This is a genomic window from Cellvibrio sp. BR, from assembly GCF_000263355.1.
Classification (GTDB): Bacteria; Pseudomonadota; Gammaproteobacteria; order Pseudomonadales; family Cellvibrionaceae; genus Cellvibrio.
Window position 1 is genome coordinate 587,166 of the sequence record NZ_JH668201.1, and the last position, 115,343, is coordinate 702,508.

The window sequence follows — 115,343 nt, forward strand, 5'->3', positions numbered from 1 at the left end:
GTGACTCATTGGATAATTCGTTTACCAATTTGCATATAAGCGACAGTGTGCAGCATGGAATTTTTCTGGCACAAGTAAACCATGACCCGACGACAGGGGCGACTGGCAATACATTTACCGGTGTAGTGATTAGTCGCTCCGGAGGGGCTGGCATGATCGCGAACGATGCATCCTGTGTAAATAATATGATGGTTGGTGCGCAGTTTATTAATAATCGCCACGGCTGTATCAGTGAGGCATCGTCGGGATTGGTGGAAAACGTTGGAACTATTTGTCGTTAATAAAAAAACTAGCGGTAGATCAAAAATTATTTTTGCAAGCTATGGCTTAGCCATCAACGCAATCGCCCTGTGTGTGTAAATGGATGTACGTTGAGTCAGCGCGCGACCCTATTGGTCGCGCGTTTTTTTGCAGAAATTGAGCAAATGAAATTATTTTTGGGGGATTATTTGAATCAACGGGGGCTTAGTTTTCTACGCTAGGGAGAAAACGATAGCCAACACCGGGTTCTGTTTCGATATAGCGGGGGTTGGATGGGTCATCACCGAGTTTGGTGCGCAAGCGAGCGATAAAAATACGCAGGTAATGGGTGTCTTCCACATGAGTGCCGCCCCATATTTCGCGCAGCAATTGTTGTTGGGTTACCAAACGTCCAGCGTTATTAATCAAGCGCTTTAATAATTCAAATTCTTTGCGCGATAGCTTGGTAGCCTCTCCATCTACCGTTAATTTACGCTCTTGTAAATCGATCACTACCCGCTCATCCTGAAATGTATGCACACTTTCTACGCTTGGGCCAAAGGCTTTAATCAACCCGCGAATACGGGCCAGCAATTCCTGAATGCCAAAGGGTTTCACTACGTAATCATTGGCGCCAGTATCAAGCGCCTGCACAATTTCAGATTCGCGGTTACGCACAGAGAGCACAATAATTGGCTGGTGGAAAAAGTCGCGCAATTTTTTCAGCACTACCTGACCATCCAGATCGGGCAACCCCATATCCAGAATAATCAAATCCGGGCCAATTTCAGCCGCCAATGCCAAGCCTTGGCGCCCCGTATCGGCCTCAAGAATAGTATAGCCTTGGGCGGTGAGGCCGATTTGTAAAAAGCGACGAATTTGCGGTTCATCGTCGATAATCAATATTTTACTCATGATGGCTCCATTGCAGTGAGGCAAAGTATAAACAGCACTGCGCTGAATCAGTGTTATATCGCTGTTAAATTTAGCGGTTTAATGCTCTTGTTGATCTTTTTTGTCTTCGCTTTCAGTGATGGGCAGTTCGATTCTAACGCAGCAGCCTGGATTTTTTTTATCGGCCAATCGGCGTGGGTTAGCATGAATACTTACTTTGCCACCGTGAGCCATGATCATACCCTGGCATATCGTTAAGCCCAAGCCGCTGCCAGATCTACGTCTGTCACCTTTTTCGGCCGTATGGAAACGCTCAAATACCTTTTCACGTTCATCCTCGGGAATGCCTGTTCCCTGATCGCAAATCGTAATAATTATTTTGTCTTGTTCTTTAAAGCAATCTACATCAATGCTGGCACCCTTGGGTGAGAATTTGATTGCATTATCGATAACATTAAAGATTGCCTGTTCAAGGAAGGCAGTGTGCACATACAGCGGTGGCAGGTTAGGGCTGATGTCGTACTTTAAATCATTGTGTATTAGCAAAGGTTTCAAGCGTTTTTTAACAACACTGATGATCTCTTCAACACTAACCCAGTCACATTCCAATTGGAGATGACCAAAACCAAGCTTGGTCATATCCAATAAATTTTGTGTGTATCGATTGAGCCGCTGCGCTTCTTCCAAAACTGTTTTTAACAGCTCTGTTGTCTCCTCTTTATTTAAATGGTCACCAAACTCAATTACCGTAGAGGTGGCGCCAATCATGGTTGTTAGTGGAGTACGAAAGTCGTGTGATACCGAGGATAATAATGCAGAGCGCAGAAGTTCATTTTCTTTGGCAATTTTTTCCTTTTCCAAATCGGCGGCGAGTCTTGTTCGCTCCAAGGATATATTTACTTGATGTAGAAGTAGCAGAAAAATATCTTTGGGTAAATATTGAATATTCTCGATAGAAATTTTTAACAGCCCGATAACTTGTCGGGTGTTATAGAGAAAGTACACATCATGCTCTTGTTCCAGCTCAGGGATTTTTTTAATCATCTCTGGCGTTAAGCGTAGCTCTAACAATTCCTCAAGATAAGTTTTGCGCAGGTTGGTCATACGCCGGATCATTGGGTGGGTAGCCCAATTATCACCATGAATAATCAGTACACAATTTTCTTTCCACGGTTGCAATGCCTCGCGCATGGCATTGACAACATCGTCGGTATTCAGGGCTTTTGGCAGTTTTTCGAGCAATTCCAATTCAATGTCTGTCATAAATTCGCGCATACGAATTTTTTGCACATTTTTTTTGTGTTTGGTAGCCATGTAACCAACAAGCACTGAAGTAAGCAAAAATAACAGAATCGTTAATAGATCCTCATCCTGATGGATCATTATTGATCTATGAGGAGGCGCAAAGAAAAAACTAAACGCAAAGAAACTTGATAGGGCATTAATAATTGCCAATTCCACCGTTACATTGATGGCAATAAAGACCACCATCACAATGTACAGCAAGGGCACATTAGTTTTTGGCAGGTAATCGGTAATAAGAAATGCGAGCGGTGTTAATAACCAGGGAAATAAAATCCCAATGGGGTATGCAAAGCGTCGTAGGGTTTTTTCAATGATCATTATGCCCGCCAAAATGCAGGGGTGAACAATACAATTATCGTCAAGAACTCAAGGCGCCCGAGCAGCATTCCGGCAGACAAGGCCCACTTTGCGGTATCGCTCAGGCTGGAGAAGTTGCCCGCAGGCCCAATTATGTCGCCCATGCCGGGGCCAACGTTCATGACTGCCGTAGCAGCGCCTGAAATACTTGTCACCATATCCAATCCGGTAAATGCGAGAATCACAGCAATAACGACCAGGCAGGCCGCCATTAAGCACATATATGAAATGGAGGACGCGATAATTTCCGAGCTAATTAATCGGCCGTTATAACGTCGGCTGATAATTGCTCGGGGGTGAATGGCGGTAATGATTTGCTCTTTTACCAGCCCGGCAAAAATCTGCAAGCGGAAAACCTTAATACCACCGCTGGTTGACCCGGAACAGCCGCCAACAAACATTGCAAAATAAAATACTACGAATGCAATTGGCCCCCAGAGTTGATAATCACCTGAAGCAAAACCTGTTGTGGTGACAATAGATACCAAGTTGAAACCTGCCATAGTCAGTGCCTGAAATGGCGACATCTGCTCAGTAATAATCAATTGGATGGTAAGCAGCAGTGTCATGATGACCACAATCAATAACAGGCCGCGCACTTGAGTATCTTCCAGCACGATAAAGCGGTGATTAATTAACATGCGTACAAAAAGCACAAAAGGAAATGCACCGGCGAGCATAAAAATAATGGCGATCCAGTGCAGTATCAAGCTATCAAATTGGGCAAAGGACGAATCCGATGTGGAGAATCCGCCAGTTGATACAGTTGCCATTGAATGGTTGATAGCGTTAAAAAAATCCATTCCAGCTAACCAATAAGCGAGGCAGCAGAGAATAGAGAGGCCAATATAACAATAGATGATCATCGCCATTAAGCTGCGTGCACGGGGCATGGCTTTGTCAGACCAGTCTGAGGATTCGGTTTTAAACAAGCGCATCCCGCCCACTCGCAGAAAAGGTAAGACGGCAATCGCCATACCGATAATACCTACGCCACCAATCCAGTTGAGTAGGGAACGCCAGAGCAATATGTCTTTGGGTAATTGATCCAGTCCCACCATTACCGAGGAGCCGGTAGAGGTAACACCGGATACTGCTTCAAAAACAGCATCAGCCAGTGACAGTGGGTGATCGATCATAATAAAGGGCAGTGCGCTAAATAGTGAGACACCAGTCCACGCGGCGCTAGTAATTAAAAACACCTGGCGTGGCTGCATAAAATCCAGGCGCGATTTTTTACCAATCAGAAGAAAAACAATACCGACAAGGCTGGTAATGGTCGCTGAAGAGAAAAAAGCCAGTTGGTTGTCGCTATTGTAGGCAATGGAGAGCGCCAGAGGCACCAGCATGAACAGCGCAAGAATATTAAGGATTGCACCCAGAATAAGTAGTGTTGGCCCCAGTAATTTCATAGTTCTCAACTTTAGCAAAGTGAAGTGCCACAAGACGGCGCATTCTAAACGCTATGTTGTCGGGAGCCTATGGCCGGTTACTATATATTTCGTAAAAACCGCGTCTTAGAAACTACAAAGTAAATACCGGCACAGGGCTTCTGGATATAGATTAGTAGGGTTGGGTAATCTCCGCAAAAATCAGCGTGACATAAAGGTTAACAATGTGGGGGGATTGCTCAAGGAAGATCATCAGGTCGCTGTCCACACCACGGTTATGCACAGGTGCCCTTCGGTCACGTATATAGCGCTCAGCAGCTAGCTCTAATACTTCAAGGAACACCACCGGTTCACGAAAGCGCACCTGTGGGTTGGTAATACAGAATTGGGTATAGGCATAGAGCGCCTCTATTACTGCACATTTATAGAAAGCAGGGTAGAGCTGGTGGGTGAGTTGATCGATATGGTGGGCAAAACTTTCTTCGCCGGGCGTCATAGAACGGCGAATGGTTTTACAGTCCAAATAAAAACAACTGCCATCCGGGTTACAAAATACCAGCTGTTCGGCAAACATAAGGCTGTGCCATATGTCTTTCAGGAAGTTATCGTCAAAATGGGTGATCAAGCCACGTGCGGTACGCCACTCTTGCCAATCATTGTCTACCGCATCAGAAAGTATTGAGTTTTCATCATTGGGATCTGCCAAATGATGGATAGGGTAAGGTGTAATATGGTTAATTTCTTGCGAGAATACTTTTTTACGCGATGTCAGAATCGCACGGATTTTTTTATAGAGCCGCGCCGGGGACTGAAGCCCTAACCACTCCACCATGCTCACATCTTCAGCATCACCTTTATCCATACCGCAGAGCAGCATAAAGTTCCGTAATTGCACAGAGTGCAAACCATCAAATAATTTTGGCTCGGCGCGAATTAACGAGCCAATACCGGAAATTAATTCTTGCACCAAGGTGCGCTCTAATAAATCTGGAAAAAGTTCACGTACACTTTCAAAATAAGTTGCATTTGAAAATGATTGGTCAACTTTAATTTCTGTATGATCATTGTCACCCACAGAGATAATCAGGTTGCGCGCTGCCAGCAATGTAAGGCTATCGGCAAGGTCAATCAGCGTATAACTTAACTGTGAAAAACAAAAACGCGATAACAGCCAATAGTTCATTTTTTGAGAGCGATAGAAAAAGTCACGTATCAACTCTTTTAGTGTAATTACAGTGCCACTTGCGCCCACGTTGTCGGTTAATTTTTTGGTGCTCACATAGGCCGAAAACTTTCTAAAAGTAATAATGTCGCTTTCGGTATAGAAATGTTCGAGCAATGCGGCGGCAACCGGCTCAAGCTGTGACGGCTGCAGCGCATCATCTGTTGAGTAGCTGGCCAAAACCTGTTGGCTCATGGATGGAATATGAAAGTGCGGGATAGTTAGTGTATTTACGCGCGATGCACGATAAGCCAAATTGGCAGATGCATATCCAACATATTCTTGTTCATTCCGCAATTGATAATTGCGCAAGGTTTGAAATAATAATTCACTGTTCGGCACCTTATTCAGGCGGTGATCTACCAACAAAGTAAATACAGCAACTTCCGAGCTCAACCAATTCTTGTGAATAAATGCAATTTCTTGTGTGAGTGTTTCAATAATCCACTCGGCATCGTACCGACGATAATCTTCACGTTCACTTTGCAGCCATGACAGGCTCAAATAAACCTTGTTATTAATTTCATAGGTCTGCGATGAGGCCAAGCTTTGCACACGTCTACGTGGCCTGCCGGTCAAGCCCAAAGCTTTGTTTTCACCGACATGTGCATAAGCCTCCATCAAGCTCGATGCAGATACCACTCCCATAGGTTTAATATCCTGCAGGCTTTCAGCAATAACACCGTGCTTGGATAAGTTTTGTTTAATTGCCTCATTTTCTGTGAGCACAACCAACGCAATATTGGATTTAATAAAGCGGGTAGAGCGACGACGCATTTTTAACGGATCAAGATCATCCGGGCTCACTAAACCTTCATCAAGCATTAACCCGGTCAAAAATAAACTTTGAGCCCAGACCAAAGGGATATTTTCGTTAGGGACCCGTGTTTGTGAGCGTGGATTACGTTTTTCCGCCTCAACATTTTCCAATGGTAAATAATAAAGTTCAGGCAATAGACCTATACCATTTACATCCACCATGAGCGATTCAAGTTTTTTACGATAATATTTTGCTGTCGCTTCACTGCCATCAAACAACGCGGTGATATACAGATAAGTAAAAAACAACGGCCATTCGGATTCTACATGGGCAAAATTTCCCAGCTCGTCGTGTTCGTAATAAATACGTGAGCTTTCTTCCAGCACAGTTTGGTGGCCGTCCCATAAAAAACGCTTGCAACCGTAGTTTCCGCCGAGCTTGGTTAAAATCGAATCGCGGGTTTGGGTCGCCAGGGTTTCTTTACCAACGGCAAATGCTGGAAACCCGATAATGCTGAGCAGTGCACTGTCAGTTTCCTTGGATAAGGACTCGCGAGGCAAAAGGGAGGTGAGGGTGGTTCTGGCAAGTGAAATTGCATCTGCAATTACATGAATAGTTGCACGCGGATCGCCATGCTTGCCAAACAGATTAAATTTATCCAGCGCCTGTAGCGCCGCTTTGGCCATTCCCACAGAACTGGCATTGATTTCAGTTTTACCATTATTAACTTTGTTGCCGCGCTCCCAAATCCCATAGTCGGGTGTTCGATAAGCACTGGCGATGTAATAAACAAGATTTTGGACAAAATCCACTTCATCGTAGGTGCAGACAATCCGTAAACCGGACGCACTCATTTGTGCCAACATCAATAGAAAAACAGAGGTTGCATCTATCTGCAAATGTCCCCATGCGTCATCTGCTACAACGGGTAAACCCGTGGCGGTATCATATTTCGCGTGTAATGCATCACCGTTATCTAACGAGTGCTTGAAGGCCTCAACTTTATTGGCCTGGCGCATCATGGACTGCAATAGTCCACGCATCAGTTTTATGGTGGATTGCTCGAGCAGATCGCTTTTATAGGTTTCGCCTTGGTGTTTGAAGGCCATCGCTAGCGACCAGACGCTGATAATGGAGTACACGTTATCGCGCACCCAGGCGTCGGTGTAATCGCCGTGGCTGGTAATTGCCGTACTGGCAGGTAAGAGTCCGGTAACCGGGTGCTGCTTACTCAAGATGACTGTTTCGACCTCAGCGTACAAACGCTCTAACAGTTGTTTATGCTTCATAGAAACGCAGTGCCATCGCAAAAAGTATAACCATGAGAAATGGCCACATTTCCCGCGTGTAAACCTCACAGGAGTGCACGCGGTTGTTGATACCCCATCCATTTTTACGATTTAACATAATATACATTATGCGCAATTGCATGGGCAATTTCTAATGGAACTTCGATACAACCTACGGTGATATCGGCGCCACGTTCAACGTGGGCGGCAATCATGGTGCCATAGTCCATTTTGTAAACGTGATCGCCGGCAAGAATGAGTACATATTCGGGGTTATGGCGACGAATAATATCGATGTTCTGTACCACAGCATCAGCAGTACCCACGTACCAGGATTCACTCAAACGCTGCTGTGCAGGTAAGAGTTCTACGAATTCACCAAGCTCACCACCAAGAAAGCCCCAGCCGCGCTGCACATGTCGATCCAGAGAGTGCGACTTATATTGAGTGAGAACGCTAATACGACGAATACCCGAGTTGACACAGTTAGACAGAGGGAAGTCGATAATGCGAAATTTTCCGCCAAAATGAACCGCTGGTTTTGCTCGCCAGTCGGTAAGTTGATGTAATCGGGAGCCACGCCCGCCTGCAAGAATTATTGCCAGTGTTTCACGAGTAAGCCGACTTACAAAACGACCCGATGATTGTGTACTCATTAAATCTTCTTCCTTATGGCTATTGTGTTTGCAGATTATGAATTTTTTGTGACTGCGATGACTATAGCGAGAGCAATATCAGTGCCAATACATTGATCTGGCTCAAGGATTCAATTGTCACAAAAAACTTATGGTGCAATTAACAGTAAGCGAGTGCTTATTCTAAGTGCAGAGATAAGTGTAGCCTCAAGTTTGGCATTGAACCTGCAAATGCCAATTTTGGATGAAATTTTTTTTAAAAATTCGTGCAACAAAATAAGCAGATACTGGCTAAGCTAGCAGAGTAGACTCGGTTGATATTTTTTATGGCTATTTAGGCCGTCTCGGGTTTCGCTCTGAAATGCTAAAGCCGCAACAATTAGACAGGAATTGATTGAATGATACATGCACAACAGGATAATAACTTGAGCCACGAGATGTTACGCATAGTGACTGCAACCCATCACGATCCATTTGAGGTACTTGGGCGACACCCGCTGGGTGATAAAGCGACCGCCGATATGGATACACTGGTTCGTATTTATATTCCTGGTGCGCGTTCTGCGGCCTTGTTAATTGGTAATCAAGCAATTTCTATGGTGCGTGTTGAAGGCACGGATTTTTTCGTGTGGCGAGGCATGTCAAAGGATTTACCAATTCATTATCAAATTCATTGGTTTGATCGTCACAACCTGCCCCATACTGAATTCGACCCTTACTGTTTTGCCCCACAATTGGGCGATATTGATATGCACCTCTTTGCTGAGGGGCAACATTGGAACATCCACGAACATCTTGGTGCACACCCGCGCACGGTCGAGGGAGTTGACGGTGTGGTGTTTGCAACATGGGCTCCAAATGCTGAGCGCATTAGTGTGGTAGGTGATTTTAATGACTGGGATGGCCGCGCTCACCCCATGCGTGTGCGCGGTGGCAGTGGTTTGTGGGAATTGTTTATTCCCGGTGTTAAAGCTGGTGCTATTTATAAATTTGAGATTCGCAATCGCGCGTCAGGGGCAGTGTTTTTAAAGTCTGACCCTTATGGTCAGGCGTTTGAGTTGCGCCCCCAAACAGGCACTATTGTCAAATCCTCATCGGAATATAAATGGCAAGATACTCAGTGGATCAATAAGCGGGAACACTGGAATTGGCAGGCATCGCCTATGTCTGTTTATGAAATGCACTTGGGGTCATGGCGCCGCGGCTGGGTGGGCGAGTTTTTAAACTATCGGGAAATCGCTCATCAGTTGGTGGACTATATAAAGCCGCTAGGTTTTACCCATGTTGAAGTGCTGCCGGTTAGTGAGCATCCGTTTGACGACTCCTGGGGCTATCAAACAACGGGTTATTTTGCGCCAACCAGCCGCTTCGGTTCACCGGATGATTTCCGCTACTTTGTCGATTACCTGCACCAGCACGATATCGGCGTAATTCTCGATTGGGTACCAGCCCACTTCCCCAAAGATGCCCATGCCCTCGCCCGCTTTGATGGCTCCGCACTTTATGAGCATGAAGACCCGCGCTTGGGTGAGCATCGCGATTGGGGTACCCTCATTTATAACTATGGCCGCAATGAAGTGCGCAATTTCTTGCTTGCCAGCGCGCTGTTTTGGCTGAAGGAATATCATCTGGATGGTTTGCGTGTGGATGCTGTGGCGTCGATGCTCTATCTCGATTACTCGCGCGAACACGATCAATGGCTACCCAATAAATACGGTGGCAATGAAAACCTGGAAGCTATGGATTTTCTTAAGCAGTTAAATGAGGTGTGCCACGGCCAAGTGCCTGGCGCATTAGTCATTGCGGAGGAGTCAACCTCCTGGCCGCAAGTGACACGCCCTACGTGGGTGGGTGGATTGGGTTTTTCCATGAAATGGAATATGGGTTGGATGCACGATACGTTGGATTATTTCAGTAAAGATCCAATCCATCGCCAGTACCATCACAATCAATTAACTTTTGGGATGATTTACGCGTTTACTGAAAATTTCCAATTGCCTTTCTCGCACGATGAAGTAGTGCATGGCAAAGGCAGTATGCTCAATAAAATGCCGGGCGATGACTGGCAAAAGTTCGCTAACTTACGTTTGCTCTACACCTATATGTACACCTACCCCGGCACTAAATTATTGTTTATGGGGTGTGAATTTGGCCAGTGGAGTGAATGGGCCGCTGGGCGCAGTCTGGAGTGGCATTTAATGGACTTCGCGCCGCATCAGGGTTTGCATGGCTTGGTCAAAGACTTAAATCACTGCTACAGAAATATGCCGTCACTTTATGAGCGCAGTTTCCGGCATGATGGCTTTGAGTGGATTGATTGCCACGACAGCACGCAATCCATTATTAGTTACATTCGTAAAAGCGATGAGGGCTTTTGTATTGTTGTGTTGAATTTCACGCCTATCGCACGTGCAAACTACAGAATTGGCGTACCCGTTGCAGGCACCTATCACGAAGTGCTGAACTCCGACTCCAGTTTTTACGGCGGCAGCAATTACGGCAATAGTAGCCCTTTGGCTACACAAGAGGTCCCGTGGATGAACCATCAACAATCACTGGATATAAATTTGCCGCCGCTCGGTGCATTAATTCTCAAGCTTTCTTAAATAGTTAAACAAGGACCACTCATGCAGAAAATTCTCTTTGCAACCAGTGAGGTTTATCCACTTATTAAAACTGGCGGCTTGGCTGATGTGGCGGCCAGCTTGCCGCGTGCATTGTTAAAACTGGGCCAAGACGTAAAAATTTTACTGCCGGCTTACGCCAGTGTGATGCAAAAATTAACGAGCGGAGTGAAAGAAGTTGCGCAGCTTCAAATTGAAGGGCGCATAGTTTCGATAAAACAAACACGCCTGCCCGGTTCACGGGTCACTGTGCTATTGGTTGATATTCCAGAGTTTTCCGCGCGCGACGGTAATCCATACTGTGGTCCCGATGGATATGATTGGTTTGATAACCACAGTCGCTTTTATCTCTTTGCCAAAGCAGCGGAATTAATTGCGCTGGATGAGGCGCAATTGGATTGGCGACCGACCATAGTGCATTGCAACGATTGGCAAACCGGTTTGATTTCTGCCCTGCTCTCTTTGCACCCCGAACGCCCTGCCACCGTTTTTACTATCCATAATCTTGCCTATCGCGGTCTATTTTCTTATCAAGCGTTTGCAGAGTTAAACCTGCCACCCGTTTTTTGGCACCACGAGCGCTTGGAGTTTTACGGGCAATTGTCATTTATGAAAGGTGGTTTGGCATTTGCGGATTACATCACTACTGTCAGCCCAAGTTATGCGGCAGAAATCCAGCGCCCGGAATTTGGTTGTGGCCTGGATGGGCTTATGCGCTATCGCAATGAAACTCTGGCTGGAATATTAAATGGCATTGACATGGATGAGTGGAATCCGGGTAACGATGCTCATATCACCGTCAATTTCAATCGCCGCACCTTGGGCAACAAGGTAAAAAACAAGGTGGCGCTGCAGGCTGATCTTGGCCTGACTGTGGACGAAAAAATCCCCTTATTGGGGTTTGTGGGCCGCTTGGTGGATCAAAAAGGTATAGACCTTATTCTGGCTCAAATGCCACAGCTGCTGGCCACTCCTTGTCAATTGGTCATATTGGGGAGTGGCTTTCCTCATTACGAAGCGGCATTACAAAAGATCGCTGCTGAAAACCCTGCACGGGTTTCCGTCACCCTGGGTTACAACGAAAGTTTTGCGCATCGCATTGAGGCCAGTAGCGACATGTTCCTGATGCCATCAATTTTTGAACCTTGCGGCTTAAATCAGCTTTACAGCTTGCGCTATGGCACCCTACCCATAGTGCATGCGGTAGGTGGGTTGCGCGATACTGTTTTTGAACAGCAAGGCGATGAACCTAGTGATCAAGCCAATGGATTTGTTTTTGAGCACCCCACTCCGGCGTTTTTATTTGCGGCCATCGAGCGTGCAATTGCTGCCTATAAAAATCCTTTGCTATGGAAACAGTTGCAGCTAAACGCCATGAGCAAAGACTTTTCGTGGGATGTTAGTGCGCAGAAGTATCTCGCTATTTACGACAAGCTGTTGCAATAGCTTGATGTCTGGCGCCAGGAGTTAACAAACTGCTACCGCCCGTTATTTGAAAGTATTACAGGCATTGACACTTCCTTGTTCGAAGCCTCGTTTGAACCACTCTACCCGTTGTTTTGAGCTGCCATGTGTAAAGCTCTCGGGGCGTACAACTCCCCCCGCTTGTTGCTGTAGTTTGTCATCACCAATGGCAGCCGCAGCAATAAGCGCTTCTTCAATGTCGCCATCTTCCAGCATTTGCCGCTCCGTATTTGCATAATGACCCCAAATACCCGCATAACAATCTGCTTGAAGCTCTTGTTTGACGGATAACTGATTGGCTTGCTCTTTTGAAGCTCGGCTTTGCGCCTGGCTAACTTTTGCAGAAATCCCGAGCAATGTTTGTACGTGATGGCCTACTTCGTGAGCGATCACGTAAGCTTGTGCAAAATCTCCGGGAGCGCCGAGCTTGGTTTTCATATCTTCATAAAAGGCTAAATCGATATAGAGCTTGTGGTCTCCGGGACAATAAAATGGCCCCATCGCCGACTGCGCATAACCGCAGGCTGAACTCACCGCATTGCGGAACAGCACCAACGTTGGCTCTTGATAGGTTAACCCCAGTCTTTTAAATTCCTGATGCCAGGTGGATTCGGTATCAGCGAGAATTACCGAAACAAAATCTGCCAGCTCTTGATCTTTTGCTGAAAGCTGTTGGTTGTTGGACTGGCCCATGGTATTGGGCGGCGTGGCGAGGTGCAGCAAATCATACCCCATAAACTTGGCACCAAAATAAACTACAACAGCTACCACCAATAACGTTCGTCCTGTTTTAGTGCCTAATAAAATCGGTAAAATTCTGCCCACTGCCGATAGACCACCCATCGCACCCATGGAAGATGAACTGGCGCTGCGTCTATCCTCTACATTGTTACTGCGACGACCTTGTTTCCAACGCATAAATATTTCTCAAGTAGTTAACTTCATGAGCTTTAATTGGCTGTAAGTTCATAGTTAAATGAATTCAAAGCGCGATACTATAGACACTGCAACCAATCAGCGTCAGATCACCTGCTACCGTTGATTACCGTCTAGTGTGGGCAGGTAATACCATAATGACAACAGTTTATTTCAAGCAGTAAATTCGTATAACTCAGGAGTTTTTATGTCTACAAGCCCCTTGGCTGGCCAACTCTTACCGGCAGACCTGTTGGTAGATCTTCCCAAATTAATTGATGCCTATTACACCAATACGCCTGATGTAGGTATCCCTGAACAGCGTGTCAGTTTTGGTACCTCCGGTCATCGTGGCTCCGCATTCAATACTAGTTTCAATGAAAACCATGTGCTCGCGATTAGCCAGGCAATTTGCGATTACCGCAAACACGCCGGTATTACCGGCCCTCTCTATGTCGGAATCGATACCCACGCACTTTCTGAACCTGCACAAATCAGTGCAGTTGAAGTGCTGGCCGCCAATGGGGTTGAGATCATGCTCGCTCATGGTGGCGAATACACACCAACGCCGGCGATTTCACATGCTATTTTGACTTACAACCGTGGCCGTACTAGTGGGTTGGCCGATGGTATTGTTATTACCCCGTCACACAATCCACCGGACAACGGTGGCTTTAAATACAACCCGCCCAATGGTGGCCCTGCGGATAGCGATATCACTAATTGGATGCAGGCGCGCGCAAATGAGTTGCTGGAAAATAATTTGCGTGATGTTAAACGTATGGATTATCACCAGGCACTCAAAGCAGCCACTACGCACCACCACGATTATGTTCATCACTACGTGAAAGATTTGATTAACGTTATCGACATGGAAGCCATTCGCAGTGCAAATGTGTACATGGGGGCAGATCCACTCGGTGGCGCAGGTGTTAATTATTGGAGTGCGATTGCCGACCACTACCAGCTGAATTTAAAAGTACTCAATACCAGTGTTGATAAAACCTTTTCATTTATGACTGCTGACTGGGATGGAAAAATCCGTATGGACCCATCCTCTGCCTACACCATGCAAGGTATGGTTGATCGCCGTAATTTATTTGATGTCGCATTCGCTTGTGATGCGGATCATGATCGCCACGGTATTGTTGCGCCCAGTTGCGGCCTGTTGCCACCCAACCACTATTTGGCGGTAGCGATTGAATATCTTTTTCAAAATCGCCCGCAATGGGGTGCAGATACTGCGATTGGCAAAACCGTCGTAAGTAGTGCAATGATTGACAAAGTGGCGAAAAAAATTGGTCGTCGTTTATACGAAGTACCTGTCGGCTTTAAATGGTTTGCACCGGGTTTATTTGATGGCTCACTTGGTTTTGGCGGTGAAGAAAGTGCTGGTGCATCTTTCCTTCGCATTGATGGTAGTGTGTGGACAACCGATAAGGACGGGATTATTCCATCGCTATTGTCGGCAGAAATTAAAGCCAAAACCGGGCGCGACCCTGGTGAATGCTACAAATTATTAGCCGATGAATTTGGCCATGCAGCAGAAGCCCGTGTAGAAGCTCCAGCGAATAGCGCACAGAAAAAAGCGTTGTCAAAATTATCCCCTGAGCAAATAACTTCAACTGAGTTGGCCGGTGATGCTATTGAAAGTATTTTGACACACGCCCCTGGCAACAACGCTGCATTTGGCGGCATTAAAGTGATGAGCAAAAATGGCTGGTTTGCCGCACGCCCATCGGGCACTGAGGAAATTTATAAAATTTACGCAGAAAGCTTTAAAGGCAAAGAACACTTGCAACAGCTGATTGCCGAAGCACAAGTAATTGTCGATAAGGCAATTACCTAAATAAACAGCAGTTGCTCGAATAAAAACGCCCGAGTAATCGGGCGTTTTTATTTATTTCTTATGGCTTGGGCAGTGGGATAAAATCACTCTCCCCTTCCACCATCGCAAAACCTTTGTTTTCCCAACGTTCAGCGGCAGCGCGTATTTTTTCGCGTGATGACGCAACAAAGTTCCATAAAATAAATCGCTCACCAGACAATGGCTCGCCGCCGAGCAAGAAGACACGCGCATCGTGAGTGGTTTCGATGACTGCATTTTCCTCCAATACCGCCAAGTGAAATTCAGGCACCTCTTCACCATTCACAGTAACATTGCCCCAAGCGACATAAATAGCCAATTCTTGCTGGGGGAAATCTGGCACGTAGCGTGTACCCGCTCCCAAGGCTAAATCCAGATAAGTTGTTACACTCGCCGTTTTTACCGGTGATTCAACTCCAAACGCATTTCCAATAAGCACTTGAGCACTCATCGTGGGTAAGTTGACTGATGGAATAATATCTGCCGGATAATGCGCAAAAGAAGGGGCGCAATCTTCAGTGTTGGTGGGCAGCGCCAACCAAATTTGAATTCCCTCAACCGGAATACTGCCCGCGCGTATATCTTCAGGCAAACGCTCGGAGTGAACAATTCCACTCCCCGCCGTCATTAAATTAATAGCGCCCGGTTCAATGCGCTGATGAAAACCCAGGCTGTCTTTATGCATCATGGCGCCGGAAAATAAATAGGTCACTGTCGCTAGGCCAATGTGTGGATGCTGGCGCACATCATCAGCGGTGGTGCCCACACTAAACTGGGCAGGTCCCATATGATCAACAAAAATAAACGGGCCAACACGTTGTTGCAAACGTGACGGCAATAAACGTTTGACAGTAAAACCAATATCCTGAACGCGCGGTGGAATGATGAGTGTCATAACCTGCTCCTAAACGACCTGAGTGTTTATGCTAATGGTGGCGTGGGATAACAATTTGTGAATCGGACATTTTTCAACAATAGCTACAAGTTGTTGGCGCTGCTCTTCAGTTAAGTTGCCAATAAATTCCAGTTGGAGTGATAAATTATATTCGCCGGTTTTTTCTTTACTGCTATCGCGCACCACCTCCGCATTAATCGACTCCAGCGGCATGCCGCGACGTTTGGCAAACATTGTCAAAGTGATTGCTGTGCAAGCGGCGAGAGATGAATCGAGTAAATCATGCGGGTCTGGTGCTGAGTCTTCGCCACCTACGTCTGTGCCAACGTCGGCAAAAAACTGATGGCTATTTACGCTGATACGTTGACGGTAAATTCCGGTTAAGTCTTTTTGTAATGTAATCATTTAAATTTACTCGATTTATTCAAATCTTAAGGGTCAAATTCGACAATTGATTGGTAGATCTTTTAATTCCACATCGGTGCGATTCTCTCCCACTGCGTGCATACCTGGAGGCACTGCGCCTTTACCACATAGCCAGGATATAGGGCTTTGTGGTGAGTCTTTTACGATAATGGGTTGCACACTAAGAATTTTATCTTTAATGGAAGGGTGCGCTTTGTTACCAAAATGGATGTGGAATGCGCCGTCTTTTAATTCAATCCAATCCACATAGTTGCCTAACAATTTTTCCGGTTCCGGAATACCTGCCTCTTTATTGTTCTTTAAAAATACCAGGGTGCTTTTGTGATAATAGACAACGAGTTTTTTGTAGTCCTCAATTAGTTCCATTGACTCCAAAACCTGACGGCGTGCAATGGTCGGGTCGGCTTTTGGGATAGCCATTAATGCCAATATTGCAATAATCGCCACAACTACCATCATTTCAATTAGAGTAAAGCCACGCGTTTTTTTCACACCGATTCCTTCTTTTACACAAGGGATATTAACGAATAAATTTTGCTACATACCAACAGCTGGCATGCAGTTCATAGCCTTGGGACTTTGCCCATGTGAGCCCTGCGCGCACCAATTTCTCTGCAAGCCCCTTGCCACGGAATTCAGGTGGTACATAAGTGCTGGTGAAATCGATAGCCGCTGTAGTGCCATTGGTGAATAACCTATAGGCCAATATGGCTTCACCGCCTTCATAATGAATTACAAATCGCTGTTGGTCTGTCAGGTGCTGCACATTTGTCATTAGCTGCTACTCCAAGGTAAGTGCCTAGTGTAGAACACACAGCATAAAAAAATCCCCCAGTGTGCGTACAGCTGGGGGATTTTCCGGCGACAGATTATGGGTTATTTAAACCTTGGTGCCCCACAAATCGTACTCATCCGAGTGCTCGATCAATACATTGATCAAATCACCGGCTTTTACATTCTCTTCGCCGTTCAAATAAACACAGCCGTCGATTTCCGGTGCATCCGCAAAGCTGCGGCCAATGGCGCCCTCTTCATCAACTTCATCAATCAATACCTGCAATACCTGCCCTACTTTCTGTTTTAAACGCTCAGTAGAGATTTTTTGCTGCAATTGCATAAAGCGATCATAGCGCTCTTGTTTGATCTCATCCGGCACGTGATTTGGCAAGTCGTTGGCTTTGGCGCCTTCAACGGGCGAATACTGGAAACAACCAACACGATCCAATTGCGCTTCTTGCAGGAAGTCGAGCAATTGTTGGAAGTCGTCTTCTGTTTCACCGGGGAAGCCAACAATAAAGGTCGAGCGAATGGTCAAATTGGGTACTTGTTCACGCCAATTCTTGATGCGCTCCAGGGTTTGTTCAACCTGGCCTGGGCGGCGCATTTTACGTAACAAGGTTGGGCTTGCGTGCTGGAACGGAATATCCAAATAAGGCAGTACCTTGCCCTGCGCCATCAGTGGGATCACGTTATCTACATGCAAATAGGGGTAAACATAATGCAGGCGAACCCACACGCCCAATTCGCCCAGTGCAGCGGCTAATTGGTACATATCGGTTTTGAGTGGTCGGCCATCCCAGAAATCCGTGCGGTGTTTGATATCTACGCCGTAGGCAGAGGTGTCTTGCGAAATCACCAATAATTCTTTAACGCCGGCTTTGACCAAGCGTTCCGCCTCACCCATTACTTGGCCAATCGGACGGCTCACAAGTTTGCCGCGCATGTCGGGGATAATGCAAAAACTGCAGGAGTGATTACAGCCCTCGGAGATTTTTAAATAAGCATAGTGACGTGGAGTGAGCTTGATGCCCTGCGGCGGCACCAGATCAGTAAACGGGTTGTGGCTTGGGTTGGGTGGCAAGTGTTCATGCACTTGCGACAGCACCTCTTCATAGGCGTGTGCGCCGGTAATACCCAGAACATTAGGGTGAACTTGAATGATTTCGTCCTTTTTAGCGCCCAAACAACCGGTCACCAGCACCTTGCCATTTTCCGCCAATGCCTCACCAATTGCTCCCAGCGATTCCTGTACCGCGCTATCGATAAAACCGCAGGTGTTGACAATCACCATATCGGCATCGTTATAGGTAGGTACTATGTTGTAACCCTCGGTGCGTAATTGGGTAAGAATACGCTCTGAATCCACCAGGTTCTTAGGGCAGCCGAGTGACACAAAACCAATAGTATTGCCTTTGCTGCTACCAGTTTGTGCTTGGCTTGCCAACGTTTTGGCTGGAGTATCCAAGGTGGTGGTTTGTGAAGGGTCGAAGGTATTTACAGTCATAGTATCTCAAGGGATAGGTCGGTCAAAAAAGGCGGCTATTGTAGGGGGTTGCAGGCTAATTTGCATGCAGCAGGGTGATTCTTCTGCAAAATTTACATTGGCTGTAATGTGTTTGATGGATCTAGTTGATCTGGGGCTGAATTTCTACAAAACGGCTATATAGGCCATTGGTGTCATATGCGGCAATTTCGAAGGTCAATTTACCTTCAAGATGATTGAAATAATAAGTATTCACATAACCGCCCTCGACAACAACCGAGGTGTAATCAGCCTCATTATCTACCTTGTAACGCAGTTCATAACCCCCAATTTCATCCGTTGCCAGTTGCTCGCCATTTTCACGCGCGGATGGCACTGCCCATTTCAATAACACAGGCCCGTTTATGAGGTTGCCCAGTCCAACAGATGACGACGACTGTTGCGATGAAAACGAAATAGCTGACGATGCGCTGGAGGATTCAACCGGTGCAGATGTTATTTCACTGCTAAGACTAGAGCTGGATGTTGGAGTCAGCGAAATCGCAGAAGAAGATTGCTCCACCATCACTGAGGACACTGCAGTATTGTTAGTTGTTTTGTTGCCATTCGTTGTATTCGTTGCACCGCCACCGCCGCCGCATGCCGTCGTCAATATAGGTGCAACAAACGACATAACCAGAGTGGCTTTACGCAAGCGGCTTTGCCACCCTAAAGTCTGCTTCAATTGCCGCCGGTTGATATACCCCAGCTCTACCAGTATTTCCCCAAGTGGCCCTGGCGTGCAGGCTTTTCCAGTTTCACTCAATACTTGACGAGCTTGCTGAATCTCGATGGCTTCGCGGAGTTGTTGCCGTGTAATCACGCCGCGCTCAATCAACATGTCGCCTAATCGCGTCAGTTTGTTCTGATTGGACATATTGATAACCCTACCCTATTAAATGCAAAATTTGTCATGAATGATTCAGCAAATTAAGACCATTTTAATACCAATTAATTTAGGCAAACTAAAAAATATTTCATCAACAGAAGCCTCCATTTCCATATCAAGTTCTGTTGTATACAGAGCCAGCTAGCTCTGATGAATTATATTCTCCCTAATACTAACTAGCGCTTCCATAATAACCGATCTGCGGCAACCAATATTCATTCGCATAAAGCCGCTTCCACCTTCTCCAAACACTGAACCAGGGTTCATGCCCAGCTTGCAACCCTTAACAAAAAAATCGCGCAGCGCACTGTCATTTAAACCCAAGGCGCGGCAATCTAACCATAGCAGATAAGTCGCTTCTGGTTTTATTAACTTAATTTGTGGTAACTCGCGTGCGATAAAGTCAGCAGCAATATCGCGAGTTTGCTCCAAATAAATCATCAGCGCATCGAGCCATTCATCACCATCGCGATAGGCGGCCTCAAAAGCAACCATACTGAGCGGGTTGTAATTACCAACGTGCAAACGCTCAAAAACCTGTTTCATCGCATTTCGTTCTGCAAGGTTGGGAATAATCAAGGCTGACAAGCCCAAACCGGGAATATTGAAACTTTTATTGGGTGCAACTGTAGTGACAATTTTATCGCCCGGTTGTGACAGTCGGCCTAACATAGTGTGAGTTACGCCCGAGTAAACTAAATCGCAGTGAATGTCATCAGAGAGAATAGTTAAATTGTAGCGACGGCTAATATCCAAGAGGCGTAGTAATTCGTCTTCTCGCCATACACGGCCAACTGGATTATGAGGTGTGCAGAGCAGCAACAAGCTCGCGCCCTGTTTTGCGCAATCCTCCAAATGCTCAAAATCAATTTCATAACGGCCATTCACTTCGCGTAGCGGGTTGTTGAATAATGTTCGATGATTGGTTGTTACTGCAGAAAAGAAGGGAAAATAGACCGGTGATTGCACTATCACACCCTCACCTTCTTTAGTAAACGCCTGCACAGCAGCAAACAGCGAGGGTACAACCCCAGGGGCAAATACGATCCACTCGCGTTCAATTTTCCACTTGTGCCTGCGCACAAACCAATCGACAACAGCCTGATAAAGGCTTTCGGGGTAAAGCGTATAACCAAATACGGGGTGATTGATTCGTGTTTGCAATGCGTGTGTCACACATTCAGGGACTGCAAAATCCATATCGGCAACCCACAGCGGCAGCACATCACTGGTGCCAAAGTATTGCTGGCGACCATCAAACTTCACGCAACTGGTCTGCTCTCTATTAATGTACTGGTCAAAGTCAACCGTCATAAAATTATCCTGATACACTTAAAAAATATTGAATAGACTACCCGACATTCACCACAGAACACGCTACAGAATGATACGAATTTTCCTGGCATTAGTCTTTGTTGTTGCGGCTATACCTTTGCACGCACAGAGCAGCCTGAATGATACCCTCGTCGTTCGCATTCCCTACATGGAGCGCGAAGCGGCTCACCGTGTCTACGCGGATGAATTATTGCGTTTAGCGCTTGAGTTATCAAAGGACAAATACGGGCCTTATCAAATTGTGCAACAGCGACAGGAAACCGTTATTCGCCGTCAGCTACTGGAAGTTGAAGCGGGCAAAAACCTCTCTCTCGCAGTATCCATGCCTACACCTGAGTGGCTGGAGAAAACCCAAATCGTTCAAGTGCCGATCATGAAAGGTCTTGCCAGTTATCGATTATTTCTTGCCAGCGACAAAAATCAGGCGATGCTTAAAAACATCAATACCTTAAAAGAACTAAAAGCATTAACTATCGGGCAAGGACAAGGTTGGTCTACAGCAAAAATTCTGGAGGACAACGGTTTCAACGTTATGCAGGGTGGCCCCTACGCAACGCTTATTCCCATGTTAAAAGCAAATCGTTTTGAATTATTAATGCGCAGTATTTATGAAGTGGGGCCTGAACTGAATGCCTACAAACGTAAAATGCCGGACTTAACCATTGTCAATAATTTTGGTTTGTACACTTATCTGCCTATGTATTTTTTTGTTTCAAAAAACCAACCACTGTTGGCCGAGCGATTAACATATGGCCTGCATAGGGCTCATAAAAATGGGCAGTTGAATAAACTGTTTGAATCACATTTTACTGAAGCCCTCAAACGCCTGCGCAATAAACAACGAAAAACGTTCTTTTTAACTAACACCAATATTGATAAAAGTTTCTTTGAGCAAGATAAACCCTACTTGCTCAAAGAAATTGTCGAGCTGGAAAAACAAAGCAGGAAAACTAAAAGCAATTAGCGATCAATTTCAATCTTGCATCGATCTATTGAATTGTTGAGTCTATTCTACAGATGCTGTTCGATGAACATCGTAGCGTAATTCCAACATCCCCTCGCCCATTTGCTGTACGGACTTTAATTTTAATGTAGGGCTCAGCACGCGACGCGGAAATACAGGGCGCCCCTTCCCCAAGGTAACCGAACCGAGTTGGATAATAATTTCGTCCAACAACCCAGCCTCATAAAACTGCGTTGCAAGCTCACCGCCGCCAACTATCCAAATATTTTTGCCAGCGGCAGCAGCACGAATTTGTGCATATTGGGCTCGCACATTCCCCTTCACAAAATGAATATTTGCACCATTAACAGCGGGTAAATTGCGATGACTAAACACCCATGCTGGTTGCGTGTAAGGCCAGGGTGAACCCACTTCGGCGATCACTGCATCGGCATTGCGTAGCATCCATTCATATGTTCCAGAGCCCATCACAATAGCCCCGACTTGCTCGATAAATTGGGGATAGCTGGATTGATTGATATCGGCCAGCGGGAATAACCATTCAAGGGAATGGTCCTCAGTGGCAATAAAACCATCGAGACTTGAAGATGTGTAGTATTGAATTTTCATTGTTTCTCCTGGCCTGATTTGCATCAGGCCAATGATAACAATATTTTATAAGAATATATTTAGCTAATCCGCTCCCAAAATGTAACCTCAGAAAGCGTATGCTGGAATTTACGTTTGGTTTCGCGAATTACAAACGGAACTTCTTGCGGGCCTTTGATTAAACGGAAGTGTTTGCCCAGATGAGCTTGCAGCCCATCCAGTGTGGTGAAACTTTCGCCGTCCTTTTTGAAGCCTCCAATCCACTCTTCACGCGGTGTATGTTCGGTCAACCAGGTATAGGGCGAAGTTAGCATCAAAACGCCGCCCAAGTTTACACGCTCGTAAATACTGGTGAGAAACTTCGCCGGGCTGTAAAGACGATCAATTAAATTGGCGGCGAGGATTAAATCATAGCCGGTGAATTGCGGTTTTAAATTACAAGCATCGCCCTGGAAAAATTCAACTTTGTGTTTGTATTCATTCAGCCCCAAATCGTTTAATGAACGGGATTTGTAGGAAACCAGTTCACCTTCATCAGTTAAGGTGTAGCGCAAGGTTTCGCTGTTGGCGAGTTGGACACCTTGACCGATGAAACGGGCGGAAAAATCGATGCCGGTAACAAAATCAAATGCACGTGCTAATTCAAAAGTCGCGCGTCCAGAGGCACAACCCAAATCCAGTGCTTTATGTTTGGGTTTATCGCCAAGTGTTTTTATCGCGAGTTCAGCCAAGGCTTTAGAAAAATTGGGTACACCAAAATATTCATCCCCGTAATGGAATTCGGCATATTCAGATAAAAGTTTATCGGTTTCGTAATGGGAACTAGGCAAGGGTTTTACATCTCCGGAAACAACATAGCGAAAGCCCGCATGTTGGAAAAAGTGACGGCGGAATGCGTAGCGCGATGAGCGCAGGGTTTCATTACCGCAGGAAATCCATGAGCCACCCTTAATTAGATTGTGACGCTCATCGAATGTGGGTGTGGTGAAGTCATCGTAAATACTATGCACTTCAAAACCTTCAAAAGGATAAATCGGTGTTTCAGTCCACTGCCAAACGTTGCCGACAACATCGTAAAAATCCCCCTGTGCAAATTTATTCACCGGACAAGATGATGCAAAATGATCTAAATGAAGGTTGGCATTCGCAGCGGATTCACCAATATTGTGTAGGCCACTTACATCATACAATCGATACCATTCGTCCTCGGTGGGCAGGCGAACGTTCATACCAGTTTCAGATTTTTTCCAGTTACAAAATGCTTTTGCTTCGTGATAGTTCACTTCAGCGGGCCAGTCCCAACACATAGGCACTTCTTCGGTCATTAACCGCAAATACCAGCCATTGGTTTTTTTAACCCAAAAGGTAGGGTGCTGTGCTTTAGTAAAAGCCAGCCAGCCTTTCCCCTCCTCCTCCCAGTTGTGTAAATTTAAATAGCCACCCGCTTCAACAAACGCTAAAAATTCTTGATTGCTCACCAAAAATTTAGCGGCTTTAAATCCGCTAATGTCAGATTCATGCAAGCCGTATTCATTGTCCCAACCGTAGTAAGGGTCTTGTTTGTCTTTGGCAAGACGAACTGTTCCCGCAGCAACTGAAATTAATTCATTTGTTGGTGCAGTCGCCGATTCCTGCGCTGCTTGCCAATTGGATGAGCTTTTTACATATTGCAGTTTGTGTTGGCGAATCAGTACGGATGATGTTTCCAAATGAATCCGCTCATGTTCAACCCCCATAATGATTGCCCACCAAGGGTTATTCCAATCAACCGGCATTTGCAGGGGGGCGGTTTCAATCAGGTTAACCACCAGCGTGCGCACTTTATCGCGATAGGCTTTTACTTCGGCGGGTGTAGGCCATTGGTAATGTGCTTCATTCAAATCATCCCAACTCATTTCGTCCACGCCTACGGCAAACATGGATTCAAAGCGTTGGTTAATGCGTTCGCTGATCATGCGTGTCAGCAACAATTTATTTACAAAAAAAGTAGCAGTGTGACCAAAATAAAAAATCAGCGGATGACGTAAAGTGATGGGCTTAATGTAATAAGCCTGATCATTAGCCAGGCATTCAAAGAGCGATTCATAGCAATCAAACGTAGTGAGAAAATAGTCACGTAAAATTCGTCTAAAACTCGCTTCATTCCCCTCACGCAGGTTAGGTGTGCGAGTGAGTAAAGGATTGGCCGCAAAGCTTGAAAGTACTCGCGCTTGAGCGGAGTCCATCGATGAGGCGGCTTGGCGCAGCGTGTTATGTCCTGAGTGCATTGGTATGCTCCTGATTCTTTCCTGTAAGTAAGGCGGCGATCCACACCTGTAGGTGTTGCCATAGATCGTTGATCATGGATGCAGAAAACACCAATTTGTTACGCTAATCGCCACCCTTAACAGGCACTATTACTGGCGACCAACATAATCCTTGGCGAACTGCCATGCCACGCGACCACTGCGTGCACCGCGGGTTCTATGCCACAAGAGCGCAGCCTGCTCAGCTGCTTCCGTCCACTGACCGCCCAAATGAGCAATCCAGTACTGGGCGGCAGCGAGGTAATCGTCCTGACTGAATGGGTAAAAGCTCAGCCAGAGCCCAAATCGCTCCGACAGAGATACCTTTTCTTCAATGGCGTCACTTGGGCGCACTTCACCGCTTTCATCGCTAACATCCAGATTCTCGCGCATTTTTTGCGGGATAAGGTGACGGCGGTTACTGGTGGCATAGAACAGCATATTCGCAGTGGGTGCAGAAATAGATCCATCCAATACCGATTTCAATGCTTTATAGCTGATCTCGCCTTCTTCAAACGATAAATCATCGCAAAAGATAATGAACTTTTCAGGTCGTTCGCCCAGTAAATCAACGATTTCGCTTAGATGCAGGAGGTCTGTTTTATCTACTTCGATAATCTTTAACCCCTTGGGGGCAAACTCAGCCCAGACGGCTTTGATCAGCGTGGATTTACCCGTACCACGTGCACCAGTCAGCAGTACGTTATTGGCGTCGCGCCCGGCCACAAACTGGGCCGTATTACGCAGAATAGACTGTTTTTGGTGCTCAATATTCTTCAACGACTCCAACGCGACCTTGTGCGGGTGTTTAACTGCCTGCAAATAGCCCTCACCGTTCACACGTGTACGCCAACGAAATGCGCTGGCATTCCAATCGGGTTCGGGGCGCTGAGCAGGCAATATTGCCTCTACTCGCTCAATTAGCTGCTCCAAACGGGATATGAATAAATCAAGATTTGACACGCTGGATTACCCTCTAAAATTGGATTAAGTTACTAGCCATGTGATAGCTCTGGGCTATATTGTAAAAGGTTTAATGGTAATTTCACGCAAAAGGTTTTCTATGTTTACCAAACAGGAATTGCAGGTTATTGGAAAAACATTGGCGCAAAAGCGCGATTGGATAACTAAAAACCTGAACAACACAGAAATCGAGAAAGCCAAGGCGCAGCTGATGCAAGACCTGCCCCTGATTGAATCCGCCTTACAAAAATTGAGCGATAAACTACACACTTTTGATGCCCCTGTTAACGAGCGTATCAATCACTACATATCGCCCAAGGCTGTATCCCCCATCCGCCAAGCGGCATTTGGTCGTCGTCAAGAGTTGTTGTCAGGGCAAATTCGAGTGTTGGTTGTAGATGATGACCAATTGATATGCGAGCTGATTAACGCATTTTTACGCGCATCAGGTATTTATCAGGTTGATTTTGCCAACGATGGGTTGAAGGCGATTAGCGCTATGTATGACGCAAATCCCATTTACGATCTGGTACTTTGCGATTGGAATATGCCTACCAAATCCGGCATTGATGTACACAATGCGATGCGCGCCGCAGAGCGTTATTTAGGTACGGTTTTTATGTTGGTTACCGCCGTAACAGAAGCCAAACAGATTCGCGCTGCCATTGAGGACGGTGTTGATGACTATGTGGTTAAACCTCTGGAGCAAGATAAGCTAATTAAAAAAATTGCGCGTTTCTTTCCGCAAGTTAAATTAGAAGATGAGAGCTAATGCTCTCATCTTTTTACCCTTCAACCTCCAACATAAAATCCAACGCGGCCTGCTGACGTATCGCTCGACGGTGATTGGCCATTAACTTTTTAATCTTTTCCTGATCACACACTTGGCGATCAAGCATTACCCGCGTCTTTAATTCACCAACCGGTTCGCTTGTTGGGCATTTACTGAATACAAACTGATTGGAGATTAAATCCATAAATGGGCCTGACTTACTGCTTGGCATAATAAAATTCAGCTGCAAGCCCAAGCTTTCTGTTAAGTAATTAATCACTTCACGGGAGCGATGCTCATCCATTTTAGAAAACGCCTCATCTACCAACACCATGCGCAAATGGCTGTTGCCTTCATTAAAGCGAAATGCGGAGGTAATGGCGGCGCTGCGAATAATGTAAGCCGGTGTTTCCAGCTGCCCACCAGAGCCCGTGCCATATTGGCTGAGTGCAATGGGGGCTTTACCTTCTGGTTCTTTGTAAATTTCATAGCAGCGATAATTACGATAATCGGCAATGCGCGTTAATTCACGCAAGGCTTTTTGTTCGTCCTCATCCAGCAACATCGCCATTAGTCGTTCGCGCACACGCTGGTGTTTTTCATCCAGCTTCATATTGAACAGTGTTTCGCCTTCCCCCAGGCTGGGGCTATCGATTACGGCTTTGAAGAATTGCCAATACTCTTTGAATTCAGGTACCCATTCCCAATCAAAACGGAAGCGCTCGCGGTCCGCGCCAAAGCGGTGATGCTCCAACTCTTTATTCAAATCCTCCAGTGTTTTTTTACCATCATTAATAGCTTGATAAATGGAGTGGCACAGATTGGTGACAAAGGCATTGTTAAAACTTTCACGCAGCGATTCAATTTCCTGATGTCGCTGAGCGAGAATATGATTTTTATCGCGATTATAGAGCGCATCAAATTGCCGACGCATATCGCAAATTGCACGGAAATTCGCGCTTCCCAAATCGTCGTTGTAGTCAATATCAAACAAAATGGCATCGCTGGTTGCACAGAACTGGTTGTGCACCATCGCCGCTTGTTGCAAGCGATGTAAAATAGTTTTTAACTCGGCATTTACCCCAGCTAACTGGGTTTCAAAGTACTGCACGCTGTGTTGGCCTATCTCTTCATCGGCAAGTTGCAAACGTGCGTCCGCGTCAAAGTCTGGCCAGAATGCAGCAATGGCTTGCAGGTTGGTTTCGCAACTATCAACCTGCGCGAGGGTTTTATCTTGCTCTGCATCCAGTTTGTGGCAGAGATTATCCGCCAACTTTAATTCTGCGCGGCAATCCACTTGTGCATTGTTTAAGCGAGCATAATGTTGGTTCTGCTCCTGCAAACGCAATTGCAGTTCATTTAACTCTGCCTCTAATGCCGTGGTATCACTTAAATCCAATTGCTGCAATTTACTATCAATCGCTTGAATTTTTGTTTGTGCCGCCAGCATCGCCTGTAATGTTTCGGCATAACTCAAGGGCTTAAGTTTATCCAGCGCAAGCAAGAGTTCTTGGGCCTCTTCCGCATAAGCCGTTGCGGCTTGCCATTCACTTACCAGCGTATGGAATTCATTGCGTTTGGCATCCAGTGCGCGCTCGCGAGCGCCTTGGCCAAATACCAATTCTGAATCTGCCATATCACAGCGAAACATCGCGTAATTGCCCGAGCCCATAGCATCTTTGGTGATGCCGCGCCGCGTGTTTTTTAACTCTTTGGCATTTTCTACGCGTTGTACATTGCCATAACTCGCTTTAATGTAGGCCTCTGCGGTGGCGTGGGAAAAATTCATTACTTGAATAATGGAGTTACTAGTCGGTTCGCCAGATTTATCAATATCCTTACGCGCTTTATCGCCCTGAATAATGCGGGCGCGATTCCCCTGCCCTGCCATATTGCGCACAATAGCAATCGCCTCGGCTTCGTATTCCGGTTCAACAATAATGCCAAAACGTGCTGCGCCAATATAACCTTCGATCGCCGCTTGCCATTCGCGATCGGTGATATCCACGTAATCGCATAAAACCCTGGCATCGGCTTTCGGGCACTGGGTAGCAATCGCGTCAAGCGCGACGCGCACAAAACCGGGGTAACTCACTTGACGTGATTCCAAGGTCTGGATTTCGCGGCGTTTTACCTCAGTATTTTTTTGCAAACGCTCAGCCTGGGTTTTGCGTTTATCGCGCTCCTGAGCGATTTGATCGCGTAAATTAATCCGCGCAACACCGGCATTGGAATCTTGCGTAAATAAGCTGGCGAAAAATGCATTGTGATGTTTTTGCAGCTCCACCACTTTTTCCAGCTGAGGTTCCAGCGGGCTAAGCTCAATTAAGTCACGATTGAGAAGCTGGTGGATATCCAGTGCCTCGGAATCGCTACACAGGTTTTTAACCAATGCCGTCAGGTTGCTATCTTTTAACGCAGGTAAATCCACTGCGATGGAGGTTTGGCGCAAAGCCAGTGAGAATTGTTGGGCAGCTTCAAGGTTAACCAAAAGTTGCTGATGTTGCTTACGCAGTTCCGGCACTTGGGTTTGAATCAGCTTTTCTTGAGCAACTTTTTCCTGTTCCAGTTGATCTTTATCACGCAGTGCCGGAACGCCTAAGCGGCGGGCTGTTGCGGCAAGAATCAATTGGTTAATTTCATCGCGCTGGGCTTCACAGGCAGATAACGATTGCTGATGTCCCGCCGAGCTTTCACGTAGCAATTGCTGTTTATGTTTTGCATCCAAATACAAACTTTGTGAGTCGGTATAGCGGCGTTTTGCTACAGAGTATTGCAGCACCTGTTGTTCAAGCCAGTTGGCGATAAAGTTGTCCGACCACTGACGCCCCTGTGCCATACGCTCAATGCCTTGGCGCAGCGTGCGGGCGTCTGACTCCATGGTATGAATACGTTTAAGCATGGTGGATACGGTGCGAATGGCTTCGCCTAAATCGCGGTACTCCAGAATCTCGTTGGCAACAAATTCATCGATACCCTTAATAGGTTTGTATGCCATAAAGCGCGAAAATGCGCGGGCGGCATTCATGGCTTCACGCTCGGAGATTGCATCCTTTTTGCCGCGCAAAACACCATAAAGCCGGCAGAGATAAGATTTTTTCTTGTCGTATTTCTCTACTTGTGACTGACCATATTTGCGGCGCAAACCAGCGTAGAGTTTGTCGAGTGGAACTACATACTTGTGTGTTTTTTCTTCTTTTAATAAATCGTTTAACCCCAGTTCTACATCACTCAGAATATAAAACTGGGTATCATCCAAACGGGCAACTTTTTGTAGGCCTGCTCCTTGCCCTGCTGTTTCTAAAAACGCACGCATGCCGATTAATGCGGTAAATGGCTCGCTATTTTCACCTTGTGTGGGGTGAAATATTGCCGCTAAATATCCATCGCAACCTTGCGGGCGGGAATACGCACCATCGTCACAGCCCAGCACATAGGATGCGAGTGTGCGCACCAGTTTTCCACCGCGGCCACGCTGACTCGATTCATCCTGCCCAGGGTTGAAATGAAACAAATTATCATGGGCTGCCGTCATGATGGTTTGAATCGCATCCGCCGCCGTAGTTTTGCCCGAGCCATTGCCGCCGGAAAATAAATTAATCGGCCCAAATTCAAACTCGGTATTGGGTACATTGCCCCAGTTAACGTAAATAAACTTTTTCAGATACATAACTATTCTTCAGCGGCAAAAAGCGAGCGATTAAAATGCGGGGTGGGCTTGACGGGGGATGGACGAGCGTCGCTTGCTGTGCTGGGCTCTTCTGCATCCTCATCAACTAGTAGTAAGTTTTCGGCAAGGTGATTACGGATCTGCTCAAGCCATTCGTTATTAACGAGATTAATGATTAACGGACGAATTTTTATCCAACTTTCACTGGAGTCAATATCTGATTCGGCGAAAAAATTAATCAACCGCAGCTGGCGTAAACGTTTAAACGCCTGGCGACGCTCACCGATATTTTCCGGCAAGCTGCGACGCAGCAAACTTTTCATCGCCATGGCGATGGCTTCGAGCGATAAAGTGGCGCAACCCTGCTCGTCGATGCTACCTTCACGTAACGCTTTGTCGTATTCGGCGCGCAGCACTAATACCAAAGCAACTTCGTGTTGATTTAAGCGGCTGCGCAACCCTGCGTTGAATGGCTCGTCAGTTTCATCATCCATACCGGGTAAACGTGCACCCGGTGGCAGAATGCGCACAAAACGAAAATGGCTGTCATGCTGAAAGCGAATTCCCATCAAACTCAAGTAATCATTCAGTAGTTCATGAATACGCAAAAAGCGGTCATAGAGTTCGGCTTCAACCTGACTGTCATCGCGACATAAGACACCGTAATCCAGTAGCCGCTGTACCAGCTCACGCCAGTTTTCCAAACTTAAATTGTGTTTATCCAACTGCTCCTGCAGGAGCGAGCTTAATGCGTTACTCATTGGGCTTACCTTCATCGGTCAAGCTAATTACAAATTCATCGCGCTGCTTAAAGTAAGCGCTATTTGCTACCAAAGGCTGTTGGTGCAACCATTCGCTATTTTGTTGAACACAAAAACGATAACGGGACGAAAGATTGTCTGCAGCGCCAACTTCAATGGCATGGGAGAGATTTAATAATTCCTGCATGGAATTCGCCTGCAACTCGCTGCTGCGAATCTCACCTTTTTCCAGCAGTGCACGATGGACATAATCACGCACACTACTGGATTGCAAAATAAAGGCTTTATCCAACGCTTGTTGAATGAACAACGATTTTTGAGCTTCTGCATCCAATGCTTTATCCTCGTCAAGCATTGAGCGTACAACTTGAATATTGCGCGGGGCACGCAATTGGATTTGCGCAGGGTCGATATAACCCATTTGGATACTGGCAATCGCTTCGCCTTGCACGACTAATACCTCATCCTGCTGCTCGGGCGATAAATTGCCAAGCGAGCGGTAAATGTCCATCAGGTCATCCTGCCCGCGGCTATTAATGTAGCTGAGCTGGCGAATAATAATGTCAGCCCGCTGGGTAAAGGTGTTCAATGCGCGACGCAGCGCGGGCAACATAATGTCACAGGCATTTTTCAAGCGTGAGTCAATGGTTTGCAGCAAGGTCTCCAGCAGCGATACACCGGTAACTACTTTTTGCGGTAATGCTTTGCGCAAGCGAATTTCCATTACTGCGCGCCAATCTTTTGCAGCGGTTTCTTCATCGCCCAAACCGTATTTCCGTTTGCGGCGAATTTTGGTGATTATGTCGGAAATTTGGTCGCGGTATTTTTCTACACTATCAGCAGACAAACGTACTTCCAGGTCAGGTTTGAATACCGTCTCCATAAAATCAAAAAACTCATCGCTCGCTTGCTGAATTAATTGGCGTGATTCCACTTCACGCACCAATTGACGCTTGCGCTCTTCAAGCTCGGCGATGACATCGGTGAAATCACTGATGATTCGCTCTGAGTATTCATAAGCATCGAGCAAATCGTTAATTTCACCTTGATCGTAAAAGGCTTGCAAACTATTGCGGGTGTTACGGGTGTTGCGATTGCGGGTACGAAATTGATTCGCATCGTTATCGGCAAAGGGCTGGGTAAATAAACGGCCCATGCGACTAAAACCATAGCTACTTTGCAAACTGGTTTCGTCGACTTGCTTTTCCAGCCAACCATTTTCAATTAAACGGTTAATAATAAAACTCGCCAGATCGCGCTGGGTTTTAAAGCGCCCCTCACTTGTATCCTCACCTTCGGTATCGACATCAAGATCAATATCCAAAATGGGCGCGCGAGCAATCGCCTCTTTAAAAATATCGACTAGCTGTTCACGATTAATCGCATGTCCATAGTCACGCAGATCTGTGTATAAACGCTGATATAAAAGACGCAGGCACTCAGCAGCGAGCGCCCGGTATTTACCCGTGAGCGGATTAAAAAAATGAAGCCGGGAATCGCTAAAAAACATCAGAAGGGTTCACAAAGTTGCGGCGAATAAATTACAGACAATGTTTGGCAAAAAGCGATTGCTCATCTTCAGTCCAATCTTTAGCGTCTTTCACCATCATCACTTCACACCAATCATCGCTACCCACTTCAGGTATACGACCATTTAGTGCAGCGACACGATCAAGCGATTCCTGCGGTTTTATATCACCTACAGTCTGTACCATTTGTTGGTTTGATTGTTGTGCTTTTAATTCCTGCTGAGCAATTTCAGCCACTAAATTCATGGCTGCAACGGTTTTTTCCTGCTCATTCACTAGCTGTTTTGTTTGTTGCTCAGATTTTTTGTTAGTTGATTGAATCATAAATAACCCTAAACCCAGCACCAACACACTGAGAATTAACAATATGACAAGGAATTTTTGCTCGCGAAACAATGACATCATTACTTATAAATCCTGATTCTAATTTCAACCCAATAAGCAAAACTTAAAGCCATTCAGCCATTTTTTCGGCATAGTAAGTGATAATTAAATCAGCTCCTGCACGCTTAAATGCCGTCATGGTTTCAAGAACGATAGATCTCTCATCGATAACACCGGCAGCCGCGCCGGCTTTAATCATCGCGTATTCGCCGCTCACATGGTAAACCGCCAAGGGGCGCGTTGAATTGGCGCGAATACTGGCAAGAATATCCAAATACGCAATGCCCGGTTTTACCATGAGAATATCGGCACCTTCCATTTCATCCTGCATGGATTCGGCAAGCGCTTCACGTGAATTGGATGGATCCATTTGATAGGTGTTGCGCGTGCCCTTAAAGCTGCTATCAACCGCGTCTCTAAACGGGCCATAAAATGCAGAAGCAAATTTGGTGGAGTAAGACATGATTGGAATATGCGTAAACCCGGCACTGTCCAACGCTTGGCGAATTGCACTGATCATGCCGTCCATCATGCCCGACGGGGCAATCATATCCACACCGGCTTGCGCTGCCAGTACAACTTGTTTTTGTAAATTTGCGAGAGTTTTGTCGTTATCCACATCATCATGGGTAACTACACCGCAGTGACCATGGTCGGTGTATTCGCAGAAACAGTTATCGCTAATAACTAACATTTCTGGCTGTGCTGCTTTTGCGGCACGAATCATTCGCGCGAGCAAACCATGCTCACACCAGGTATCGGAACCCTCGTGATCTTTATGTGTGGACACACCAAACAAAATAATTGCACGCACACCCTTGTCCCAAGCGCGTACTACAATATCTGCGAGTTGCGCTTCCGGGTAGCGAAATACACCCGGCATGGATTTAATTGGAACCGGCTCACTAATGCCCTCTTCCACAAAAATGGGCAAAATAAAATCGCTCATATGCAAATGAGTTTCACGCACTAATTCACGCAGGGCTGTAGTTCTGCGCAGGCGACGAAAACGAAAGTCAGGTTTGGTCAGTGGAATCTGCATAACTAAACTCAATAAATATTTAAATGCTCAAAGAGCCTTCGTGGCTCCATTCACAGCGTACCCGCATATTGCCAGAGCCGGGCTTATGAAAACTGCCGTTCGCTTCCCAAGTAAATGTATGTGTACCTGACAATTCCGTCTCCAAGTGAACGGTAGCAGAAACCCAATACATTTTGCTCAGCAGCGACTCAAACTGGGCAATCCATTGATCCCATTCATATTCCACTGCCTTGTAAGACGCGCCGAAGTGCATGACTTCTGTTTGATAATTAAAAAATGGCGAATTAACACCAGGAATAGAAAACATTTCCTGACTCAGAAACGGCCACTCGTCTGCATGAGGTAAAGACAGCATCGCCTCGCGGTTAACACGAATACGTTCAGACTCCAGCGCTGACGGTGATACATCCTTAATACAACCGTAGACAATTGATTCTTGATCCATAATCACTCCGACATTAGTAACGACAACTAACGACTTTTAAAACGGCCACCACCAACTGCCTTTAAACCGATCCTCACAGGCCCGCAACTGATAGTCATATTGCTGTGCACGGGATTCAACTTTACGGGCAGTATTGATTAACCAATTCTTTCGCTTATAAGTCCCACGATTAAAGCCTCCATGGCCTTCGTGATACGCGAGATACAAATTATAACTGTCCCCGGGGTTGATTCGGCTGCGGGTTTGGCTTTGTCTGTTATACCAACCAATAAAATCAATCGCATCACCAAAATTATCGCGGCGCGACCAACCATTTCCACTGTTTTTTTGGTATTCATTCCAGGTGGCATTTTTTGCCTGGGGGTAACCATAAGCATCACTAGGACGCGGCCCTGGAATCACCCACAGGATTTTTGTGCGTGCTGGCCGTGCATTATGTTTGAATTGAGACTCCTGAAACATGATTGACATCATGGTCGGTACTGATGAGCCCCAACGTTTTTCGGCTTTTTTTGATTCTTTGTACCAAGAAGGTTTTTCATCAAAAATTGCACAGAGATCTTGAGGTTTTGTTGGGGGCAAGCTGGAGCACCCGATTAAACCTATTAAGCCAACCAAGCACAGCAACCGCGCAAAAACTATTAATGCGTTTTTATATTGCATTGCTAAATGCTCCTTCCATGCTGCTGTAGTAACTCAAGTAATCCCGCTTCGTCCATAACCTTCAGGCCCAGCTCTTCTGCTTTAGCGAGTTTTGATCCAGCGCCCGGCCCAGCGACAACATAATCTGTTTTAGCGGATACGCTACCGGCTACTTTTGCGCCAAGCGCTAGCAAGTGTGCTTTGGCATCATCACGAGAGAGCGATTCCAATGTGCCCGTTAATACATAAGTAAGCCCAGCCAGTGGCAACTCCTCAGGGCTCACGACATCAATGTTGTCCCAATGAATACCATGATTACGCAATGCAGATACGGCAATAATATTGCACTCTTGTGCAAAAAATTCCGCTACAAAGTGTGCGACCACAGGGCCAACATCAGGCACTTTTTGTAAGGTCTCCTGATCGGCAGCCGCCAGCGCCTCAAAACTGCCAAAGTAATTGGCAAAATTGCGCGCGGTTGCCTCTCCCACTTCACGAATACCCAAGGCATAAATAAATTTTGCCAAGGTAGTTTTTTTGGAGGTCTCCAACGCGCTTAGAATATTGTCCGCAGACTTTTCCCCCATGCGCTCCATGGCCGATAATTGTTCGCGACTCAGGGAATAAATATCCGCAAGATTATTGACCAAGCCCAAATCGACAAGCTGTTCTACGAGTTTATCTCCCAAGCCCTCTACATTCATTGCCTTGCGTGAAGCAAAATGTTTAATCGCTTCTTTGCGCTGCGCTGCGCACACGAGCCCGCCTGAGCAACGAGCGACAGCTTCATCGGCAACTGTCTCTACGGGCGAACCACAAACCGGACATGAGACAGGGAAAATAATATCGCGGGCATCAGGTGTTCGCTTACTTTCTACCACTTGCACAATCTGCGGAATAACATCACCCGCGCGACGAACAATAACCGTATCGCCAATTTTTATGCCTAGGCGATTAATTTCATCGCGATTGTGAAGCGTTGCATTAGAAACGGTAACGCCACCCACAAATACGGGCTGCAAACGAGCCACTGGCGTGACGGCACCAGTGCGGCCGACTTGAAACTCCACATCCAACAATAGTGTGGATTCTTCTTGCGCAGGAAATTTATAAGCAATAGCCCAGCGTGGTGCACGAGAAATAAAACCGAGCTTTTCTTGTAACTCGCGAGAGTTAACCTTGAAAACTATACCGTCAATATCGTAAGCAAGTCCGTCGCGTCTCAGTCCAATTCGACGATAGAAATCCATTGCTTCCTGAATATTTTTTGCAACTTGCGTTTCGCGATTGGTTAAAAAGCCCCAGTTTTTTAAAGCAGTTAAGGTGCCGCTATGGGTTTCCGGCAACTGACCACCATCAACCAATCCAACACTGTATGCACACATTTCGAGCGGGCGACTTGCCGTAATGCGAGGATCCAATTGGCGCAAAGAACCTGCGGCCGCATTACGTGGATTTACAAACAATTTTTCACTCGCCCCCCGAGCCTTTTCATTGAGCGCTTCAAAACCGGCCTTGGGCATATAGATTTCGCCGCGAACTTCTAAAACTACGGGATAACCTTCCCCGTGCAGACGCAAGGGAATTGATTTAATGGTACGTACATTTTGAGTGATATCTTCACCATTGGTGCCATCACCCCGTGTTGCACCACGCACAAGTACGCCGTCGCGATATAACAAACTGACAGCTATACCATCCAGTTTTAATTCGCATGCGTACTCAATATCCCCCGTACTTTTAAGGCGATCTTGTACACGTTGATTAAACGCCAATAAGTCTTCATCGCTAAATGCATTATCCAAGGACAGCATTGGCATTTCGTGAATCACTGTCTGGAATGCAGACAGCGGCGCAGCACCGACCCGTTGGGTTGGCGAGTCGGGTGTGACAGAATCTGGAAACTGAAGTTCTAGTTCACGTAAACGCTGCATTAACCGATCGTAGTCGGCATCGGTTATTTGGGGATCATCCAATGCGTAGTAACGATAACTGTGGAAATTAATCTCCTGACGCAGCTGTTGAATTTCTGGGGGGGAATTATCAAAGAGAGACAAAGTAGACATGAATGAATGTACCTGAAGAAGCGAATCCTGCGGTTAGCAACACGCTGCGATTCATGCCTTGATAGACAGCAGATGCATCCCTGCATCTTAAGAATTGATCTTAGTGGCGCGGTGGACGGCGAAATAGACGAGTTCGTTCAAAATCACGAATACGCTGGCGACAATGTTCGAGTGTTTGACGAGTCATCACACTGCGTTGCTCATCTTTCAATTCGCCATTTAATGTTTCTGCAATCGCACGTGCAGTATCCGCCATCAAATCAAACGATTGCATTGAATCTGCATTAATCGGTAAAGTCATGAACAAACTTACGCCTGGAGTTTCAAATTCATCCATAGCATCAAGATCAAAAGTTCCTGGCTTCACCATATTCGCCATACTAAATAGCAGTGCACCCTCGCCTTTTGCATCACTGTAGCGATGGAAAATATCCATGCTTCCGTAGCGCATACCGCATTTCAGGATGATGTCTAATAAGTCACTGCCCTTAAACATCTCACCTTTATGAGCCATTACGTTAATAATTAAAACCTCTTCCGGTTCTGGCGCGGGCTGTTGGTTTAATTCATTTTTGTTTTGCGCTGCTGGCTGCTGATGATCTTCATATTCATCATCTTCTTCGTAATCTTCATCATCATAGTCAGCATCACCTTGCTCATGATCGTCCTGCGGAAGCTCATCCTCGTATTCGTAATCTTCCTCTTCATTGGAATCTATATCATCTCTTTCATCATCAAGTTCACGCACATAGGGGTGATCATCTTCCTCGTAGTCCTCTCCTTCGTAATCTTGTCCGTCATTGACATGGTCGAGATCCGAGTCGGGTGTTACAGCGGAGAAGCTGGGCTCTATACGCTCATCCAGCGGCAGTGAACGATTTTTATCTTCCACTGATTCCATCAAAATAGGTACCGACTGTCCAAGATTGAGACTGGTCTGCTGGGGTTCGCGTTGAGCTCGTGTAATAGGCGCTTCTGTAAGCGCATTACGCTGCTGTTTTTCTGTGTAGGATTTGGCGTGCGCCTTTTTTTCAATACTTGGAATTGGCGCTTGTGGGTCGCGCTTTGCTACTACACGAGCGCCACCATTAGGCAGTTCACTGGTATAACTAGGTGCTGCAGCAAGCTGATCTTCTTCGTCTTCCAGTGCTGGCTGCTTAAGGCTTTTTTTAAGTGAGCGCGACACTTTAATTTTGCCAGTGCGCTCATTATGTTTGCGTCTGATTCCATCGACCAGAATCAAAACAATAAACAGGAATCCGATAATGATGACCCAATCTTTCATAAGGTTATCCGTAATATGTATTTAGTGTTAAACCGCAGCGAGTTCTGCGGCCTCGTCAACATCTACTGTCACCAGGCGTGAAACACCGGGCTCGTGCATGGTGACGCCCAACAATTGGTGCGCCATCTCCATCGCATTTTTATTGTGTGTGATGTAAATAAATTGCACTTGGGCTGACATTTCTTCAACCATACGTGCATAGCGCCCTACGTTTGCGTCATCGAGCGGTGCATCTACCTCATCCAGCATACAGAAAGGCGCCGGGTTCAAACGGAAAATAGAAAATACCAATGCAATTGCTGTTAGCGCTTTTTCGCCGCCCGACAGCAAATGAATAGTACTGTTACGCTTACCTGGCGGGCGAGCCATAATGGTAATGCCTGTATCCAACAGTTCGTCACCGGTCAGTTCAAGATAAGCATGACCACCGCCAAAAACTTTCGGGAACAGCTCCTGCAAACTCTTGTTAACCTGATCAAATGTTTCTTTGAAGCGCGTACGCGTTTCACGATCAATGCGCTTGATAGCATTCTCAAGCGTTTCAAGTGCTTCCATCAAATCCGCATTTTGCGCATCAAGATAATTTTTGCGCTCGGATTCGGTTTTATATTCATCAATGGCAGCAAGGTTAATTGGGCCCAAACGGCTAATGCGACCGGCAATGGACTCCAATTCCTCTTCCAACGGTTTTACTTCTGTACCTTCAGGCATTTCAGCCAGAATAATATCCAGATTTAATTCTTCTTCCTCAAGCTGTTCAACAATGCCAGCACGCTGCACTTCGAACATTTGCGCTGCTAAACGCTCCTGCTCCAAATGTGCACGCACTGCTTGCACTTCTTGCTCGGCGCGATTGCGCGCTTGCTCAGAGTTGCGTAATTCGTGCTCCACAGTTTCCAGCGCCCGACGAGCTTCAGTTAATGACGCTTCTACAGAGAGACGCTTGGACAATGAGGCCTCAAGCTCTAATTTATATTCCTCTACCGGATCGCGATTATCGGCAATGCTAGCAATTAATTGTTCACGCCGTTCATGCAAGCGAGCAACTTGTTCGCGCAAGCGTCCAATCCCCAAGCGAATCGATTCCAGCTGGGTTTTTACAGACTGATAGCGCATTGCAATTTCGTGCGCTTTGTCTTTGTCGTGGCGGGCGCGTTGTCGTGCGCTATCCAAACCGGAACGAATATCATCGCGCTGTTGTAATAATGACTCTCTCAGGTCAGTATCCTGCTCCATCATTTCGATGGCTTCGCTCAGAATTACTCGTGCTTCCGACAAATGCTCTGCTTCTTGCTCCATTTGCTCGCGCGCTTCGCGGATTTCATTTTCAGCACGCTCACGACGCATATTCATTTGTTCGATACGAGCTTGTTTGGCACTCAACTGTGAGCGCAACTCGCTGTGTTTGCGGTTCTGCTCATCCACTTCGCGCCGCAGGGCTTCACGCTCCTGTTCAAGGCGCTTGATGGCGTCACGCCCCTTATCAAGCTGCGAGCTTAATAACTCAACTTGTTCTTCAGCGCTGGCAATTGCTGCAGTGAGCTCTTCTAATTCCTGACGACGGGCAATAACACCAGAGCTTGCATCCGTATCGCGTGTGACACGCACCCAGTGTGCGCTCAGCCATATTCCATCGCGAGTAATCACGGATTCATTGGCTGTGAGCTGTTTGCGCAATGCAAGCGCTGCAGATAAATCATCAGCAATATAAATTCCGGCGAGCACGCCTTGCGCATCCCATTCAGCGCTAACTTTCGTGCTTAACAATTCTGCTTTTGTAAAAGGCGCCGCCGCTGTTTTTGCCTGCGGGTCAAATAACACCAATTCACCTTGAGTGAGATTTGTCAGCAGGCCGGCTACGGCATCAAGTTGATCGACACAAACCGCTTGTAACGAATTGCCTAGCACTGTCTCTAATGCTTTGTCCCAGCCATCGACAACCGCGATTGATTCGGCCAGTCGCGACTGTCCAGATAAATTATTCTTGGCGAGCCATTCGGTTACGGCTTTATTTTTTTCGCCCATGGCTGCTTGTTGCAATGCTTCCAGTGAAGCATGGCGGCCCCGCATTTTCTGCAATTGACTGCGCGCCTGATCAAGCTCATTGACGAGGCGATTATTTTCATTACGGGTTGTATCAAGTGTTTCTACAAAACCATCGAGACGCGCTCGTTTTTCATCGGCAATCAAATCCAACTCTGCAAGCTGCTCAGTGAGCTCATTAATCGACTCGTCGTCAGAGCCATCCTGCAAGTTCGTTTTTTCTTCGCGTAATTTTTCGATGCGTTGCAGTAAGCGCTGCTGAACTTGTTCCAAATGCTGGATACGGGACTGTTGGACTTCTGCACGCTGACGCGGCTCCGCTGCGCGCTGATTAAAACTATCCCAATCATTTTGCCAGCGTTGCATTGCCTCTTCGGCATCAATCAAGGACTCACTGGAAGTTTCTTCCGCAGCCTTCACCAACTCCAATTCTGGTTCCAGCTCCAGTAGCTCCTCTTCCCACGCCTCAACTTTTTGGGTATCTATGGCAAGATTTTCTTCTGCTTCTTTGCTGTCGCGACTGGTTTGATCCAGATCTGTTTGAAGCTGACGCGCACGTTCATTAGCATGCTGGATGCTTTGTTCAAGGCGCGCAATTTCAGCACCAATAGCGTAATAACGTCCTTGAACTTCGTTAAACTTATCGCCCAGTTCAGTGTACTGGGTGCGATATTTTTCAATTTGGGTATCTTTATTGACTTGATCAGTCACAAAAGATTCCATGCGCAATTCCAAGTCACGGATGGCTAGCTGTTTGGCCTTAGCTTGCTGATCAAGCTGCTGGTATTTGAGCGCCTGCAACTGCGCTTTTAACAAGCGTTCTTCTTTTTTATATTCGGCATACTTTTCGGCAGCTTGTGCCTGGCGCTGCAAACGTGATAGTTGCCGCTCGAGCTCATCCCGAATATCGGTTAAACGCTCCAGGTTTTCCTGGGTGCGGCGCATACGGCTTTCTGTGTCGCGACGACGCTCTTTATATTTGGAAATACCGGCGGCTTCTTCAATGTAAACCCGTAATTCTTCGGGCTTGGCTTCGATTAACTTCGAAATCATGCCCTGTTCAATAATGGCGTAACTGCGAGGGCCCAAGCCGGTACCGAGGAAAATATCGGTAATGTCACGGCGGCGACACTTGGTGCCATTCAAGTAATAGCTGTTATCACCATCGCGAGAAACTTTACGTTTAATACTGATTTCACTGAAACCCGCGTACTCGCCAGTCAGTGTTGCATCTGAATTGTCGAACACCAGTTCAATGGAGGCCTGACCAACTGGTTTACGGCCACTGGAGCCATTGAAAATAACGTCAGTCATGTTTTCGCCGCGCAGGTTTTTGGCTGATGATTCACCCATTACCCAACGTACCGCGTCGATAATATTTGACTTGCCGCAGCCGTTTGGCCCGACAACAGCGCATAAATTGCTGGGGAAGTTGACCGTTGTCGGATCAACAAACGATTTGAAGCCAGCCAGTTTGATGCACTTTAACCGCATAGATCCGTATCACTCATGATTCAGCAGGTTTTTGCGATTGAAACGCCCATCTTCAATCCACCTGTTCAAGAAATAGTCCGCTGGCGATTCGAGTCGCCTAGCTGTTTGATTTTGTTAGTCTTTTTGACTGCTATAAAATTTTAAGAAAACGCCAAATTAACCACTAAGGGCGGGATTCTACACATTTGTGTAGAGCTTTACACCCGCCCAAAACGGCAAACATGGGATTGCTTATCAAGTGCGGCAGTGGTCGCCTGCTTTTTGAGCGATTCATCTATTCCTAAATAAATTACAACCCTAGGGAGCGACTTGCTCACTGATGGTTATTTGCAAATCTGCCTGCGCAGCAGCCGCATCCACGGGGCCGATACTGCCTTGCCAATCACCCGCTTTCGCGGTTGCTGTACCATCCTGGGATACCCTCGCCACTAATTCAACACTATCAACTGTGGCGAGTGTCATAGCATCGGTCATTGCCATTGCTTCAGTTAGCAATACGCGCTTGGGTAACTCAGATACTTTGAAACGGGCAATCGCCAAAGGCATTTTGGCCCCCTGCCACGCTCGTGCATAAACAAAAACCAACTGATCGGGTTGAACCTTCACATCGTTCGCCAGTGAAACATTAACCGCGATTTGCCGCCCGTTGCGCGCTGCATCCAATTGTTCCTGAGTGCCGCCATTGGCAAAAAACAGCCCGGCAGCTCGCTCTATGCCCGCGGTAAGCGCCTGACCACCAGCGGAGTCCGGGCCGCTTAGATTAACCACGCGCCCCCAATATTTAATGGCACCTAGATAGTCTTGCTTTCCGAAAGCGTCTATACCTGCCAAGCCCAACGCCATAGTGTTATCAGGATCTAGCTTTAAGGCTTTTTGTACCAAATCAACAGTTGCCGGGTTGACTTTGCTCCCATCGCGCAGAAACATTGCCTGAGCTGCCTCAGCCATCACCATTGATGACTCTTTATCTCGCTCTAACGCTTGCAAATAGGCATTGGTTGCATTGGTAAAATCGCTTATGTCCATGTACATCCGGGCGAGAAAAAACCAGTATTGAAGCTGATCCGGGTTATCGGCCAGACGAGCCTCAATTAAGCGGATCATCTCACGGGTACGCACCGGGTCAGGATTTCGCCCCGCTTGATAGTCCAGCATATCAAGATGCTGTTTTTCGGCTTGCGCCATTCGTATCTCGACATCGGCACTACTGCCCAGCTCGCGATATAAACCATAAGCGGCAAGCAATGCCGCAAGTGCTACCACCGCAAAGGTAATACCACCAACGTTAAGTTGGCGCGTTTGCTGTGCTGCACGAATATTAGCTTCATCATCCAGCAGTGCTCGTTCTTGTTCGAGCTTCAGTTGGGCAAACTGTGCGGAATCAATTCGACCGGAAGCAAGTTGCGACTCCAGTTCGGCCACATGCTCGTGAAATAAACGCACATTTTCAGCAAGTCGCTCTTCCACATTAACTGCTGCAGTTATGGAGTTTTGCGACCTATAGCGCCAAACCGGCCAAAAAATAAATAACGTAGCGATAATACACAGCGCAACAGCGCCTCCCCACAGAGCGGTCATTGCTTGTTCTCCTGCTTGGCAACTGAATCTTTATTTCGCCTGCTGCCCAATAGCCCAGCAAGGCGCTCTCGCTCCTCGGGAGACAAACTTGACCCACTGGCCGTCAAGTCAATCGAACGGCGTTTGCGCACAATGAGTAGCAATAAGATGATGCCTGCAATCAGCAAAAATATTGGTGCCCCCCACAGCAATAGGGTGGACGACGTAACTCGTGGTCGATAAAGGATAAATTCGCCATAACGCTCCACCATGAAATCCACGATCTCTTTGTCTGACTTTCCGTCCTCTATCATTAGATAAAGCTCCCGACGCAAATCCATGGCTATTGGTGAATCCGAACCGGAAAGATTTTGGTTCTGGCATTTAGGGCAGCGCATTTCATCAATAAAACTTTGATAGCGTTTGCGATCAACCTCATTGTCGAATTCATGCACATCAATTGCCGCCATACTCCACGACGAAAACACTAAAAATCCGACATACAGACCTAGCCTTAATAATTGTGATCGCATAACAAGCCATCCGCCGCAAATGAAAATTTGTGCGCGAGTATAACAACTCATAAGCATGAGAGGTACGCCTGAATAAAGGGTAAAAACTGATCGCAAGCGATTGTTTTGCAACCACTTTTTAGGTTTTTTACATTTTTTTGGAAAAACCGTAAGAAAAAGGTTGACCGAAATTTTTACATCATTAGAATACGCGCCACCAACAAGGTGATCGCTGAAAAGCGAATATCTTGGGCGGTTAGCTCAGTTGGTAGAGCAATGCCCTTACAAGGCATGGGTCACAAGTTCGAGTCTTGTACCGCCCACCACTTCTACTCAAAAGGTAATAGTGGTTCTTAGTGACGCTGCGGACCGGTAGTTCAGTCGGTTAGAATGCCGGCCTGTCACGCCGGAGGTCGCGGGTTCGAGCCCCGTCCGGTCCGCCATATATGAAATGAAAAAAGCCCCACATCTGGGGCTTTTTTTATGTCCGCAATATAATGACTAACGAGAAAATAATCGTACTAAAACACAAAAAGCCCACAAGGGGCTCTTTGGTTTCTATCTGAGTATTTAGGTTTTCTCTGCGCTCACTTAAATAGCTTTCTTATTTAGTTCTCTATCTGCTTTTGCAGAGTCTTCTTTAATGTGTTTGTACGCATAGATACCGACATAAGTAATCATTATGCAAGCCAAAGCCACGATTACCAGACCATAAGCAACAATAGAATCCATATACATAAGGCACCTCCGCCAATTGATTCAACGGATTCAGTCTACTTATGCCTAGAATAAAACAATTGATCAGGATCAAACGCGTTTTATGTTGTTGAGATAGGTTTATTGCAAACTATTAAAGATGGGCTTGATGGTGTTTTCCCAAACAGCGGCATTCACATCCCCAATGTGCTTATAACGAATCACACCTTGTTTATCGATAATGTAAGTTTCCGGTGCGCCAAATACGCCTAAATTTAATCCCAGGCGACCATCGGCGTCGATCACACTAAACACGTATGGATTGTGTAGCTCGGCTAACCAATTCTGCGCGTCATCATTGTTATCTTTGTAATTTATACCGTAGATAGGAATGCCTTGTGCTTTTAAGGTGTTTAAAAATTCATGCTCCTGTCTGCAGGTGACACACCAGGTCGCCCACACATTTAACAGGCTTACCCTGCCCTTCAATAATTCCTGATTGGCGGTGACCAGACCGGAGGGATTCTCCGGTGCCGGCAATACAGGTAGCTCGAAAACAGGAACAGGTTTATTTAGCAACGCCGAAGGCATGGCGTTGGGGTCAAGAGACAAGCCGCGCCAGAAAAAAATAGCGAGCACAACAAATACCAACAGAGGTATAAATAAAAATAACCGCTGCTTATTCATTGAGTAATTTTCCTGTGGGCAGATCAACCTGGATCTCTTGTTTAACCGCTTTGCGGTAGCGCTTGTCGGCCACGGCAAGCACTGCCCCTAAGGCCATCATCAATGCACCAAGCCAAATCCAACGCACAAACGGCTTGAGGTGGACACGCATCGCCCATGCAGTTTCAGTGAGTGGCTCCCCCATCGCGATATAGAGATCGCGGAAGAACCCTACATCAAGTGCCACTTCTGTCATGGTGCTGCCCGATGCTAAATAGCGGCGCTTCTGCGGTTTCATTTCACGTAAAAACTGACCATCCTTAAATACAGAAATTTGCGCCTCATCGGCGATGTAATTGGGGCCTTCCACTTTTACCAATTTATTCAATACAAATTCGTACTCAACAACCTGTACGTGCTGGCCAACTTCCATCCGGATGTCGCGCTCTTCGGTATAAATACTCGTTAAGCCGACACCGGTTACAGTGACCGCAATTCCCGCATGCGCGATAACCATCGCGTAATAGCTGAGGCTTAATTTTTTTAGGCCATTAACTAACGTTGAACCATTGCGGATGCGATAGAGAGTATCGGCAATAAGTGCAGTGAATACCCAGCTAGCTACAAATACGGTCAGTGCAGCAAGTGGCTCATAGGTATCGCGATAAAAGAGCGGAAATAAAAGCGCAAAAATCAAACTGATTACCCATGGTTTCCACAGGAGTGAAAGGAATTGTTTGCCCGATGTGCGCTTCCAATTAGCCAAGGGGCCAAATGCCATCAGCAGGCACAGCAATCCCATCAAGGGTAAAAAGAACACATTAAAGTATGGCGGGCCGACGGAAATTTTACCCAGATTCAAGGCATCGGCAATTAATGGATAAAGAGTTCCGATCAACACCATAATCATGATGATAGTTAATAAAATGTTGTTCCCCAGTAGCAGGGTCTCGCGCGCAAACAAACCAAACCCGGTTGAGCCTTTTACGACGGGTGCACGCAGGGCATAAAGGGTAAGCGAGCCACCAACTACCAGTAATAAAAACCCGAGAATAAATACACCGCGCTCCGGGTCATTTGCAAAGGCATGAACTGACGTTAACACGCCAGAACGCACCAGAAAGGTTCCCAGCAAGCTCAATGAAAAGGTGAAAATGGCGAGCAGAATTGTCCAGCTTTTGAATAAGCTACGTTTTTCTGTAACGGCCAATGAGTGAATTAATGCGGTACCAATTAGCCAAGGCAAGAAAGAAGCATTTTCCACTGGATCCCAGAACCACCAGCCACCCCAACCCAATTCGTAATAAGCCCACCAGCTCCCCAAAGCGATGCCCACCGACAGAAAACCCCAAGCCATTGTTGCCCAAGGGCGCGACCAGCGAGCCCAGGCGCTATCCAGCCGGCCTGTCAGTAATGCTGCGATCGCAAATGCAAAACAAACGCTGAACCCCACATAACCCATATACAAAACAGGTGGATGAATAATAAGGCCAATATCTTGCAATAACGGATTGAGATCACTGCCGTCTTGTGGCGGCATAGGCAAAATGCGATCAAACGGATTGGAGGTAAACAAAATAAAGGAGAGGAATCCAATCGCCACAAAACCCATCACCGATAACACTCGCGCCTGCATGTCCAGTGGCAATGAGCGACTGAAAACTGCAACGGCTAAAGTCCAACCAGCCAACATTAAAATCCATAACAACAGTGAGCCTTCATGCCCCCCCCACACAGCGCTGATTTTGTATTGAATCGGCAACAGGGAGTTGGAGTTAGTCGCTACGTAGCGAACAGAAAAATCGTCGTGAATAAAAGAATAGGTCAAGCAAAAAAAAGCAAAGGCGACGAAAAAAAAGAAACCCGTTGCCAATGACGGGCCGGAACGCATGAGCAGATGACTGCCATAGTGCGCGCCGATTAATGGTAAGAAAAATAACGCCGTACTCAGGCAAAGCGACAAAATTAAGGCGAATTGCCCTAACTCGGGCGCCAGTTGGACAAAATCAAGAGGCATATTTTAGACCCTCGCAACTGGCTTGATGCTCGCCCTTATCTTTCATAGCTTCTGCCACTTCAGGTGGAATGTAATTTTCATCGTGTTTGGCTAGCACTTCACTGGCATCAAGCTCGCCAGCGTCAGTTACAACGCCATTGATTACTGCAGCCTCCCCCTCGGCGAACAAGTCAGGCAATATTCCATTGAAATTAACTTTTACATCAGCGGTGCCGTCTGTAATCACAAATTGGATTTGCAGCGAGTCACTGGCGCGTTGGACGCTGCCTGGTTTGACGCAACCACCCGCTCGAATACGTTTATTGTGTGGAACATCACCCGCGGCAATTTTGCTGGGCGGGTAAAACAGGTTGATGTTTTCACGCAGCGCGTAAGCCATAAGGCCCACGGCGATGCTGGAAAACACCACAATAAAAATCACAATCATCAAACGTTGTTTACGAAGCGGATGCATAATTCGTTCTACTCTCAAAAAAATCATTTAAAGTCAGTGATCTATTGGTGTTGTGCGGGCGCACTTTGGGCTAGCTTGCGTAATTTCTGTTGTTGTTTTATCAGTTTCTTTTGCTGTAGTACCGGATTCACTACTAAAAAGATCAGGGCAATAAAGGTGATCGCATAAGAAGCCCATACATAAGGACCGTGACCGCTCATTGCCATAAAGTCTGCCAGTGATTCAAATTGGAATTTCATTATTTGGACTCCGGTTTGATATTGTTCAGTAAATCACTAACCCATTGGGTTTTACTTTCACGACGCAACACTTCAAGGCGCGTATTAAGGAGTAATACCAAGGCATAAAAACAATAAAAACCAATCACCATTGTCAGCAAGGGATAGAGCATGGAGGGATCGATAGAGGATTTGCTGGTGAATTTAATAGTTGCTGGTTGGTGCAAGGTGTTCCACCAATCCACCGATTTATAAATGATCGGAATGTTCACCATGCCCACCAGCGCTAAGACCGCACTGGCTTTATCGGCGGTATCACGATGCTGGAAAGCCTGCTGTAGGGCAATCATGCCCAGGTAGAGAAAAAACAGAATTAACATGGAAGTGATGCGCGCATCCCACTCCCACCAGGTTCCCCAAGTAGGCTTACCCCAAATTGATCCTGTGACCAAAGAAATGAATGTGAGTACTGCGCCTATGGGGGCAGCAGATTTCATCACCATAAAGGGCAATTTCATTTTCCAGATCAGACCCACTGCACCTGACAGCGCCATGATGTAATAACCCGCCAGCGCCAAAAATGCGGCAGGAACATGGATATAGATGATGCGATAGCTATTGCCCTGCTTGTAATCTGCGGGCGCAAAAGCCAAACCCCATACTGCGCCAGTCAGGAGTAACGCAATGCTAATTCCCGCCAACCATGGCAGCCAGGAAGTGGTTTTTTCATAAAACCAGCGCGGTGAACCTAAACGATGAAACCATTGCCATGCCATATAGAGTAAGACCTGATTATTATGTTTAACCGTTGGCACTGATGCGCAACGCGCCCATTGCCGCTATAGGTGCCAAAACAATCGCCAAGGCTAAAAAAGCCCCCAGAATTGCCAATTGCATACCGATTGCACCGCCCTGCACCGCGCTTTGCACAGCACTTGCACCAAAAATGAGAACCGGAATATACAGGGGCATGACGATCAGCGACAACAATAACCCACCTTTACGCAGTGAAACTGTGAGTGCTGCCCCTACTGCGCCAATTAAACTCATGGATGCGGTGCCAAGTAACAGTGAAGTGAACAGTGCCCAAAAACCTTCCGCAGGCAGGCTCAGCATAAGCGCCAGAACTGGTGCCAACAATGTGACTGGTAAGCCGGATACTAACCAATGCACCAGCACCTTGGCCATTACCGCAAAATAGAGTGATTGCGGGCTGATTAACATTTGCTCAAGTGAGCCGTCGTCATAGTCACTGCGAAATAAACCATCGAGCGATAAGAGTGTTGCCAACAGCGCCATTACCCACACAATACCTGGCGCCAAAAGTGCCAATACTGATTTTTCCGGGCTAACGCCCAAGGGAATCAAGGTGATCGCAATCAGGAAAAATACCAGCGGATTCGCCAATTCGGATTTGTGGCGCGCGGCAACTAACAAGTCACGTCGAAAATTAGCAACAAAACCAGCCAACAACGAGAATCCCCCACGATCATTTTTTAATGTCGGATTAGCCATTGGCAGTTGCCCCACCCGGCTCAAACGCTGACGCTGTTGGCTGGTAACCCTGCAAATTAATCATGCGCAGCTGTGGCAAGGTTAAATCCTGATGCGAGGTCAAAATCACCAAACCACCCTGCGTTACCTGGCGTGCGATAAGTGCTTCCAGTTGGGCAACGCCCGGTTTATCGATAGCGGTAAAAGGTTCGTCAAGAATCCAAATGCGTGCCTGACTTAAATACAAACGCGCCAAGGCCACACGGCGTAATTGTCCGGCGGAGAGCTGGTAACAAGGGGTATCTTCGTAACCGTAGAGACCCACAGCCGTGAGCGCTTGATTGATGTCACTACTATCACCTGTTTGAGCGAGATACCAGGAGAGGTTTTCTGCAGGGCTTAGGGCTTTTTTGATACCGGCAAGATGACCGAGATAAAGACTGTCGCGCACGAACTCCCAGCGCGCGGTGGCGAGTGGCTGCCCGCTATAGCGGATTTCACCTTCATAATCCTGACTGATACCCGCAATGGCGCGTAGCAAGGTGGTTTTACCCGCACCATTAGGGCCGCCGATTTGCACTAAATCGCCCGCTGCAAAGCGGATGTTAAGGCCAGTAAATAAGCAGCGTTCATCGCGCTCGCAACTGAGGTCGTGCAATTCAAGCAGCGGGGTTAGCAAATCAGTCATGCGGTGTTTCAACCTTAGCTATTTACCTTAGTTATCGACCTAGCCGGGAGTGCCAAAGTCTATCTGGGTCGAATCACAAATCGACACAGCAAAAGGGCGAGCCGCTATACTCATCACAGCTCACTTGTCCGGAGTCCGCATCCTGCGCTCAAGAAACTGCGCGCGATTATAGCCGTGTGGCTCCCGGCAAAGCACCTCAAATTGCGCATTTGATGCGATGAATCAATAATCGGAATCGCTAATGGACATTAACGCTATCACCAATAAATCCGATTTGTCTTTGCGCAGCCAACAGCAGATACAGATCGAACAGGTTAGCGCGCTCGCCAAAACCCTCGGGTTGAAAACGGGCGATCAATTTATTGCGCAGGTGGAAAAAGTAACCCAGGCAAGCCCGGCTGAGCGCGCCGAGCTACTGAAATCAATTGAAACAGCATTAACACAACTCAATAAAAACTCTGCTGTGCCGGCAGTGAAAGCCGTTTTAGCACAGCTACTCGAGCAAAAAGCACTGGCCCAAACACCCAGTCTGAAGCTGATCAATTTGGCGGTATCCAACCCGTTGCAAACCTCGACCAGTGCTACGCCACCCGTTCCTACTCACCTGTTGAGCTATAGCATCGAACCTGTGAGTGTTGGGCAATCACTCCTGCTGCAGTTAACGGCGAACCAACGCATACAAATACTGGAGCCTATTGCCCACGAGCAGTTGAACAAGGTGATTAGCTTAATTACATCCTTACAGAGCGAAGGAAAAGCTTTGCCAGCATCGCTGTTAGACGTATTGCGCAGTGTGCAACAAGGCAGCGTGCAAGAGCAGCTGGCGGTGAAGGCGCAAAACGCTATCAGTGAAAGCCTACGCCAGCTACTGCCCGTTAAAGACCGAGGTCAGGATTTACTGGAGGCCCTGCCGAAACTCACCCAATTTGTGCAGCAAATGCCGCCAGCTTCACGTGGGGAATGGTTGTCGAGCGAGTTACAGGGTGCATTGAAAACCGTCGCCAACCATATTCGCCTCACCGATCAATTAACCAATCCCAAACTGCTGGAAACGACGCTCAATAACAACGGCCAGCGTTTTGAACAGAAATTGGCGCAAGCACTTGGCCTTGTTATGGCGACCGCAAATGCCACAGTTCAGCCAGCTGACAAGCAAATCCCAGTAACTACTGCTGCTCAGGCAGGTCTTGGTGCCAGCGCATCAGCTACTGATAAAAACCAATTAGCGAACAAGCTTTTGACTGCTGGCGCAACTAACCTTCTCGCTGCTGGAGTTGCAGCAAACGGCTCAAAAACGCCAGTCATCAATCTGGATAAAATCATTGCGCAGGATTTAAAAGGTGCGTTGCTGGGCGTGTTACATCAATTGGAGCGAGAACTTGTCGCCAGCTCAGCTGCCGCACTGGTTCCTATCAGTGAAACCGGCAAATTGAATCTGGCTGGCGCCCTACCCCAATTGCTTGCCTTTATGATGCAAAAACAACCAGCAGAATTGAATCAAAAACAATTGCGCGCCCAGTTAGTGATGTTAATGCACCAGTACACCCTCGGCAGCCTGGCAAAAATCCAGCTGCAGCAAATTCACACCCTCAGCCACCAACTGACACAAACCGACCAGCCACAACCCACCCAATCCTGGCAGATGGAAATTCCCGTTCGCCAAGGACAAGACGTCCACCCCTTAACTATTCAGCTTGAACAAAAGTGGGTTGAAGATTCTGAAGAGTCCACCGAGAAGGAAGCAAAACGCGTACGGCAATGGAATGTCATGTTGGGATTTGATTTGCCAGCGGTAGGAAAGCTTTATGCGCAGCTCGCATTACTCAACGAACGGCTCAGCGTAAAATTTTGGGCAGAACAAGAAAAAACGTTACAGCAAGCACAGGCACGGCTCGATACTTTCAAAGCGCAATTGGAAAAAGAAGGCATTCAAATCGCACAATTGCAATGTGTACCCGGCTTGCCGCCCACACCCAAAATGTCGGTAAATTATTCGTTAGTTGATATAAAAACCTGATGCCCTGACAGGAAAAATTTATTAACCATTGTGAGAGTCTGGTATGACTGAAACCTATTCCGGCACGCAATTACAAAAGGCTGTCGCTCTGTATTACGACGGAAAAAATGCTCCCCATGTAAGCGCCAAAGGCACCGGTGCAGTGGCAGAGCAAATTATTAATATTGCCAACGAACATGGTGTGCCGCTGTGCGATAACGCAGCATTAGTCGATTTGCTGGTAACGCTGGAGTTAGGCGATGAAATTCCCGAGGCACTTTATATTGCCGTTGCCTACATCATCGCCTTTGCGTATCAATTGGAAGGAAAAGTGCCAGATGCCTGGCAAAACTAACCAAGCATCAAAAATTGTCGGTATTGTTAATTCAGATACTCGTAGTCAATTCTAACATCCACCGGATCACCTGCATTATTATCCAGATTGGAACGGCCGTAGAATCGCATTAGAAATTTGCCATTAGGGTTGTAAGCCAAGTAGATCGGGTCGGCAAAAAAAGAAATAAATGCTTTTGCCGGAGCTATGCGGAAGTGCACCCAATCTGCGCCAAATTCTTTATCGTTTGCTGGCGACTCACTTGCTTTGATTTTGCGCGCTTCCAACTGAATGGTGCTTAGTCGGACTGGCAAAGCAAACTCAAACTTCAAGCGTTTACCCGCCATTAATTGCTCCCAATTCATCTGAATGTAAGCATCAAACCCTGCATCGATAACCAGGCGAGCATTATCGAGAATTACTTTTTCGTTCACATTGGCACTTTTGCCATGGCTCAGCACTAAGCGCGCACCTTGAAATTGGGCTGCTACATATTCGTTGTCGCGGTTGTCTTGCAATTCAAAGCTGGGCTGAAAAAACTCCCCCTGATAAACCAGAGTTTTAGTGGCAAAGAGATTTCCCTCTGGCGAAAAATAATCAACAGTTACCGATTTATTTTCATCCAGCGCGGTATACAGCTCACGGTAGGCAAGTTGATTGTTTTCCAGATTGTAGGCGGTACCCGCCACAACATAACTCTTCTCGGCCACAACAGGCAAAGAAACAATAGTGAGCATTAACAATAAAACGCTCACAACATGGGTCGGAATAAGGGAGTTAATGCGGTACATAAGGCTTAATCCTCACACTCAGAAAACGATGCAACGGCAGAACGAGCAGCCACAGGAAGGCTATTATAGGAACAACCTCGGTTAAGGGGCTAGACCATTGTGCCGAAGAAAGCTTAACACCCGCTAAATAACTCAAGGGGCCAGATATTGCCCCCAAGGCTGCAGCCCAATAGGGGCGCTCGTAAACCCAAAGCAATGAGTGATTGAGTGTAATCCCCATCAAAATCCAGAGACAAACCAACCACAAGGGCGGCCAGAGAGGAGATTCAACAAAATTGATTTGACCGGTTCTGATCAAAATAAGGTCGTGCGCCAATCCAATCGCTAAGCACAACATCACTGCCACCAAATCGCCAAGGCGCTGCGTCGACAAGAAAAAATGCAAACAGAGCGCCCCTGCGGTGTATAACAATGCCCATTGGCTGCCGCATAAAATGCAAACCAGCCACCCCACCTGAAACAAGAAAATGTTAGTTGTGGTCAATACTAGACTGCGTTTCATTAATCGAAAAACCCTGTGCGATAGTCAGGTTTAGCAAAAACTATCTGTGCGGTTCCTATACTGCGCTCGCGAAATCCGCCTTCACAATAACAAAGGTAAAATTCCCACATGCGAATAAAGCGATCATCAAAACCTTGAGCCCGCACCTCATCCAACTTTTCTATAAACAAATCCCGCCAGTGTTTCAAGGTTTGCGCGTAGTGCTCGCCAATATCTTCGATGTGTAAAATATTCATGTCGGTTTTGCGTTTAACAAAATCGCTAACAACACTAATAGACGGTAAGGAACCACCAGGGAAAATATAGCGCTGGATAAAATCAACAGCTTTTCGTGCACGCTCATAGCGCTGATCTTTAATGGTAATTGCTTGGATCAACATCAACCCGTTTGGCGCGAGCAGACGCGAACAAGTTGCAAAGTATTGCGCGTAATGATCGTGCCCTACTGCCTCAATCATTTCTATTGACACCAGTTTAGTAAATTGCCCCTGGAGATCCCGATAATCATCAAATAGCACAGTAATTTTATCGCTCAAACCTGCCGCCGCAACGCGTGCCAGCGCATACTCCCGCTGCTCTTTTGAGATAGTTGTTGTGGTCACACGACAGCCATAGTGTTGTGCCGCATAAATGGCCATTCCACCCCAGCCAGTACCAATTTCCAACAAATGATCCTGTGCAGTCAGCTGAAGTTTTTCACACACACGCTGCAATTTATGAACCGCCGCAACAGACAAGCTTGCGTCCGGCGCAGGATAAATAGCTGACGAATACATCATGGTTTCGTCAAGAAATAATTTGAAGAAATCATTACCCAAATCATAGTGCGCCGAGATATTTTTACGTGACCCCTCTTTGGTATTGCGATTAAACCAATGAAATACTTTCAACAACCACTGCCCAATAATCGATTGACTATTGTCCAGTCGATCAAGGGCATCCATATTGCGCACAAACAACCGCATCACTTGGGTTAAATTAGGGGTAGACCAATAACCGCTCATGTAGGCTTCACCTGCACCTACCGAACCACCAAAAATCACATCCGAATAAAAATTGGCATCATGTACAAAAATATCCGCCACCAATTCGGTTTGTTCATGCGCTTGACCAAACTCAAACAGCTCACCCTGCTCATGCACACGCAGGCAACCGGTCTCAAGCCCCCGCAACATGTTGAACAACAACCCTTTGGCGATAGACTGGTTGCGTGTGAGTGAAGTAACGCGGTGTTTAGGTGCAAGTGCGATACTGGTCGATTTCACGATTTTTCCCCTGTCGTTTTAAGTTCTACACTGGTGTCAGTGTGCAAAGGATTTATTGTTTGGTGCGAATACACGGGTGCACCTTTAAAAAATAAACGGGCTGCTTGCCAATAAATTGCGAGTGGCACTTTTATCGCGGCCCAAGGTTGTAACCACAGCAATCGTTTTAACAAAATGGGCGACCATGCATAGCGTCGCAAATTGAGAGTGGCATCCATATGGCAGATGGGATTAGTGGTGCCAGTGAGTTTTTTTTGTATAGGCGGTGCATGATTTTCCATGTGCACTAACAAGTTTTCATCCGGGTTTGTACTTACCCAGTGATAAACCATGTCCAGTGGATTAAAAGGTGAAACATGGAATTTTTTTTCAAATTCAGTTTTGGTCTTTCCCGACTGACTGCTGCACTGTACCAAGTAACAGTGGCGTTCATTCCACGGCGTATTATTCACCTCGGCAAGAATCACGCTTGGGCAGTTCGCATCAGCTTCAAATAGGTAATACAAGGTCACCGGGTTAAAGCAGAACCCCCACATGCGTAAATTGGTCAGCATGCGTATTGGGCCAAGGGGACAAGAGCCCACCAACGCTTTCACTTTGCTGCGCACTGCATCTTTTAATGGGATTGAAGGATCACCTAAATAATCGCTACGCAAAAAGCTGCCAATATTTTTTCGATTCAACGACCAGCCGCGCACACCAGAAAAAAGTTCAGGCAATTCGTCCAGGTCGATATAAAATAGGGTGGAGTTATAAGTAAACTCATGACGTTTGGGATGAAAACGCCTGTGACGTAACTTACCTTGATAAATAGCGCTATGCATAAGCGCCACTCCAAACATGATAGACGTAAATCATCACCAGATTTCTCCGAGCGATTGCGCGACACGTATCGCAGAAACGACGCCGTCCTCATGAAAACCATTGCGCCAATAAGCACCGCAAAAATGTGTTTTGTTTACGCCACTGATCTCTGCCCAACGCGCCTGCGCTGCAATGGAATCAAGTGTGAACATGGGGTGGCTGTAGTGATAACGGCCGTAGACCTTTTCCGGATCAATGCCATCACCTGCATTAACCGATACACAAAAGGTAACCGGCGCACTCAGCCTTTGCAAAATATTCATATTGTAAGTGAGTGCCGTTGCATCGGCAGACTCATCCAATAGCAAATAATTCCAACTGGCCCAAGCACGGGTGGATTTTGGCAAATAGCGAACATCGCTGTGCAAAACAACGTCGTTGGGCTTGTAGGGAATCGCCGATAAAATTTCATATTCAGCTGTACTGGGGTCAGCTAATAATTTAAGTGCTTGGTCGCTATGGCAGGCGAATACAACTTCATCAAACAATTGTTCGCCAAACTTGGTACTGGTAACCAGCACACCTTCTGCCACACGTTTTACTGAGCTGATAGCGCAGTTGATATGGATGTTTTGTTGATAAGAGCGTGTTAGCGGCTCCAGATACTGGTGCGAACCACCTTTGATCGTAAACCACTGGGGCTGTTGGGTTACGGTGAGCAAACCGTGGTTGTGAAAGAAGCGCACAAAAAACACCAGCGGCATAGCGGCTGCCGTTTCCAGCCCGGAAGACCAAATAGCAGAGACCATGGGCAATATATAAAAGCGACGAAATCTCTCGCTATAGCTTTGCTCATGCAAATAATCACCCAAGGTTTTTTCCGTTGGAATGTCATCTGAGTGGTAAAGTTGGGTGCAGGCTTTATTAAACCGCACTATTTCATTAAGCATGCGCAGGTGAGCAAGGCTAAAAATATTTTTACGTTGGGCAAATACACCATTCAAAGAAGTACCGCTGTACTCAAATTGACTGGTAGTGCAAGAAACACTAAACCCCATATCCGTAGGCTGATAAGCAACGCCTAACAGCTCAAGCAATTTAATAAAATTGGGATAGGTGCGATCGTTAAACACAATAAAACCGGTATCAACATCGAATTGTTCATCACCCAAGCTGACCGTTTTAGTTGCGGTATGACCACCAATTTCATTGGTAGACTCAAACACGTGCACATCGTGTCGACGTGCTAATAAATAGGCGCTCAATAAGCCGCTAATACCGCTGCCGATAATGGCAATTTTTTTACGTATCAGTGATGACATTTATTTACTCTTATCCAGGTACTTACCAATTCATATTCAATTTTTAGCAAAAAAAAGATTCAGCCCGAGTTTCGGGAAATTTTTTTCAATAACGCTGTTTGTAATTTCAGTGGTAGATACGCGATAAAGTTCATGATCCACACCAACTGCCACGGAAATGAAATAATCCACTTACGTTTAGCGATACCCTGTACTATTTTTTTCACAGCGAAATCGCTCTCCACCGCAAATGGCATAGGAAAATCGTTGCGTGCTGTCAGCGGTGTTTTTACAAAACCGGGTCGCACAATGGAAATATCAATCGCTTCTTTAACTAGGTCCACGCGCAGTGAATTAAATAAATATTCAAGCGCCGCCTTGGAAGAGCCATAAGCTTGTGAGCGCGGCATTGGTAAAATACTGGCCATGCTGGAAACGCCCACTAATTGCGACCCTTGGCATTTGCGTAACAAGGGCAAACAAAACTGCAAACTGTTTAATGTGCCGCGCCAATTAATAGCCATTACTTTGTCGAACGGCTCGATGGATAAGTTATAGACATCCACATATTCACAGGTGCCCGCATTTAGAATCGCGATATCCAAGTAATCAGTTTGCGAATGAATGGCTTCTACAGCACGCAGGCAATCGGCGTCGCTGGTTAAATCCACTGGCACAGCGATACAACTGGTAGGATAAGCCGCAACCAACTCTGCCAAACTTTCGGCCGAACGCGCCAACACAAATACCCTCTCCCCTGCAGCTAGATAACTGCGCGCCAATTCACGCCCAATTCCGCTGGAGGCACCAGTAATTAAAATCGTGCGTTGCGCGGCAGCAGGTGTCATGGCAATAACTCTAGGTAGTGGCAACAGGCGGTAAATTTTTGAATAGCGCAATCGTGGCTTTGCGGCTCTCTGACAAATCAACAATGGGTCGCGGGTACTTAATCAAGGGCGGCGGATTGTGGATTTCCTTGGCAGACAAATGCGCTACTTCTGATACCCACTTACGAATGAAATCGCCTTTTGGATCAAAGCGTTCCGATTGACTGCAGGGATTAAAAATACGGAAATAAGGGGCGGCATCGGTACCGGTAGATGCGCTCCACTGCCAGCCACCGTTATTGGCTGCAAAATCGCCATCAATCAGCTGCGACATAAAATATTGCTCGCCCCAGCGCCAATCAATTTGGCAATTTTTAGTGAGAAACATCGCCACCACCATGCGTAGGCGATTGTGCATCCACCCGGTCGCGTTTAACTGGCGCATGGCTGCATCAACAATGGGAATGCCGGTCATGCCTTTGCACCAAGCTTCAAATAAAGCAGTATCTTTTTGCCAGGGAAACGCTTCGGTGTGCGCCTGCATCGCTTTGCGTTTGCACACTTGCGGGTAGTCCACCACCACATGCTGGTAGAACTCACGCCAGATTAATTCACTAATCCAACAAGCGGCGCCGGCATTACCACTCCAATCGCCATAGGTGTAGGCGAGCACTGCAGATAAAGCCTGCCGTGGCGAAAGAGAACCCACGGCAAAATAGGGAGAGAGTGTGGATGTACCTTCGATAGCGGGATAGTCGCGCTGATCCAGATATTGGGTGAGACCATTGGCGATAAAGTCATCCAGCCGGCGATATGCCTCCTGCTCACCAGCAGGCCAAAGCGCCGAAAGGTCGCGTAAATCATGGCCTGAAAATAGTTGATCTATCGCATCTGGCGAACAAGCTTTGATAACGGAGTCCAATGTTTGCGATTGTGGCAACGCCAATGGTGTTAGCGACAGGGGCATAACTGTTTGCAGCCACTTCTTTTTAAACGCGGTAAATACTTTGTAAGGCTCGCCTTGACCATTGCGCACCATACCGGGTGGCACAATGCAGCGATCATGGCAGCGTTTTACAGCGATGCCCTGCTCGCGCAGCAATTGATTGGCAGCCATATCGCGATTTAATTCATTAACCGGATATTCCGCATTAAAAAAACAATGGCTCCCATTCACACTTTGTGCGAGACGCAATAATTCCGGTGCGATCTGCGCGGGTTTTTCCACCCGGCTCACCAACAGCGTAATATTCAGCCTTGCCAACTCGTTGCGCAAAATATGCAAGTGACGACGAATAAAGTCGCGCTGGGCGGCAGACTGATCATGCAACCGCACATAGGCATCGCAATGAATATAAACAGCGACCACACCGGCACCCAACTCTGCCGCTTTAAACAACGCCGGGTTATCGCGCAAACGCAAATCGTGACGCAACCACACTAAAGCCGTCATTTGGCACCTATGCGTTTTTTAACGTAGCGAATCGCGGCACCCAATAAGGGTAAATGCTCATACAGCATAGAGCCGGCATCAAAATAATCGCGGTGGTAATAAACTTTTTCGTTGAACAGCAGGTGACTATTACCCGTGAGTTCAAGTGGTTTTCCTCCGGCAATTTTTTTGTGCCGGTAGTGCATGGTCCAAAACAGAATGGCTTCACCGCGCTCTACCATTTCCAATGAATGATGGAATTCAAAGCGACACTCAAGCAAGTCATCCATCATCCCACCAAAATATTGCGCAAGATTATTAATACCATTTACGGCGTGTAATGGATCACGAAACTGTATGTCATCGCTATAAATTTCCGGCAGAATTTTGAGTATTTTTTTATCAAAGCGCATATACATGGCACGCACTTTTTGTGGAACTGTTGGCGTCATAGAGACGAATCATCCCTTCAAAAATTGATTAATAAATAAAACGGCCTCTTGCTGGTTAGTGCAAGGCTTCACCGCAGGTTGCCCGGCCAAATCAAGTGCGGGGAATGGTGCAATCAACTCTCCCACCACCACAATTTGTACCGCGGACTTTTCCAGTAAGCTTGTTAAGTGTAGTTGTAAGCCTGCAGCATTCACGGTGTCGTAACCTATAAGCACAACTATTTTTGCATTAAGCGCCTGACATGCCAGCAGCGCTTCCTGTGGATTCAAGTACCCCAGGTATTCAATCGGATGTTGGTTAATTAACAGGCTATAACCGAATAACTGTGCCAGTAGCGGATTCTCTTGTTCTGTAGGAGACAACAACAAAATTCGCTCGCCTGCTGCTGATTGGCGCTGCCGCGCTTGCGCCTCTAAAATCATCTCCAGCGCCAGATTTGAAAAGAAAGCACGCCGTGCACTCATACCTGGTTCGTTTCCTGCCAAGTCATCCATCAGTGGTATAAATAAATAATCGGCAACCATCTCCGCCGGATAAAGCGCGAGCGTATCGGCGATTAATCGCTCGAGTGGCTTGCGCTGAAAATTATTAATGGCAGTATAAATTTGCTGCGCGAGTTGAATCCAATTCGAATCAATAACTTGCTCATTTTGCGCCAGGGTTTGATTGGCCAGCAGCGCTTTTACTTTGCTAATAGCCAAGCCGCGCCCGAGCCACAACTGCACCTCTTTAACACGCTGGATATCGCTACGACTGTAGAGCCGGTGGCCTTTGCTGGTTCGCTGGGGAACTAATAAACCATAACGGCGCTCCCACGCCCGCAGTGTTACGGTATTGACGCCCGTCACACGCGATATCTCTCGAATTGGAACCAGCTCTGCATCAACTGATTCGCCCTCGAGTGGCAATGATTGAGTGCTACTCATTGTCAGCTGTTCTCAATGATGTGGTTACGTAAACCCAGCTGTTCTGGATGCGGTGACCAAAAGGTTTGTGATTTAAGGTAAGGGTTTTCCAACTTGAGCAGATGGTGTTTTAACAGGGTCAAGGGCACCACCAAAGGCACCATGCCAGCTTTGTAGGAATCAATGAGCTGTGACAACTCTTGTTTGTCCTGCGTGCTCAGAATTTCTTTGAGGTAGCCACGCAAGTGCATCATGGCGTTGGTATTGCCTTTGCGCGTGGCGTGGTGTGAAAGTGCAGCCATGAATAATTGAAAAAATTGTTCGCAGCTGGCTTGAATATCGCGCCCGGCAAGGTTGGATAAAAAACGCCCTAGCTCAAAGTAACTGGGCACATGGTGGGCCATCACCTGATATTTATAGCGGGAGTAAAAGTTAATCAGCTTTTTGGCAGTGGGTTCATGGGCAAGGTGCTTTTTAAAATCGTGAAATGCAAATACGCGGGTGAGAAAGTTATCGCGCAGCCCCGCATCATTCAGGCGCCCTGCTTCTTCCACCGGTAAATGAGGCATCAGCTCCATAAAACGTTTGGCATAAGCACCGCGCCCTTTGGCATCCATGGTGTAACCATTAATGCGATAGCGTTTCATGCCATAAACCCCACAGCTGGGGGAGTTTTGCATGAATACATAGCCGCAGATGTCCGGCATTTGTGCAACGGCCAACTCAGCTTGAGCCACCAAAGCATCAGTGACATCCAGCTCGGGATTGGCGACACCAACAACCCGGGTCTCGTCACCAATTACCATCAAGCGGATTGGTTTACGCGGAATTCCCAGACCGATAGCCACTTCCGGGCATACAGGGCGGAACTCGATGAAGTTGGAGAGTACGTCTGTTAAATAGCGGCTACGTTTGTGGCCACCATCAAAACGCACTTGCTCGCCCAAGAGACACTGGCTAACACCTACAGGAATCTTGATCATGGAAAACCTATACAAATAATTGGTGATGTATAAGTTTTAATACACAAACCTATACAAAGCAAATAATTTGTATAACTTATTCAAAAAATAATCGAAAAACCGACAGTTAAATACACTCGTGCGGGCCATCAAGAAATTAAAATTATTTTTAAGATTGATCAGCAACTGCTTGATAAACAAGAATAAAAAAACCGGGCATTTAGCCCGGTTTTTATTTTTGGTTTAATGACGAGGAATTTTGATATTTTCAAATAATTCATCCAACTCGGCACGTGAATGGCGATTAAATGCTTCATTGATAATATCTTTGGTGAGGTGTGGCGCAAATTTTTCAATAAAGTCGTACATGAAGCCGCGCAGGAACGTACCGCGCCGAAAGCCGATTTTGGTAACGCTGTCCTCAAATAAATGGCTTGCATCCAGTGCAACCAGGTCAGTATCGGTCGTCTCGTTGTAGGCCATGCTCGCAATAATGCCAACCCCCAGCCCCAGACGCACGTAGGTCTTGATTACGTCCGCATCTGCCGCCGTGAAAACAACTTTAGGAGCCAAACCACGATTAATAAACGCTTCGTCGAGTTTGGAGCGCCCCGTGAAACCAAACACATAGGTGACAATTGGATATTTGGCGACATCTTCCAGCGTCAGGTTGGCAACCTGTGCCAGTGGGTGATTCTTGGGTACTACGATGCTGCGATTCCAACGGTAGCACGGCATCATAATCAAATCGCTAAACAGCTCCATGGCTTCTGTCGCGATGGCAAAATCAACTGTGCCATCAGCCGCCATTTCAGAAATCTGCATCGGCGTTCCCTGATGCATATGCAGTGCAACTTCAGGGTATTGCTTGATAAAGGAGCCAATCACCGGTGGCAAGGCATAACGTGCCTGGGTGTGAGTTGTCGCCAAGGTCAATGTGCCCTTGCGTTCATTGCTGAACTCCTGAGCCACCTGCTTGATACTCTCAACCTTACGCAGGATCTCTCCTGCCGTTTTCAGTATGGCTTCACCCGCCGGCGTAATGCGGGTTAAGTGCTTCCCGCTTCGGGAAAAAATCTCTACACCTAGCTCATCCTCTAATAAGCGTATTTGCTTACTGATGCCCGGCTGGGAGGTATACAGACTCTGTGCTGTGGCAGACACATTCAGGTCGTGATGTGCCACTTCCCAGATGTAACGTAATTGTTGCAGCTTCATAAGCCCTCCGATTGGCTCACTCACTGGGGATACCGCCAGTAGCGATACCGGTAACATGATCCTTGAGATAACCCCAAGGTTATAAAATTAAAGGTATTTATTTACAAAAAGAATAGTTGATGCAGGACAGCTCGCTTGGAATTATTAATTTCACGCCAAACAGCTCTGTTTACAACTTTAGACTATATCTACCAAATGCAAAGCGACTAAACCTCTAATATTACAAAAATGATAAAAATTAGGGGCAAAACAGTCATTATTGGCTATATGGGATAACAAATTTACGTGCCAGCCCTAGGGGCGATTCGCAATTCCATGAGGTACATGCCCAGTCGCTACATGTTCTCGGGCCGACTCGCAGTGCATTTTTTGATCATCAAAAAAAACATCTGCCCCATAAGCCTTTAAAAAAGTCCCTTTTGCCAAGCCACCCAAAAAGAGGGATTCATCGATACGAATATTCCAGGCACGCAAGGTGCGAATAACCCGTTCATGAGCAGGAGCTGAGCGTGCTGTTACTAATGCGGTGCGAATGGGGCAATTTTCACCAAACTCCGCTTGCAACCCATGTAGTGCGGAAAGGAACTGTTTGAATGGGCCGCCACTGAGAGGCTCTTTGGCAGACGCTTTTTCGCTTTCGGTAAAGGCTGACAAGCCTTGCAACTTATAAACCTGCTCCGCCTCATCGGAAAAAATCACTGCGTCGCCATCAAATGCAAAACGCAGTTCGTCTTCATTCTCAACTTGCGGTTTGGAGGCAATTAATGTTGCTGCCGCCATGCCGTGATCCAATGCTTGACGCACATCATCCGGCTCAGTTGAAAGGAATAAATGACAGCCAAATGCCGATGCGTAGCGGTAAGGAGAAGTACCGCCACAAAATGCAGCGCGACTAATCTTGAGGCCGTAATGCTCGATGGAGTTAAACACCCGCAAGCCGGTATCTGCACTGTTGCGAGACAACAGAATAACCTCCACACGCGGCCCCCCCCCCAGACGTTCATTCAAACGCAACAATTTTTTGACCATTGGGAATGCGTCACCTGGCGGTAGTATTTCGTCTTCATGATCAATTTGGTATTGCGCGTAAGCAGCCAGGCCATCCTTCATATACACCTGATGGCTATCGTCAAGATTGAATAAGGCACGCGATGAAATCGCTATCACTAACTTGTCACCAAAACCCTTAGCCATACCACACTCTCCAAATAAAATTAGCCGCGCAATTCAAAGTTGTCTGCATCCAAATGCGCAGGAAAACGCGCGCGATACTCTTGCAATTGTTCGGCAAATAACTCAACGACTAACACCTCAGCTTCCTGGCTGGTAGCAATCAGTTCACCGGTAGCACTGTAAACACTGGAGTCGCCTGCATAATGCTGCGACGCTTCATCCATACCAACACGATTTACACCAATGACATAGCTCAGATTCTCAATAGCCCGCGCTTGCAACAGCCGATTCCAATGCAAGGCGCGGGCACTTGGCCAATTTGCCACATAGAGTGCGAGATCGTAATCGTTTCTATTGCGACTCCACACAGGGAAGCGCAGGTCGTAACAAATTAACGGCAATATACGCCAGCCGTTAAGCTCCACCAAAACACGCTCACTTCCCATCGCATAGCGGGTATGTTCACCTGCCATGCGAAATAAATGGCGTTTATCGTAATGCACATGAGTGCCATCAGGGCGCATCCACACCAGGCGATTAAAATACTCATCACCTCTTTTTACCACCAGGCTACCTGTCACTACGGCGCTATACTGATGTGCTTGTTGGTGCATCCATTGATAAGCGCGCCCGCCAACAACTTCAGCGTACTGGCGAGCACTCGAACAAAAACCTGTAGTGAAAACTTCGGGCAAAACGATTAAATCCACTTTTTTATTCATCGATGCCAGCGCGGCAGCGTAGCGCACCAAATTTTCTTCGGGCGCATTCGGGGTAATCATATGTTGAACTAAAGCAACTACCAGATTCTTCAAGGTCAATCACCTCGTAAGGCTTGATGTGCAGGATGCAACCAGAAATAACACAATAAAAATGCGATGCCCACTGAAATCGCCGCCAATAAAAAAGTTAAGGGGGCGCTGTAATCCCAGAGTAACCCACCTACTAACGCACCCGCTGCACCGCCCGCACCAAAACTGAATGAACTATAGAGAGCTTGCCCTTGCCCTTGATGTCCACCGGTAAAATAATTGCGCACTAACTCGATGGAAACAGAATGGGCAATACCGAAACTGCAAGCGTGCATAAGCTGGGCAAACAAGAGTACCCACAATGAATCTGCCAGGTAACCAATTAACAACCAACGCACCATGCTGACCAGCAAACTAAACAGCAATAAAGTGCGCAATGTGAAGCGCTGCAGGAGCTTAAACATCACTATGAATATGGCTACTTCCGCCAGTACCCCCAGTGCCCACAACAGCCCTGTGGCAGAGCGTGAGTAGTTATAATTCTCGACCAGATACAGAGTATAAAAAGTATAGTAAGGGCCATGGCTAAATTGCAGCAAAAAACTGGCGATTAAAAAACACAATACCGTTGGCTGCATTATCACCCCCCAAAAACCACCGCTGATTGCGGCTGTTTTTTTCCGGGTCATGTCTTTCAGGCTTAAACTTGAAAGCCAAATCAGAATTAGAAAACTGAGAATAAAGAGCGGTAAATAGCGAACGGGCAGCACATCAAATACCCAGCCCAATCCCACCACCGCGGCCATAAACCCCATGGAACCCCAGAGACGAATTTGCCCATAGCGCGAGTAGTTATCACCTAAATAACCGAGGGTGATAACTTCAAATTGCGGCAACACGGCATGCCAAAAAAAAGTGTAGCAACTGACTACCAACACCAGCCACCAATAGCGTGAATCCAACATCACGCCGGCAAAAATAATGCTCGCCAGCAAACTGCCAACACGAATAATGCGCAGCCGCTGCTGGGTGCGGTCAGCCAACCAGCCCCAAAAATTGGGAGCGATAATACGCGTGGCCAAAATAATCGCACTGATCACCCCTACATCTTGCGAGGAATAGCCCAATGACTTGAGATAAATCCCCCAATAGGGAATTAATGCGCCTACCACCGCAAAATAAAAAAAATAAAAGCCGGATAAACGCCAATAGGGAATTGCTTGTTGTGCAAACGAAAGAGACATAGGCATGCTGCGGAGGGAGTAGATTGTTTATTAAGCCGGATTTTGAAAGCCAGCAATAAACCCTGGGATAAAAATAGCCGCTCAATGGAGCGGCTATGTGTGAAGCAAATTCGTTACAAAAACAGCGGCGTACTTATTTAACACTTCCGGGAATGACAGGAACCGAATGCTGCACCGCACCATTCTGCCCACGGTTTCGCAGTAAGTGATCCATCAGCACCAAGGCCAACATTGCTTCGGCAATTGGTGTTGCACGAATACCCACGCAGGGGTCGTGACGCCCTTTGGTAATTACTTCAACTGGATTGCCGTGCACATCTACACTGCGACCGGGAATGTGCAAGCTGGAGGTAGGTTTAAGGGCGATGTTGGCAATAATATCCTGACCGGATGAAATACCGCCCAAAATACCACCCGCGTTATTCGACAAGAAACCTTCGGGTGTCATCTCGTCGCGATGTTGGCTACCACGCTGCTCAACCGAGCCAAAACCTTCACCAATTTCAACACCTTTTACTGCGTTAATACTCATCAATGCGTGGGCGATTTCGGCATCGAGGCGATCGAAAATAGGCTCGCCTAAACCCGGCGGCACATTGGTGGCGACCACGGTGATTTTTGCACCGATGGAATCGCCCTCTTTATTGAGCGCCTGCATAAAGGTCTCCATCTCTGGCACCTTACTGGCGTCCGGGCAGAAAAACGGGTTTTGGTCGATTTGGTCCCAATCAACCGATTCAATTTTTATCGGGCCAAGCTGCGACAGATAACCGCGCACTTCAATGCCGTGAAAATCTTTCAAATATTTTTTGGCGATAGAGCCAGCTGCAACACGCATGGCCGTCTCACGCGCGGAGGAACGACCGCCACCGCGATAGTCGCGCACACCGTATTTTTGCATGTAGGTGTAATCGGCGTGGGCCGGGCGAAATTGGTCTTTGATATTGGAGTAATCTTTGGAGCGTTGATCAGTGTTCTCGATCAGCATGCCAATCGGTGTACCGGTAGTTTTGCCCTCAAACACTCCCGACAAAATCTTGACTGCATCCTCTTCGCGACGCTGGGTGGTGTAGCGTGACTGCCCGGGCTTGCGGCGATCCAGATCAATTTGAATATCCGCCTCAGTCAACTCAAGGCCGGGTGGGCAACCATCCACAATCGCGCCCAGCGCTACGCCGTGACTCTCGCCAAAGGTGGTAACCGTAAATAATTTGCCGTAGGTATTTCCAGACATAGAAATCAAACACCTGATCAATAAAAAAGTGGGCGGATTATACGTGAGTTAAGGCCATGACGCATCGCCAGCAGCACTGCGCTATAGAATTCCATCGGCACGCGCTTTGCGCAGGTCTTCTGCATTTAATACGAATACCCCATGACCACCGCGTTCAAATTCAATCCAGGTAAAAGGCAACGCAGGGTAAGCCGCTTCCAGCGCCGGCCAGGAGTTCCCTACCTCCACCAGCAACACGCCCTGCTCGCTCAGGTAATCTACGGCCTCAGTCAATAAGCGACGGGTAAAATCCAAGCCGTCATCACCAGAGGCTAACCCCAGCTCCGGCTCTGCGTGATACTCCTCAGGCAGGCTGGCCATATCTTCGGCATCAACATAGGGCGGATTGGAAACGATCAGATCAAACACTTGCCCTTGCAGGCTCTCAAATAGATCCGACTGCATGGCAAATACCCGCTCAGCCAAGCCATGCTGCTCGATATTTTCTTCTGCTACCGCCAACGCATCAAAAGAGATATCACTTAATTGCACATAAGCCTCAGGAAAGGCATAAGCGCAAGCAATACCGATACAGCCACTACCGGTGCACAAATCCAGAATCTGCGCAGGTTCATTGACCAACCACGGCTCAAACCGTTTTTGGATCAGCTCGCCAATTGGGGAGCGCGGCACTAATACCCGCTCATCCACCACAAACGGCAACCCGGCAAACCAGGCTTGGCGGGTGATATAGGCGGCAGGAACTCGCTCTTGAATGCGTCGCGCCAAGTTGGCGACAACTTTTTTACGTTCGGGCAAAGTTAAGCGAGCATCCAGCCATTCGTCACCCAAAGGCGGCGACAGGTTAATGGCATGCAGCACTAATTGTTCCGCTTCATCCCAAGGGTTGTCGGTACCGTGACCATAAAACAGTTTGGCCGCAATAAACTCACTCGCACCCCAACGCAAGAAATCGCGAATGGTCAATAATTCATCGCGTGCGGCATCAAAATCAGAAGGAGATAAAGCCATGAATAACCTCGAATACTTTTTTGTAGCAATATTCTACCGAATTAATTGAATCAATCAGGATTTATGTTTTCTAGTAGCACGGCTAACGCGGTAAACTGCGGTTTTGTGAATGGCAGTGCGCAGCTGCCGCAGGAGGAGCACCAATGAAAGAACACTTTGCGAGTATTATTGCCAGCATTGGCGAAGATTTAACCCGCCCCGGTTTATTAGACACCCCCGACCGTGCCGCAAAAGCGTTTCAGTTTCTAACCCGAGGCTACAATCAAACCCTTGAAGAAGTTGTGAATGATGCACTTTTTCCATCGGACTCGGAGGAGATGATTATGGTGAAAGATATTGAACTCTATTCACTTTGCGAGCATCACCTGCTGCCGTTTATCGGCAAAGCCCATGTGGCTTATATCCCCACTGGAAAAGTACTGGGGCTATCTAAAGTTGCACGTATCGTCGATATGTTTGCGCGTCGCCTGCAAATTCAGGAGCAACTGACAGTGCAAATTGCGGAGTGCATTCAGCAGATTACCGGCGCATCAGGCGTGGGGGTTATTATTGAAGCAAAACACATGTGTATGATGATGCGCGGTGTTGAAAAGCAAAACTCTTCAATGAAAACCTCTGCCATGCTTGGCTCATTCCGCTCCAACCAAGCAACGCGCAGCGAATTTTTATCATTACTTCGCGACTAGATTGCCACTGTCGGTCACATCGATCGGCCAATAAAAAACCACACACAGTTGTGGTTTTTTATTGGCGGTAAATTTTCACCAATTCAACTCGCGCCGTTCTATCGCCCTTACCTGCTGGCGCTAACCCACCGACCCCATAAGACACCAGACGATCAGCGCCAATACCAGCTTCTTGCACCGCTGTTTTTAATTGCTCAGCGTAAGCATGGGAGTTTTTCTGCTGAACAGCCAGCGGTACCGGCGAATAATCGTGCCCGACAATGGCGAGAGTCCATTCAGGGCGGCTTTTTAACACATCAACCAATGCCTGCAGATGCGCGGGTTTGATATTAATAGTCATAACGCCCTGAGCGTCACCCGTCAGTAAATCCGGAAATACGTAGTAACCGCTGGAATCCAAGGCACGAATAATTGACTCAGGATTAGCTGCAATTCCCTGCTCATTAACCCGATCCACATGCACAATATCTAACTGCAAATAAACGCGTTTATTACCGCGCTGAACTGCATATAGCGCAACATAAAACGGCTTTGCATCGGCATTGATAACTTCATAAGCGCCGTACTGTTGAAATTGATCCAAACCATACAGCTGAAGGATTTTAAAATGATTATTAGCCCACGAATTACTGGTACCGCAATCGCGGCCATTACAATGAAACAACTCGCGCAAATTAAAGTTTTGCAATTGATCCAAATAGAAGTCAAATCCCTTGCTTGCGCTATGCCCCTCAGGCAACTCCACCGTATAGCGAGTCAAATTACCACTCAAGCGCTGCTGACGATCCAATCGCCAACTGCCCGCGATTTTTTTATAACTACCTAGCGCAAATAAATAATCATCAGTCTCCCCTGAGCTTTGGAAGAGAATGCGGGCATTGTGATAAGGCTCAAGCGATAACTCTGCCGCATGAACAAAACCGGAGAAAATAAAAACTGCAGTGATCAAAAGCAATTTCATAAGCAATTCCAGGGTAAAAACAACTCTATAAAAGACAGCTATAACGATAATCTTGCAAAAAAAGTGTTCAGCTTTTTTGCAATTAATTCCGACTCTTGCTCCATATGAAGATGATGCCCGCCGCCCAGAACCTCGTAATCCACTTGAGAAAACTTATTAACTTCTTCCAAATAATTTGCATAAAGCTTGGGTAAACCATTGTCCGCAAGCAATAATTTAATTGGTGCTTCAACACGATTCAAAAAAGCCGCTAATTGCTCACGCGACATTTTAAATACCGATGGAACCATCAGGCGTGGATCAGTGCTCCAGGAAAAACCACCGTCGCGCTCAACAACACCTCTCATAGTTAAGGCGGTGGCAGCCTCACTCCCCAAAGGAAACATCCCCCGCTCACGAGCCTTAATCGCCACATCAAGATTGGTGTATACGGATTGAGTTTTTTGTTGCTGGGCACGCAAACCTGTTATGGCACTGGCGAGTTGTGCCGGCGCATCCTGGGGGGATGCCGGCTCTGGCAGAATCCCCTCTATTAGACCAAGCCCAATGCATCGTTCAGGAAATGTGCCTGCCGCCAAAGTGCTAATAATCGCACCGCGGGAATGCCCAAGGAGTGCAAATCGCTGCCAGCCCAAATAATCGGCTACAGCAAAAATATCGTTGACATCATCCCAAGGTGTGTAAGCCGTTTGGCCCAAGCGGTGCGAGCTTTGGCCGTGGCCAGCCAAATCAAGTGCAACTATGTGCAGGTTTTGTAGTTGCGGAGCAAGTTTGAAAAAACTGGCGGAGTTATCCAGCCAACCATGAAGTGCCAGCACTGGAAGCTGACCAGAATCGCCCCACTCCTGTGCGGAGAACTCAAGGTCATTAACAGTGAATCGCAGTTCGCGTGGAGATCTGGAATCGTCTAAAACTTGTTGCATTCTCGAAGCTCCAGCGCTGAGGTGTCGAACATTATTTTTTGGGAGGTACTGGGTTAATGAACTGCGTGATCAAGCCAGAGCAGCTCTCCCAGTCCGGATGCGATAGTTTGAATCTCGACAGCTGCCAATGAGCTAGTCCCCATGGGATAAAACCCCTCCGGTTTGCCGCAAAGTAACCCGAGAAGTTTACCTACCATTGGCTGATGGCTTACCAGCAGTATGGCCCCTGGGTTTGATGCATCGTTACGGTAAAGCCAATCGATTAGTTGATTGGGATCTGCCTCAGGTATCAAAAACTCCGTCGTTTGCAAAGGAATAGCAGGGAAATATTGCTGGGCTATCTGCGCTGTTTGCTGTGCACGAACGAGGGGACTGGCCCAGATTGCTGCGATATTTGCCAGTTCTTTCAGTCGCGCCGCCAGTACTTTCTCGGATTCAAAAAAACCCTTCTGCGTGAGTTTGCGCGCCTCGTCAGAGGTTATCTGCGCCTCGGCCTGGCCATGGCGCAATATATAAATGATCATTTATCGCCTTTTGTGTCGTCGGTGATGACATCAGTTGCAGCATCGGTATTGACTGGCTCTACTGATTTTTCATCGGCACCAGCATGTTTTTCAGCAGAACCTTTGGGCCAATCAGCAAACGGGAAGGGTTTTTCATCACTGCTGTAACACAAGAACTTCAACACATCATAAATATAAGTTGAGAGTGAATGGCCAAAGCGACGCAGGTATTGATTGTCCTCACCGGTAATCAGCGAAAAGAAAAATTGGGCAATCACCAATACCCACATAACGATACTTGCCACCTGTAAAACAGCGGCAAAAATAAGCATAAATACCAGTCGAAACCAGTGCTTGCTTGAAGTCAGGTTTGATTTCAGTTGTTCGTTATCCATTAGTTTCCCCTTAAAAATTCAACATCGTCGGCTTGCTCACCAACCATTAAACCACGAGCCACTTCAGAAATAGCTCGCCCTTCAAAAAGCACAGCATACAACCCATTTACCAAAGGCATGTAAATACCTAGCTCGCCGGCTTTTTGCTTTACCTGACGCAGAGTATTCACACCCTCGGCTACCTGGCCAAGCGAAGCGACGATTTCATCCAATTGCTTTCCCTGGCCTAAGGCAAAACCTACACGGTAATTTCGGCTTAAATCCGAGGTGCAGGTTAATATCAAATCGCCAACGCCGGCCAAGCCTAAAAAAGTCATGGGATTAGCCCCCATCACCTGCGCAAAACGGCTCATTTCGGCAAGACTACGAGTCAGTAGCATTGCTTGCGTGTTGTGCCCTGCCCCCAGCGCCGCTGCCATACCGCAAATAATAGCGTAGATATTTTTAAGCGCGCCGCCCAATTCCACGCCGTAACGATCATGGTTAGCATAAACACGAAACGTTTCGGACTTTAAAGTGCACTGCACAGCACTAGTCAGAGCATCACTTTCACTGGCGATCACTGTCCCCGTTTGCTGCTGCTGAACTATTTCTTTGGCAAAGTTGGGGCCACTTAACACGCCAATCGCATGCCCAGGCAACTCCTGTTCAAGTATTTGACTCATAAGAGTAAAGCCTTCTGGCTCGATTCCTTTTGCAGTGCTCACCACCATGGTATGGGCATCCAATAATGGTTTGATCATTTGTGTAACGGCCCGGAATGAATGCGTGGGGATAGAAATAAAAATCAAGTCTGCTCCGACAACAGCATCGGCCAAATCAGCGGTGATAACTAAACCTTTGTTAAGCGCATAGCCTGGCAAGTAACGAGTATTTTCGTGTGCTGCCGCCGTGGCTTCCGCCTGCTCTGCAGAGCGCATCCACAAATAGGTAGGGTACTGGTTACAGGCAATAATATTGGCAATCGCTGTGCCAAAACTACCGCCTCCCAATACTGTTATTTTTGAAATTTTACTCATAAAAATATCCACCGAATTAGCCAAAGGGTGCACTGCAAAAACGTCACCTGTTACCAACTAAAAAACTCACAAATCACCCAAACTGTAACTTTTTTGCACAAAAACTTTCATCTAAACTTTGTCCACATTTTCTGTGGATAAGTTAGTGGATAGATTTTGGGAAACCGCCGCAAACCCCTATAAAATCTATAGCAATAACAAATTGATTAATTTTTGATCAATTAAATTAATTTCTTATTAATCAATTAGTTACATAAAAATACAGCATTAAAAGCACGTTTTTTCGCATTTTTGCTCAGCGCTTGTACTGGAATCGTCAAATAGCACAAGAGGTGTGCATAAAGAGTTAGTGATTATTAACCTTAAAGCGCCGATAGACCGGAAAGATTCATATTGCAAGATAATTTTTAACAATATCCATGCTTCATTTTGAATCAAAAAAACACTTCAAAAACATGTGCAAGAAAAATCAGTGGGTCAGCTCAGCGCTACAGGGAAAGCATCACTCAATTGAGCCAAGCGCACCATAGCTTCCATTGGCATAAAGAAGAGGATTCACCTCTTCCCCGTTAACAATTACATTGCTAATCGCACCTATGACTATTTTGTGAGTTCCGTAAGTCATAACCTTATCGGTTTTGCAAATAAACACAGCAAGTGCATCTGCTAACACAGGCAATCCTGACTCATCAGTTACCCAGTGCCCAACGCCAAACCGGTTTTTTGAAGGGTCGCGCCCCGCACAAACATTGGAGACATCCTGATGATTGACGGAAAGTACATTGATGGCAAACATCACATCAGGGCTACTCAGGTGCGCCTGCTGCGAAACAGCCTGATTGATACACACAAGTAATGATGCTGGAGAATCTGACACTGAAGTCACAGAAGATACGGTCATCGCAAACCGCTCATCTCCACCTAAAGAAGTGGACAGCACACAAACACCTGAAGCTAGCCTGCGCATGCCTAACTTCATAGAAGACGCCAAACTGTTGTTTTGCATAAAAACTCCCAAACCTAGTCAAGCGCGTATTCTGACTAGCTACTGCCCTACAAACAAGCGGCGCCAAACACCAAAAAAACACCAAGCCGCCAGGTATCGTTCAAAAAACGGTATGACCACTCTGGTAAAAATGCAGAGTAAAAAGTGTGATAGCCGTGCGCTAAACCAATGCTGTGCCGCAATTTTCACCAAGCCGGAACACTACTTGTTCAAGCTGCTTAGAAATTAACTTGCCGTGCTAAATATTTTATTTTGTTGTGTTTTTTTCGTTGACGACATCAAGACTCACCGTTAATATGCGCACCACTTGAAACGCACAACGTTTTAAGTCGTCGGAGTGTAGCGCAGCCCGGTAGCGCGTCTGTTTTGGGAGCAGAATGTCGGGGGTTCGAATCCCTCCACTCCGACCATCTTTTTTATCGAACCTGCGAAGGTTTGATCCAGTATGTGCCCGTAGCTCAGCTGGATAGAGCACCCGCCTTCTAAGCGGGTGGTCGCAGGTTCGAATCCTGCCGGGCGCGCCACATTGGCATATATATATCGCTCAAACTTCTCTTAAAGATATTGTCAGGCAAAGCCTGTAAATATTTCCTTGCTACGGTGGCTGTAGCTCAGTTGGTAGAGCCCTGGATTGTGATTCCAGTGGTCGTGGGTTCGAGCCCCATCAGCCACCCCATATTCTCAATAAATCAAAAAAATCTTCTCGTTAGAGAGTGCTATCCAAATTAAATCATGAAGCCCACTGCGGCTACTGCTACTTTTTCAAGCCCCCACCTCCCGATATTAATTTCCTTGGCGTCCTATGCTCACTATGGGAAAATGCGCACAATTTCGTTTTACTACTTCTTTTCTGCTAACACACAGGTAATTAATGCCCATGTCCGCACTCGTATTGGATGGCAAAGCCCTTGCCGAAAAAACTGAACAGGAACTCTCCGCTCGCGTTGCCGCATTAAAGGTGCGGAGCAATGGCCAGACTCCAATTTTGGCAACAATCCTGGTGGGAGACGACCCAGCCTCAGCAACCTATGTAAAGATGAAAGGCAATGCTTGTACACGCATTGGCATGGAATCGATGAAGGTGGAGCTACCGTCAACCACTACCACTGAAGAGCTGCTAAACACTATTCACGAGCTTAACAACAACCCCAACGTGCATGGAATTTTGTTGCAACACCCGGTTCCGCATCAAATTGATGAGCGTATTTGCTTTGATGCAATTAGCGCAGAAAAAGACGTAGATGGCGTGACCTGTTTAGGCTTTGGCCGCATGAGCATGGGCGAAGAAGCTTATGGCTGCGCAACCCCTAAAGGGATTATGCGTTTACTGGAGGCCTATGGCATTCAGTTCGAAGGCAAGCATGCCGTTGTTGTTGGGCGCAGCCCGATTCTTGGCAAACCCATGGCATTGATGATGCTAAATGCGAATGCCACAGTCACTATTTGTCACTCACGCACAAAAAATCTTCCAGATTTAATAAAGCAAGCGGATATTCTGGTTGGCGCTGTAGGCAAGCCGGAATTTATTAAGGCCGAATGGATTAAAGATGGTGCCGTTGTTGTAGATGCTGGCTACCACCCAGGTGGTGTGGGCGACATTGAATTGAAACCGCTGGTCGACCGTGTTGCTGCTTATACCCCTGTTCCCGGCGGCGTAGGCCCTATGACAATCAACACGTTGATTTATCAAACCGTCGACTCTGGTGAAAAGAAAATCAGTTAACACTTGATTGGTCATACATCAAAAAGCAGGCGGACGCCTGCTTTTTTGCTTTTAAGAACTAAAAGGCTCAATAAATAGTAATGAGTGAAATCCTGCCAATTATTTACCGCGATGAATACTTGGTTGCCATCAATAAGCCAAGCGGTCTTCTCGTGCACCGAAGTGAAATTGATCGCCACGAAACGCGCTTTGCCATGCAGTTGCTGCGCGATCAAATCGGTCAAATGGTTTACCCTGTACATCGTTTGGATAAACCCACTTCTGGCGTATTGGTATTTGCACTTTCATCAGAGATTGCACGCCAATTAGGGGATATTTTTGCGTGCCATGCACTAACCAAAACCTATGTTGCATTAGTACGCGGCTTTGCACCAGAACATGGAATTATCGACCACCCTCTCGTTGAAGAGCAGGATAAATATACAGATAAAAAAGCGCGCGCTAACAAACCAGCACAGGAAGCGATTACCGAATTCAAGACGCTTGCACAGATTGAATTCCCGTTTAGCATTGATAAATATCCTTGTACTCGCTACTCCCTGGTGCAATGCACGCCACAGACCGGACGCAAACATCAAATTCGCCGTCACATGAAGCATATCAGCCACCCTATTATTGGCGATGCAAAACATGGTAAGGGCAACCACAACCGTTTTTTTCAGGAAAAATTTGCTTGCGATGGATTAATGCTAGCAGCGACCGAAATGCAATTAATTCATCCTGTAAAAAATGAAGCATTGATTTTAACGGCACCACTCGCGACAAAATTTACTCATATTATTCACCAATTTAACTGGGGTGATGCCCTGCCCTCAAGTTGGATTACCGCTCAGGATTATTAATGCGCCTAGATAAATTTCTCAGCCAAAATAGCGAACGCTCTCGCTCACTTATTCAGCAGGCTATAAAGGCAGGGCGGGTAACGGTTGATGGTACCATCGCCAAAAAAGGTGAGCAAAAATTACTGGGCAACGAAATCGTTACGCTTGACGGAAAATTAGTTGAAGCGCTTAACGTGCGCTATTTAATGCTGAACAAACCGCTGGGGTATGTGTGCGCAAATAGCGATAGCGAGCACCCCGTAGTAGTTGATCTGATCAACTTGCCACGCTGGCAAGAATTGCAAATCGTGGGGCGACTGGATATTGATACCACAGGTTTGGTTCTGTTGACGGATGATGGCCAGTGGAATCATCGTATCACCTCGCCCCGCCATGAATGCCAAAAAACTTACAAGGTAAAAACAGCCAATCCTATTGACCGCGAAGTCATTGAACTATTTGCGCGCGGAGTACAATTGCATGGAGAAAAAGCCCCTACCCGGCCCGCACAGCTTGAACTGTTATCCTTGCAAGAGGCACGACTAACGATTCATGAAGGCAAATACCACCAGGTAAAACGCATGTTTGCCGCGACCGGCAATCACGTTGTTGAACTTCATCGCGAAGCGATTGGCTCAATAACACTGGATCCAGTGCTCGCCTCAGGTGAGTTTCGCCATTTAAGTACCGACGAAATACAGAGCATTTATTTATGATTGATTTAGCGCTGGCCAAAGTTGTACAGGAATTGGGCGAGCACACACAAAACACTCAAGGCAAGTTTCTCTGGTGCACAGATGAAAACTCACTCAACAATTTGCCGCCCGCTTTTAATCATCAAGGTTTAATACTGATGACCAACCGGTGGGATGTGGCCCACGAAGCGGCCCAACGTGGATTCAATACACAATTTAGTGACTTCGATTGCAACGCCATCCCCAGCGACAGTCTCGATGGTTTTTTTTATCGCATATCAAAAGAAAAACCACTAGTTCATCATTTATTAAATGAAGCCTGGCGTTGCCTCAAGATTGGTGCCCCGCTGATTATCGCCGGCTATAAAAATGAAGGGACCAAAACCTACATCGAAAAAGTTAGCAAGCTCATGGGCGCTGAAAAAAAGATAGAAAAAGACGGGCCCAGCTACTCCTCGGTTATTTACAAACACGCTGGCTATAACCACGAGCAACGGATTGATGACTGCAATTATGCGCACTTACGCCTTGTTGTGGAGGGTGAAGGCTTTAGGGTTCTAAGTAAGCCTGGGCTTTTTGGTTGGAATAAAATCGATGCAGGTAGCGCGCTACTTATTGAGCAAATTAACAATGATGCATTGGGTGGAATGCACCCTCAATCTTGTTTAGATCTGGGCTGCGGTTATGGATACCTGACGCTGGCAGCCACACAGCTTGATGCCTGTCAACAAATTAATGACTGGATACTTACCGATAATAATGCCGCTGCACTTATTGCCGCTCAGGCAAACCTGAAAGACAACGGGATTTCTGGTGAAGTGATTGGCGCCGATGCGGGGAAACAGATCAACAAACAAGTGGATTTACTGCTTTGCAACCCCCCTTTCCATCAAGGTTTTAGTGTCGATGGAGACCTGACGGATAAGTTCCTCCGTAGCGCGCAGCGATTATTGGCAAGTGATGGTCTAGCGCTTTTTGTGGTTAATCAATTTATTCCATTAGAGCGCAAGGCGGTGGGGCTATTCAGGGATATCTCGCTCGTTATCGATAACGGTAGCTTTAAGGTAATTCGCCTGAGTAAACCGATAGGCGCGGCGCGGGATTGAACAACTTGCCGACATACTGTGGAATTAATGAACAGCCTTGAATTCATTGAGGTTTTTTCAGAAAAAAACTTGCCACAAAGCACCAAAAAACGGTTGACCAACCAAAACCGGCTCTATATCATGCGCTCCACTTCCACAGAGGAAGTCACCGATCCGCCTTAGCTCAGTCGGTAGAGCAAATGACTGTTAATCATTGGGTCGCTGGTTCGAGTCCAGCAGGCGGAGCCAAATTAAACAAAAAAGGCCGCATTTATGCGGCCTTTTTTGTGCGCGCTATATTGTGTATTTCATCCCCATCCATCGTTTGTGGAGCATCCTATGTTTAACGTTAACGAATATTTCGGCGGCGCGGTTAAATCTATCGCCTTTCAAACTGAAACCCTGCCTGCGACTATTGGTGTAATGGCCAAAGGTGACTACGAATTTGGTACCAGCCAGAAAGAATACATGACTGTTGTAAGTGGTAGCCTGACGGTTGTATTGCCTGGTAGCGATAAAGCAGAGACTTTTGCAGCAGGCCAAACCTTTATCGTTGAAGCCAATCAGCGGTTTAAAGTTAGCGCAGACGTGGAAACTTCTTATCTGTGCAAATACGAATAAACATTGTTAGATGAATTGTGTCGCGAGTGATTGCGCCCAATTGAATCAACAAAATAAAGGCGCTTCGGCGCTTTTATTTTTTATTTTGCCGCGTTAATAAACAGATAAACCAAAAACCATACAGCCCTCCCCCACTCAATCATAATCAGATCGCGAACGGGTTGACCAATAGGTAACAGCTCTATATGATGCGCGCCACTTCCTTACAGGAAGCGTAATTCCGCCTTAGCTCAGTCGGTAGAGCAAATGACTGTTAATCATTGGGTCGCTGGTTCGAGTCCAGCAGGCGGAGCCAAATTTAAAAGGTCGCACTCGTGCGGCCTTTTTTATTTTTTCGCCTTCAATTATCTCCACTACCTCCTCATCCAAGAGACTAGCGATCTTCCTCCATACACCTCTCAAAAGTTGCAGCAGGCTGATCGTAAAAATGTACAAGCGACTGCAGTAGGCAGGCCTCACTACTCAATACCGAGTGTGCGGTATTTTGACTGATATACAGCTGGGTATTTTTCCATTTCGAATGTACCGCTTGCGCCCACTCCACTGGAGTTACCGGATCCAACTCACCCGCCAGTATCAATGTAGGCACATAAGGCTGGTAGGATTGCAATGGAGCCTCTGCAACCAGGTGATGACACAACTGGTAACGCCATTGATCGCGAGTATAATTTTGCAATAGCGAATATTGATTCACCAGCGCGAGATAATCCATTTCATTCATCACCGGATTATCCGAGCAATCAACAGCCGTAAACGTTAGGCTGTTAAAATCTTCGCTCATACTTTGATTTACAAAAGGCTCTATCAGTGGTTTGAGTGCTTCGCGATTGTGCTCTTCCACACCTTTGATAGCTGCTGCAATTTTTAACCAATCACGAGGCGTGTAAGTTGCCGCAAACGCAGCCGATAAAAAACGATGGTCGTTTAACAAAAAGCTGACTGGCGCTTCACCATCCCAGCGTTTAATAGTTAATTCAATGGGGGATTCGCGCAAACTGTCCAACGCCCCCATAAACAATTCTAGTGGTGACCGGTTAGAGTCACCCAACGCGTTAATACATTCAGGCTGCGCCGCACAACCACTAAAAAATTTATGCATCGCCTCATCAAGCACTTGCGGCCAGGTTTGTACGCCACCAAAACCGGCTGGGTAAATTGAATCAAGCACCATTGCTTTGAGTTTCGTTGGCTGTTGTTGAAGCGATTCCTGATAAGAAATTTCCAGCGCCAAACGCGTTCCGTATGACACACCCAAGATATTCCACTCGGGATACTCAAGTAGCTGCATAAGCGCACGAATATCACTTGCCGATTGCCGGGTACTAAAATGACGGTAATCCAGTGCTGGATTGCGTGCGACGGCTGTGTCGAAACATGTGCGGGTAACATCAAAACCCGACGCCAATTCCTCTGCCAATGAAACATGTTCACGCAGCATTTGCTGATTACTGCGATTGTATTCAGCACATACCAGTGCAGGACTACTGCGCCCGGTGCCGCGGGTATCGATAAGAATAATATCGCGCCCAAGGGCTGCATAGCGCATCCAGTTTAGCCAGCTTTTTATACCATCACTGTGCAAGCGCGCTCCTGCCCCCGGCCCTCCCTGCAAATAAACAATAGAGTCCTTACGTCGTGTGGCAGTCTCATCCTTCAGTATCACAACCGGCAAACGAAATGCGCCGGAGGCGCTTGGCGTATGCAACTCACCGCAACGTATTTCCGCCGTCCAATCCGCATCAAACCAACAAGGTGTCGTGAGGAATTTATAAGCTTGCGGTGAAGTTGATAATTCGCTGGCACCCGCGCGAGTATAAAAATGATGCGCAACAAAAAGTAGCGCCATTAAAGCCATACAGGCAGAAAACCAGTAGCGATGTCTACTCATTTTTCTACAACCTTAGGCCAAGACAGTAACCAAGGATCACGCCACTCCATAATGGCTGCAGAAAAAAAATCATCACGGAAATATTCGCCCTCACGAGGTAATGCGGTATAGCGGTATTGTTTTTCAGCCAATGCAAAGCCCAAGCTATAGGCGTGTAAATAGGTGCGATCTATGGCGCTATTTGATGCAGCATCCGCATAAAGCACATCACCCATAATCGGTGCGCCGATACTTTTTAAGGCAACACGAATCTGATGAGTTTTGCCGGTGTGAGGTTTGATCATAAATAACCGGCGCCCAGGTACAACGCTCTTACTAAAAAATTGTGTGATAGCGGGGTTTTCTTGTGTCGCCAATAATTTAAATGCGCCGCGCCGTGCGGTAGTCATATCACCCTTAATCAAGCCTTGTTTTTTTGTAGGCTTTTTTGCACTGAGGGCGAGATAATATTTTTCTATGTGGCGTGCACGAAATGCCGCAGTAAGTTGGTTGTTAATTTCAGCGGTTTTTGCCATAAGCAATAAGCCAGAGGTAACCTTATCCAAACGATGTACAGGGTAAAGCTCAGATAGCCCTTGCTGCTGCTTACAATATTCAAATAATCCCATTTCACCGGAGTCACTGTGAAAACTGGTGTTCGGTTTTTTATAGATCACCAAAAAATCGGCATTCTCGTCGATCAACTCATACATTCAGTTATCTCTGTCAGATCAAACCACGACAAACTTTGTCGCAATAAAGTCATAGAATATTTCTGCTATAAAAGTAGAAACGTTGTGACTTAAAAAACTAAGCCAAGGCTAGCGTCATAAGTGCAGCTGACTATAATCAACACAGGTGTCCGCTCAGCTGTCGTAATGACGGGTTAACCCTAAGAGTGTCTATCTCGGCACTCCATGTTTCGAATTGTGTCCAGCTTGCTGCATTTGCAGTAGCGCCAGCGACCAAGCGAACAAACCAATCACCTACAGCTGGCGGGCACCTTTTTATATTTAACGTGTTAGCAACACTATTCGCCTCAATCTGGCTATTTTCCTTTATTCTGCGCTATTTTTGTTGTTTGAAGCGACGAACCTTGTGCTTATAATTCCAATCAACGCTTCTTGCCAATTAAATTGGCACCAGTTCACTCATTCCTCTCTATTTAACCAAGCCTCTATGATTACGGCTCCATCAACTACCGATCGTTATCGCACCCAGCATAAACTGCGCTTGAGCTATATGCCGTGGCTTTATGCGCGCCTGAAACCTGCCCCGCGCGAATGGGCGCAGCAATGGCAAGAAGAATGGCAGGCTTATCTCTGCGATATGGAAACAATTATGCTCGGCAAGAATTGTTTTATCGCCCCGGAAGCCAGACTTTTTGCTGAACCCGGACGTCCAATCATTATTGGTGATAACTCCTATATTGCCGCCGATTGTGTGATTCACGGCCCCGTAACGATTGGTCAAGGGGTATCTATCAATCACCACGTCAGTTTGGATGGCGGCAGCAAAGGTATCACCATTGGGGATAACTCGCGTATTGCAGCCTATACCTCTGCTTATGCGTTTAATCATGGCATGGCGCCAGAGAGGTTAATCAACGAGCAACCCGTCAACTCCAAAGGCATCAGTATTGGTTGTGATGTCTGGATTGGCGCCAATGTGGGCATAGTGGATGGCGTGCACATCGGCGATCATGCGGTGATTGGCATGGGCAGCCTGGTAACAAAATCGGTGGCAGACTACAGCAAAGTTGCTGGAAACCCCGCCCAAGTCATTGGGTCTCGCCAAAAATAACAAACTCATTACGTTAATTGACGCGATTAATCGTTTCGCACCCCTTAAACTAGGGGCATTCATTCAGCGTAGGACTCAATGACAAATGGTAGATATGCACTGGGCACTCAAGCTACTCACTTGGCTTGAAGTAACGTTTATCACAGTTATCGGTTTAATCTTGTTGTCACTGGCAATTATGTACATTGCCGATATCACACAAAATACACATACCATTCGCAAAAACTATCCACTTATTGGACGTTTTCGCTATTTTTTCGAGCATTTAGGCGAGTTTTTTCGTCAGTATTTTTTTGCCCAAGATCGCGAGGAATTGCCATTTAATCGCGCAGACCGCTCCTGGGTTTATCGCGCCGCAAAAAATATCGACAGCAATGTGGGTTTTGGCTCCACCCTCAACCTGAACCAGCCCGGCACCCTGCTCTTTTTGAACTCTGCATTTCCCGTTCAGGAAGAGGAGGCTCTGATCGCCGCGCCAGTCACTCTCGGCCCCTTCTGCAAAACTCCCTACACCACCAATTCTATTTTTAATATTTCCGGCATGAGTTACGGCGCCATTTCCCGCCCGGCAATTCTGGCCTTGTCGCGCGGTGCGGCCAAAGCGGGCTGCTGGCTCAATACCGGTGAGGGTGGCTTGTCGCCCTATCACCTCGAAGGCAACTGCGATTTGGTTTTTCAAATAGGCACAGCGAAATACGGCGTGCGTGATTTACATGGCAACCTCAACGATGAGCGTTTGGCGGAACTTGCAACCCTTCCGCAAATCAAGATGTTCGAGATTAAATTGAGCCAAGGTGCCAAGCCCGGTAAAGGCGGCATATTGCCCGCGGAAAAAGTGTCGGCGGAGGTCGCTTATATCCGTGGAATTGCCCAAGGCCAGGCATCCATTAGCCCTAATGGCCACACTGACATTCACTCGGTGATTGATTTGTTGGCAATGGTCAACCATATCCGCAAAGTAACAGGCAAACCCGTCGGCTTTAAAGCGGTGCTCGGCGAAAAAACCTGGTTGGTTGACTTGATCAATGAAATACGCGTGCAAGGCATTGAATCCGCGCCGGATTTCATCACTCTGGATAGCGCCGATGGTGGCAGCGGCGCAGCACCACAACCATTGTTGGACCATGTCGGCTTGCCGATTAAAGAGAGCTTGCCGTGGCTGGCAGCACTTCTGGAGCAAGCAGGCTTGAAAGAGCGTATTAAAATCATTGTGGCGGGCAAGTTGATTACCCCCCATATGGTGGCTTGGGCGCTGGCCTGTGGTGCTGATTTCGTGAATAGCGCGCGTGGCTTTATGTTTGCGCTGGGCTGTATTCAGGCAATGCAATGCCATAAAAATACCTGCCCTACCGGCATTACCACCCACAACACCAAATTGCAAAAAGGCCTGGACCCAACTGATAAAGCCGAGCGAGTGGCTTCTTATCAGCGCAACCTGAGTAAAAGTGTTGCGATGATTGCTCATTCCTGTGGGCTTGCTGAGCCGCGACAATTAAAAATGCGTCACCTTCATATCATCACTAACAATGGCTTCTCAGCCCCTTGGGAAAGCGTAAATCCACAGCCCTTAATTTTTACTGCAGCAGAGAACCGCACCAGTAGCGATGAAGCATCGACCAAGCATTAAATATAGTTTTTCTTGCAAGAGGTATTTATGAAAAAAAGTAAACTTATTATCGCACTCGCAATACTTTTCACTGCAAATATTTGTGTTGCCCAGTACACACCATTAAATGTCGTTTCCGAAAACAATAAAAAACCACTTTCCGAAGAAAAAGAAATTAGCATCAAAGAATTGGGCTGGATGGATCACAACAAAATGGAGCAGGAAATAACGTCAGTCAATGAACTGGCTCAAACCAAAATAGGCAGCACCATCCGTCGCGATCTCTCTGATTTACAATTATTACAACGCCTTGTAGATGGTGCCTGGGTGGCACGCGATGATTATGCAACCCAGCAAGCAATGGGAGTTGTGCTCGGCAACGTGATGCTGGCTGATTTTCCAAATACTTTTGCATGGAAAGTGTACGAGGATGAAGTTGGTAGGAGCCGCGCGCTCTGCGTTAAAAATACCAATGAGTGTTTGTTTCCGGTCACTATGTTGTCACGCCGCATGGAAATTGGCTCAGCGCCAAACGTGAAAAAAATCTACGATGATGCAATTTTATTGATGGAAAAGCACCTACCCAAACTCCCCTACGATGGCGGGATAATGTACCGCTTACCTCGCACAAATTAGGTGCTTGCCGAGTGCGTAGCGCATCACTATAATTCGCAGCTCCTCTCGGGGGAGTAATCTGCTCCAGTAAATTTGATAATCATTATCAAAAAACCACTGAGCGCTTTTGTCAACAAACTTGCCGCACTCTTTATCAAAATTGTTTTCTTGATTAAGAGCGCACCTACGGCATGGCAAAAGCGTCCTTTGTAGTGCTGCACCAACAGCACACTTCGGATTGATGAGACCTGAGATACAGCTACAGCCCCGGGCGGGATGTGGCCGTATCTCATGTATTTCATCCCGCCCTGGAAAATCTAATGGAAGCTTTTCTCAGCTCAACCCTCGCTGTCGCTATTGCAGAAATTGGCGATAAAACCCAGTTACTCGCACTTTTTCTTGCTGCCCGTTACGGCCGCCCTTATATCATTAGCTTGGGCGTATTAATTGCGACATTGATAAATCATGCACTTTCCGCTTGGCTTGGTACCGTGCTCGCAGATGTTATCCCCACCGAATGGATTCGCTGGATTATCGCCGGCAGTTTTTTTGTCATCGGCCTCTGGTTGTTAATTCCCGACAAAGAAGATGACAATATGGGCCGTCTCGCCAACTACGGTCCATTTGTAGCAACACTGGTATTATTTTTTCTGGCAGAGATTGGCGATAAAACCCAAATTGCCACCGTGATATTGGCTGCAAAATTCAATGCAGATATGTGGATGACCTGCGCCGTTATTGCCGGTACAACCTTAGGCATGCTGTTAGCTAACGTGCCAGTCATTTTTGCAGGAAAATGGCTCATGGATAAACTGCCGCTCGGCTTTGCCCACAAAGCGGCTTGTGTGCTGTTTATTTTATTGGGAATTGCGACCTTGCTTGGAACTTGATTTGATTATATTTTTGTTTATGAAGCTGTAATCTAGTTCGGCGCGCGATGACTGGGGATCAATCTTTCAGGTACCAGTCGTCGCGATAGGTTTTAACCAAATCCGGATAAAGTACAGTCATCACGGTTGCAATTAATCCGTTAATAAAACCTTCAGGAAACATCATTAATAAAAAAACAAAAAAGTGTTCGCGTGTACTGTTCAAATGCACATCACTAGCGGTTAATGCAAACAATGTAAGTGCCGCCGCTCCCACTAGCAGGCAACTAAGCATGGCGCCAAAAAAGCCAACACCCCAGAAATAGGTGAATGGATTTTTAAACTTCCAGCGATCAACCAGCCATAACACACACCAGGCCCAACTCGCTGGCACTAGAACACTCAAACAAAAATCTACCGGCAATGCACTTAAATCAAACTGGGCTAAAGCCACATCCCAATCCATATGTACTGCACGCAACGGTAGTTGATAGCACTCCAATACCACCAGCGCACAAACACCAATAAGTAGTGCAAAGCTCCACCCAAATACCATTGCGGTAACTGTTATAAGTAAAGGGTGAATAGCCAGCGTTGCACGCACTTCCACTTGCAACAACCACAACAACGCCAGTGCCAATATAGTCGCGAATAAAATATGTTGTCGTGCCTGATTAATAAACAGCTGTGTCCATGGCGCATAGCGGACTGCCAGCAGCAGCGTCGGCAAACTGATCGCTGTAGCCAACCAAAACAATGCGCCATTAGGTGGTAAAAGTAAGTTCATGGTCGGCAACTACCAAGCCTTACACTTTGGATTCACTGTGCCCTTGCTTATGCAAAACCTCGCGAATTTTTTCCGCTGTTTGTTTTAGTGCTTCCCCATCCGCATTTTTTGCAAACGCAAAACTAAGATCATCCATTGAATCCATTGGCACCAAATGAATGTGAGTATGAGGAACTTCAAGACCGGCGATCATAAAACCCACACGCGTGGCAGGATAAGCGACCTTTAATGCATTGGCGATTTTGTGACTCACTTGCATCAAGTGCGCAGCGAGACCCAATGGCAGATCACTCCACTGATCAATTTCTTCCCGTGGAATTACCAGGACATGACCTTGGCGAATAGGTTGAATCGTCAAAATCGCAACGGCTTTGTCGTCCTTCCATACAAAATTGCCGGGGATTTTTCCTTCCATAATCAAACTAAATACACTGGCCATTAATAGTTCCTCTTTAAACTTTTACCATTAATTGAACGATAGGATTAATAAATAGCAACGCCGCGACGCAACATCTCGCGCGCTAGGATTTCATCGACTTGATGAATGTTTTCATCGCGAAACTCTATATAAGCGACTTTATATTTTTTATAGAGCTGGTGTTTTTCCAATTCATCGCCAATAACCGCCGCGCGGTTTTGCTCTTGACCCAATTGATCGGCCCAACATTCGACGCACAACCCCAGCTCTGGAATATAAAAATCGGCGATCGCGTACTCCACACCCCACTGCAAACGGTAATCCCGTGCATGACTGGTGCGCGTTAGATACAACCAATTGTCAATGCGGCGCTGCATCGCATTGTTGACGCTGTGGCCATCCATGGTTGGATGAGTATCAACACGATCATCGCCCACAATTTGCAGCAGTGCAGCAATCAGCTCAGGATCATCCAGAATCGTTTCAGGCCAGGTTACAAACGGCACCCCCGAGTCGGCCTCATGTTGTTGCCCGCCGATTTTTTTGCCGCGCTCAGTCAACTGCCAACCGCGCACATAGCGCGAAATCAAAGCCTTTTCCGCTAGCAGTAAATTCACCAAGCGTGCAGGAATCTCCCACTTGTGCGCGAGATTGGTCGCACTCAAAGGGGCTTCAGGCAATAGCTTTAATAAATGGTGATGCTGAATAGCTTCAGGCCACGCAATGTACTCGCCGAATTTGGGGTGATTAACGTAAATCCCGCCCTCAAATTTGCCCTTCTCGGTCAATTGCCAATGGTTATCAACCTTGACGATCCAACCACCGGTGGTGAGCAGCACAAATAGCTCCTTACTCTCTTTGCCGATGAGGCGAGCCAGTGCCGTCGTTGAAATATGCCGTTCAGCCATAATCTGTCCTGTAAAACGAGCCGACTTCTGTCATTTAAGGTCGCTGAGTGTAACGCCCGGTGCCGCGACAATACAGTCGCGCCCTCGCTATTTAGCGATTCCTGATTAGAACTACTCAGTAGTTTTTTGCGGCGCGCATCAAATTTAACTGGCCTTGGGACGGCTAAGTCCCTATAATTCGCGCACTTTCAGTGACCCCCTTCCTTGATCGTGAATGTCTTGCCGGGGTAATGCTGATACAGACGGATGTCTGAGGGCTGCCGGTTTACCATCTTGGTAACTATTCACGCTGATCGATTCTGCTCCACAATCTATTCAGCCTGCCCCAAAGTATACAATCGGTTTTGCAATATGGATGTTGTGGATTGTAGCTGTGTCTGCTTGCAGACTACGCGGGAATTTGTTGATTAAATCGCTTTTTATGATTGCCCTTGTGCCCTGACTCACACGAGTTATTTTCACAGGCATTTTCACAGGCACTTAACGCCTGGTATGTAGTTCATACGCATAGCGATCCAATCATCGCTCCCACTTTATTGTGTTTGCCCATTCACTATCGCCTTACTTTTTGCGTTGCGCTTTTTATGTTATGCGCTCGTTAATTGGCGATGACTTTTGCAAACACCCTTTAGAACTTATAAGAATCAAACCGTAAATCGCTGGTACAGTTTTTGAACTGTTTCGCTGGCATGGTTTGCGCTTGATTATCATGTTTACTCAAAACAGGTTATTACATGTCTGAAACTATTATGTTTGCCGATTTAGCCCTTTCTGAACCCGTAATGCGCGCCATTCAAAAGGTGGGCTACGAACAACCATCCCCAATTCAAGCTGCTGCTATCCCTGTATTGCTTGCGGGCGGCGATATTTTAGGTATGGCTCAGACTGGCACCGGTAAAACAGCGGCATTTGCCTTGCCTTTGTTGTCACGTATCGACACCAAACAAGCAGAGCCACAAATTTTGGTATTGGCACCAACGCGTGAACTCGCGATTCAAGTTGCTGAAGCTTTCCAAAAATACGCCAGTGAAATTCCTGGCTTCCATGTGCTGCCGATTTACGGCGGCCAGGAAATGACTACCCAGTTGCGCTCATTAAAGCGTGGCGCCCACGTGGTGGTAGGTACACCGGGCCGCGTGATGGATCACTTGCGTCGCGGCAGCTTGAACCTCAACAATCTGAAAGCGTTGGTTCTCGACGAAGCCGACGAAATGTTGCGCATGGGTTTTATCGATGATGTTGAATGGATTTTGGAACACACCCCAAAAACCCGTCAAACCGCATTGTTCTCTGCCACCATGCCGAAAGAAATTCGCCATGTATGCAACAACTATTTGAATAACGCTACCGAAATTAAAATCGCTAGCAGCCAATCAACCGATGCCAATATCGAACAAGTGTATTGGATGGTAAGTGGCACCAACAAACTTGATGCGCTTACACGCATTTTGGAAGTTGAGCCTTTCGACGGCATGATTATTTTTGTGCGCACCAAAACTGCCACTGTTGAACTGGCTGAAAAATTGGAAGCGCGCGGTTACTCTGCAGCTGCATTAAATGGTGACATGAACCAACAATTGCGTGAGCGCACTATCGAGCGGTTGAAAACCAACAAGCTTGATATCGTTATCGCGACCGACGTTGCCGCACGCGGTATCGACGTTGAACGTGTGAGCCACGTGGTGAACTACGATATCCCTTACGATAGCGAAGCTTACGTTCACCGCATTGGTCGTACCGGTCGTGCCGGCCGTAGCGGTAAAGCAATTCTGTTTGTTGCTCCGCGTGAAAAACGCCTGCTCTACACCATCGAAAAGGCCACTAAAAAGCCAATTACACTGATGGAATTGCCTAGCGGCGCAACTGTTACCAAACATCGTATCGATCAATTTACCCAACAAATTACCGATACCTTGCAAGCACAAGGCGATCTGACCTTCTTCAATGATTTGTTGGCCGAATACAGCCACAAAAATGATGTATCGCCAGAACAAATTGCCTCGGCCCTCGCCTACTTATTACAACGCGAGCGCCCGCTGCAAGTGAAATTTACCGACATTAAACCTGAGCGTGAGCGCAGCAGCCGTGACGAACGCGGTGGTCGGGATGAACGCAGTAGCCGGGACAGTGGACGCGATCGCGGTCCCCGTGAAGATCGCCCACGTCGCGAACGCAATGACGAGAACATGGATCGCTACCGCATTGAAGTAGGTCGCAATCACGAAGCTCGCCCTGGCGACATCGTTGGCGCTATTGCTAATGAAGCGGGTATCGAGAGTCGGTTTATCGGTCACATCAAATTGCACGATGAGTTTTCAACGGTAGATTTACCAACCGGCATGTCAAAAGACATTTTGGCAAAATTGAAAAAAGTGCGCGTGCGTAATCGTCCATTGGAAATTTCATTAGACACTGGCCCACGCGGTGGCGATGACTTTAGCCGCAAGCCGAAGCGTGACTTTGGCCCCCGAGATGGCGCTCCACGTGAAGGTGGCCGTGACAAGCCTCGCTTTGGTGAGCGCGACGGCAAAAAAACCAGCTTTCGCCCCAAGAAATCTGACTAAATACTAAATTAAGAGCAATTCCGTAGGGGCGCAATTTATTGCGCCCTTTTTTTAATTGCAAAAAAATGAAACCTTGGGTTTGGGTTTGGGTTTGGGTTCAATAAATTGAACCCCTACTCGTCAAACCGCAACTTTCCATTTACCTGATCATTTATCCGCTCCATCATTCGTTCAGATTCAGATTTTCCACCACAACTTGTCATGTACCAGTTTTGCGCCTCCCCCACTTTAGTCAAAGCAGATGAGCGTAAACACTTTCCATTTCCCAACTCGACAACGGTAGCACCGGATGGATCCATATGGGTTTTAGGGCCAGTATCCGCTCGCTGTAAATCCGGCCTGTTTTCTTCTGTCATAAGACGTTCACGCAATGCAGGGTTAAACACGTTCTCGGCAATACTACCCTTCAATTGTGGAGCTATTGTTGATGTGCGCTCAGGGTAGATTTCCTGCATTTCATCGCGCGATAAGGTGGTGATCATTCGCGCTTGTTCTACTGGTAACGGCAATTCATCGCTGCTGATTGCAGCTTCCGGAAGGGTTGCGGGCGATACGGATACCGGTGCAAGATCGCTGGTAGTTACAGGTTTTTCTGGTTGAGCTGACGATAAAATATCTTCTTTCGGTTTAACGTCAATTGGGTTCAGTGTGAGATAAATACGCGGAGCAGATTGGGGTAGCACAGAGCTATCGATCATAGGACTATCGATTTGCCAAAAAAATAAGAAACCATGCAGCAATGCAGAAAAAAACAGGCCAACCAATAAATAGCGGATGGAGGAATAGGAACGAGGGTGGGCGTCTAACTCTGCAATGGAGTTTGCGAAGCGGGAAAGATCAACTTCCCTGACATAAGTGGGATCAGCCAACATACTTGTGAGCCTGGATTCGATAGAACAAGATCGAATCTAGACTCACCGGTAAATCTAAAGTTCAACTATTAACCATTGCAACACAAACAGAAAGCCAAGTTACTCGTCAAACATTTGAATCATATAGCCATCTTTTAGCGCTTCAGCCATTGCCTTGTCGGCCGCAATGACACGTAGATCACTAGTCAAATTACTCGGCACCAGCTTACGGTTTTCGATTTGGATTTCCATAAAACCTGCACGCATCAAATACAGTTTGCATAAGTGTTCAGCACCGAATAAATCCTTAAAGTTGATGTACACAATAAAAGGGACCATCTGCCCTTCTTTGATATCGTCAAATGCACGCTTGGCGCGGCCATTAGCAGAGAAGATATACATAATTTTTATCCTGTTTTTATAAAATCAAATCGTCATGACCACACGCAGTGCATCCAGGCGGATTTTCGCCTGCGCCAAAAAGTGTTGACTGGCCGCTAAGCGCTGCGCCAAATAATCAATCTCTTCCTGACGAACATTTGGGTTCACCGCTTTAAGCGCTTTCATCCGCGCCAGCTCACCATTTAATTGCTCACTGACTTTTGCTTGCGCTTCTGCAATCAACTCAGCCTGTTTGGCATGAGTAATTTCTTCCGCCTTTTGCACCATGGTCGTCAAGGTTGGGCGGGCGTGACGCACCAGATCTTGCGCATTATTCCGTGGCACTTTTTGCAGGAGCTTACTCAATTGGGTAATGCCCAGCACATTCGATAAGTCCTTGCCCTTATCATCCAGCAATACCCGTAATAAGGATTGTGGCATATAGCGGAATAACTGCAATTCAGCAGGCGCTGGGCAATGCAATACAAACAAGGCTTCCAGCATCAGTGTACCGGGCTTTAACGGCGGCAACTTCAGGGTACAAAACGCGGTATTACCAAATTCACTGAGCGATACCAGATCCTGAGCGCCGCGCACCAAGGGGTGCTCCCAAGTCAAGAACTGCATGTCCTCGCGCGACAGCGCCTGCTGGCGGTCGTAAGTAACGGTCAGACCACCCTCGGGTAAACCCGGGAATTGCTCAATACGCATGTGATCGCTAGGATGCAATACCAAACTTTTTTCACTGTGTTTTTCATAGTCGATACCAAAACTATCAAACACCTGTTCCATATAAATCGGCAGCGCGGCATTCACATCGTTTTCAGCCAAAGCAGCTACCAATTCAGCGGCTTGCGCAGGTTTGCAGGAATTTAACTCCAGTAAACGATCGCGCCCTTGCTGCAGTTGCGCAACCAAGGCAGCGGAAAAAATGCGAGTTTCTTCAACTAGCTGTGCGAAAGTATTTTCATCTTTATTCACTAGCGCGGGCAAAAGGACATCAACAAATTGCACATAGGCCGCCTGCCCTATGGCGCAGGTTTTTTCAAAGGCATTTAAACCTTGATGATACCAATCGAGTAATTTTTCTTGCGCCGAGTGTTGGTAGTAAGGCACATGAATATTGACGGTGGCGGTTTGGCCGATACGATCCAAACGACCAATACGCTGCTCCAATAAATCGGGGTTGGTAGGTAAATCAAACAGCACCAGGTCTTGAGCGAATTGGAAATTACGCCCTTCACTCCCAATCTCCGAACAAATCAGTACCTGAGCGCCATCTTCCGCTTCCGCAAAATAAGCCGCGGCACGGTCGCGCTCAATCAGGTTCAAACCTTCATGGAACACGGCGGTAGTGAGACCTTTGCGCAAGCGCAAATATTCTTCGATAGACTGAGCGGAATCCGCGTTGGCGCAAATCACCAATACTTTTTTGCGGCGATTTTGGCGCAACCATTCCGCCAACCAAATTACGCGTGGGTCTTGCACCCACCAATCAGCTTCGGTTTTTTGTTGCCAATATTGCTCAGCACAAATTTGCACAGCTAATGGTTGGGCTTGCACGGCAAACAAGTCATCCTCAGTCAAGGTTAAAGCGTGCGCATGTAATTGGCGTTCGGGGAACCCGGTGACTGAGTTACGCGTATTGCGGAATAGTACGCGGCCGGTGCCATGGCGATCCAACAAATAGTGGATCGCGGTGTCAATCGCCGCACCAAGAGTTTGGCTTTCCGCCTGAGCTTGCAACTCTACAATCGTCTCGGCAGGTAAATAATCACCAAGTGATTTTACTAAACTGGCAGGGATTTTTTGCGCGCTATCGCTCTGTGCTTTTAATAACTCCTGCACCAAGTCATTCAGTGGGTGATAAGCTTTTTGTTCGGCAATAAATTTTCCCAAATCGTAATAGCGATCCGGGTCAAGTAAACGCAAACGGGCGAAATGGCTTTCCAGGCCCAATTGTTCCGGTGTTGCCGTGAGCAGCAATAAACCTTTGGATTTTTGCGCCAAGCCTTCAATACAAGTATAAGCCTTGCTTGGTTTCTTTTCGCTCCATTGCAGGTGATGCGCTTCATCCACCAACAACAAATCCCATTCGGCGGCAACAGCCTGCTCGTAGCGATAATTATTTTTGGTAAGGAAATCGAGCGAGCAAATCACCAACTGCGCTGTTTCAAATGGATTGCTAATATCCGCTTGCTGCTCGAAGCCCTCTTTGTCATCACCTTTAAAATCAACATCGACAAAGTCATCGATATAATCCACCGACTCTTCCACGCTATCCAACCCGACCAGTGCATTACAACGGGCTTCATCCAGCAGCGTGAACGCAAAATTAAAGCGACGTAACATCTCCACCAGCCACTGGTGTTGCAAACTCGCGGGCACCACAATCAAGGCACGCTGTACGCGACCACTCATGATTTGTTGATGCAAAATCAAGCCTGCTTCAATAGTTTTACCCAAGCCCACTTCATCGGCCAACAATACCCGTGGCGCATGACGCTGGGAGACTTCACTGGCGATATATAACTGATGCGGCAACAGTTGCACACGCGGCCCTGCCAAGCCAAACATAGGTGATTGACGATGCTGGTTTTGGTAGTGAAGTGTTTGGTAGCGCAATGTAAAGTGGGTGTGTTTATCGATTTGACCGGCAAATAAACGATCGCGTGGCGTGCTGAACTGAACAAAACTATCCAATTCAAATTCGGGAATAGCAAACTCTTCGTCGTCTTTGGTGAGCCCGATATACATCAAGCAACCGGCCTGCTCCACGATGCGGGTGATCTGAATTTTAGTACCGTCCTGATGGCGAACTTTTTCACCCACTTCATACTTAACCCGGCTTACCGGTGCATTATCCATCGCATAGGTGCGACGCTCGCCCGCAGCGGGGAAACTCAAGGTTAAACGACGATTGGCCACGTCCAGGACTATGCCCAACCCCAAATCTGCCTCTGACTCACTTATCCAGCGTTGGCCTATTACAAAAGCCGCTTCACCCGTAAACCTGGTTCTACTCACGCAAATACCTACTTACAAAATCAGAATTATCGAAAAGGCGCGCATCATACTGTTTTAGAGGCCACAAAACCAAAAAATTTGGCTGTGAGCTGGCGCAGTTTTCTATAGAATCCAAGCCACTTGTCACCTGAATGGTAGCCTCCATGCACATTAATACACCCGATGCCGCAAGCACCCAGCGCCTTGAACAACTCGTTGCCAAAACCGACTTTTTACGTCTCACCACTAGCAATGCGCACTACCCCAATGCCATGGGCGCAGGCTTGCCACTTCTCATCGTGGAAACCGCCCTGTGCAGTGCAGTTATATCCCTGCAAGGTGCCCATTTACTCGAATTTAAAACCACCGAGGGCGACCCTCTACTCTGGCTGAGCCCCAATTGCGACTTTACCCCCGGCGTCGCTCTGCGCGGCGGTGTTCCACTGTGCCTGCCTTGGTTTGGGGTCAATCAAGCCTACCCGGACAAACCCAAACATGGATTTGCCCGCAATAGCTTTTGGGAATTGGGGGAAGCGCACCTGTTGAGTGATGGCGCTGTTGAGCTGGAATTTTTATTCCTGAGCGACGCGAATGAATTGTTCCCTTACGATTTTTCCGCCGAATTGCGTATCACACTGGGGACCAGCGCCAAACTTGAATTAACTATCAACAATACCGACACCGAAGACTTTGACTGCAGCTGGGCTATGCACAACTACCATCGCATCAGCTCGCTAACTGATGTGCAGGTGCTCGGCTTGGCTGAGCGTACTTATTTAGACAACTTTGAAAACTACGCAGCAAAACATCAATCTGGTGATGTCAGTTTTACTGGACCCGTAGATCGCGTTTATCCCGCTATCGATAACAGCGTTCGCATCAGTGGCTCGCCTTCCATTGAAATCACTCACAGCGATTGCCCCAGCGTTGTAGTGTGGAATCCTGGTCAGGAAGCCGCCGCGAAAATTGCCGATATTGGCGAAGGTCAGGAGCAGTTTTATATCTGCGTTGAGCGCGGCGCGGCGCTCAGTGAAAAATGGCACTTAACCGCTGGCACCAGCAAAAGTGCGTGGATGGAATTCAAACAAGTTTAATTATTAAGTGCCCATAAAAAAATGCCGCTGTTTTTCGCAAAACAGCGGCATTTTTTTTAGTTAATTGCTAATTACGCAGGCAACAACTCTTTCACCGCATCGCGTTCTTCTTGCAATTCTTTCTCGGTAGCGGTCATGCGAGCGCGCGAGAATTCATTGATATCCAAACCTTGCACGATTTCCCAGTCACCGTTTTTGCACACAACGGGGAATGAGTAGATCAGGCCTTTTTCAATGCCGTAAGAGCCGTCGCTGTATACACCCATGCTGGTCCAATCGTTTGCTGGAGTACCCAACGCCCAATCGCGGATGTGGTTGATTGCTGCGTTAGCAGCAGAAGCAGCCGACGAAGCACCGCGCGCAGCAATAATGGCAGCACCACGTTGTTGTACGGTTGGGATGTAATCTGCTTCGTACCAAGCTTGATCTACCAAGCTCAGTGCTGGTTTGCCATCAACCAAAGTGTTGTGCAGGTCTGGGTATTGGGTAGATGAGTGGTTGCCCCAGATCAATGCCTTGGTAATGTTGTTGATGCTGGTGCCGGTTTTGGTCGCCAACTGTGACAGCGCACGGTTGTGATCCAAACGGGTCATTGCAGTAAATTGACGTGGGTTGATGTCCGGCGCGTTGCGCTGGGCGATCAGGGCATTGGTGTTTGCGGGGTTGCCAACTACCAATACTTTGATGTTGCGTGAGGCATGGTCATTGATTGCCTTGCCTTGCACCGAGAAGATTGCGGCGTTAGCGGCCAGCAAATCTTTACGCTCCATACCTGGGCCGCGTGGACGTGCCCCTACCAACAGCGCGTAATCAGTATCTTTGAAAGCTACAGTTGGATCATCAGTGGTCACAATGCCAGCCAACAATGGGAATGCACAGTCGTCCAATTCCATGGCTACACCTTGCAGCGCTTTCAGTGCCGGGGTGATTTCCAGCAATTGCAGGATAACGGGTTGATCTTTACCTAACATGTCGCCAGCGGCAATGCGGAACAACAATGAGTAGCTGATTTGGCCTGCGGCGCCAGTGACGGTAACTCTTACAGGTGCTTTCACGATGAGACTCCATTTATTCGGGTGATATTGGAAGGAAACGAAAGTTCGGCATTGTGTGCCTGGGTTTTACTGATAAGACGGGCGAGCATTATAGGCATTTGGGTAAAAAATTCACCCCAAGAATCACACTAAATGAGAGAGATTCGCGAGATTAACTGGATATTTACACCCTGCCACCCACTCAAGCACCGGGCCCACAATCCAGGCAGGAATTCCCCGTTGCACTACCCATGTGCAATTTTTGATGTAAATCGCGTAACGCTGTTCGCACCCCCTCCTCAAGAACGGGATGATAAAACGGCAGCTCTAACACCTCTTGCACTGTTAACCGCAACTGGATAACCCATGCCAGTTGGTGTGCAATATGCTCTGCCGCCGGACCAAACATTTCAGCCCCCAGCAGTAACCCACTCCCCTGCTCGCCATACACACGCAATAACCCGCGGTTTTTATTGATGACGGTGGCTCGTCCCTGATTCTCAAAACTGACTTCACCGATGGCATAACAATTACTACAATTTTTCCTCACGGATTCCAGATTCTGCCCAACACTGGCGATTTGCGGATCCGTAAACACAATACTCAACGGCGTGCGGCGAGTACCAGCGCGAATGTCATCCGGGTTGCGTAAAGAGCGGCCGGCATTCCCACCGGCGATGCGCCCTTCATCCGCCGCCTCATGCAACAAAGGAACATCGCTAGAAGCATCACCGGCAATATAAATAGAGGAGTTTCCACATTGGCCGGTGTAGCGGTTATAAAGAGGAGCCCCCTTGCCATCCAATTCCAGGCCCGAATTTTCCAGTGCCAGCCCTTCGATATTCGGACGACGACCTGTTGCTGCTAATACATAATTAAACGTTTCTTCAATCATGCCTTTTTCGCGATGGCGATACTCAATCGCTATGGCATTTTTTTCTTCCCGAACAGTTTTAATTTCCGCATTCAGGTCCAAATAAAACTCGCGATTAAATTCTATATCGGCATAGTGACTGATAGCCGCATCCTGAATTACTGCAAGCTCACCACTCCGACCAAAAAGTACTACCCTGACACCTAATCGACTTAATGCTTGACCAAGCTCCAAACCAATGACGCCCGGGCCAAAAATTGCAATTGATGATGGCAAATCCTGCCATTCAAAAAGATCGTCACTTGTTACTACGCGTTTCCCAGCAGTTGTTAGAAAATTGGGAATGAATGGCGAAGAACCCGTCGCGATAATAATGCGCGCTGCATCTACTTTTATGCTGTTGCCACCTGTTTGTGTTACCTCTAATTCTGTTGGCGAGATAAATTTTGCATAACCATTAAGTTTGTGGTTGTCAGGAAACTCATCAACGGATTCAATGACAGAATTTACAAATCTATCACGCTCCCTACGCACTCGCTGCATTACCGCCGCGCCATTAATAACCGGAGGCGCATAACTCACACCAAAAATATCGCCTTGCTGACCATGATGGGCATACTCAGCAGCTGCAATCAGCAATTTACTTGGCATACACCCGACTCGAGCGCAGGTGGTTCCATGTTGGGCCGCCTCAATAAGCACAAGGTTATCGGTGTATTTTTTGGCGGCGCGATAAGCACTTAACCCTGCTGTACCTGCGCCAATAATTGCAATATCAACTTTACGTGCAGTCATACCCTTTACTCCTTTTTTACAAACTGTATGGATCTGACGGATCAAACGAGATTTGGTTTCAATCGTTAACCAATCATGTGATTCACTCCCTATTTAACAGCGACAAAAACGCCAAGTGCCGAATGGTGATTCAATGAGCAAAAATAAAGCTTCCTTAACCACTTGAAAATTTCAACCGATGCAGCACAATCAGCACCCATCAAGAGTTCTCTTGAGCAGTCAGGGATTCTCCCTACCTAAAAACCCTTTGTGTGAATTTAAATGAGTCAGGAATCGCCGTGCCTTAGCTGTGGGGCTTGCTGTGCCCACTTTCGCGTGTCTTTTTATTGGGGTGAATGTCAGAGCACAGGCGGTCTGGTCCCTGATGAACTGACAGTACAGATCAGTCCGCACCATGCCTGTATGAAGGGAACAGAAACTAATCCTGCTCGCTGTACTGCATTGACAGGGAATGTGGGTTCAGCGGTTAGCTGTAGTATTTATGAAAATCGCTCAAGCACTTGCCGCGAATTTAATATTTTGGATGAAGAAGGCAAACCAAACGAAGCCTGCACGCGTGCGCGTGCGCGTCATGGATTGCCTCCAGTGCATCCTTCATCAAGTTTTACTGTTGATAGCGCAGAGCCAATGCTTGATATAACTCGTCTTTGAACTCAACTTTGGTCGCGTCCAAACTGAGCACAGCTTCGACCAAATGCTCGTTATCTTCCCGGCCATCATGCCAGTGTTTGCGGTAGCTGCCGTCTTTATAACCGTGATCCTGACGGAAGAAATTGAGTACATTTTTACCGACGTAACCGCGGTAGAGCTGCTCAAAACTCATATCCACACCTGCCATTAAGCGTGCGAATAAACCGATGTGAAATTGGCGATAGGCTAAAGTAGCAGCGACAAACTTTTCCAAATCAAGACGGAAATCTTGTTCATCTGTCGCAATAACTAACTCGCCTTGCAGGCGCGCAACAATGTCGTCTACAGCGGCGCCGGACTGCAGCAAAATACTCAAGCCAAAGTGCCAGATATCAATCAGCTCTAATGCCACTTGCTCGGTATCGGGCGATTGTTTTTTCCACCATTTCCAACCGTAATGATCCATCAACTCGGCACACTCCACCCATATGGCGCGATACCATTCATAGCCTTGTTGTTTCCAATTGGCATTCACCTTGGTATTCATGGCATCTTGCAGTTCGAGCATGATTTTAATTTGTTGGGCGTTCATGTTGTTTCTCTTTTAAAAGCTGGATCCCCGCTACGCGAGGATGACGACGGAGTTTTTAAGCTGGCAAATACTGTTTCGCTTTACCAAACAAACGATAAAAATTTTCGGTAGTTTTTTCCGCAAGTTCTTGCAGCGGAATTCCGCGTACATCTGCCACAAACTGCGCAACTTCGCGCACGTATTTCGGCTCGTTAGGTTTGCCGCGATAAGGAATTGGAGCGAGGTACGGCGAATCCGTTTCCACCAACAACCGATCGATTGGCATATTGCGCACCACATCACGGATTTGTTCAGCCGTTTTGAACGTGACAATACCGGAAATCGAAATATAGTAATTCAGATCCAGCGCGGCTTTGGCCATATCCCAATCTTCGGTGAAACAATGCAGCACACCGCTGTGTTCAAGGCTGCCGTGCGTTTTAATCAAGGCAAGGGTATCGGCTTTGGCTTCGCGGGTATGCACCACAATGGGCAGACCAATTTGTTTACCAACGCTCAAATGCAACGCAAAACTTTCGTGCTGGATATCTTTACTTTCGGTTTCGTAGTGATAGTCCAAACCCGTTTCACCTAGCGCAACCACTTTGGGTTGTGATGCCCAATTGATTAATTGCTCTGCAGTTGCCGCCCCTTCTTTCACATCACAGGGATGAACACCAACTGACGCGACTACACGTGGATGCGCCTGAGCAATATCAATCACCGTTTGGATGTTCTCCAAACTAATACCGATACATAACATTTGTTGAATACCGCGCTCATGGGCGGAGGCAATAGCAGCACTTAAATCGCCGCCATAGGGATCAAGCTTTAGGCGATCAAGGTGGCAGTGGGAATCAATTAACATGGCAACTCACAGAAGTACGGGCGATAAAAATAGCAAAGCCAGGCATGACCTGGCTTTGCGCATATCAAGAGTAAAGAATTTTACATGGTATGCGTAGGTTTGTCTGAACTGAGCATGCCAGCGAGGTAATTTTCGATTTTGTTGATAGCAGTATTATCCTGATCGCTAAACTGCACACCGATTCCCGCCGCCCGGTTTCCCTGGGCACCTTTTGGTGTTACCCAGACGACTTTGCCGGCAACCGGAATCTTCTCCGGCTCATCCATTAAACTCAGCAACATAAATACTTCGTCGCCCAATTTATAGGTCTTGTTAGTCGGGATAAACATGCCGCCATTTTTTACGAATGGCATGTATGCGGCATAAAGTACGGCCTTGTCTTTGATCGTTAACGAAAGTATGCCGTTGCGGGCACCACCACCAATCGGTTGCATAACTGATCCTGTTTGTCGTTTTTTTAACTACACGAGCGCCAATGAGATCGAACACTAATAGATTAGCTGACTAGTGTCCAGACGCCATTGCGCGATTCGTGCTGGCGCGCAATAAGGCACCCCAATCGAGCAATAATTCCTCTAATAACAATTGCTTATTGGGGTTTGCACCGCTGAGAAGTTGCCTTTTGGAGAGCATTAATTTTTCAACATAGCGATGCAACAGCGGTAAATTCAGATGGTTTAATCGTTCGCGCAGCTCTACCGGTGTGTGCTGCATTTGCGCATCATCAGCTCCAGCTTTCCAGCGAGCTATGCTATGCAGCAAACTGAGCAACCATTCCACCAGCCCTTGTACATCACCGCCGTGCCATTGGGCAGCCACCTCTATCGCCGACACCTGCCCTAAACTTAAGCGGGTAAATAATTGTAGTGTCTGTTCACGCTGCTCCAGTGCATCCCCCTGCAGCAACGCCAGCGCAGTTAAAGGCGACCCACGCGCCGCCGCCAAAAGGCTTTCTGGTGTGGCATTGCTGCCGACCAACAACGGTGATAACCAACGAATAACCTGCTCGCTGCGCGGCATGGGAAATTTACGCAATTGGCAGCGACTGCGGATGGTGGGCAGCACTGCGCTGGGGCTGTGCGCAATTAATACCAGCAAGGTATTTGCTGCCGGCTCTTCCAAAGATTTCAATAGCGCGTTAGCCGCATTGCCATTCATCGCCTCAGCAGGTTCGATAATGACCACTTTATAACCGCCCTGCTGGGCAGTTTTACTGAGCGATTCGGTTAACTCACGCACCTGGTCAACCTTGATTGCCTTCCCCGCTTCTTCTGGCTCCAACCAAACCAGATCCGGATGGGTATGGGCTTTATTCAATTCACAGCCGCGGCATTTGCCACAGACAGTGCCTTCAATGGGCGCATCGCACAACAAAAGCTGCGCCAAGGCATCGGCCAAATGACGCTTACCAATGCCGCGCGGCCCGGCAAACATCATGGCATGAGGCAGCTTTCGGGCGGTATGTTGCTGCACCAACTGCTGCCACTCAGGTAATTGCCAAGGGTAAGGATGAATCGGGAAATCACTCATGAAACTACTCGAAAATAGCAAAACGAATAAAAGATTGGGCAAGCTTAGCAAATTTGCGATAATCCGCGCCCGCTTAATTCAGCCTCAGGCCAGCCAATGACCGATTCCCAGCTCGACATTCTCTACCTTGACGAGGATTTGCTCATTGCGAACAAGCCGGCAGGGCTGCTCTGCGTACCCGGTAAAGGCCCTGATAAGCAAGACTGCCTTTACAATCGCGCACTGAAATTCAACCCTAACGCCCGCGTGGTGCATAGGTTGGACCAAGGTACATCCGGTATTGTGATGTTCCCCCTCAATTACCTCACGTTGAAAAACCTTACCCATAAGTTTGAGGCACGCGATATTCACAAGCGTTATGTGGCAGTAGTCGAGGGATTGGTGGCCGAGGATGAGGGCGAGATAACGCTGCCGCTGATTTGCGATTGGCCCAATCGCCCGTTGCAAAAAGTGTGTTTTGAAAGTGGCAAATCAGCCCATACCCGTTACAAAGTACTAGAGCGCCATAGCGACACCAATACCACTCGCGTCCTGCTTGAACCAGTTAGTGGACGAACCCATCAGTTGCGCGTGCACATGCTGAGCCTTGGGCACCCAATGCTGGGCGATGGACTTTATGCACCCGCCGATGTACTCGCCAAATCTCCGCGCCTGTTGCTTCACGCCCAGGAGCTATGGTTTGACCACCCTATCACCGGCAATCCATTACGAGTGGAAGCTCCAGCTGCGTTTTAGTTTCTTGTTAACACACCGGGGCAAGAAGTTAATTCAGCAGCGCCGATAGCACTTTATCTATATCAGTTTGAACTTCACTCAGGGGTTGTCCCGCATCCACCAAGGCGTAGCACTCTGGTGCCGCCAAAGCGCGCTGGCGATAAGCGGCGCGAACTCGCTCAAAAAAGACGATAGTTTCGCTCTCAAATCGATCCAACTCACCGCGCTGACGAGCGCGATCCAGCCCAAGCTGGACGTCTATATCCAGAATTAAGGTTAAATCAGGCCGTAAATCTCCCTGCACCAGCTGCTCAAGCTGGTCGATGGTTGATTTACTCAAGCCGCGCCCACCGCCCTGATAAGCGTAGGTCGCATCGGTAAAACGATCACTCAATACCCATGCACCGCGCGCAAGCGCCGGCTTAATCACCTGTGCCAAATGCTGGGCACGGGCGGCAAATACCAGCAAGAGTTCTGCCGTCTCATCCACTGGCTCATCACGTTTGCTAAGCAATAGGTGGCGAATCTGTTCTGCCAAAGGTGTACCGCCGGGTTCGCGGGTAACAATTACCTCAATACCCTTGGCCTCCAACCAATCGCGCACAAAGGCCAGGTTGGTACTCTTCCCGACACCTTCGGTGCCTTCTATAGTAAGAAATTTGCCGCGTTGCATAACTCTCTCTGATCTTAAATTTAATAACTTACGCATTCCTTCCCCTTGGGGGAGCGCGTATCATACCGGCTTTTTCCAGCACCACCCTCTAAATCTCAAGGGAGATTCACCATGATCACATTACACACTAACTACGGCGATATCGTTATTGAACTGGATTTTGATAAAGCGCCCAAGACCGCAGCCAACTTTAAACAATATGTAGAAGAAGGCTTTTATAACGGCACTATTTTTCATCGTGTCATTGATGGCTTTATGATCCAAGGTGGCGGTTTTACGGAAGATTTTCAACAAAAAGAAACCCGTGAAATGATTCAGAACGAAGCTGACAATGGCCTGCAAAACCTGACCGGCACTTTGGCTATGGCGCGCACCAATGATCCGCACAGCGCCACCGCGCAATTCTTTATTAACGTAAAAGACAACAGCTTCCTCAATCACTCAGGCAAAAATGCATCCGGTTGGGGCTACTGTGTGTTTGGTAAAGTTGTTAATGGCATGGACGTGGTCAACAAAATCAAAGGTGTAAAAACTGGCAGCAAAGGTTTCCATCAAGACGTACCTAAAGAAGCCGTTATTATTCAAAGCGCCACTATCGCTGAATAATATGTACACACTGTTTATTTCAGATTTACATCTCCACGAATCACGCCCGCAGATCACGCGGGCGTTTTTTCATTTTTTGCATACACAAGCAATTAACGCCGAAGCACTTTATATCCTTGGTGATTTTTTTGACGCCTGGATTGGCGACGATGATGACGCTGAGCTTCCCCAACAAGTAGCGAATGAATTACTTGCACTTACCCGGAATGGCGTCACGATTTATTTTATGCATGGCAACCGGGATTTTTTATTAGGCGATAGCTACGCCAAAAAATCGGGCATGATAATTATCCCCGAAGGCACCGTTATTGATTTATATGGCACAGCAACGCTACTGGTTCATGGCGATGCGCTCTGCACCGACGATAAAGATTACCAAGCATTTCGAGCAATGGTTCGCAGCGCACAATGGCAACAACAAGTGCTTGCGCAGCCACTTGCCGCACGCCGTGCGTTAGCAGCGCAACTGCGTGATAAAAGTCAAAGTATGAATAGCCTGAAAGCGGCAGATATAATGGATGTAACACCGGCCGAAGTAGTTAAACAGATGGAAGAGGCAAAAGTACAAGTTATGATTCACGGCCACACTCACCGCCCTGCACGCCATAAGCTGTTGGCTAACAACCGTCCTGCAGAGCGCATTGTACTGGGCGATTGGCATGATTTTGCCTGGTGCATCAGGGCCGACAGCAATGGTATGGAACTAAAAAACTGGGAGATTTAAAAAACTAATTTATTGTAGCTTTAAATAACCAAGCCTTTTAAGCAAAAGGTCTCACAACCACTCTGGTTGAAAGTTTAACGGCTGCGACTTGTCATCATGTAAAGCCCAGCAACAATTACAAACAGCGGCCACCAAGTCCAAAATGAAAGATCCAGCAGAAACATCAGCGCGACAAACACAATTGTTCCCGCTGATACCAGTGAGTTGGCTACAGCAACGCCCAGCCCCTCTTTGCGATAAAAACTAAATGCCTGCTGTAGCGGCCCAATGGCAGCAAGCAAAATAAAAAATGCCCACCAGTTGTGAAAATCCAAAAAGAATAATTCATAGCCCAGGTTGCGCGCCAACAACAAGCCACCAATCACAACAATAGCCAAACCGAGCGGCCAATTAACAGAGCGTGATGCAGTTTTTGGTGTATTCACATTCTGTGGACTATTCGTTTGTGGAGCGGGAACTTGGGGTTTATCGTCTGGCTGATTCATAAAAAATCCTTTCAGGTCTATAACGTTGGAATCGCTGCTAGTAAGTGACGGGTGTATTCTTGCTGTGGCGATGCAAACAATTGCTCTGTTTCACCTTCCTCTATCAACTTACCTTTCTGCATTACAACTACCCTGTCACACAAGTAACGCACCACCGACATGTCGTGGGAAATAAACAACATGGTTAAATTGTGTTTTTGAGTTAGCTCCAATAACAGGGCGAGAATTTGTGCACGAATAGTCACATCGAGTGCCGAGACTGGCTCATCGGCAATAATCAAGCGCGGTTTTAATGCAATAGCACGAGCGATAGCGATACGCTGACGCTGACCGCCGGAAAACTCATGGGGGTATTTGCGAATAAACCGACGATCCAGCCCGACGTCATCCATTAACTCTTTTACTTTTTCAAGCACGGTGGCCTGAGTGGCCAGCTTATGCACTAACAGTGGTTCAGCCAAAGTATCAAATACCGTCATACGCGGATTAAGCGATGCATAGGGGTCTTGAAAGATCATTTGAATTTGGGGGCGGACACTACTGAAATCCACTTCAGTTGCAGCAAGAAGATTTTTACCGTTAAACACAATCTCCCCGGATTGCGCATCCACCAAGCGAATAATACTGCGCCCCAAGGTTGATTTCCCTGAGCCGGATTCACCCACCAAACCCAAAATTTCTCCACGGCGAATAGTAATGCTCACATCATCCACACCGCGCGCAAAGCGAGTTACTCTTCTGAAAATAGCACCAACTCTGTGAGGAAATCCAACCTGTAATTTTTTAATTTCCAGCAGTGGCGCTTCATTCGGTTGCACAGCACTTGGAACCGGTTTGGCGGTAGTCAGCACTGCACTCAATAATTTGCGCGTATATTCCTGTGTAGGATTTTTAAAGATTCCCACTGCAGTACCCTGCTCTACCAGCTTACCCTTTTCCATCACCAATACATGATCAGCCATTTGCGCAGCCACGCCCAAATCATGGGTGATAAAAATAACTGCCAACTTGCGTGTTTGTTGCAGTTGTTTTATGAGGGTGAGAATTTGCGCTTGTACCGTAACATCCAGCGCCGTGGTTGGTTCATCGGCAATTAACAACTCCGGCTCAGCCAATAACGCCATCGCAATCATGACGCGTTGGCGCATACCGCCGGAAAATTGGTGCGGATATTCGTGTATACGTTTGGCTGCATCTTGAATACCTACTTCATGCAGCGTAGCAATCGCCTTTTCAAGCGCCTGCTGTTTACTTACCCCTTTATGTTGCAATAACACTTCGGTTAGTTGATCCGCAATGCGCATGTTTGGATTAAGACAGGTCATTGGATCTTGAAAAATCATGGCGATTTTATTGCCGCGAACTTGACGCAACTCGGCTTCGCTCATTTGCAACAGATCTTGTCCATGAAATAACGCACGACCAGATTCAATTTTTCCCGGTGGCATAGGAATGAGCCCCAGCAAGCTATAACAGGCTACAGATTTACCTGAACCCGACTCGCCCACTATACCCAGCACTTCACCGGCCTTGAGTGAGAAATGTAGATTTTCAACCGCTACTGTTTGCCCATTGCGGGTATTAAATACCACGCGCAAATTTTCAACCGCTAATAATGTTTCTTGGCTCATGACTTAATCCTTGGAGGCTCGTGGGTCAAGCGCATCACGCAAACCATCACCGAGGAAGTTGAGAGAAAATAGCGTGATAGTTAGCACTAAACCGGGAAAGATAAGTAACCATGGATATTCCTCCATAGTCTCCACACCGCCAGAAATTAATGACCCCCAGGAACTGGCTGGTGGTTGAATACCGAGACCTAAAAAGCTAAGAAATGATTCCAACAAAATCACACTGGGAATAGTCAGTGTGGTGTATACGATGACTGGCCCGAGCACATTGGGAATTAAGTGGCGAGTGATAATCCGCCATGGCGATAAACCCATGGAGATTGCCGCCTCAACAAATTCTTGTCGCTTAATGCTAAGCACTTGCCCGCGCACAATACGCGCCATGGTCAACCACTCAACAGCACCAATCGCCAAAAACAATAGCAACATACTGCTACCAAAAATGACGGTAAGTAAAATAATAAAAATGGTAAACGGCAAGGCATAAAGTGCATCGACAATACGCATCATCACGGCATCAACACGGCCACCAATAAAACCGGCGATTGCGCCCCAGAGCACACCAATCGTAAGTGCGACTGCCGTTGCAATAAAGCCCACCATCAATGAAATGCGGCTGCCGTACATAATGCGCGTGAGTTGATCGCGTCCGAGTGTATCCGTACCCAACCAATGCGCCGCGGATGGAGCAGAAGCACCGAGATCCAAATTTTGCTCTTCATAACTGTAAGGCGCGATCCACGGCGTAAGTAGTGCGATAACCACCATAAACAAAATGACAAACAGACCAATCATTGCCATTTTATTTTTTTTGAGCCGGGCGATTGCATCCTGGGTGAGAGAGCGCCCTTTTTCTGATTCCAGTAATTCAACTGGCAAGCTATTAACCGGCATTATTGTTTACCCCCAAGATCCTGACGCACTTTTGGGTTTAACCAGACCAACGCAATATCGGCCAGCAAATTAAACAGCACAATAAGAAAAGCGAAGAAAATGGTTAGGCCGAGAATTAACGTGTAATCGCGATTAAATGCCGCCATGACATAAAAACGCCCAAGCCCCGGAATTTGAAAAATAGACTCAACCACAAATGACCCAGCGAGCAAACCCGCAATGGCTGGCCCGAGAAATGAAATAACCGGTGTAATGCCCCCGCGCAGCGCATGTACAAATACGATACGCGCCGTCGATAAACCCTTGGCTTTTGCGGTGCGAATATAATCCTGCGACAACACATCCAGCATGCCACCACGACTGATACGCGCTATATAAGCTGCATAAGCAAAACCCAACGTGATGGAGGGAAGAATTTTATCACCCGCAATTTGCCCCCAACCGGCTACTGGCAACCATCCCAACCAGATTCCAAATACCAATAAAAGTATTGGCCCAAGTACAAAAGTCGGCATACAAATACCAATCATTGCAGCAGACATGGGAATGTAATCTTGCAGCGTATTGCTTTTTAAAGATGCAAAAATACCGGCTGCAAGCCCCACCACTAGTGCAAACAAAATTGCATAAAGCGATAGCTCCGCCGTGGCGGGAAAACCCGCTGCAATTAAGTCATTTACGGTATGGGTTGGATATTTAAAAGAAGGGCCAAAATCCCCCTGCAGTAAATTACCCATGTAATCTAAATACTGCTTCCATAAGGGATCATCAAGGTGATAGCGCTCGTTTAAATGTTTAAGTACTTCTGGAGGTACTGCGCGCTCTGCATCAAAAGGGCCTCCGGGAGCCATTCTGATCATAAAAAAAGTGACTGTTGCCACCAGCAACAAAACGGGAATGGCTTGTAGGCTGCGCTGAATAATAAATCGCAACATTATTCGCCCCCCTTATTGCTGGCTTCCAAATACATATATTTGTAGGGGTGATAATCCATAGTATTGGGGAAATAACCTTTTACATCTTCCGAGAGTAAATAATTAGTGGTGTAGTTGTAGATGGGAAGAATTGGCGCTTCATCCACAAGAATTTGTTCGGCTTCTTGAAAATAGGCATAACGCTCATCGCGAGATTTAGCGGATGTTGAAAGGCGCATGAGCTCATCGTAGCGTGCATTACCCCATCCAGTATTGTTATTCCCACCGCCAGTCATAAACAGCTCAAGAAAGGTGTACGGGTCTATGTAATCACCGATCCAACCTCGTCGGCCAATTTGAAAATTGAGCAATTGTTGATTGCTCAAAAAAACCTTCCACTCCTGATTTTGCAACGAGACATCAATATTCAACGCTTTCTTCCACATTTGTTGAATGGCAACTGCAATTTTCTGGTGATCCTGACTGGTGTTATAAACCAATTCTAATTTAGGGAAACCTTTTCCATCGGGATAGCCTGCCTCAGCCAGTAGCTTCCGCGCCAATTCAATGTCATAGGTCATTTTAGCATTAGGTGTATAGCCCAATGTATCAGGCGGTGTGAGTGCATACGTAGGCAACTGCCCGCCGCGAGTAACATTTTTAGTTATAGCCTCGCGATCAACTGTGTAAGCAAGTGCCTTGCGCACACGCACGTCATTTAGAGGCTTTTGTGTCACGTTAAACGCATAATAATAAGTACCGAAATATAAATTCCCTTTGTATTGAGCAGAATTTTTCTCGCGATAGCGCTCAATTTTAGTACTGGGCATAGTTTCAGTTTTATGCAACTGCCCTGCTTTGAACATCCGCTCTTCAACCAATGCTTGATCGATAGGATAGAAATTAATTTTATTTATCTTAACGGTAGAAGAATCCCAATAATTATTGTTACGTACAACGGAAAACACTTTTCCCGGAGTCCATTCTTCGATAATAAAAGGACCATTACCTACAAAATTTTCGGGGCGCGTCCAGCGTGTGGCGGCTTCATCCATGCGACCATATTTGAGCAGCGTAGGCACATGGACAGGATAAGCACTATGGTGGTCCAATATTTGTAAAAAGTAGGGTGTAGGGTTTTCCAAAATGACCTGCAATGTATGTTCATCAATTGCCGTCACCCCAACCTCAGAAAAATTTGTAATCTTTCCTGAATGGTAGGCTTCAGCATTTTTAATGCTGTAAAGCATACTGGCATACTGATTACCCAAAGCCACTGAAAGCGCGCGCTGCCAAGACAAAACAAAATCCTCAGCAACTAATGCCTCACCATTTGACCATTTTGCAGTTGGGCGAATATGAAAGGTATACACCAAACCATCTTCAGAAATGCTCCATCGTTCGGCAACCGCAGGCACAATTTCCAATGTTTCAGGATGTTTAGAAACCAAGCCTTCAAATAAGGCCATTTGCAAATGGTATTCAGGCATACCTGTCGTTGTATGGGGGTCAATTTCGGCGGGCTCAGTGCCATTCCCTATGTGAAGTATTTGTTGTTCCGTACCAATATCAACCAACGTTTTCCGATCACCGCATGACAATAAAGAAAGACTCAAGGCGATCACAAGATAAACTTTTAATGCAGATTTCATAAGAAAACCAATGTCAAGTAAGGCATGAACCACAAAGCCCGCACTGGGGTTGCAGTGCGGGCTTCTCTTTACTCAGTCGCTAAATCTTTCGCAAACGCATCAAAACTATAAGGGCGCCCCAGGAAATCCTGCACCAATTCAGCTGCATCTTTGCTTCCACCGGGTTCGAGTACTGTTTTACGGAAATGGTTTGCCAGTTCAGGGTTGCGCAAGCCTTTCTTCACAAATTCGCTGTGCATGTCAGCAGCGATCACCAGCGACCACATGTAGGTGTAATAAATTGAGGAGTAGCCATTGAGATGACCGAAGCTGGCGTAAAAGTAGGTATCTTCTACATAACCAAATGGAGAATAAGTTGATTGGATTGTTTTCATCGCCTCATTCAAATCCAGCGCCGCTGGATCATTGTTGTAGAGGCCCAATGACAGGGCTGCATAAAACAGTTGATGCTTGGTCCACATGGCGCGGCCAAAATCTCTTGCAGCGATCATTTTTTCTACCAGCGCTGGAGGAATAACTTCACCTTTGTCGTTTTGTGCAAAGCTAGCAAGTGTTTCAGCATCCCACACCCACTCTTCCAACATTTGCGAAGGTGCTTCCACAAAATCCCACTCAGTTTTAATGCCGGAAAAATACATCCAACGCTGGTTGGTACCCGCAAAAATGCCGTGTAACAAATGACCAAACTCGTGCAGAAAAGTTTCTACGTCAGCATGTTCCATTAGGCCTGAACTGCCATCCCCACCGGGGAAATTACACACTAAGGCAGCAACAGGTAATTGAACCCCTTCAATACCGTTTACAACAGAAAAGGCGGCGGCATGTTTATATTTACCTGTACGTGGGTGCATATCCAGATAAAAACGCCCGATAACTTTATCACCCTCCACTATTTCAAACGCGTTTACCGATTCATGCCACACATCCGTTTGCCACGGGCGGATGGTCACCCCAAACATTGCCTGTACAAGGTCAAAAATACCCTGTTTAACCTTGTCGTAATGAAAATACTGACGCACTTCTTGTGCGTTAACTTGGTACTGTTCTTTTTTTACCAGATCTTCTACGTACATTTTTTGCCAGTCAGCAACACGGGTCGCCGTAGGATCTATTTTTTGCAGGCGCGCTAATAGTTGTTGATATTCCTGCTCTGCACGCGGAGTTGCAACGCCAGACACTTTATCGATAAAAGTTTGCGCGTTAGCGGGCGAACCAATCATTTTATCTTCGGTGACAAACGCCGAGAAATTTTCATAGCCGAGAACTTTTGCCAGTTCATGGCGTTTTTCAATCAGGTTTTGTAAGACTGCTTTGTTTTCAGGGTAGGCTTGCTGGCGGAAAATAATGTAGAACTGTTTGCGCAGCTCGTCGCTTTCAGCGTATTGCATGAAGGGAACATAATCAGGATAAGCCGTTGTGAGAACAATTTTGCCTTCATCATTCGGTTTGTGAGCGTCGATATAATCCTGCGGCAAACCTTTTAAGTCATCGACAGAATCCAATACCAGCTGGCGCGCGCCATCGCGAATGTTTTTATCAAAACTCTGACCAATTAAATTGATTTCTTCATTCAGTTTTTTAATGCGGTTACGGGTTGCTTCATCTTTATCAACACCGGCGCGTTTAAAGTCGCGCAATAAATGTTCGAGAAAACGTTTATCCAGCGCATCCAGCCCTTGGTTATCTACCGCCACCAAATGATTGTAAAGTGGGCGCGACAAACTAATTTCGCTAACCAGTTCTACAAATTTTTGCTCGCACTCTTCAGCGCTAACACGCACGGCTTCGTTGGGGTGCACGTTGGCGTAGAGGCTCGCCAAACTCATTTGTTTATCTAATAGCAGATCTATATTGTTAATTGCGGAGAGCAATTCTTTTGCTTCATAGCGTTTTGATTCAACAGAAAACGCCTTCATTTGCTCCAGGATTTGACTGTGATCAGCTTGGCAATTTGCAAGGTAGTCTGCGGCAACTTTATCGGTTGGCTGCTGCCATGCGATAGACGCAGTAGAAGAAGAGGATGAACTATTTTCTGTTGGGCTTGGACTGCAACCAGTTAGGAACCCCAGCCCCAGTGCCAGAACAGAAACCGGCTTGAGAAAGCCAAGCGGATTAAGTGCACAGATGTTCGTCAAGATAACCTTGCATCGACTCATAATTGCCTCTATTAACTATTGTTCAAGAAAGCGCATGATCGACAATACCATCGTCAACGCCAGCCAACCTACCTTCAGGGCATGGTAGTACACTTTCCACCACAAACAAAGAGCCTAAAAAACCATAGCCGATAGACACTTAGAGTATAAAAAATCAGCCCGATTCAGGCTTGGCAAGAAGCCGAAAACCTTTGCTTTTCACTGCCGGGATCTTTTGCAACAAAGCTACAGATTGCTGCTAAGCTTGAATTAATCCTCCAGATGCGTATAACAAGATCGAAACTATGCCTGAATACCTGCTTACTGAAGACCAGCGCGACTGTTTGCAAGAGATTACCAACGTCGCCATGGGCCAAGCCGGCTCCCATTTGGCTCGCCTGCTGGATGTATTTGTGGTGCTGTCCATTCCTCACGTCAGCGTATTAAACCCAACCGATATCGCCATGGCGCTTCAATCACTCAACCGCGAAAATCACAACGATGTAGTTCATGGTGTATGCCAGGGATTTATTGGCGGTGGAATCGCAGGTGAAGCCATGTTGATCTTTCACGGTACCGACTTCAACGACCTGGCGCGATTGCTGAAATACGACAAAGTACCGGATGAACAAGCGCAATACGAATTACTGATGGATACCGCTAATGTGCTTAACGGAGCCTGCCTGCGCGGACTTGCCGAACAGTTGGATACCCATTTCAGTTTTGGCCCACCCATGCTACTGGGGCAACACTGCAACATTACCGACTTGTTACAAAATAATAATATGAAATGGAAACAGGCATTGGTGGTAGAGATAAATTACGCCATTGAAGATCACAAAATTAATTGCGACTTATTGTTAGTGGTTGCCGAGCACTCAATCTCGGGCTTAACCGAAAAACTCGACTACCTACTTGATTAGGTTGAATGACACCGATGGCGAAAAATAAAGATTCAAACAAGCTGTTCGACGATGTTCATTGGCAAATGGACATTTTGCAAAATATTGATGTCGGGCTCGTTGTAATGGACGAAAACTATACCATCGATGTGTGGAATAGTTTTATGCAAAACCACAGCGGTAAAGCCCCAGAGAAAGTATTGGGTAAGAGCTTATTTGAAGCATTTCCTGAACTCCCGGAAGCTTGGTTCAAACATAAAGCCCAATCCGTTTTTGTACTTCAAAATACTGCCTTTACTACTTGGGAGCAGCGACCTTATTTATTTCGCTTTCCGCATTATCGCCCTATTACCGGCACCGCTGAATTTATGTACCAAAATAGCAGCATTATCCCGCTACTGGATACCAATGGAGTCGCACGTCACATCTGCCTGATTATTTATGATGTCACCGACACCGCCGTCAATAAACTCGCACAACAACAAGCTAACAAACAACTGCAAAACCTCAGCCGCACTGATCACCTGACCGGTTTATTTAATCGCGGTTACTGGGAGTTGAGATTAATTCAAGAATTCAAACGCTTTGACCGGTATGAACAACCTTCCAGCCTGATTATGCTGGATATCGATCACTTCAAAAAAATTAACGACACCTACGGCCACACAGTAGGCGATGAAGCTATTCGCGCCGTCAGTAGAACCATCCGGGAGCACACCCGCGATCTGGATATTCCCGGTAGATACGGCGGCGAAGAATTTGGAATTATCTTGACCAACACCAATGGCGATGGTGCCTGCGTATTTGCCGAACGCCTGCGAAAAACCATCGAGGAATCTACCATTTACGCAGAGGGACACGTGATTCAGTTTACCGTTAGCATGGGCGTAGCAGAGCTGAATCAGGACTTGCACGATCATCGTCACTGGATCGAAAAAGCAGACCAAGGCCTTTACCGCTCCAAAGAGGGAGGGAGAAACCGGGTTACCCTGCTCCCCTGAGTTTTACTGGCAAGGGGCAATAACCTTATTCCCTGGACCAGATGTTATAAGCTGATAACAAGTCGATATTTCTCAAACCGGTGGCATCTCAATAGGATGCGCTCACCCAACACTGGAATGGAAATACGCTTGAATGAAAATTCGTGACCTCGACCTATCCGATAACGCCATCAACCAGGAACATGAAGCACTCGGCATTCCTCCTGTAGAACAAATTCCCCTCCACCCAATTATCCGCACCGCAGTATGGTTTGCGATACTGACACTTATTGGCCTTGTCGCTTTGGGCGCAGCACAGGTATTTGGCAGCAGCTGGGATGAAGGCGTTACTACCATCAAAACCACACTCAATGACTCCATGTTTTGGAATGCTTTACTGGTGGGGTTGTTGGCGCAAATAGTCGATGGCGCATTGGGTATGGCTTATGGCCTCACCTCAACCAGCTTTCTGCTCGCGACCGGCGCATCACCGGCATTGGCGAGCGCATCGGTGCATATGGCAGAAGTCTTTACCACCGGCATATCAGGTATAAGCCACGCCAAATTCGGCAATGTTGATAAGAAATTATTTTTACGTTTATTGATTCCCGGCATTGTCGGCGGCCTGCTCGGTGCACTGCTCGTTACTCAAATTGACGGCGACACCTTGAAACCCTTTATCACCGTGTATTTATTGTTGATGGGTATGTACGTGCTGAGCAAAGCGTTTCGCAAACATATTGCCACGCGCAAAGGTGAACCCAAGCATGTTGCCAAACTCGCGTTATTGGGCGGTTTTGTGGATACCTCAGGCGGTGGCGGTTGGGGTCCGGTAGTGACTACTACATTGGTCGGTACCGGCCATGATCCACGCACCACAATTGGCTCGGTTAACTTCGCTGAATTTTTTCTGACGCTCACCAGCGCCGCATCACTGTTTATTCTCGTTGATGAAACCATCTGGCATGTGGTCGCGGGTTTGATTGTAGGCGGATTATTCGCCGCCCCCTTCGCCGCCTATGCGTGCAAAAAGTTCTCGACCAGGACTTTACTGATTTTGGTGGGATTACTGATTAGCGGGATATCGGTGTTTAATCTTTATAAGGCACTTATCGGCTGATAAGTGCGCTCACAAAAACCAACTGCTTTAAAACCTATATTTCATGCCCAATGTTGCGCTGCGCGGCTCACCAAAATCAGCATAACCCCACATGGAGCGGTTGTAGAATTCGTCGAACAGGTTATCGATATTGAGTGAGACCGATAGCGACTCAT

The 115,343-nt window shown here is 47.0% G+C and carries 107 protein-coding genes and 7 tRNA genes (2 of these 114 cut by a window edge); 34 read left to right on the top strand and 80 right to left on the bottom strand.

From position 1 onward, the window contains the following. Nucleotides 1–281: the final stretch of a right-handed parallel beta-helix repeat-containing protein gene (locus O59_RS07730; RefSeq protein WP_040391713.1), read on the top strand. 724 nt of this gene lie to the left of the window's left edge; 281 of the gene's 1,005 nt are visible here — the last part of the coding sequence; its start codon lies beyond the left edge, outside the window; the stop codon is at nt 279–281. Nucleotides 282–465: 184 nt separating this feature from the next. On the opposite strand, the gene O59_RS07735 is transcribed toward O59_RS07730, so the two are convergent. The 5 genes from O59_RS07735 to O59_RS07755 form a co-directional block, all read right to left on the bottom strand. Beyond that, on the bottom strand, nt 466–1,155 hold the full coding sequence (locus O59_RS07735) for a response regulator (RefSeq protein WP_007641264.1): 690 nt from the start codon (nt 1,153–1,155) through the stop codon (nt 466–468). Nucleotides 1,156–1,233: 78 nt separating this feature from the next. Beyond that, nucleotides 1,234–2,757, bottom strand: coding sequence for an ATP-binding protein (locus O59_RS07740; RefSeq protein ID WP_007641265.1), 1,524 nt, complete (start codon nt 2,755–2,757; stop codon nt 1,234–1,236). Continuing rightward, a complete protein-coding gene (locus O59_RS07745; RefSeq protein WP_007641266.1) occupies nt 2,757–4,208 on the bottom strand; it encodes a TrkH family potassium uptake protein in 1,452 nt (483 codons plus the stop codon). Before O59_RS07745 ends, O59_RS07740 begins: the two co-directional genes overlap by 1 nt. A 151-nt stretch (nt 4,209–4,359) precedes the next feature. After that, the gene (locus tag O59_RS07750) at nt 4,360–7,458 is read right to left on the bottom strand and encodes a glycoside hydrolase family 15 protein (RefSeq protein WP_007641267.1); all 3,099 of its coding nucleotides are present in this window, start codon (nt 7,456–7,458) and stop codon (nt 4,360–4,362) included. A gap of 104 nt (nt 7,459–7,562) precedes the next feature. Then, entirely contained in the window at nt 7,563–8,114 is a 552-nt protein-coding gene (locus O59_RS07755) for a sugar phosphate nucleotidyltransferase (protein WP_007641269.1), read from the bottom strand. Nucleotides 8,115–8,491: 377 nt separating this feature from the next. On the opposite strand from O59_RS07755, the gene glgB reads away from it, so the two are divergent. Both glgB and glgA read left to right on the top strand, forming a co-directional pair. Further along, nucleotides 8,492–10,699 carry a 1,4-alpha-glucan branching protein GlgB gene (gene glgB, locus O59_RS07760; RefSeq protein WP_050976994.1) on the top strand — a complete coding sequence of 736 codons (2,208 nt, stop codon included), beginning with the start codon at nt 8,492–8,494 and terminating at the stop codon, nt 10,697–10,699. Nucleotides 10,700–10,720: 21 nt separating this feature from the next. Further along, the gene (gene glgA, locus O59_RS07765) at nt 10,721–12,163 is read left to right on the top strand and encodes a glycogen synthase GlgA (protein WP_007641273.1); all 1,443 of its coding nucleotides are present in this window, start codon (nt 10,721–10,723) and stop codon (nt 12,161–12,163) included. A 42-nt stretch (nt 12,164–12,205) separates the two neighbouring features. Here glgA and O59_RS07770 read toward each other — a convergent pair whose 3' ends face one another. After that, nucleotides 12,206–13,099, bottom strand: a complete 894-nt coding sequence (locus O59_RS07770) for a neutral zinc metallopeptidase (RefSeq protein ID WP_007641275.1) — start codon at nt 13,097–13,099, stop codon at nt 12,206–12,208. Between the two features lie 205 nt (nt 13,100–13,304). Here O59_RS07770 and pgm point away from each other — a divergent pair, with 205 nt between their 5' ends. Next, the gene (pgm, locus tag O59_RS07775; RefSeq protein WP_007641278.1) at nt 13,305–14,945 is read left to right on the top strand and encodes a phosphoglucomutase (alpha-D-glucose-1,6-bisphosphate-dependent); all 1,641 of its coding nucleotides are present in this window, start codon (nt 13,305–13,307) and stop codon (nt 14,943–14,945) included. 58 nt (nt 14,946–15,003) lie between these two features. Here pgm and O59_RS07780 read toward each other — a convergent pair whose 3' ends face one another. From O59_RS07780 to O59_RS07810, 7 genes are all read right to left on the bottom strand, one after another. Further along, nucleotides 15,004–15,858, bottom strand: coding sequence for a pirin family protein (locus O59_RS07780; RefSeq protein WP_007641279.1), 855 nt, complete (start codon nt 15,856–15,858; stop codon nt 15,004–15,006). Nucleotides 15,859–15,867: 9 nt separating this feature from the next. Further along, nucleotides 15,868–16,263, bottom strand: a complete 396-nt coding sequence (locus O59_RS07785) for an OsmC family protein (protein WP_007641280.1) — start codon at nt 16,261–16,263, stop codon at nt 15,868–15,870. A gap of 33 nt (nt 16,264–16,296) precedes the next feature. Beyond that, nucleotides 16,297–16,776: a prepilin-type N-terminal cleavage/methylation domain-containing protein gene (locus tag O59_RS07790; protein ID WP_007641281.1), complete on the bottom strand. Its 480-nt coding sequence runs from the start codon at nt 16,774–16,776 to the stop codon at nt 16,297–16,299. Nucleotides 16,777–16,804: 28 nt separating this feature from the next. Then, nucleotides 16,805–17,059 (bottom strand): GNAT family N-acetyltransferase, encoded by a 255-nt coding sequence (locus tag O59_RS07795; RefSeq protein ID WP_007641282.1) that lies wholly within the window; start codon nt 17,057–17,059, stop codon nt 16,805–16,807. Nucleotides 17,060–17,164: 105 nt separating this feature from the next. Further along, nucleotides 17,165–18,568 (bottom strand): 30S ribosomal protein S12 methylthiotransferase RimO, encoded by a 1,404-nt coding sequence (gene rimO / locus O59_RS07800; RefSeq protein ID WP_007641283.1) that lies wholly within the window; start codon nt 18,566–18,568, stop codon nt 17,165–17,167. 121 nt (nt 18,569–18,689) lie between these two features. Next, nucleotides 18,690–19,463: a hypothetical protein gene (locus tag O59_RS07805; protein ID WP_040391716.1), complete on the bottom strand. Its 774-nt coding sequence runs from the start codon at nt 19,461–19,463 to the stop codon at nt 18,690–18,692. Between the two features lie 153 nt (nt 19,464–19,616). After that, entirely contained in the window at nt 19,617–20,789 is a 1,173-nt protein-coding gene (locus O59_RS07810) for a MalY/PatB family protein (protein ID WP_040391718.1), read from the bottom strand. Between the two features lie 70 nt (nt 20,790–20,859). On the opposite strand from O59_RS07810, the gene O59_RS07815 reads away from it, so the two are divergent. Beyond that, the gene (locus O59_RS07815) at nt 20,860–21,774 is read left to right on the top strand and encodes an ABC transporter substrate-binding protein (RefSeq protein ID WP_157152511.1); all 915 of its coding nucleotides are present in this window, start codon (nt 20,860–20,862) and stop codon (nt 21,772–21,774) included. 42 nt (nt 21,775–21,816) lie between these two features. On the opposite strand, the gene O59_RS07820 is transcribed toward O59_RS07815, so the two are convergent. From O59_RS07820 to O59_RS07830, 3 genes are all read right to left on the bottom strand, one after another. Then, nucleotides 21,817–22,383 carry a dihydrofolate reductase family protein gene (locus O59_RS07820; protein ID WP_007641288.1) on the bottom strand — a complete coding sequence of 189 codons (567 nt, stop codon included), beginning with the start codon at nt 22,381–22,383 and terminating at the stop codon, nt 21,817–21,819. A 59-nt stretch (nt 22,384–22,442) separates the two neighbouring features. Beyond that, nucleotides 22,443–24,629: a 5-histidylcysteine sulfoxide synthase gene (gene ovoA / locus O59_RS07825; protein WP_050976996.1), complete on the bottom strand. Its 2,187-nt coding sequence runs from the start codon at nt 24,627–24,629 to the stop codon at nt 22,443–22,445. A 129-nt stretch (nt 24,630–24,758) separates the two neighbouring features. Beyond that, nucleotides 24,759–25,610, bottom strand: coding sequence for an ATP-binding protein (locus tag O59_RS07830; protein WP_007641290.1), 852 nt, complete (start codon nt 25,608–25,610; stop codon nt 24,759–24,761). Nucleotides 25,611–25,710: 100 nt separating this feature from the next. Here O59_RS07830 and O59_RS07835 point away from each other — a divergent pair, with 100 nt between their 5' ends. Beyond that, nucleotides 25,711–26,382, top strand: a complete 672-nt coding sequence (locus tag O59_RS07835; protein WP_151057774.1) for a response regulator — start codon at nt 25,711–25,713, stop codon at nt 26,380–26,382. A 13-nt stretch (nt 26,383–26,395) separates the two neighbouring features. Here the strand turns inward: O59_RS07835 and O59_RS07840 are convergent, their stop codons facing one another. From O59_RS07840 to O59_RS07895, 12 genes are all read right to left on the bottom strand, one after another. After that, nucleotides 26,396–30,052 (bottom strand): ATP-binding protein, encoded by a 3,657-nt coding sequence (locus O59_RS07840; RefSeq protein WP_007641293.1) that lies wholly within the window; start codon nt 30,050–30,052, stop codon nt 26,396–26,398. A 2-nt stretch (nt 30,053–30,054) separates the two neighbouring features. Further along, entirely contained in the window at nt 30,055–30,813 is a 759-nt protein-coding gene (locus O59_RS07845) for a DUF4194 domain-containing protein (RefSeq protein ID WP_007641296.1), read from the bottom strand. Further along, a complete protein-coding gene (locus O59_RS07850; RefSeq protein ID WP_007641298.1) occupies nt 30,806–32,323 on the bottom strand; it encodes a Wadjet anti-phage system protein JetA family protein in 1,518 nt (505 codons plus the stop codon). Before O59_RS07850 ends, O59_RS07845 begins: the two co-directional genes overlap by 8 nt. A gap of 31 nt (nt 32,324–32,354) precedes the next feature. Then, nucleotides 32,355–32,747 (bottom strand): DUF3012 domain-containing protein, encoded by a 393-nt coding sequence (locus O59_RS21995; RefSeq protein ID WP_040391724.1) that lies wholly within the window; start codon nt 32,745–32,747, stop codon nt 32,355–32,357. A 43-nt stretch (nt 32,748–32,790) separates the two neighbouring features. Next, nucleotides 32,791–33,768, bottom strand: a complete 978-nt coding sequence (hemB, locus tag O59_RS07860) for a porphobilinogen synthase (RefSeq protein ID WP_007641301.1) — start codon at nt 33,766–33,768, stop codon at nt 32,791–32,793. A gap of 19 nt (nt 33,769–33,787) precedes the next feature. Further along, nucleotides 33,788–34,213, bottom strand: coding sequence for a hypothetical protein (locus O59_RS07865; RefSeq protein ID WP_040391727.1), 426 nt, complete (start codon nt 34,211–34,213; stop codon nt 33,788–33,790). Between the two features lie 36 nt (nt 34,214–34,249). After that, entirely contained in the window at nt 34,250–34,876 is a 627-nt protein-coding gene (locus O59_RS07870) for a transglycosylase SLT domain-containing protein (protein WP_007641305.1), read from the bottom strand. Nucleotides 34,877–34,878: 2 nt separating this feature from the next. Next, nucleotides 34,879–36,921, bottom strand: coding sequence for an NAD-dependent DNA ligase LigA (ligA, locus tag O59_RS07875; RefSeq protein WP_007641308.1), 2,043 nt, complete (start codon nt 36,919–36,921; stop codon nt 34,879–34,881). A 100-nt stretch (nt 36,922–37,021) separates the two neighbouring features. Continuing rightward, nucleotides 37,022–38,206: a cell division protein ZipA gene (gene zipA, locus O59_RS07880; RefSeq protein WP_007641310.1), complete on the bottom strand. Its 1,185-nt coding sequence runs from the start codon at nt 38,204–38,206 to the stop codon at nt 37,022–37,024. A 27-nt stretch (nt 38,207–38,233) separates the two neighbouring features. Then, complete coding sequence (gene smc, locus O59_RS07885) at nt 38,234–41,743, bottom strand: chromosome segregation protein SMC (RefSeq protein ID WP_040391729.1); 3,510 nt, start codon at nt 41,741–41,743, stop codon at nt 38,234–38,236. Nucleotides 41,744–42,040: 297 nt separating this feature from the next. Beyond that, nucleotides 42,041–43,321, bottom strand: coding sequence for a c-type cytochrome biogenesis protein CcmI (ccmI, locus tag O59_RS07890; protein WP_007641314.1), 1,281 nt, complete (start codon nt 43,319–43,321; stop codon nt 42,041–42,043). Further along, on the bottom strand, nt 43,318–43,833 hold the full coding sequence (locus O59_RS07895; RefSeq protein WP_040392004.1) for a cytochrome c-type biogenesis protein: 516 nt from the start codon (nt 43,831–43,833) through the stop codon (nt 43,318–43,320). The genes ccmI and O59_RS07895 overlap by 4 nt, the downstream gene beginning before the upstream one ends. A 229-nt stretch (nt 43,834–44,062) precedes the next feature. Between O59_RS07895 and O59_RS07900 the strand changes: the two genes are divergently transcribed. Next, nucleotides 44,063–44,138, top strand: a tRNA-Val gene (locus tag O59_RS07900). Between the two features lie 40 nt (nt 44,139–44,178). After that, a tRNA-Asp gene (locus O59_RS07905) sits at nt 44,179–44,255 on the top strand. Nucleotides 44,256–44,403: 148 nt separating this feature from the next. Here O59_RS07905 and O59_RS21835 read toward each other — a convergent pair. The 8 genes from O59_RS21835 to ccmA all read right to left on the bottom strand — a co-directional run bounded on the left by O59_RS21835 (nt 44,404) and on the right by ccmA (nt 50,045). Then, entirely contained in the window at nt 44,404–44,544 is a 141-nt protein-coding gene (locus O59_RS21835; protein WP_191966435.1) for a hypothetical protein, read from the bottom strand. A gap of 105 nt (nt 44,545–44,649) precedes the next feature. Beyond that, on the bottom strand, nt 44,650–45,195 hold the full coding sequence (locus O59_RS07910; protein ID WP_007641318.1) for a DsbE family thiol:disulfide interchange protein: 546 nt from the start codon (nt 45,193–45,195) through the stop codon (nt 44,650–44,652). Continuing rightward, nucleotides 45,188–47,191, bottom strand: a complete 2,004-nt coding sequence (locus tag O59_RS07915; protein ID WP_007641320.1) for a heme lyase CcmF/NrfE family subunit — start codon at nt 47,189–47,191, stop codon at nt 45,188–45,190. Before O59_RS07915 ends, O59_RS07910 begins: the two co-directional genes overlap by 8 nt. Further along, nucleotides 47,181–47,645 (bottom strand): cytochrome c maturation protein CcmE, encoded by a 465-nt coding sequence (gene ccmE, locus O59_RS07920; RefSeq protein ID WP_040391731.1) that lies wholly within the window; start codon nt 47,643–47,645, stop codon nt 47,181–47,183. Before ccmE ends, O59_RS07915 begins: the two co-directional genes overlap by 11 nt. Before the next feature lie 41 nt (nt 47,646–47,686). Next, nucleotides 47,687–47,884 (bottom strand): heme exporter protein CcmD, encoded by a 198-nt coding sequence (gene ccmD, locus O59_RS07925; protein ID WP_007641328.1) that lies wholly within the window; start codon nt 47,882–47,884, stop codon nt 47,687–47,689. Beyond that, entirely contained in the window at nt 47,884–48,639 is a 756-nt protein-coding gene (locus O59_RS07930; protein WP_007641330.1) for a heme ABC transporter permease, read from the bottom strand. The genes ccmD and O59_RS07930 overlap by 1 nt, the downstream gene beginning before the upstream one ends. A gap of 25 nt (nt 48,640–48,664) precedes the next feature. Continuing rightward, a complete protein-coding gene (gene ccmB / locus O59_RS07935; protein ID WP_007641332.1) occupies nt 48,665–49,378 on the bottom strand; it encodes a heme exporter protein CcmB in 714 nt (237 codons plus the stop codon). Further along, a complete protein-coding gene (ccmA, locus tag O59_RS07940) occupies nt 49,371–50,045 on the bottom strand; it encodes a cytochrome c biogenesis heme-transporting ATPase CcmA (RefSeq protein WP_007641342.1) in 675 nt (224 codons plus the stop codon). Before ccmA ends, ccmB begins: the two co-directional genes overlap by 8 nt. A gap of 241 nt (nt 50,046–50,286) precedes the next feature. On the opposite strand from ccmA, the gene O59_RS07945 reads away from it, so the two are divergent. Then, nucleotides 50,287–52,062: a flagellar hook-length control protein FliK gene (locus tag O59_RS07945; protein WP_007641343.1), complete on the top strand. Its 1,776-nt coding sequence runs from the start codon at nt 50,287–50,289 to the stop codon at nt 52,060–52,062. Between the two features lie 43 nt (nt 52,063–52,105). Continuing rightward, a complete protein-coding gene (locus O59_RS07950; protein ID WP_007641348.1) occupies nt 52,106–52,396 on the top strand; it encodes an EscU/YscU/HrcU family type III secretion system export apparatus switch protein in 291 nt (96 codons plus the stop codon). Nucleotides 52,397–52,422: 26 nt separating this feature from the next. Here the strand turns inward: O59_RS07950 and O59_RS07955 are convergent, their stop codons facing one another. The 16 genes from O59_RS07955 to prmB form a co-directional block, all read right to left on the bottom strand. Next, entirely contained in the window at nt 52,423–53,166 is a 744-nt protein-coding gene (locus tag O59_RS07955) for a hypothetical protein (RefSeq protein ID WP_232283053.1), read from the bottom strand. Next, nucleotides 53,153–53,668, bottom strand: coding sequence for a DUF2878 domain-containing protein (locus O59_RS22290; RefSeq protein WP_050976998.1), 516 nt, complete (start codon nt 53,666–53,668; stop codon nt 53,153–53,155). Before O59_RS22290 ends, O59_RS07955 begins: the two co-directional genes overlap by 14 nt. Further along, nucleotides 53,668–54,933 carry a cyclopropane-fatty-acyl-phospholipid synthase family protein gene (locus O59_RS07965; RefSeq protein ID WP_007641361.1) on the bottom strand — a complete coding sequence of 422 codons (1,266 nt, stop codon included), beginning with the start codon at nt 54,931–54,933 and terminating at the stop codon, nt 53,668–53,670. The genes O59_RS22290 and O59_RS07965 overlap by 1 nt, the downstream gene beginning before the upstream one ends. Then, complete coding sequence (locus tag O59_RS07970) at nt 54,930–55,757, bottom strand: DUF1365 domain-containing protein (RefSeq protein WP_050976999.1); 828 nt, start codon at nt 55,755–55,757, stop codon at nt 54,930–54,932. Before O59_RS07970 ends, O59_RS07965 begins: the two co-directional genes overlap by 4 nt. A 33-nt stretch (nt 55,758–55,790) precedes the next feature. Further along, nucleotides 55,791–57,059 (bottom strand): NAD(P)/FAD-dependent oxidoreductase, encoded by a 1,269-nt coding sequence (locus O59_RS07975; protein WP_007641365.1) that lies wholly within the window; start codon nt 57,057–57,059, stop codon nt 55,791–55,793. A gap of 59 nt (nt 57,060–57,118) precedes the next feature. Continuing rightward, nucleotides 57,119–57,886, bottom strand: coding sequence for an SDR family oxidoreductase (locus tag O59_RS07980; protein WP_007641366.1), 768 nt, complete (start codon nt 57,884–57,886; stop codon nt 57,119–57,121). A 10-nt stretch (nt 57,887–57,896) separates the two neighbouring features. Further along, nucleotides 57,897–59,318: a deoxyribodipyrimidine photo-lyase gene (locus tag O59_RS07985; RefSeq protein ID WP_040391734.1), complete on the bottom strand. Its 1,422-nt coding sequence runs from the start codon at nt 59,316–59,318 to the stop codon at nt 57,897–57,899. After that, nucleotides 59,315–59,749, bottom strand: a complete 435-nt coding sequence (locus O59_RS07990) for a nuclear transport factor 2 family protein (protein ID WP_007641368.1) — start codon at nt 59,747–59,749, stop codon at nt 59,315–59,317. The genes O59_RS07985 and O59_RS07990 overlap by 4 nt, the downstream gene beginning before the upstream one ends. A gap of 9 nt (nt 59,750–59,758) precedes the next feature. Continuing rightward, the gene (locus O59_RS20975) at nt 59,759–60,676 is read right to left on the bottom strand and encodes a MerR family transcriptional regulator (protein ID WP_007641369.1); all 918 of its coding nucleotides are present in this window, start codon (nt 60,674–60,676) and stop codon (nt 59,759–59,761) included. A gap of 2 nt (nt 60,677–60,678) precedes the next feature. Beyond that, on the bottom strand, nt 60,679–61,638 hold the full coding sequence (locus O59_RS08000; protein WP_040391736.1) for a DUF523 and DUF1722 domain-containing protein: 960 nt from the start codon (nt 61,636–61,638) through the stop codon (nt 60,679–60,681). Nucleotides 61,639–61,860: 222 nt separating this feature from the next. Beyond that, on the bottom strand, nt 61,861–62,835 hold the full coding sequence (gene cysB, locus O59_RS08005) for an HTH-type transcriptional regulator CysB (protein WP_040391738.1): 975 nt from the start codon (nt 62,833–62,835) through the stop codon (nt 61,861–61,863). Nucleotides 62,836–63,129: 294 nt separating this feature from the next. Beyond that, nucleotides 63,130–64,029, bottom strand: coding sequence for a 5'-nucleotidase (locus O59_RS08010; protein ID WP_007641383.1), 900 nt, complete (start codon nt 64,027–64,029; stop codon nt 63,130–63,132). A 20-nt stretch (nt 64,030–64,049) separates the two neighbouring features. Then, a complete protein-coding gene (locus O59_RS08015) occupies nt 64,050–64,823 on the bottom strand; it encodes an amidohydrolase (protein ID WP_085951712.1) in 774 nt (257 codons plus the stop codon). Between the two features lie 2 nt (nt 64,824–64,825). Then, nucleotides 64,826–66,004: an MFS transporter gene (locus O59_RS08020; RefSeq protein WP_225318370.1), complete on the bottom strand. Its 1,179-nt coding sequence runs from the start codon at nt 66,002–66,004 to the stop codon at nt 64,826–64,828. A gap of 133 nt (nt 66,005–66,137) precedes the next feature. Next, nucleotides 66,138–67,238, bottom strand: a complete 1,101-nt coding sequence (gene aroC / locus O59_RS08025) for a chorismate synthase (RefSeq protein ID WP_007641389.1) — start codon at nt 67,236–67,238, stop codon at nt 66,138–66,140. A gap of 81 nt (nt 67,239–67,319) precedes the next feature. Continuing rightward, a complete protein-coding gene (prmB, locus tag O59_RS08030) occupies nt 67,320–68,249 on the bottom strand; it encodes a 50S ribosomal protein L3 N(5)-glutamine methyltransferase (protein ID WP_007641391.1) in 930 nt (309 codons plus the stop codon). A gap of 143 nt (nt 68,250–68,392) precedes the next feature. Between prmB and folE the strand changes: the two genes are divergently transcribed. Next, complete coding sequence (gene folE / locus O59_RS08035; RefSeq protein ID WP_007641392.1) at nt 68,393–68,935, top strand: GTP cyclohydrolase I FolE; 543 nt, start codon at nt 68,393–68,395, stop codon at nt 68,933–68,935. 58 nt (nt 68,936–68,993) lie between these two features. On the opposite strand, the gene O59_RS08040 is transcribed toward folE, so the two are convergent. The 6 genes from O59_RS08040 to O59_RS08065 form a co-directional block, all read right to left on the bottom strand. Then, nucleotides 68,994–69,896 carry a DUF4892 domain-containing protein gene (locus tag O59_RS08040; protein ID WP_007641393.1) on the bottom strand — a complete coding sequence of 301 codons (903 nt, stop codon included), beginning with the start codon at nt 69,894–69,896 and terminating at the stop codon, nt 68,994–68,996. 38 nt (nt 69,897–69,934) lie between these two features. Beyond that, on the bottom strand, nt 69,935–70,819 hold the full coding sequence (locus O59_RS08045) for an alpha/beta hydrolase (protein ID WP_081489670.1): 885 nt from the start codon (nt 70,817–70,819) through the stop codon (nt 69,935–69,937). A 53-nt stretch (nt 70,820–70,872) separates the two neighbouring features. Further along, complete coding sequence (gene sixA / locus O59_RS08050) at nt 70,873–71,343, bottom strand: phosphohistidine phosphatase SixA (protein WP_007641395.1); 471 nt, start codon at nt 71,341–71,343, stop codon at nt 70,873–70,875. Next, nucleotides 71,340–71,717 (bottom strand): DUF4389 domain-containing protein, encoded by a 378-nt coding sequence (locus O59_RS08055; protein WP_007641403.1) that lies wholly within the window; start codon nt 71,715–71,717, stop codon nt 71,340–71,342. Before O59_RS08055 ends, sixA begins: the two co-directional genes overlap by 4 nt. Beyond that, entirely contained in the window at nt 71,717–72,736 is a 1,020-nt protein-coding gene (locus tag O59_RS08060) for an NAD(P)H-dependent glycerol-3-phosphate dehydrogenase (protein ID WP_040392018.1), read from the bottom strand. Before O59_RS08060 ends, O59_RS08055 begins: the two co-directional genes overlap by 1 nt. A 502-nt stretch (nt 72,737–73,238) precedes the next feature. Next, complete coding sequence (locus tag O59_RS08065) at nt 73,239–73,742, bottom strand: flavin reductase family protein (protein ID WP_040391744.1); 504 nt, start codon at nt 73,740–73,742, stop codon at nt 73,239–73,241. A gap of 333 nt (nt 73,743–74,075) precedes the next feature. Here O59_RS08065 and O59_RS08070 point away from each other — a divergent pair. The 10 genes from O59_RS08070 to O59_RS08115 all read left to right on the top strand — a co-directional run bounded on the left by O59_RS08070 (nt 74,076) and on the right by O59_RS08115 (nt 78,982). Next, a tRNA-Pro gene (locus O59_RS08070) sits at nt 74,076–74,152 on the top strand. 37 nt (nt 74,153–74,189) lie between these two features. Further along, nucleotides 74,190–74,266 (top strand) — tRNA-Arg (locus tag O59_RS08075). Between the two features lie 76 nt (nt 74,267–74,342). Further along, a tRNA-His gene (locus O59_RS08080) sits at nt 74,343–74,418 on the top strand. A gap of 201 nt (nt 74,419–74,619) precedes the next feature. After that, the gene (gene folD / locus O59_RS08085; protein WP_040391745.1) at nt 74,620–75,465 is read left to right on the top strand and encodes a bifunctional methylenetetrahydrofolate dehydrogenase/methenyltetrahydrofolate cyclohydrolase FolD; all 846 of its coding nucleotides are present in this window, start codon (nt 74,620–74,622) and stop codon (nt 75,463–75,465) included. A gap of 80 nt (nt 75,466–75,545) precedes the next feature. Beyond that, a complete protein-coding gene (gene truC, locus O59_RS08090; RefSeq protein WP_007641408.1) occupies nt 75,546–76,307 on the top strand; it encodes a tRNA pseudouridine(65) synthase TruC in 762 nt (253 codons plus the stop codon). Then, entirely contained in the window at nt 76,307–77,002 is a 696-nt protein-coding gene (gene rsuA / locus O59_RS08095; protein WP_007641416.1) for a 16S rRNA pseudouridine(516) synthase RsuA, read from the top strand. Before truC ends, rsuA begins: the two co-directional genes overlap by 1 nt. Further along, nucleotides 76,999–78,087, top strand: coding sequence for a class I SAM-dependent methyltransferase (locus O59_RS08100; RefSeq protein WP_007641417.1), 1,089 nt, complete (start codon nt 76,999–77,001; stop codon nt 78,085–78,087). Before rsuA ends, O59_RS08100 begins: the two co-directional genes overlap by 4 nt. A gap of 152 nt (nt 78,088–78,239) precedes the next feature. Continuing rightward, nucleotides 78,240–78,315, top strand: a tRNA-Asn gene (locus tag O59_RS08105). 90 nt (nt 78,316–78,405) lie between these two features. Beyond that, nucleotides 78,406–78,687: a pyrimidine/purine nucleoside phosphorylase gene (locus O59_RS08110; RefSeq protein WP_040391747.1), complete on the top strand. Its 282-nt coding sequence runs from the start codon at nt 78,406–78,408 to the stop codon at nt 78,685–78,687. Nucleotides 78,688–78,906: 219 nt separating this feature from the next. Beyond that, nucleotides 78,907–78,982, top strand: a tRNA-Asn gene (locus tag O59_RS08115). Between the two features lie 78 nt (nt 78,983–79,060). On the opposite strand, the gene O59_RS08120 is transcribed toward O59_RS08115, so the two are convergent. Both O59_RS08120 and O59_RS08125 read right to left on the bottom strand, forming a co-directional pair. Further along, nucleotides 79,061–80,575, bottom strand: a complete 1,515-nt coding sequence (locus O59_RS08120; RefSeq protein WP_040391749.1) for an alpha/beta fold hydrolase — start codon at nt 80,573–80,575, stop codon at nt 79,061–79,063. After that, complete coding sequence (locus O59_RS08125; RefSeq protein WP_007641423.1) at nt 80,572–81,267, bottom strand: TIGR01621 family pseudouridine synthase; 696 nt, start codon at nt 81,265–81,267, stop codon at nt 80,572–80,574. The genes O59_RS08120 and O59_RS08125 overlap by 4 nt, the downstream gene beginning before the upstream one ends. Nucleotides 81,268–81,733: 466 nt before the next feature. Between O59_RS08125 and O59_RS08130 the strand changes: the two genes are divergently transcribed. From O59_RS08130 to O59_RS08150, 4 genes are all read left to right on the top strand, one after another. Then, nucleotides 81,734–82,357, top strand: a complete 624-nt coding sequence (locus O59_RS08130) for a DapH/DapD/GlmU-related protein (RefSeq protein WP_007641424.1) — start codon at nt 81,734–81,736, stop codon at nt 82,355–82,357. Between the two features lie 85 nt (nt 82,358–82,442). Further along, the gene (locus tag O59_RS08135) at nt 82,443–83,984 is read left to right on the top strand and encodes an FMN-binding glutamate synthase family protein (protein ID WP_007641425.1); all 1,542 of its coding nucleotides are present in this window, start codon (nt 82,443–82,445) and stop codon (nt 83,982–83,984) included. A gap of 27 nt (nt 83,985–84,011) precedes the next feature. Beyond that, nucleotides 84,012–84,599, top strand: a complete 588-nt coding sequence (locus O59_RS08140; protein WP_157152512.1) for a DUF3806 domain-containing protein — start codon at nt 84,012–84,014, stop codon at nt 84,597–84,599. 299 nt (nt 84,600–84,898) lie between these two features. Beyond that, on the top strand, nt 84,899–85,468 hold the full coding sequence (locus O59_RS08150) for a TMEM165/GDT1 family protein (RefSeq protein ID WP_040391752.1): 570 nt from the start codon (nt 84,899–84,901) through the stop codon (nt 85,466–85,468). Between the two features lie 58 nt (nt 85,469–85,526). Here O59_RS08150 and O59_RS08155 read toward each other — a convergent pair whose 3' ends face one another. From O59_RS08155 to O59_RS08165, 3 genes are read right to left on the bottom strand one after another with little or no spacing between them, the layout of a single operon-like run. Further along, entirely contained in the window at nt 85,527–86,234 is a 708-nt protein-coding gene (locus O59_RS08155) for a hypothetical protein (protein ID WP_007641430.1), read from the bottom strand. Nucleotides 86,235–86,253: 19 nt separating this feature from the next. Further along, nucleotides 86,254–86,673, bottom strand: a complete 420-nt coding sequence (locus O59_RS08160; RefSeq protein WP_007641432.1) for an HIT family protein — start codon at nt 86,671–86,673, stop codon at nt 86,254–86,256. Nucleotides 86,674–86,717: 44 nt separating this feature from the next. After that, nucleotides 86,718–87,560, bottom strand: a complete 843-nt coding sequence (locus tag O59_RS08165; RefSeq protein ID WP_007641435.1) for a hypothetical protein — start codon at nt 87,558–87,560, stop codon at nt 86,718–86,720. A gap of 734 nt (nt 87,561–88,294) precedes the next feature. Here O59_RS08165 and O59_RS08170 point away from each other — a divergent pair. Then, complete coding sequence (locus O59_RS08170; RefSeq protein WP_007641436.1) at nt 88,295–90,124, top strand: DEAD/DEAH box helicase; 1,830 nt, start codon at nt 88,295–88,297, stop codon at nt 90,122–90,124. A 113-nt stretch (nt 90,125–90,237) separates the two neighbouring features. On the opposite strand, the gene O59_RS08175 is transcribed toward O59_RS08170, so the two are convergent. From O59_RS08175 to rapA, 3 genes are all read right to left on the bottom strand, one after another. After that, entirely contained in the window at nt 90,238–90,996 is a 759-nt protein-coding gene (locus O59_RS08175; protein ID WP_007641437.1) for a hypothetical protein, read from the bottom strand. Nucleotides 90,997–91,095: 99 nt separating this feature from the next. Next, complete coding sequence (locus tag O59_RS08180) at nt 91,096–91,377, bottom strand: hypothetical protein (RefSeq protein ID WP_007641438.1); 282 nt, start codon at nt 91,375–91,377, stop codon at nt 91,096–91,098. 24 nt (nt 91,378–91,401) lie between these two features. Next, the gene (gene rapA / locus O59_RS08185; RefSeq protein ID WP_007641439.1) at nt 91,402–94,383 is read right to left on the bottom strand and encodes an RNA polymerase-associated protein RapA; all 2,982 of its coding nucleotides are present in this window, start codon (nt 94,381–94,383) and stop codon (nt 91,402–91,404) included. 143 nt (nt 94,384–94,526) lie between these two features. On the opposite strand from rapA, the gene O59_RS08190 reads away from it, so the two are divergent. Continuing rightward, a complete protein-coding gene (locus O59_RS08190; RefSeq protein WP_157152513.1) occupies nt 94,527–95,456 on the top strand; it encodes a D-hexose-6-phosphate mutarotase in 930 nt (309 codons plus the stop codon). 71 nt (nt 95,457–95,527) lie between these two features. On the opposite strand, the gene O59_RS08195 is transcribed toward O59_RS08190, so the two are convergent. Both O59_RS08195 and O59_RS08200 read right to left on the bottom strand, forming a co-directional pair. Further along, nucleotides 95,528–96,511, bottom strand: coding sequence for a malate dehydrogenase (locus tag O59_RS08195; RefSeq protein WP_007641441.1), 984 nt, complete (start codon nt 96,509–96,511; stop codon nt 95,528–95,530). A gap of 181 nt (nt 96,512–96,692) precedes the next feature. Further along, nucleotides 96,693–98,159 carry a dihydrolipoyl dehydrogenase gene (locus O59_RS08200; protein ID WP_007641442.1) on the bottom strand — a complete coding sequence of 489 codons (1,467 nt, stop codon included), beginning with the start codon at nt 98,157–98,159 and terminating at the stop codon, nt 96,693–96,695. A gap of 261 nt (nt 98,160–98,420) precedes the next feature. On the opposite strand from O59_RS08200, the gene O59_RS21375 reads away from it, so the two are divergent. Then, complete coding sequence (locus O59_RS21375) at nt 98,421–98,810, top strand: YkgJ family cysteine cluster protein (protein ID WP_081489671.1); 390 nt, start codon at nt 98,421–98,423, stop codon at nt 98,808–98,810. Here O59_RS21375 and O59_RS08205 read toward each other — a convergent pair. The 4 genes from O59_RS08205 to O59_RS08220 form a co-directional block, all read right to left on the bottom strand. Next, nucleotides 98,764–99,381 carry a dUTP diphosphatase gene (locus O59_RS08205; protein WP_007641444.1) on the bottom strand — a complete coding sequence of 206 codons (618 nt, stop codon included), beginning with the start codon at nt 99,379–99,381 and terminating at the stop codon, nt 98,764–98,766. The genes O59_RS21375 and O59_RS08205 overlap by 47 nt on opposite strands. A 55-nt stretch (nt 99,382–99,436) precedes the next feature. Continuing rightward, nucleotides 99,437–100,228, bottom strand: a complete 792-nt coding sequence (locus O59_RS08210) for a TatD family hydrolase (RefSeq protein WP_007641445.1) — start codon at nt 100,226–100,228, stop codon at nt 99,437–99,439. A gap of 80 nt (nt 100,229–100,308) precedes the next feature. Further along, entirely contained in the window at nt 100,309–100,662 is a 354-nt protein-coding gene (locus O59_RS08215; protein ID WP_007641447.1) for a PilZ domain-containing protein, read from the bottom strand. A gap of 70 nt (nt 100,663–100,732) precedes the next feature. Beyond that, nucleotides 100,733–101,758, bottom strand: a complete 1,026-nt coding sequence (locus O59_RS08220; RefSeq protein WP_007641448.1) for a DNA polymerase III subunit delta' — start codon at nt 101,756–101,758, stop codon at nt 100,733–100,735. Between the two features lie 96 nt (nt 101,759–101,854). On the opposite strand from O59_RS08220, the gene O59_RS08225 reads away from it, so the two are divergent. After that, nucleotides 101,855–102,493, top strand: coding sequence for a pseudouridine synthase (locus tag O59_RS08225; protein ID WP_007641449.1), 639 nt, complete (start codon nt 101,855–101,857; stop codon nt 102,491–102,493). 28 nt (nt 102,494–102,521) lie between these two features. Here O59_RS08225 and tmk read toward each other — a convergent pair whose 3' ends face one another. After that, nucleotides 102,522–103,145: a dTMP kinase gene (gene tmk / locus O59_RS08230; RefSeq protein ID WP_007641450.1), complete on the bottom strand. Its 624-nt coding sequence runs from the start codon at nt 103,143–103,145 to the stop codon at nt 102,522–102,524. A 111-nt stretch (nt 103,146–103,256) separates the two neighbouring features. Here tmk and O59_RS08235 point away from each other — a divergent pair, with 111 nt between their 5' ends. Both O59_RS08235 and lpxH read left to right on the top strand, forming a co-directional pair. Further along, nucleotides 103,257–103,751, top strand: a complete 495-nt coding sequence (locus O59_RS08235; RefSeq protein ID WP_007641451.1) for a peptidylprolyl isomerase — start codon at nt 103,257–103,259, stop codon at nt 103,749–103,751. A gap of 1 nt (nt 103,752) precedes the next feature. Beyond that, complete coding sequence (gene lpxH / locus O59_RS08240) at nt 103,753–104,475, top strand: UDP-2,3-diacylglucosamine diphosphatase (RefSeq protein ID WP_007641452.1); 723 nt, start codon at nt 103,753–103,755, stop codon at nt 104,473–104,475. 74 nt (nt 104,476–104,549) lie between these two features. On the opposite strand, the gene O59_RS08245 is transcribed toward lpxH, so the two are convergent. The 6 genes from O59_RS08245 to O59_RS08270 all read right to left on the bottom strand — a co-directional run bounded on the left by O59_RS08245 (nt 104,550) and on the right by O59_RS08270 (nt 112,186). After that, on the bottom strand, nt 104,550–104,960 hold the full coding sequence (locus O59_RS08245; protein WP_191966439.1) for a hypothetical protein: 411 nt from the start codon (nt 104,958–104,960) through the stop codon (nt 104,550–104,552). Nucleotides 104,961–104,977: 17 nt separating this feature from the next. Continuing rightward, nucleotides 104,978–106,591, bottom strand: coding sequence for an ABC transporter ATP-binding protein (locus O59_RS08250; RefSeq protein ID WP_007641457.1), 1,614 nt, complete (start codon nt 106,589–106,591; stop codon nt 104,978–104,980). Between the two features lie 3 nt (nt 106,592–106,594). Further along, a complete protein-coding gene (locus O59_RS08255) occupies nt 106,595–107,485 on the bottom strand; it encodes an ABC transporter permease (protein ID WP_007641459.1) in 891 nt (296 codons plus the stop codon). Beyond that, entirely contained in the window at nt 107,485–108,420 is a 936-nt protein-coding gene (locus O59_RS08260; RefSeq protein WP_007641461.1) for an ABC transporter permease, read from the bottom strand. The genes O59_RS08255 and O59_RS08260 overlap by 1 nt, the downstream gene beginning before the upstream one ends. Beyond that, entirely contained in the window at nt 108,420–110,051 is a 1,632-nt protein-coding gene (locus tag O59_RS08265) for a peptide ABC transporter substrate-binding protein (RefSeq protein ID WP_007641463.1), read from the bottom strand. Before O59_RS08265 ends, O59_RS08260 begins: the two co-directional genes overlap by 1 nt. Before the next feature lie 68 nt (nt 110,052–110,119). Beyond that, nucleotides 110,120–112,186: a M3 family metallopeptidase gene (locus tag O59_RS08270; protein WP_007641465.1), complete on the bottom strand. Its 2,067-nt coding sequence runs from the start codon at nt 112,184–112,186 to the stop codon at nt 110,120–110,122. Between the two features lie 305 nt (nt 112,187–112,491). On the opposite strand from O59_RS08270, the gene O59_RS08275 reads away from it, so the two are divergent. The 3 genes from O59_RS08275 (at nt 112,492) to O59_RS08285 (ending at nt 115,188) form a co-directional block, all read left to right on the top strand. Continuing rightward, nucleotides 112,492–113,109, top strand: coding sequence for a hypothetical protein (locus O59_RS08275; RefSeq protein WP_007641469.1), 618 nt, complete (start codon nt 112,492–112,494; stop codon nt 113,107–113,109). Nucleotides 113,110–113,114: 5 nt separating this feature from the next. Beyond that, entirely contained in the window at nt 113,115–114,089 is a 975-nt protein-coding gene (locus O59_RS08280) for a GGDEF domain-containing protein (protein WP_007641470.1), read from the top strand. A gap of 133 nt (nt 114,090–114,222) precedes the next feature. Beyond that, entirely contained in the window at nt 114,223–115,188 is a 966-nt protein-coding gene (locus O59_RS08285; protein ID WP_007641472.1) for a sulfite exporter TauE/SafE family protein, read from the top strand. Between the two features lie 27 nt (nt 115,189–115,215). Here O59_RS08285 and O59_RS08290 read toward each other — a convergent pair whose 3' ends face one another. Continuing rightward, nucleotides 115,216–115,343, bottom strand: the 3' end of a protein-coding gene (locus O59_RS08290; RefSeq protein ID WP_007641475.1) for a TonB-dependent siderophore receptor. The gene runs 2,086 nt beyond the window's last position; the window shows 128 of its 2,214 coding nt (coding positions 2,087–2,214); its start codon lies off the right edge, out of view; its stop codon occupies nt 115,216–115,218.

What these genes read in the sequence shown, in the direction of transcription:
- O59_RS08130 (WP_007641424.1), top strand. Translation starts at nt 81,734, where the DNA reads ATGATTACGGCTCCATCAACTACCGATCGTTATCGCACCCAGCATAAA.
- folD (WP_040391745.1), top strand. Translation starts at nt 74,620, where the DNA reads ATGTCCGCACTCGTATTGGATGGCAAAGCCCTTGCCGAAAAAACTGAA.
- O59_RS07915 (WP_007641320.1), bottom strand. Translation starts at nt 47,191, where the DNA reads ATGCCTCTTGATTTTGTCCAACTGGCGCCCGAGTTAGGGCAATTCGCC.
- O59_RS08260 (WP_007641461.1), bottom strand. Translation starts at nt 108,420, where the DNA reads ATGTTGCGATTTATTATTCAGCGCAGCCTACAAGCCATTCCCGTTTTG.
- O59_RS08235 (WP_007641451.1), top strand. Translation starts at nt 103,257, where the DNA reads ATGATCACATTACACACTAACTACGGCGATATCGTTATTGAACTGGAT.
- O59_RS07850 (WP_007641298.1), bottom strand. Translation starts at nt 32,323, where the DNA reads ATGTTTTTTAGCGATTCCCGGCTTCATTTTTTTAATCCGCTCACGGGT.
- O59_RS07840 (WP_007641293.1), bottom strand. Translation starts at nt 30,052, where the DNA reads ATGTATCTGAAAAAGTTTATTTACGTTAACTGGGGCAATGTACCCAAT.
- O59_RS08150 (WP_040391752.1), top strand. Translation starts at nt 84,899, where the DNA reads ATGGAAGCTTTTCTCAGCTCAACCCTCGCTGTCGCTATTGCAGAAATT.
- O59_RS07985 (WP_040391734.1), bottom strand. Translation starts at nt 59,318, where the DNA reads ATGACGGCTTTAGTGTGGTTGCGTCACGATTTGCGTTTGCGCGATAAC.
- O59_RS22290 (WP_050976998.1), bottom strand. Translation starts at nt 53,668, where the DNA reads ATGAAACGCAGTCTAGTATTGACCACAACTAACATTTTCTTGTTTCAG.
- O59_RS07950 (WP_007641348.1), top strand. Translation starts at nt 52,106, where the DNA reads ATGACTGAAACCTATTCCGGCACGCAATTACAAAAGGCTGTCGCTCTG.
- O59_RS08220 (WP_007641448.1), bottom strand. Translation starts at nt 101,758, where the DNA reads ATGAGTGATTTCCCGATTCATCCTTACCCTTGGCAATTACCTGAGTGG.
- pgm (WP_007641278.1), top strand. Translation starts at nt 13,305, where the DNA reads ATGTCTACAAGCCCCTTGGCTGGCCAACTCTTACCGGCAGACCTGTTG.
- zipA (WP_007641310.1), bottom strand. Translation starts at nt 38,206, where the DNA reads ATGAAAGATTGGGTCATCATTATCGGATTCCTGTTTATTGTTTTGATT.
- sixA (WP_007641395.1), bottom strand. Translation starts at nt 71,343, where the DNA reads ATGATCATTTATATATTGCGCCATGGCCAGGCCGAGGCGCAGATAACC.
- aroC (WP_007641389.1), bottom strand. Translation starts at nt 67,238, where the DNA reads ATGTCTGGAAATACCTACGGCAAATTATTTACGGTTACCACCTTTGGC.
- O59_RS08205 (WP_007641444.1), bottom strand. Translation starts at nt 99,381, where the DNA reads ATGAACGCCCAACAAATTAAAATCATGCTCGAACTGCAAGATGCCATG.
- O59_RS08170 (WP_007641436.1), top strand. Translation starts at nt 88,295, where the DNA reads ATGTCTGAAACTATTATGTTTGCCGATTTAGCCCTTTCTGAACCCGTA.
- O59_RS08225 (WP_007641449.1), top strand. Translation starts at nt 101,855, where the DNA reads ATGACCGATTCCCAGCTCGACATTCTCTACCTTGACGAGGATTTGCTC.
- O59_RS08125 (WP_007641423.1), bottom strand. Translation starts at nt 81,267, where the DNA reads ATGTATGAGTTGATCGACGAGAATGCCGATTTTTTGGTGATCTATAAA.
- O59_RS08160 (WP_007641432.1), bottom strand. Translation starts at nt 86,673, where the DNA reads ATGGCCAGTGTATTTAGTTTGATTATGGAAGGAAAAATCCCCGGCAAT.
- ccmI (WP_007641314.1), bottom strand. Translation starts at nt 43,321, where the DNA reads ATGACCGCTCTGTGGGGAGGCGCTGTTGCGCTGTGTATTATCGCTACG.
- O59_RS08250 (WP_007641457.1), bottom strand. Translation starts at nt 106,591, where the DNA reads ATGAGCCAAGAAACATTATTAGCGGTTGAAAATTTGCGCGTGGTATTT.
- O59_RS07820 (WP_007641288.1), bottom strand. Translation starts at nt 22,383, where the DNA reads ATGAAAATTCAATACTACACATCTTCAAGTCTCGATGGTTTTATTGCC.
- O59_RS07755 (WP_007641269.1), bottom strand. Translation starts at nt 8,114, where the DNA reads ATGAGTACACAATCATCGGGTCGTTTTGTAAGTCGGCTTACTCGTGAA.
- O59_RS07975 (WP_007641365.1), bottom strand. Translation starts at nt 57,059, where the DNA reads ATGTCATCACTGATACGTAAAAAAATTGCCATTATCGGCAGCGGTATT.
- O59_RS08135 (WP_007641425.1), top strand. Translation starts at nt 82,443, where the DNA reads ATGGTAGATATGCACTGGGCACTCAAGCTACTCACTTGGCTTGAAGTA.
- O59_RS07805 (WP_040391716.1), bottom strand. Translation starts at nt 19,463, where the DNA reads ATGTCCAATCAGAACAAACTGACGCGATTAGGCGACATGTTGATTGAG.
- truC (WP_007641408.1), top strand. Translation starts at nt 75,546, where the DNA reads ATGAGTGAAATCCTGCCAATTATTTACCGCGATGAATACTTGGTTGCC.
- O59_RS21995 (WP_040391724.1), bottom strand. Translation starts at nt 32,747, where the DNA reads ATGATGTCATTGTTTCGCGAGCAAAAATTCCTTGTCATATTGTTAATT.
- O59_RS08165 (WP_007641435.1), bottom strand. Translation starts at nt 87,560, where the DNA reads ATGGCTGAACGGCATATTTCAACGACGGCACTGGCTCGCCTCATCGGC.
- O59_RS07990 (WP_007641368.1), bottom strand. Translation starts at nt 59,749, where the DNA reads ATGACGCCAACAGTTCCACAAAAAGTGCGTGCCATGTATATGCGCTTT.
- O59_RS07930 (WP_007641330.1), bottom strand. Translation starts at nt 48,639, where the DNA reads ATGGCATGGCAATGGTTTCATCGTTTAGGTTCACCGCGCTGGTTTTAT.
- O59_RS08245 (WP_191966439.1), bottom strand. Translation starts at nt 104,960, where the DNA reads ATGAATCAGCCAGACGATAAACCCCAAGTTCCCGCTCCACAAACGAAT.
- O59_RS08000 (WP_040391736.1), bottom strand. Translation starts at nt 61,638, where the DNA reads ATGATCAAGATTCCTGTAGGTGTTAGCCAGTGTCTCTTGGGCGAGCAA.
- O59_RS07770 (WP_007641275.1), bottom strand. Translation starts at nt 13,099, where the DNA reads ATGCGTTGGAAACAAGGTCGTCGCAGTAACAATGTAGAGGATAGACGC.
- ccmA (WP_007641342.1), bottom strand. Translation starts at nt 50,045, where the DNA reads ATGACTGATTTGCTAACCCCGCTGCTTGAATTGCACGACCTCAGTTGC.
- O59_RS07945 (WP_007641343.1), top strand. Translation starts at nt 50,287, where the DNA reads ATGGACATTAACGCTATCACCAATAAATCCGATTTGTCTTTGCGCAGC.
- O59_RS07745 (WP_007641266.1), bottom strand. Translation starts at nt 4,208, where the DNA reads ATGAAATTACTGGGGCCAACACTACTTATTCTGGGTGCAATCCTTAAT.
- O59_RS07955 (WP_232283053.1), bottom strand. Translation starts at nt 53,166, where the DNA reads ATGTACCGCATTAACTCCCTTATTCCGACCCATGTTGTGAGCGTTTTA.
- O59_RS08210 (WP_007641445.1), bottom strand. Translation starts at nt 100,228, where the DNA reads ATGTTAATTGATTCCCACTGCCACCTTGATCGCCTAAAGCTTGATCCC.
- O59_RS08200 (WP_007641442.1), bottom strand. Translation starts at nt 98,159, where the DNA reads ATGACTGCACGTAAAGTTGATATTGCAATTATTGGCGCAGGTACAGCA.
- O59_RS07735 (WP_007641264.1), bottom strand. Translation starts at nt 1,155, where the DNA reads ATGAGTAAAATATTGATTATCGACGATGAACCGCAAATTCGTCGCTTT.
- ccmE (WP_040391731.1), bottom strand. Translation starts at nt 47,645, where the DNA reads ATGCATCCGCTTCGTAAACAACGTTTGATGATTGTGATTTTTATTGTG.
- ccmB (WP_007641332.1), bottom strand. Translation starts at nt 49,378, where the DNA reads ATGGCTAATCCGACATTAAAAAATGATCGTGGGGGATTCTCGTTGTTG.
- O59_RS08120 (WP_040391749.1), bottom strand. Translation starts at nt 80,575, where the DNA reads ATGAGTAGACATCGCTACTGGTTTTCTGCCTGTATGGCTTTAATGGCG.
- glgB (WP_050976994.1), top strand. Translation starts at nt 8,492, where the DNA reads ATGATACATGCACAACAGGATAATAACTTGAGCCACGAGATGTTACGC.
- O59_RS08020 (WP_225318370.1), bottom strand. Translation starts at nt 66,004, where the DNA reads ATGTCTCTTTCGTTTGCACAACAAGCAATTCCCTATTGGCGTTTATCC.
- folE (WP_007641392.1), top strand. Translation starts at nt 68,393, where the DNA reads ATGAAAGAACACTTTGCGAGTATTATTGCCAGCATTGGCGAAGATTTA.
- O59_RS08060 (WP_040392018.1), bottom strand. Translation starts at nt 72,736, where the DNA reads ATGAGTAAAATTTCAAAAATAACAGTATTGGGAGGCGGTAGTTTTGGC.
- tmk (WP_007641450.1), bottom strand. Translation starts at nt 103,145, where the DNA reads ATGCAACGCGGCAAATTTCTTACTATAGAAGGCACCGAAGGTGTCGGG.
- O59_RS07845 (WP_007641296.1), bottom strand. Translation starts at nt 30,813, where the DNA reads ATGAGTAACGCATTAAGCTCGCTCCTGCAGGAGCAGTTGGATAAACAC.
- O59_RS21835 (WP_191966435.1), bottom strand. Translation starts at nt 44,544, where the DNA reads ATGGATTCTATTGTTGCTTATGGTCTGGTAATCGTGGCTTTGGCTTGC.
- smc (WP_040391729.1), bottom strand. Translation starts at nt 41,743, where the DNA reads ATGCGGTTAAAGTGCATCAAACTGGCTGGCTTCAAATCGTTTGTTGAT.
- O59_RS07865 (WP_040391727.1), bottom strand. Translation starts at nt 34,213, where the DNA reads ATGGATCAAGAATCAATTGTCTACGGTTGTATTAAGGATGTATCACCG.
- ccmD (WP_007641328.1), bottom strand. Translation starts at nt 47,884, where the DNA reads ATGAAATTCCAATTTGAATCACTGGCAGACTTTATGGCAATGAGCGGT.
- O59_RS07815 (WP_157152511.1), top strand. Translation starts at nt 20,860, where the DNA reads ATGATACGAATTTTCCTGGCATTAGTCTTTGTTGTTGCGGCTATACCT.
- ligA (WP_007641308.1), bottom strand. Translation starts at nt 36,921, where the DNA reads ATGTCTACTTTGTCTCTCTTTGATAATTCCCCCCCAGAAATTCAACAG.
- rsuA (WP_007641416.1), top strand. Translation starts at nt 76,307, where the DNA reads ATGCGCCTAGATAAATTTCTCAGCCAAAATAGCGAACGCTCTCGCTCA.
- O59_RS08190 (WP_157152513.1), top strand. Translation starts at nt 94,527, where the DNA reads ATGCACATTAATACACCCGATGCCGCAAGCACCCAGCGCCTTGAACAA.
- O59_RS08045 (WP_081489670.1), bottom strand. Translation starts at nt 70,819, where the DNA reads ATGCAACAAGTTTTAGACGATTCCAGATCTCCACGCGAACTGCGATTC.
- ovoA (WP_050976996.1), bottom strand. Translation starts at nt 24,629, where the DNA reads ATGCACTCAGGACATAACACGCTGCGCCAAGCCGCCTCATCGATGGAC.
- O59_RS07970 (WP_050976999.1), bottom strand. Translation starts at nt 55,757, where the DNA reads ATGCATAGCGCTATTTATCAAGGTAAGTTACGTCACAGGCGTTTTCAT.
- O59_RS08215 (WP_007641447.1), bottom strand. Translation starts at nt 100,662, where the DNA reads ATGCAACCGATTGGTGGTGGTGCCCGCAACGGCATACTTTCGTTAACG.
- O59_RS08255 (WP_007641459.1), bottom strand. Translation starts at nt 107,485, where the DNA reads ATGCCGGTTAATAGCTTGCCAGTTGAATTACTGGAATCAGAAAAAGGG.
- O59_RS07870 (WP_007641305.1), bottom strand. Translation starts at nt 34,876, where the DNA reads ATGCAATATAAAAACGCATTAATAGTTTTTGCGCGGTTGCTGTGCTTG.
- O59_RS08055 (WP_007641403.1), bottom strand. Translation starts at nt 71,717, where the DNA reads ATGGATAACGAACAACTGAAATCAAACCTGACTTCAAGCAAGCACTGG.
- O59_RS08175 (WP_007641437.1), bottom strand. Translation starts at nt 90,996, where the DNA reads ATGTTGGCTGATCCCACTTATGTCAGGGAAGTTGATCTTTCCCGCTTC.
- O59_RS08110 (WP_040391747.1), top strand. Translation starts at nt 78,406, where the DNA reads ATGTTTAACGTTAACGAATATTTCGGCGGCGCGGTTAAATCTATCGCC.
- O59_RS07910 (WP_007641318.1), bottom strand. Translation starts at nt 45,195, where the DNA reads ATGAATAAGCAGCGGTTATTTTTATTTATACCTCTGTTGGTATTTGTT.
- rimO (WP_007641283.1), bottom strand. Translation starts at nt 18,568, where the DNA reads ATGACTGTAAATACCTTCGACCCTTCACAAACCACCACCTTGGATACT.
- O59_RS07810 (WP_040391718.1), bottom strand. Translation starts at nt 20,789, where the DNA reads ATGACGGTTGACTTTGACCAGTACATTAATAGAGAGCAGACCAGTTGC.
- O59_RS08275 (WP_007641469.1), top strand. Translation starts at nt 112,492, where the DNA reads ATGCCTGAATACCTGCTTACTGAAGACCAGCGCGACTGTTTGCAAGAG.
- O59_RS08040 (WP_007641393.1), bottom strand. Translation starts at nt 69,896, where the DNA reads ATGAAATTGCTTTTGATCACTGCAGTTTTTATTTTCTCCGGTTTTGTT.
- O59_RS07785 (WP_007641280.1), bottom strand. Translation starts at nt 16,263, where the DNA reads ATGATTACATTACAAAAAGACTTAACCGGAATTTACCGTCAACGTATC.
- O59_RS20975 (WP_007641369.1), bottom strand. Translation starts at nt 60,676, where the DNA reads ATGAGTAGCACTCAATCATTGCCACTCGAGGGCGAATCAGTTGATGCA.
- O59_RS21375 (WP_081489671.1), top strand. Translation starts at nt 98,421, where the DNA reads ATGAGTCAGGAATCGCCGTGCCTTAGCTGTGGGGCTTGCTGTGCCCAC.
- O59_RS08280 (WP_007641470.1), top strand. Translation starts at nt 113,115, where the DNA reads ATGACACCGATGGCGAAAAATAAAGATTCAAACAAGCTGTTCGACGAT.
- O59_RS07795 (WP_007641282.1), bottom strand. Translation starts at nt 17,059, where the DNA reads ATGACAAATGTGCAGCACCTGACAGACCAACAGCGATTTGTAATTCAT.
- cysB (WP_040391738.1), bottom strand. Translation starts at nt 62,835, where the DNA reads ATGAAGCTGCAACAATTACGTTACATCTGGGAAGTGGCACATCACGAC.
- prmB (WP_007641391.1), bottom strand. Translation starts at nt 68,249, where the DNA reads ATGGCTTTATCTCCTTCTGATTTTGATGCCGCACGCGATGAATTATTG.
- O59_RS07740 (WP_007641265.1), bottom strand. Translation starts at nt 2,757, where the DNA reads ATGATCATTGAAAAAACCCTACGACGCTTTGCATACCCCATTGGGATT.
- lpxH (WP_007641452.1), top strand. Translation starts at nt 103,753, where the DNA reads ATGTACACACTGTTTATTTCAGATTTACATCTCCACGAATCACGCCCG.
- O59_RS07780 (WP_007641279.1), bottom strand. Translation starts at nt 15,858, where the DNA reads ATGACACTCATCATTCCACCGCGCGTTCAGGATATTGGTTTTACTGTC.
- O59_RS07980 (WP_007641366.1), bottom strand. Translation starts at nt 57,886, where the DNA reads ATGACACCTGCTGCCGCGCAACGCACGATTTTAATTACTGGTGCCTCC.
- hemB (WP_007641301.1), bottom strand. Translation starts at nt 33,768, where the DNA reads ATGCAGATTCCACTGACCAAACCTGACTTTCGTTTTCGTCGCCTGCGC.
- glgA (WP_007641273.1), top strand. Translation starts at nt 10,721, where the DNA reads ATGCAGAAAATTCTCTTTGCAACCAGTGAGGTTTATCCACTTATTAAA.
- O59_RS08140 (WP_157152512.1), top strand. Translation starts at nt 84,012, where the DNA reads ATGAAAAAAAGTAAACTTATTATCGCACTCGCAATACTTTTCACTGCA.
- O59_RS07750 (WP_007641267.1), bottom strand. Translation starts at nt 7,458, where the DNA reads ATGAAGCATAAACAACTGTTAGAGCGTTTGTACGCTGAGGTCGAAACA.
- O59_RS08285 (WP_007641472.1), top strand. Translation starts at nt 114,223, where the DNA reads ATGAAAATTCGTGACCTCGACCTATCCGATAACGCCATCAACCAGGAA.
- O59_RS08065 (WP_040391744.1), bottom strand. Translation starts at nt 73,742, where the DNA reads ATGCAAAACAACAGTTTGGCGTCTTCTATGAAGTTAGGCATGCGCAGG.
- O59_RS07895 (WP_040392004.1), bottom strand. Translation starts at nt 43,833, where the DNA reads ATGCGATCACAATTATTAAGGCTAGGTCTGTATGTCGGATTTTTAGTG.
- O59_RS08010 (WP_007641383.1), bottom strand. Translation starts at nt 64,029, where the DNA reads ATGGCTAAGGGTTTTGGTGACAAGTTAGTGATAGCGATTTCATCGCGT.
- O59_RS08265 (WP_007641463.1), bottom strand. Translation starts at nt 110,051, where the DNA reads ATGAAATCTGCATTAAAAGTTTATCTTGTGATCGCCTTGAGTCTTTCT.
- O59_RS08100 (WP_007641417.1), top strand. Translation starts at nt 76,999, where the DNA reads ATGATTGATTTAGCGCTGGCCAAAGTTGTACAGGAATTGGGCGAGCAC.
- O59_RS08180 (WP_007641438.1), bottom strand. Translation starts at nt 91,377, where the DNA reads ATGTATATCTTCTCTGCTAATGGCCGCGCCAAGCGTGCATTTGACGAT.
- O59_RS08155 (WP_007641430.1), bottom strand. Translation starts at nt 86,234, where the DNA reads ATGAACTTACTTTTACCACCTAATGGCGCATTGTTTTGGTTGGCTACA.
- O59_RS07835 (WP_151057774.1), top strand. Translation starts at nt 25,711, where the DNA reads ATGTTTACCAAACAGGAATTGCAGGTTATTGGAAAAACATTGGCGCAA.